The 111,850-nt window shown below is 59.4% G+C and carries 117 protein-coding genes, 2 tRNA genes and 1 pseudogene (1 of these 120 cut by a window edge); 52 read left to right on the top strand and 68 right to left on the bottom strand.

Annotated features, from left to right (window positions below):
• A protein-coding gene (locus AC1ROI_RS14430; RefSeq protein WP_172962155.1) for an NAD(P)-dependent oxidoreductase crosses the window boundary here: on the bottom strand, positions 1-84 show its beginning. The gene continues 822 nt to the left of window position 1, outside the view; only the first 84 of its 906 coding nucleotides appear in the window; the start codon lies at positions 82-84; its stop codon lies off the left edge, out of view.
• Positions 85-282: 198 nt separating this feature from the next.
• On the opposite strand from AC1ROI_RS14430, the gene AC1ROI_RS14425 reads away from it, so the two are divergent.
• Positions 283-2,478 carry a hypothetical protein gene (locus tag AC1ROI_RS14425; protein ID WP_077749561.1) on the top strand — a complete coding sequence of 732 codons (2,196 nt, stop codon included), beginning with the start codon at positions 283-285 and terminating at the stop codon, positions 2,476-2,478.
• Between the two features lie 298 nt (positions 2,479-2,776).
• On the opposite strand, the gene AC1ROI_RS14420 is transcribed toward AC1ROI_RS14425, so the two are convergent.
• On the bottom strand, positions 2,777-3,082 hold the full coding sequence (locus AC1ROI_RS14420; protein ID WP_010462574.1) for a DUF2288 domain-containing protein: 306 nt from the start codon (positions 3,080-3,082) through the stop codon (positions 2,777-2,779).
• Positions 3,083-3,432: 350 nt separating this feature from the next.
• Here AC1ROI_RS14420 and AC1ROI_RS14415 point away from each other — a divergent pair, with 350 nt between their 5' ends.
• From AC1ROI_RS14415 to AC1ROI_RS14375, 9 genes are all read left to right on the top strand, one after another.
• Positions 3,433-4,560, top strand: a complete 1,128-nt coding sequence (locus AC1ROI_RS14415) for a branched-chain amino acid ABC transporter substrate-binding protein (RefSeq protein ID WP_010462576.1) — start codon at positions 3,433-3,435, stop codon at positions 4,558-4,560.
• Positions 4,561-4,792: 232 nt separating this feature from the next.
• Positions 4,793-5,716: a high-affinity branched-chain amino acid ABC transporter permease LivH gene (livH, locus tag AC1ROI_RS14410; RefSeq protein ID WP_010462578.1), complete on the top strand. Its 924-nt coding sequence runs from the start codon at positions 4,793-4,795 to the stop codon at positions 5,714-5,716.
• Entirely contained in the window at positions 5,713-6,969 is a 1,257-nt protein-coding gene (locus AC1ROI_RS14405; protein ID WP_102595589.1) for a high-affinity branched-chain amino acid ABC transporter permease LivM, read from the top strand. Before livH ends, AC1ROI_RS14405 begins: the two co-directional genes overlap by 4 nt.
• Positions 6,966-7,733: a high-affinity branched-chain amino acid ABC transporter ATP-binding protein LivG gene (gene livG / locus AC1ROI_RS14400; RefSeq protein WP_010462581.1), complete on the top strand. Its 768-nt coding sequence runs from the start codon at positions 6,966-6,968 to the stop codon at positions 7,731-7,733. Before AC1ROI_RS14405 ends, livG begins: the two co-directional genes overlap by 4 nt.
• Positions 7,734-8,435: an ABC transporter ATP-binding protein gene (locus AC1ROI_RS14395; protein WP_010462583.1), complete on the top strand. Its 702-nt coding sequence runs from the start codon at positions 7,734-7,736 to the stop codon at positions 8,433-8,435.
• A gap of 300 nt (positions 8,436-8,735) precedes the next feature.
• A complete protein-coding gene (locus tag AC1ROI_RS14390) occupies positions 8,736-9,044 on the top strand; it encodes a BufA1 family periplasmic bufferin-type metallophore (protein ID WP_010462585.1) in 309 nt (102 codons plus the stop codon).
• Positions 9,045-9,070: 26 nt separating this feature from the next.
• Positions 9,071-9,925, top strand: coding sequence for an MNIO family bufferin maturase (gene bufB, locus AC1ROI_RS14385; protein WP_077749562.1), 855 nt, complete (start codon positions 9,071-9,073; stop codon positions 9,923-9,925).
• Complete coding sequence (locus AC1ROI_RS14380) at positions 9,922-10,683, top strand: HvfC/BufC N-terminal domain-containing protein (RefSeq protein WP_077749582.1); 762 nt, start codon at positions 9,922-9,924, stop codon at positions 10,681-10,683. The genes bufB and AC1ROI_RS14380 overlap by 4 nt, the downstream gene beginning before the upstream one ends.
• Complete coding sequence (locus AC1ROI_RS14375) at positions 10,680-11,174, top strand: DoxX family protein (RefSeq protein WP_077749563.1); 495 nt, start codon at positions 10,680-10,682, stop codon at positions 11,172-11,174. The genes AC1ROI_RS14380 and AC1ROI_RS14375 overlap by 4 nt, the downstream gene beginning before the upstream one ends.
• Positions 11,175-11,294: 120 nt before the next feature.
• Here AC1ROI_RS14375 and AC1ROI_RS14370 read toward each other — a convergent pair whose 3' ends face one another.
• Complete coding sequence (locus tag AC1ROI_RS14370) at positions 11,295-12,209, bottom strand: LysR family transcriptional regulator (RefSeq protein WP_010462593.1); 915 nt, start codon at positions 12,207-12,209, stop codon at positions 11,295-11,297.
• Positions 12,210-12,314: 105 nt separating this feature from the next.
• Between AC1ROI_RS14370 and AC1ROI_RS14365 the strand changes: the two genes are divergently transcribed.
• The 3 genes from AC1ROI_RS14365 to AC1ROI_RS14355 all read left to right on the top strand — a co-directional run bounded on the left by AC1ROI_RS14365 (position 12,315) and on the right by AC1ROI_RS14355 (position 15,457).
• On the top strand, positions 12,315-12,914 hold the full coding sequence (locus AC1ROI_RS14365) for a short chain dehydrogenase (RefSeq protein ID WP_083374876.1): 600 nt from the start codon (positions 12,315-12,317) through the stop codon (positions 12,912-12,914).
• Positions 12,915-13,095: 181 nt separating this feature from the next.
• Positions 13,096-13,749 carry a COG3650 family protein gene (locus AC1ROI_RS14360; RefSeq protein ID WP_102594174.1) on the top strand — a complete coding sequence of 218 codons (654 nt, stop codon included), beginning with the start codon at positions 13,096-13,098 and terminating at the stop codon, positions 13,747-13,749.
• A gap of 94 nt (positions 13,750-13,843) precedes the next feature.
• The gene (locus tag AC1ROI_RS14355) at positions 13,844-15,457 is read left to right on the top strand and encodes an NAD(P)/FAD-dependent oxidoreductase (RefSeq protein ID WP_077749565.1); all 1,614 of its coding nucleotides are present in this window, start codon (positions 13,844-13,846) and stop codon (positions 15,455-15,457) included.
• Between the two features lie 116 nt (positions 15,458-15,573).
• Here AC1ROI_RS14355 and AC1ROI_RS14350 read toward each other — a convergent pair whose 3' ends face one another.
• Complete coding sequence (locus AC1ROI_RS14350; protein ID WP_172962156.1) at positions 15,574-16,671, bottom strand: PLP-dependent cysteine synthase family protein; 1,098 nt, start codon at positions 16,669-16,671, stop codon at positions 15,574-15,576.
• Positions 16,672-16,908: 237 nt separating this feature from the next.
• On the opposite strand from AC1ROI_RS14350, the gene nhaA reads away from it, so the two are divergent.
• The 3 genes from nhaA (at position 16,909) to AC1ROI_RS14335 (ending at position 19,670) form a co-directional block, all read left to right on the top strand.
• Positions 16,909-18,096 (top strand): Na+/H+ antiporter NhaA, encoded by a 1,188-nt coding sequence (gene nhaA / locus AC1ROI_RS14345; RefSeq protein ID WP_010462602.1) that lies wholly within the window; start codon positions 16,909-16,911, stop codon positions 18,094-18,096.
• Between the two features lie 120 nt (positions 18,097-18,216).
• Positions 18,217-19,407: an S-type pyocin domain-containing protein gene (locus tag AC1ROI_RS14340; RefSeq protein ID WP_102594172.1), complete on the top strand. Its 1,191-nt coding sequence runs from the start codon at positions 18,217-18,219 to the stop codon at positions 19,405-19,407.
• A gap of 11 nt (positions 19,408-19,418) precedes the next feature.
• On the top strand, positions 19,419-19,670 hold the full coding sequence (locus AC1ROI_RS14335) for a pyocin S6 family toxin immunity protein (RefSeq protein WP_077749568.1): 252 nt from the start codon (positions 19,419-19,421) through the stop codon (positions 19,668-19,670).
• Positions 19,671-19,737: 67 nt separating this feature from the next.
• On the opposite strand, the gene AC1ROI_RS14330 is transcribed toward AC1ROI_RS14335, so the two are convergent.
• The gene (locus tag AC1ROI_RS14330; RefSeq protein ID WP_010462609.1) at positions 19,738-20,202 is read right to left on the bottom strand and encodes an outer membrane lipoprotein; all 465 of its coding nucleotides are present in this window, start codon (positions 20,200-20,202) and stop codon (positions 19,738-19,740) included.
• A gap of 166 nt (positions 20,203-20,368) precedes the next feature.
• Between AC1ROI_RS14330 and AC1ROI_RS14325 the strand changes: the two genes are divergently transcribed.
• Positions 20,369-20,605 (top strand): hypothetical protein, encoded by a 237-nt coding sequence (locus tag AC1ROI_RS14325; protein ID WP_077749569.1) that lies wholly within the window; start codon positions 20,369-20,371, stop codon positions 20,603-20,605.
• Between the two features lie 5 nt (positions 20,606-20,610).
• On the opposite strand, the gene pdxH is transcribed toward AC1ROI_RS14325, so the two are convergent.
• The 5 genes from pdxH to dinG form a co-directional block, all read right to left on the bottom strand.
• Positions 20,611-21,258 carry a pyridoxamine 5'-phosphate oxidase gene (gene pdxH, locus AC1ROI_RS14320; RefSeq protein ID WP_010462613.1) on the bottom strand — a complete coding sequence of 216 codons (648 nt, stop codon included), beginning with the start codon at positions 21,256-21,258 and terminating at the stop codon, positions 20,611-20,613.
• Between the two features lie 24 nt (positions 21,259-21,282).
• On the bottom strand, positions 21,283-22,389 hold the full coding sequence (locus tag AC1ROI_RS14315) for an OmpA family protein (protein WP_102594171.1): 1,107 nt from the start codon (positions 22,387-22,389) through the stop codon (positions 21,283-21,285).
• Between the two features lie 113 nt (positions 22,390-22,502).
• Complete coding sequence (locus tag AC1ROI_RS14310) at positions 22,503-23,648, bottom strand: serine hydrolase domain-containing protein (RefSeq protein ID WP_102594170.1); 1,146 nt, start codon at positions 23,646-23,648, stop codon at positions 22,503-22,505.
• A 197-nt stretch (positions 23,649-23,845) separates the two neighbouring features.
• Positions 23,846-26,365 (bottom strand): beta-galactosidase, encoded by a 2,520-nt coding sequence (locus tag AC1ROI_RS14305; protein WP_102594169.1) that lies wholly within the window; start codon positions 26,363-26,365, stop codon positions 23,846-23,848.
• Between the two features lie 96 nt (positions 26,366-26,461).
• Positions 26,462-28,606, bottom strand: coding sequence for an ATP-dependent DNA helicase DinG (gene dinG, locus AC1ROI_RS14300; RefSeq protein WP_077749573.1), 2,145 nt, complete (start codon positions 28,604-28,606; stop codon positions 26,462-26,464).
• Between the two features lie 99 nt (positions 28,607-28,705).
• On the opposite strand from dinG, the gene AC1ROI_RS14295 reads away from it, so the two are divergent.
• Positions 28,706-29,170, top strand: a complete 465-nt coding sequence (locus AC1ROI_RS14295) for a CopD family protein (protein ID WP_102594168.1) — start codon at positions 28,706-28,708, stop codon at positions 29,168-29,170.
• Between the two features lie 121 nt (positions 29,171-29,291).
• On the opposite strand, the gene AC1ROI_RS14290 is transcribed toward AC1ROI_RS14295, so the two are convergent.
• From AC1ROI_RS14290 to AC1ROI_RS14275, 4 genes are all read right to left on the bottom strand, one after another.
• Positions 29,292-30,050, bottom strand: a complete 759-nt coding sequence (locus AC1ROI_RS14290; protein ID WP_083374887.1) for a collagen-like triple helix repeat-containing protein — start codon at positions 30,048-30,050, stop codon at positions 29,292-29,294.
• The gene (locus tag AC1ROI_RS14285) at positions 30,043-30,321 is read right to left on the bottom strand and encodes a DUF1145 domain-containing protein (protein ID WP_010462628.1); all 279 of its coding nucleotides are present in this window, start codon (positions 30,319-30,321) and stop codon (positions 30,043-30,045) included. Before AC1ROI_RS14285 ends, AC1ROI_RS14290 begins: the two co-directional genes overlap by 8 nt.
• Positions 30,322-30,468: 147 nt before the next feature.
• Positions 30,469-31,182 (bottom strand): PA1041 family peptidoglycan-binding anchor lipoprotein, encoded by a 714-nt coding sequence (locus AC1ROI_RS14280; RefSeq protein WP_010462630.1) that lies wholly within the window; start codon positions 31,180-31,182, stop codon positions 30,469-30,471.
• Between the two features lie 90 nt (positions 31,183-31,272).
• A complete protein-coding gene (locus tag AC1ROI_RS14275) occupies positions 31,273-31,968 on the bottom strand; it encodes a PA1041 family peptidoglycan-binding anchor lipoprotein (RefSeq protein ID WP_083374888.1) in 696 nt (231 codons plus the stop codon).
• 189 nt (positions 31,969-32,157) lie between these two features.
• On the opposite strand from AC1ROI_RS14275, the gene AC1ROI_RS14270 reads away from it, so the two are divergent.
• The 4 genes from AC1ROI_RS14270 to AC1ROI_RS14255 are packed head-to-tail and all read left to right on the top strand — an operon-like array spanning position 32,158 to position 33,883.
• Positions 32,158-32,655, top strand: a complete 498-nt coding sequence (locus AC1ROI_RS14270) for a DUF6231 family protein (RefSeq protein WP_010462634.1) — start codon at positions 32,158-32,160, stop codon at positions 32,653-32,655.
• 4 nt (positions 32,656-32,659) lie between these two features.
• A complete protein-coding gene (locus tag AC1ROI_RS14265; protein ID WP_102594167.1) occupies positions 32,660-33,136 on the top strand; it encodes a YchJ family protein in 477 nt (158 codons plus the stop codon).
• 46 nt (positions 33,137-33,182) lie between these two features.
• Positions 33,183-33,677 (top strand): LEA/WHy family protein, encoded by a 495-nt coding sequence (locus AC1ROI_RS14260; protein ID WP_010462638.1) that lies wholly within the window; start codon positions 33,183-33,185, stop codon positions 33,675-33,677.
• Positions 33,674-33,883 (top strand): SEC-C metal-binding domain-containing protein, encoded by a 210-nt coding sequence (locus AC1ROI_RS14255; RefSeq protein WP_007906737.1) that lies wholly within the window; start codon positions 33,674-33,676, stop codon positions 33,881-33,883. Before AC1ROI_RS14260 ends, AC1ROI_RS14255 begins: the two co-directional genes overlap by 4 nt.
• Positions 33,884-34,003: 120 nt before the next feature.
• Here the strand turns inward: AC1ROI_RS14255 and AC1ROI_RS14250 are convergent, their stop codons facing one another.
• Complete coding sequence (locus AC1ROI_RS14250) at positions 34,004-34,561, bottom strand: cysteine hydrolase family protein (protein ID WP_010462641.1); 558 nt, start codon at positions 34,559-34,561, stop codon at positions 34,004-34,006.
• A gap of 181 nt (positions 34,562-34,742) precedes the next feature.
• Here AC1ROI_RS14250 and AC1ROI_RS14245 point away from each other — a divergent pair, with 181 nt between their 5' ends.
• The 10 genes from AC1ROI_RS14245 to pdeM all read left to right on the top strand — a co-directional run bounded on the left by AC1ROI_RS14245 (position 34,743) and on the right by pdeM (position 47,967).
• Positions 34,743-37,193: a penicillin acylase family protein gene (locus AC1ROI_RS14245; protein WP_102594302.1), complete on the top strand. Its 2,451-nt coding sequence runs from the start codon at positions 34,743-34,745 to the stop codon at positions 37,191-37,193.
• 192 nt (positions 37,194-37,385) lie between these two features.
• Positions 37,386-38,420, top strand: coding sequence for a ligase-associated DNA damage response exonuclease (locus AC1ROI_RS14240; RefSeq protein ID WP_010462644.1), 1,035 nt, complete (start codon positions 37,386-37,388; stop codon positions 38,418-38,420).
• Positions 38,417-40,105, top strand: a complete 1,689-nt coding sequence (locus AC1ROI_RS14235; protein WP_102594301.1) for an ATP-dependent DNA ligase — start codon at positions 38,417-38,419, stop codon at positions 40,103-40,105. The genes AC1ROI_RS14240 and AC1ROI_RS14235 overlap by 4 nt, the downstream gene beginning before the upstream one ends.
• Positions 40,106-40,424: 319 nt before the next feature.
• Positions 40,425-41,207 carry a transporter substrate-binding domain-containing protein gene (locus AC1ROI_RS14230; RefSeq protein ID WP_010462646.1) on the top strand — a complete coding sequence of 261 codons (783 nt, stop codon included), beginning with the start codon at positions 40,425-40,427 and terminating at the stop codon, positions 41,205-41,207.
• Between the two features lie 56 nt (positions 41,208-41,263).
• Complete coding sequence (locus tag AC1ROI_RS14225) at positions 41,264-41,992, top strand: ABC transporter permease (protein WP_077750284.1); 729 nt, start codon at positions 41,264-41,266, stop codon at positions 41,990-41,992.
• On the top strand, positions 41,989-42,699 hold the full coding sequence (locus tag AC1ROI_RS14220; protein ID WP_102594300.1) for an ABC transporter permease: 711 nt from the start codon (positions 41,989-41,991) through the stop codon (positions 42,697-42,699). The genes AC1ROI_RS14225 and AC1ROI_RS14220 overlap by 4 nt, the downstream gene beginning before the upstream one ends.
• 29 nt (positions 42,700-42,728) lie before the next feature.
• Positions 42,729-43,847, top strand: a complete 1,119-nt coding sequence (locus AC1ROI_RS14215; RefSeq protein ID WP_102594299.1) for a succinylglutamate desuccinylase/aspartoacylase family protein — start codon at positions 42,729-42,731, stop codon at positions 43,845-43,847.
• Between the two features lie 13 nt (positions 43,848-43,860).
• Positions 43,861-44,625 (top strand): ABC transporter ATP-binding protein, encoded by a 765-nt coding sequence (locus AC1ROI_RS14210; protein WP_010462652.1) that lies wholly within the window; start codon positions 43,861-43,863, stop codon positions 44,623-44,625.
• 196 nt (positions 44,626-44,821) lie between these two features.
• Entirely contained in the window at positions 44,822-47,308 is a 2,487-nt protein-coding gene (locus AC1ROI_RS14205) for a ligase-associated DNA damage response DEXH box helicase (RefSeq protein ID WP_102594298.1), read from the top strand.
• The gene (gene pdeM / locus AC1ROI_RS14200) at positions 47,308-47,967 is read left to right on the top strand and encodes a ligase-associated DNA damage response endonuclease PdeM (protein WP_102594297.1); all 660 of its coding nucleotides are present in this window, start codon (positions 47,308-47,310) and stop codon (positions 47,965-47,967) included. The genes AC1ROI_RS14205 and pdeM overlap by 1 nt, the downstream gene beginning before the upstream one ends.
• 112 nt (positions 47,968-48,079) lie before the next feature.
• Here pdeM and AC1ROI_RS14195 read toward each other — a convergent pair whose 3' ends face one another.
• Positions 48,080-48,289, bottom strand: a complete 210-nt coding sequence (locus AC1ROI_RS14195) for a hypothetical protein (RefSeq protein WP_010462659.1) — start codon at positions 48,287-48,289, stop codon at positions 48,080-48,082.
• A gap of 106 nt (positions 48,290-48,395) precedes the next feature.
• Complete coding sequence (gene dcd / locus AC1ROI_RS14190) at positions 48,396-48,962, bottom strand: dCTP deaminase (RefSeq protein WP_010462661.1); 567 nt, start codon at positions 48,960-48,962, stop codon at positions 48,396-48,398.
• A gap of 354 nt (positions 48,963-49,316) precedes the next feature.
• Here dcd and AC1ROI_RS14185 point away from each other — a divergent pair, with 354 nt between their 5' ends.
• Entirely contained in the window at positions 49,317-49,526 is a 210-nt protein-coding gene (locus AC1ROI_RS14185; protein WP_002554837.1) for a cold-shock protein, read from the top strand.
• 109 nt (positions 49,527-49,635) lie between these two features.
• Here AC1ROI_RS14185 and AC1ROI_RS14180 read toward each other — a convergent pair whose 3' ends face one another.
• On the bottom strand, positions 49,636-50,643 hold the full coding sequence (locus AC1ROI_RS14180; protein ID WP_042932327.1) for a DUF481 domain-containing protein: 1,008 nt from the start codon (positions 50,641-50,643) through the stop codon (positions 49,636-49,638).
• 163 nt (positions 50,644-50,806) lie between these two features.
• On the opposite strand from AC1ROI_RS14180, the gene AC1ROI_RS14175 reads away from it, so the two are divergent.
• From AC1ROI_RS14175 to AC1ROI_RS14160, 4 genes are all read left to right on the top strand, one after another.
• Entirely contained in the window at positions 50,807-51,160 is a 354-nt protein-coding gene (locus AC1ROI_RS14175; protein ID WP_077750279.1) for an MGMT family protein, read from the top strand.
• 44 nt (positions 51,161-51,204) lie between these two features.
• Complete coding sequence (locus tag AC1ROI_RS14170; RefSeq protein ID WP_010462667.1) at positions 51,205-52,764, top strand: AmpG family muropeptide MFS transporter; 1,560 nt, start codon at positions 51,205-51,207, stop codon at positions 52,762-52,764.
• Positions 52,765-52,894: 130 nt separating this feature from the next.
• Positions 52,895-54,610, top strand: a complete 1,716-nt coding sequence (locus tag AC1ROI_RS14165; RefSeq protein ID WP_010462669.1) for a proline--tRNA ligase — start codon at positions 52,895-52,897, stop codon at positions 54,608-54,610.
• A gap of 17 nt (positions 54,611-54,627) precedes the next feature.
• Positions 54,628-55,581 (top strand): hypothetical protein, encoded by a 954-nt coding sequence (locus AC1ROI_RS14160; protein WP_010462671.1) that lies wholly within the window; start codon positions 54,628-54,630, stop codon positions 55,579-55,581.
• Positions 55,582-55,664: 83 nt separating this feature from the next.
• On the opposite strand, the gene dinB is transcribed toward AC1ROI_RS14160, so the two are convergent.
• Entirely contained in the window at positions 55,665-56,726 is a 1,062-nt protein-coding gene (dinB, locus tag AC1ROI_RS14155; RefSeq protein ID WP_010462672.1) for a DNA polymerase IV, read from the bottom strand.
• Between the two features lie 301 nt (positions 56,727-57,027).
• On the opposite strand from dinB, the gene AC1ROI_RS14150 reads away from it, so the two are divergent.
• The 5 genes from AC1ROI_RS14150 to AC1ROI_RS14130 all read left to right on the top strand — a co-directional run bounded on the left by AC1ROI_RS14150 (position 57,028) and on the right by AC1ROI_RS14130 (position 62,526).
• A tRNA-Met gene (locus AC1ROI_RS14150) sits at positions 57,028-57,104 on the top strand.
• A 205-nt stretch (positions 57,105-57,309) separates the two neighbouring features.
• Positions 57,310-57,386 (top strand) — tRNA-Met (locus tag AC1ROI_RS14145).
• A gap of 281 nt (positions 57,387-57,667) precedes the next feature.
• Positions 57,668-60,310, top strand: coding sequence for a bifunctional lysylphosphatidylglycerol flippase/synthetase MprF (gene mprF, locus AC1ROI_RS14140; RefSeq protein ID WP_077748355.1), 2,643 nt, complete (start codon positions 57,668-57,670; stop codon positions 60,308-60,310).
• Entirely contained in the window at positions 60,310-61,605 is a 1,296-nt protein-coding gene (locus AC1ROI_RS14135) for a virulence factor family protein (RefSeq protein WP_102594296.1), read from the top strand. Before mprF ends, AC1ROI_RS14135 begins: the two co-directional genes overlap by 1 nt.
• Positions 61,606-62,199: 594 nt before the next feature.
• The gene (locus AC1ROI_RS14130) at positions 62,200-62,526 is read left to right on the top strand and encodes a DUF3077 domain-containing protein (RefSeq protein ID WP_010462680.1); all 327 of its coding nucleotides are present in this window, start codon (positions 62,200-62,202) and stop codon (positions 62,524-62,526) included.
• Positions 62,527-62,733: 207 nt separating this feature from the next.
• Here AC1ROI_RS14130 and AC1ROI_RS14125 read toward each other — a convergent pair whose 3' ends face one another.
• Positions 62,734-64,635: a potassium transporter Kup gene (locus tag AC1ROI_RS14125; RefSeq protein WP_077748352.1), complete on the bottom strand. Its 1,902-nt coding sequence runs from the start codon at positions 64,633-64,635 to the stop codon at positions 62,734-62,736.
• A gap of 289 nt (positions 64,636-64,924) precedes the next feature.
• On the opposite strand from AC1ROI_RS14125, the gene rimO reads away from it, so the two are divergent.
• The 6 genes from rimO (at position 64,925) to tsaA (ending at position 70,127) form a co-directional block, all read left to right on the top strand.
• Complete coding sequence (rimO, locus tag AC1ROI_RS14120; RefSeq protein WP_010462684.1) at positions 64,925-66,262, top strand: 30S ribosomal protein S12 methylthiotransferase RimO; 1,338 nt, start codon at positions 64,925-64,927, stop codon at positions 66,260-66,262.
• Positions 66,263-66,375: 113 nt separating this feature from the next.
• Positions 66,376-66,849, top strand: a complete 474-nt coding sequence (locus tag AC1ROI_RS14115; RefSeq protein ID WP_102594295.1) for a GNAT family N-acetyltransferase — start codon at positions 66,376-66,378, stop codon at positions 66,847-66,849.
• A gap of 191 nt (positions 66,850-67,040) precedes the next feature.
• Positions 67,041-67,751, top strand: coding sequence for an rRNA pseudouridine synthase (locus AC1ROI_RS14110; RefSeq protein ID WP_010462687.1), 711 nt, complete (start codon positions 67,041-67,043; stop codon positions 67,749-67,751).
• A 75-nt stretch (positions 67,752-67,826) separates the two neighbouring features.
• Positions 67,827-68,294: a YehS family protein gene (locus AC1ROI_RS14105; RefSeq protein ID WP_010462689.1), complete on the top strand. Its 468-nt coding sequence runs from the start codon at positions 67,827-67,829 to the stop codon at positions 68,292-68,294.
• Between the two features lie 179 nt (positions 68,295-68,473).
• Positions 68,474-69,244, top strand: a complete 771-nt coding sequence (locus AC1ROI_RS14100) for an SDR family oxidoreductase (RefSeq protein ID WP_077748351.1) — start codon at positions 68,474-68,476, stop codon at positions 69,242-69,244.
• Between the two features lie 184 nt (positions 69,245-69,428).
• The gene (gene tsaA, locus AC1ROI_RS14095) at positions 69,429-70,127 is read left to right on the top strand and encodes a tRNA (N6-threonylcarbamoyladenosine(37)-N6)-methyltransferase TrmO (RefSeq protein WP_010462693.1); all 699 of its coding nucleotides are present in this window, start codon (positions 69,429-69,431) and stop codon (positions 70,125-70,127) included.
• Between the two features lie 132 nt (positions 70,128-70,259).
• On the opposite strand, the gene fpr is transcribed toward tsaA, so the two are convergent.
• Positions 70,260-71,039: a ferredoxin-NADP reductase gene (gene fpr, locus AC1ROI_RS14090; protein WP_003443014.1), complete on the bottom strand. Its 780-nt coding sequence runs from the start codon at positions 71,037-71,039 to the stop codon at positions 70,260-70,262.
• Positions 71,040-71,161: 122 nt separating this feature from the next.
• On the opposite strand from fpr, the gene AC1ROI_RS14085 reads away from it, so the two are divergent.
• Entirely contained in the window at positions 71,162-72,088 is a 927-nt protein-coding gene (locus AC1ROI_RS14085) for a LysR family transcriptional regulator (RefSeq protein WP_010462700.1), read from the top strand.
• Here AC1ROI_RS14085 and AC1ROI_RS14080 read toward each other — a convergent pair.
• From AC1ROI_RS14080 to AC1ROI_RS14070, 3 genes are all read right to left on the bottom strand, one after another.
• Positions 72,085-72,447: a diacylglycerol kinase gene (locus AC1ROI_RS14080; RefSeq protein WP_010462702.1), complete on the bottom strand. Its 363-nt coding sequence runs from the start codon at positions 72,445-72,447 to the stop codon at positions 72,085-72,087. The two genes, AC1ROI_RS14085 and AC1ROI_RS14080, sit on opposite strands and share 4 nt — an antisense overlap.
• Before the next feature lie 75 nt (positions 72,448-72,522).
• A complete protein-coding gene (erdR, locus tag AC1ROI_RS14075; RefSeq protein WP_010462704.1) occupies positions 72,523-73,173 on the bottom strand; it encodes a response regulator transcription factor ErdR in 651 nt (216 codons plus the stop codon).
• Positions 73,174-73,381: 208 nt separating this feature from the next.
• Positions 73,382-74,140, bottom strand: a complete 759-nt coding sequence (locus AC1ROI_RS14070) for a tRNA-uridine aminocarboxypropyltransferase (RefSeq protein ID WP_010462706.1) — start codon at positions 74,138-74,140, stop codon at positions 73,382-73,384.
• A gap of 184 nt (positions 74,141-74,324) precedes the next feature.
• On the opposite strand from AC1ROI_RS14070, the gene AC1ROI_RS14065 reads away from it, so the two are divergent.
• Positions 74,325-74,750 carry a PA3611 family quorum-sensing-regulated virulence factor gene (locus tag AC1ROI_RS14065; protein ID WP_008153984.1) on the top strand — a complete coding sequence of 142 codons (426 nt, stop codon included), beginning with the start codon at positions 74,325-74,327 and terminating at the stop codon, positions 74,748-74,750.
• Here the strand turns inward: AC1ROI_RS14065 and AC1ROI_RS14060 are convergent, their stop codons facing one another.
• A complete protein-coding gene (locus AC1ROI_RS14060; RefSeq protein WP_010462709.1) occupies positions 74,751-74,945 on the bottom strand; it encodes a hypothetical protein in 195 nt (64 codons plus the stop codon).
• Between the two features lie 478 nt (positions 74,946-75,423).
• Between AC1ROI_RS14060 and AC1ROI_RS14055 the strand changes: the two genes are divergently transcribed.
• Complete coding sequence (locus tag AC1ROI_RS14055) at positions 75,424-76,542, top strand: LOG family protein (RefSeq protein ID WP_083374902.1); 1,119 nt, start codon at positions 75,424-75,426, stop codon at positions 76,540-76,542.
• Positions 76,543-76,598: 56 nt separating this feature from the next.
• On the opposite strand, the gene recX is transcribed toward AC1ROI_RS14055, so the two are convergent.
• The 24 genes from recX to AC1ROI_RS13935 form a co-directional block, all read right to left on the bottom strand.
• Entirely contained in the window at positions 76,599-77,066 is a 468-nt protein-coding gene (gene recX / locus AC1ROI_RS14050) for a recombination regulator RecX (RefSeq protein WP_010462714.1), read from the bottom strand.
• A gap of 8 nt (positions 77,067-77,074) precedes the next feature.
• Positions 77,075-78,127, bottom strand: coding sequence for a recombinase RecA (recA, locus tag AC1ROI_RS14045; RefSeq protein WP_007907270.1), 1,053 nt, complete (start codon positions 78,125-78,127; stop codon positions 77,075-77,077).
• An 83-nt stretch (positions 78,128-78,210) separates the two neighbouring features.
• Positions 78,211-78,711 carry a CinA family protein gene (locus AC1ROI_RS14040; protein WP_010462721.1) on the bottom strand — a complete coding sequence of 167 codons (501 nt, stop codon included), beginning with the start codon at positions 78,709-78,711 and terminating at the stop codon, positions 78,211-78,213.
• 80 nt (positions 78,712-78,791) lie between these two features.
• Complete coding sequence (locus AC1ROI_RS14035) at positions 78,792-79,328, bottom strand: lysis system spanin subunit (RefSeq protein WP_102594294.1); 537 nt, start codon at positions 79,326-79,328, stop codon at positions 78,792-78,794.
• Entirely contained in the window at positions 79,310-79,873 is a 564-nt protein-coding gene (locus AC1ROI_RS14030; RefSeq protein WP_102594293.1) for a glycoside hydrolase family 19 protein, read from the bottom strand. Before AC1ROI_RS14030 ends, AC1ROI_RS14035 begins: the two co-directional genes overlap by 19 nt.
• A gap of 74 nt (positions 79,874-79,947) precedes the next feature.
• Complete coding sequence (locus tag AC1ROI_RS14025; protein ID WP_102594292.1) at positions 79,948-80,964, bottom strand: phage tail protein; 1,017 nt, start codon at positions 80,962-80,964, stop codon at positions 79,948-79,950.
• A gap of 9 nt (positions 80,965-80,973) precedes the next feature.
• A complete protein-coding gene (locus AC1ROI_RS14020; RefSeq protein WP_102594291.1) occupies positions 80,974-81,186 on the bottom strand; it encodes a tail protein X in 213 nt (70 codons plus the stop codon).
• Entirely contained in the window at positions 81,179-81,562 is a 384-nt protein-coding gene (locus AC1ROI_RS14015; RefSeq protein WP_102594290.1) for a phage tail protein, read from the bottom strand. The genes AC1ROI_RS14020 and AC1ROI_RS14015 overlap by 8 nt, the downstream gene beginning before the upstream one ends.
• Positions 81,562-83,712, bottom strand: coding sequence for a phage tail tape measure protein (locus AC1ROI_RS14010; protein ID WP_102594289.1), 2,151 nt, complete (start codon positions 83,710-83,712; stop codon positions 81,562-81,564). Before AC1ROI_RS14010 ends, AC1ROI_RS14015 begins: the two co-directional genes overlap by 1 nt.
• Before the next feature lie 128 nt (positions 83,713-83,840).
• Positions 83,841-84,419: a phage tail assembly protein gene (locus tag AC1ROI_RS14005; protein ID WP_102594288.1), complete on the bottom strand. Its 579-nt coding sequence runs from the start codon at positions 84,417-84,419 to the stop codon at positions 83,841-83,843.
• A 171-nt stretch (positions 84,420-84,590) separates the two neighbouring features.
• Positions 84,591-85,097 carry a phage major tail tube protein gene (locus AC1ROI_RS14000; RefSeq protein ID WP_102594287.1) on the bottom strand — a complete coding sequence of 169 codons (507 nt, stop codon included), beginning with the start codon at positions 85,095-85,097 and terminating at the stop codon, positions 84,591-84,593.
• On the bottom strand, positions 85,097-86,263 hold the full coding sequence (locus tag AC1ROI_RS13995; protein ID WP_102594286.1) for a phage tail sheath protein: 1,167 nt from the start codon (positions 86,261-86,263) through the stop codon (positions 85,097-85,099). The genes AC1ROI_RS14000 and AC1ROI_RS13995 overlap by 1 nt, the downstream gene beginning before the upstream one ends.
• 2 nt (positions 86,264-86,265) lie before the next feature.
• A complete protein-coding gene (locus AC1ROI_RS13990) occupies positions 86,266-86,451 on the bottom strand; it encodes a hypothetical protein (RefSeq protein ID WP_102594285.1) in 186 nt (61 codons plus the stop codon).
• Between the two features lie 92 nt (positions 86,452-86,543).
• Entirely contained in the window at positions 86,544-86,969 is a 426-nt protein-coding gene (locus tag AC1ROI_RS13985) for a phage tail assembly chaperone (protein ID WP_102594284.1), read from the bottom strand.
• Positions 86,970-86,981: 12 nt separating this feature from the next.
• The gene (locus tag AC1ROI_RS13980) at positions 86,982-88,934 is read right to left on the bottom strand and encodes a phage tail protein (RefSeq protein ID WP_102594283.1); all 1,953 of its coding nucleotides are present in this window, start codon (positions 88,932-88,934) and stop codon (positions 86,982-86,984) included.
• Complete coding sequence (locus tag AC1ROI_RS13975; RefSeq protein ID WP_102594282.1) at positions 88,935-89,570, bottom strand: phage tail protein I; 636 nt, start codon at positions 89,568-89,570, stop codon at positions 88,935-88,937.
• Positions 89,567-90,562: a baseplate J/gp47 family protein gene (locus AC1ROI_RS13970; protein WP_102594281.1), complete on the bottom strand. Its 996-nt coding sequence runs from the start codon at positions 90,560-90,562 to the stop codon at positions 89,567-89,569. The genes AC1ROI_RS13975 and AC1ROI_RS13970 overlap by 4 nt, the downstream gene beginning before the upstream one ends.
• Positions 90,559-90,891, bottom strand: a complete 333-nt coding sequence (locus AC1ROI_RS13965; RefSeq protein WP_102594280.1) for a phage baseplate protein — start codon at positions 90,889-90,891, stop codon at positions 90,559-90,561. The genes AC1ROI_RS13970 and AC1ROI_RS13965 overlap by 4 nt, the downstream gene beginning before the upstream one ends.
• 10 nt (positions 90,892-90,901) lie before the next feature.
• Positions 90,902-91,513: a phage baseplate assembly protein V gene (locus AC1ROI_RS13960; protein ID WP_102594279.1), complete on the bottom strand. Its 612-nt coding sequence runs from the start codon at positions 91,511-91,513 to the stop codon at positions 90,902-90,904.
• 3 nt (positions 91,514-91,516) lie between these two features.
• Positions 91,517-92,029, bottom strand: coding sequence for a hypothetical protein (locus tag AC1ROI_RS13955; protein WP_102594278.1), 513 nt, complete (start codon positions 92,027-92,029; stop codon positions 91,517-91,519).
• A 46-nt stretch (positions 92,030-92,075) separates the two neighbouring features.
• Positions 92,076-92,426, bottom strand: coding sequence for a phage holin family protein (locus AC1ROI_RS13950; RefSeq protein ID WP_102594277.1), 351 nt, complete (start codon positions 92,424-92,426; stop codon positions 92,076-92,078).
• 133 nt (positions 92,427-92,559) lie between these two features.
• Positions 92,560-92,970, bottom strand: coding sequence for a tail fiber assembly protein (locus tag AC1ROI_RS13945; protein ID WP_083374908.1), 411 nt, complete (start codon positions 92,968-92,970; stop codon positions 92,560-92,562).
• 132 nt (positions 92,971-93,102) lie between these two features.
• Entirely contained in the window at positions 93,103-93,411 is a 309-nt protein-coding gene (locus tag AC1ROI_RS13940) for a tail fiber assembly protein (protein ID WP_224795545.1), read from the bottom strand.
• Between the two features lie 597 nt (positions 93,412-94,008).
• Positions 94,009-94,743, bottom strand: coding sequence for an XRE family transcriptional regulator (locus AC1ROI_RS13935; protein ID WP_102594303.1), 735 nt, complete (start codon positions 94,741-94,743; stop codon positions 94,009-94,011).
• A 715-nt stretch (positions 94,744-95,458) separates the two neighbouring features.
• On the opposite strand from AC1ROI_RS13935, the gene AC1ROI_RS13930 reads away from it, so the two are divergent.
• A complete protein-coding gene (locus tag AC1ROI_RS13930; protein WP_102594275.1) occupies positions 95,459-95,848 on the top strand; it encodes a hypothetical protein in 390 nt (129 codons plus the stop codon).
• Positions 95,849-95,863: 15 nt separating this feature from the next.
• Here the strand turns inward: AC1ROI_RS13930 and AC1ROI_RS13925 are convergent, their stop codons facing one another.
• From AC1ROI_RS13925 to AC1ROI_RS13835, 19 genes and pseudogenes are all read right to left on the bottom strand, one after another.
• Complete coding sequence (locus AC1ROI_RS13925) at positions 95,864-96,289, bottom strand: cell wall hydrolase (protein WP_102594274.1); 426 nt, start codon at positions 96,287-96,289, stop codon at positions 95,864-95,866.
• Between the two features lie 58 nt (positions 96,290-96,347).
• A complete protein-coding gene (locus tag AC1ROI_RS13920; RefSeq protein WP_102594273.1) occupies positions 96,348-97,709 on the bottom strand; it encodes an SGNH/GDSL hydrolase family protein in 1,362 nt (453 codons plus the stop codon).
• A gap of 50 nt (positions 97,710-97,759) precedes the next feature.
• Complete coding sequence (locus AC1ROI_RS13915) at positions 97,760-99,919, bottom strand: SGNH/GDSL hydrolase family protein (protein ID WP_102616832.1); 2,160 nt, start codon at positions 99,917-99,919, stop codon at positions 97,760-97,762.
• Positions 99,920-99,977: 58 nt separating this feature from the next.
• Positions 99,978-102,701, bottom strand: coding sequence for a host specificity factor TipJ family phage tail protein (locus tag AC1ROI_RS13910; protein ID WP_102594271.1), 2,724 nt, complete (start codon positions 102,699-102,701; stop codon positions 99,978-99,980).
• Positions 102,673-103,080: a hypothetical protein gene (locus AC1ROI_RS13905; RefSeq protein WP_102594270.1), complete on the bottom strand. Its 408-nt coding sequence runs from the start codon at positions 103,078-103,080 to the stop codon at positions 102,673-102,675. The genes AC1ROI_RS13910 and AC1ROI_RS13905 overlap by 29 nt, the downstream gene beginning before the upstream one ends.
• 2 nt (positions 103,081-103,082) lie before the next feature.
• A complete protein-coding gene (locus AC1ROI_RS13900; protein WP_102594269.1) occupies positions 103,083-103,568 on the bottom strand; it encodes a DUF1833 family protein in 486 nt (161 codons plus the stop codon).
• Entirely contained in the window at positions 103,565-104,017 is a 453-nt protein-coding gene (locus AC1ROI_RS13895; protein ID WP_102594268.1) for a hypothetical protein, read from the bottom strand. Before AC1ROI_RS13895 ends, AC1ROI_RS13900 begins: the two co-directional genes overlap by 4 nt.
• Positions 104,014-106,578: a phage tail tape measure protein gene (locus AC1ROI_RS13890; RefSeq protein WP_102594267.1), complete on the bottom strand. Its 2,565-nt coding sequence runs from the start codon at positions 106,576-106,578 to the stop codon at positions 104,014-104,016. The genes AC1ROI_RS13895 and AC1ROI_RS13890 overlap by 4 nt, the downstream gene beginning before the upstream one ends.
• 60 nt (positions 106,579-106,638) lie before the next feature.
• Positions 106,639-106,851 carry a phage tail assembly protein T gene (locus AC1ROI_RS13885; RefSeq protein WP_102594266.1) on the bottom strand — a complete coding sequence of 71 codons (213 nt, stop codon included), beginning with the start codon at positions 106,849-106,851 and terminating at the stop codon, positions 106,639-106,641.
• Positions 106,848-107,273, bottom strand: a complete 426-nt coding sequence (locus AC1ROI_RS13880) for a phage tail assembly chaperone family protein, TAC (RefSeq protein ID WP_102594265.1) — start codon at positions 107,271-107,273, stop codon at positions 106,848-106,850. Before AC1ROI_RS13880 ends, AC1ROI_RS13885 begins: the two co-directional genes overlap by 4 nt.
• A 9-nt stretch (positions 107,274-107,282) precedes the next feature.
• Positions 107,283-107,549, bottom strand: coding sequence for a phage tail tube protein (locus AC1ROI_RS13875; RefSeq protein ID WP_256580130.1), 267 nt, complete (start codon positions 107,547-107,549; stop codon positions 107,283-107,285).
• Positions 107,550-107,669: 120 nt separating this feature from the next.
• Positions 107,670-108,011: pseudogene (locus AC1ROI_RS13870) on the bottom strand (phage tail tube protein); the annotation flags it as partial.
• Between the two features lie 63 nt (positions 108,012-108,074).
• Positions 108,075-108,443, bottom strand: a complete 369-nt coding sequence (gp17, locus tag AC1ROI_RS13865; RefSeq protein WP_102594263.1) for a tail completion protein gp17 — start codon at positions 108,441-108,443, stop codon at positions 108,075-108,077.
• Positions 108,443-108,928 (bottom strand): HK97-gp10 family putative phage morphogenesis protein, encoded by a 486-nt coding sequence (locus tag AC1ROI_RS13860; RefSeq protein ID WP_102594262.1) that lies wholly within the window; start codon positions 108,926-108,928, stop codon positions 108,443-108,445. The genes gp17 and AC1ROI_RS13860 overlap by 1 nt, the downstream gene beginning before the upstream one ends.
• Complete coding sequence (locus AC1ROI_RS13855) at positions 108,921-109,259, bottom strand: phage head closure protein (protein WP_102594261.1); 339 nt, start codon at positions 109,257-109,259, stop codon at positions 108,921-108,923. The genes AC1ROI_RS13860 and AC1ROI_RS13855 overlap by 8 nt, the downstream gene beginning before the upstream one ends.
• Positions 109,259-109,735: a head-tail connector protein gene (locus tag AC1ROI_RS13850; RefSeq protein WP_102594260.1), complete on the bottom strand. Its 477-nt coding sequence runs from the start codon at positions 109,733-109,735 to the stop codon at positions 109,259-109,261. Before AC1ROI_RS13850 ends, AC1ROI_RS13855 begins: the two co-directional genes overlap by 1 nt.
• Positions 109,736-109,737: 2 nt before the next feature.
• Positions 109,738-109,983 carry a hypothetical protein gene (locus tag AC1ROI_RS13845; RefSeq protein WP_102595916.1) on the bottom strand — a complete coding sequence of 82 codons (246 nt, stop codon included), beginning with the start codon at positions 109,981-109,983 and terminating at the stop codon, positions 109,738-109,740.
• A 49-nt stretch (positions 109,984-110,032) separates the two neighbouring features.
• Positions 110,033-111,292, bottom strand: coding sequence for a phage major capsid protein (locus AC1ROI_RS13840; protein WP_102642689.1), 1,260 nt, complete (start codon positions 111,290-111,292; stop codon positions 110,033-110,035).
• A gap of 9 nt (positions 111,293-111,301) precedes the next feature.
• A partial coding sequence (locus tag AC1ROI_RS13835; protein ID WP_492572397.1) for an HK97 family phage prohead protease occupies positions 111,302-111,850 on the bottom strand: 549 nt, incomplete at its 5' end.

The raw sequence follows: 111,850 nt of genomic DNA, 5'->3' as shown, positions 1-111,850 counted from the left end.
CCCCGCCGCCAACAGGCGGCGGCACATGGGCAAGCCCATCAGGCCGATTCCGGCAAAACTCAACGAAGGTAGCGTTGACATCATTTAGCCTTCTTTTTGATTAAAGATCGCAGAATATTGGCCGATTCATCATGACTAAGGAAAGGATTCCCCCGAGCGACGCTCAGGCTTAGTCCCTGACGCTTGGGTAAAATACGCGCTAAAAAAGTCGCGAGTTCCTATTCCGTGAAGGTTCGACGACACCGTGTCGCCGAGCCAACCAGCCCAGGTACATGGCGCCCAATGACCTCTAAAAATAATCCGGCCACTACGGTTTCCGACCTGACACTGAGCCCCGCGGCGAACAGCCCCTCATCGTCGAAGCCATTGATCCCGTCACGTCCTCTGGCCAGTCAGCAATACCTGTATTTCACCGAAACCAACACCGACCGCATCCTCGATAACCTCGATGGCCTGCGCGACATGGTGTTCCCGCGCCCACCGCACCTGGAAGGCGACAACGAACAGCACAGCGATCAGGAATTCCCGTCGGTGTGCCTGATCGGCCTGGGACGTTGCGGATCGAACATTGCGCTGGACGTCGCGGAGCTGGTGTACAACGCCCGCAAGTTTTACCTCAACGAATTCAACAACGAAGACCGTCTGTCGCCGGACAAACGCTACGCCGAAAAGGGCTACAGCCCGGCGCAGTGGATCCGCAACAACCTGCGCCTGGGGCCGAACAAGGCCACCAAACCGGTGTTCCTGGTCGAGCCGCTGGTGATGCTCGGCGACCTGGACAAAGACATCGCCGGTCGCATCCGTTTCTCGCGCAAGGGCGAAAAGAGTGGCTTCCTGCGCGACTACAGCAAAATGAAGATCATGGACTTGTCGGAAGTCCACGCCGGTGGCGCCGGTAACGCGCCGATCCTCGGTCAGTACCTGGCCAAGATCATCCTGAACAAGGACACCCAGCGTTTCTCCAGCCCGGACTGGAAAATGATTCACTCGTACCTGATCGACAGCTGCGGGATCAAGGCCAACCAGTCGCGCCTGTATTTCTCGATCTTCAGTGCCGGCGGCGGTACCGGTTCGGGCATGGCCTCGGAATTCGGCCTGGCCCAGCAACACTCGTACATGAACAAGACGTTCGACACCAAGCCGATGGATGAGCACGACGGCAAGAGCGGTCACTCCTTCGTCTTCGAGCCGATCTTCACCAGCGGCATCTGCGTGCTGCCGAACATTTCCGATCACCGCAGCGAAATGTCCGAGGCGCTGCACATCAACGCCGGTCGCCTGCTGTGCAAATACCTGTCGGAAGAGTGGGACTTCTCCTATAACTTCGCCAACGAAGACAGCAGCGAGGCCAGCGTCATGGGCCGGATCCGCCCATGGAACGCCATGATGCTGATCTCCAACGACATCATGCGGTATGCCGAAGAAAGCGATGACGGCAACATTCAGAACATCGACGTCAACGCGATGGAAAAGCACGCCAACCAATACATCTCGCAGCAGATTTTCAACATTCTGACGGCGCAGGCGGTCACGACTGACTACGACCAGAACTATTTCCGTCGCGCCGGCATCGACATCGGCGAAACCATTCGCCTCGACGCCAACGACCTGTTCATGAGCCTGGCCGGCCCGGTGGCGATTGCCTACGCCGAGTCCGTGGTGCCGGAAACCCCGCCGCCGAGCAGCGACAAGTTCAAGGTGTTCGAGAAAGAGCCACAGCGTCTGAACATCGACGACCTGTTCTTCCGTTCCATCGACCTGCCGCACTTCAACAAAGTGACCCAGGCGATCGAAGGCATCAGCCTGTTGCCGATCGAGTCCAAGCGCTATCGGGCCTCGCTGGAGCAGTACAAGAATTCCGGTTATGACGCGGCCGCGTTGCACGACCTGCACTTCTTCAAGAACTGCTCGTCGGTGGTGTCGATTGTCTCGCTGCCGAAAGACTACAAGCTGTCCTACATGGACTTGAACCGGTTGAAGACCCACCTCAACAGCCTGTTCCCCAACACTACGCTCAAGCGTTATGCCCTGGTGATCGGCGCTTCGGCCAACTTGTCGCTGACCACCCTGATCGCCAAGAGCCCGTGCCTGTCGGACGATTTCCTGACGCTGATCGTGGCCTTCATCAAGCGCTGCTTCGCGAAGAACCCGTACCGCTTCGACGACACCCTGGATAACTCGATCCTCGACTTCATCATCAATGAAGACTTCGACGAAGACCTGATCGACGATCTGCTGAACGAGTTCGAGAACCCGGCGAAGATCCTCGACACCAACTGGTACGCGATCAAACCGATGTACGAGAAGAAGTACCGCGAGCTGATCAACGACAAGGACAAATTCGTCTCGATCAACGACATTCGCCTGTCGCGCGACTGCGTGAAGAAGGCGATCAAGTACCTGCGTGAGATCTACCGTCACCGGATTGGCAAGACCAAGGTTATTTCGCTGAATAACCATACCGGTAAAACCTTCTAAAACCGCGTCGCGCCCAATCGCGAGCAGGCTCGCTCCCACAGGGATCGCATTTCTTCTGAAGAAACGCGGTTAAATGTGGGAGCGAGCCTGCTCGCGATGGCGGCATCGGATTCACCGAAAAACCCAACATCCAGAAACAATTAAGCAGCCCGAAGGCTGCTCAATAAACTGTTCCCGTTACGTTTACGTCACCCTCGCCAAGACCCTTCTGTGGCCTTTCTCTACGGCAACATGCCATCACGCTACTCACCTACACACTTTTGGTCGCCCGCCAGGCGCACCAATAAAGTGCGGACAGTCAGCTCGTCGCCCTTTCCTGGATCAGAATCCACGGTGAAACCACCACAGCCCACAGCTGCGGGTCGCGTTCAAAAAGATCCAGCGCCCGCGTTTCAGACAGCTTGGCGACCTTGTCGGCAGCCAGCCAGGCAGCCACTTTCTCACCTTCATCCGTCGCAACAGCTTGGGCAGCAGCGATCAAATCCAGGCCGGGATCGACCCACAATAGGGCACCCTTGGCAAAGAAGGGCTCCAACTCTTTCCACGTAATAGATGCGGTTTCACCAAGCAGCTTGGCATAGAGGGTGCTAGGTTCTTCATTCATGGGCACTGTCCGGAAAAGAAATCGACGCGAATGATAACGTCGGTGGTCTGGCAGAAAAACCCGGATGCAATTGAGTCACCGAAAGAAAAGAGCAGGAAAGCCAGGGAATGCTGCTGAATCAAGCAATTAGCCAGCTAACATCCCGCCGCTATTCTGTCTTTTTCTTTCAATTAAGCGACACCCTCAGGTTTTGCCCCCCGGCGCCAGCTTCCCAGGCTAACAATTGGCGCTCTACACTGTACCGGTACAGTTGTCGGGGGCATTTTCCGGAGGATATCGAAGATATCTGACCCGGTTCTGCTGCTACGGCGCCAGGACTATAAAAACTACAACAGTAAGAGTGGAGCACTATGACTAAGGCTACTAAGCAGATTTCCAAACTGTTTGCCGCTATGGTTCTGGCCGGGGTTGCCAGCCATTCGTTCGCAGCTGACACCATCAAGATCGGCATCGCCGGCCCTAAAACCGGCCCTGTAGCCCAATACGGCGACATGCAGTTCAGTGGCGCCAAAATGGCCATCGAACAGATCAACGCCAAAGGCGGCGTAGACGGCAAGAAACTCGAAGCCGTTGAATACGATGACGCCTGTGATCCAAAACAAGCGGTAGCTGTCGCGAACAAAGTCGTCAACGACGGCGTCAAGTTCGTGGTCGGTCACCTGTGCTCCAGCTCCACCCAACCGGCTTCGGACATTTACGAAGACGAAGGCGTGATCATGATCACCCCGGCTGCCACCAGCCCGGACATCACCGCCCGTGGTTACAAAATGGTGTTCCGCACCATCGGTCTGGACAGCGCCCAAGGCCCTGCCGCCGGTAACTACATCGCCGACTTCGTAAAACCGAAGATCGTTGCTGTCCTGCACGACAAACAGCAATACGGTGAAGGCATCGCCACCGCCGTTAAACAAACCCTCGAGAAAAAAGGCACCAAGGTTGCCGTGTTCGAAGGCATCAACGCCGGCGACAAGGACTTCTCGTCGATCATCCAGAAACTCAAGCAAGCCAACGTCGACTTCGTTTACTACGGTGGCTACCACCCTGAGCTGGGTCTGATCCTGCGCCAGGCGGATGAAAAAGGCCTGAAAGCCAAGTTCATGGGTCCGGAAGGCGTGGGTAACGACTCGATCTCGCAGATCGCTCAGAAAGCTTCGGAAGGTCTGCTGGTGACGCTGCCGAAATCCTTCGACCAGGATCCGGCCAACATCGCCCTGGCTGATGCGTTCAAAGCGAAGAAAGAAGATCCGAGCGGTCCGTTCGTGTTCCCGGCCTACTCGGCTGTGGAAGTGATTGCCGAAGGCATCAAGGCCGCCAAGTCCGAAGACACTGCCAAAGTGGCTGCTGCCATCCACGCAGGCACCTTCAAGACGCCTACCGGCGACCTGAGCTTCGACGACAAGGGCGACCTGAAAGACTTCAAATTTGTGGTTTACGAGTGGCACTTCGGCAAACCAAAAACTGAAGCCAAGCCTCAGTAAGGCGTTGCCTGACTGACTGCCAATAAAGCCCACGGCGTGCCGTGGGCTTTGTTTTACGAATGTATTGGGCCGCGCTGGCGTGATCCGCCAGTCTCCCCACCTGAAAATCTCAAAACCGTCATCAGCGGTTCGCTGGCAAACCTCGCGTTCGAAGTGGATGCAGATCCACGGGGCTCGAGCGGGAAAATGACTCCACCAGTGAAATGCGTATCAGGTTTTTAGGAGCGCTGTAATGCCTGACATCTATCACTTCCTCCAACAGCTGGTTAATGGCCTGACCATTGGCAGTACGTATGCCCTGATCGCCATCGGCTATACGATGGTTTACGGCATCATTGGAATGATCAACTTCGCCCACGGCGAGGTGTACATGATCGGCTCCTACGTGGCGTTCATCGCCATCGCCGGGTTGGCCATGCTGGGACTCGACAGCGTTCCGCTGTTGATTACCGCTGCTTTCATCGCGACCATCGTCGTGACCAGTGCCTACGGTTACAGCATCGAACGCGTCGCCTACCGCCCTTTGCGCGGCAGCAACCGTCTGATCCCGCTGATTTCCGCCATCGGCATGTCGATCTTCCTGCAGAACACGGTTCTGTTGGCGCAAGACTCCAAGGACAAATCCATAGCCAACCTGATCCCCGGCAGCTTCACCTTCGGGCCAGGTGGCGCACATGAAGTGCTGATTTCCTACATGCAAATCGTGGTATTCGTGGTGACCTTCGTCGCCATGCTCGGCTTGACAATGTTCATCTCCCGCTCTCGTCTCGGACGTGCCTGCCGCGCCTGTGCCGAAGACATCAAGATGGCCAACTTGCTGGGCATCAATACCAACAACATCATCGCCCTGACCTTCGTCATCGGTGCCGCATTGGCGGCCATCGCGGCCGTCTTGTTGAGCATGCAATACGGTGTGATCAACCCGAACGCCGGGTTCCTCGTTGGACTCAAGGCGTTCACCGCAGCGGTACTGGGCGGTATCGGCAGCATCCCGGGAGCCATGCTCGGCGGGCTGGTATTAGGGGTGGCGGAAGCCTTTGGTGCCGATATCTTCGGCGACCAGTACAAGGACGTCGTGGCTTTCGGCTTGTTGGTTCTGGTTCTGTTGTTCCGGCCGACCGGCATCCTTGGCCGTCCGGAGGTTGAAAAAGTATGACTAGGAATCTTAAACAGGCACTGTTCAGTGCTTTGCTGGTGTGGGCCGTGGCCTACCCGGTACTGGGTCTGAAACTGACCATCGTCGGCATCCACCTCGAAGTGCACGGCACCAGCAGCGCCACACTGATCACTATCGCGGTGTGCTCGGTGCTGATGTTCCTGCGGGTGCTGTTCGATCAACAGATCAGCTCGGCCTGGCGCTCGTCGCCAAACATGCCGCTGATTCCGGCCAAGGCCAGTAACTTCCTGACCCTGCCGACCACCCAACGCTGGATCATCATTGCGCTGATCTCCGGTGCCCTGGTCTGGCCGTTCTTCGGCTCTCGTGGTGCGGTGGATATCGCCACGCTGGTGCTGATCTACGTGATGCTCGGCCTCGGCCTGAACATCGTGGTCGGCCTGGCCGGCCTGCTCGACCTGGGTTACGTCGGCTTCTATGCCGTCGGGGCGTACAGCTATGCATTGCTGTCGCACTATCTGGGTCTGGGCTTCTGGATCTGTCTGCCGATCGCCGGCCTGATGGCGGCCACTTTCGGTTTCCTGCTCGGCTTCCCGGTACTGCGTCTGCGCGGCGACTACCTGGCGATCGTGACCCTGGGCTTTGGTGAAATCATCCGTCTGTTCCTGCGTAACCTCACCGATATCACTGGTGGCCCGAACGGCATCAGCAACATCGAGAAGCCGACGTTCTTCGGGCTCACCTTCGAGCGCAAAGCGGCAGAAGGCATGCAGACGTTCCACGAGTACTTCGGCCTGGCCTATAACTCGATCAACAAGGTGATTTTCCTGTACCTGGTTGCACTGCTGCTGGCCCTGGCTGCGCTGTTCGTGATCAACCGTTTGCTGCGCATGCCGATCGGCCGTGCGTGGGAAGCGTTGCGTGAAGACGAGATCGCCTGCCGTGCGCTGGGTCTGAATCCTACGGTCATCAAGCTTTCCGCCTTCACCCTGGGCGCCGCCTTCGCAGGTTTCGCCGGCAGTTTCTTCGCTGCCCGTCAGGGCCTGGTGACACCGGAGTCGTTCACCTTCATCGAGTCGGCGATCATCCTCGCCATCGTCGTATTGGGTGGCATGGGCTCGCAGTTGGGTGTGATCCTCGCGGCCGTGGTGATGATCCTGCTGCCGGAAATGATGCGTGAGTTCAGTGAGTACCGCATGTTGATGTTCGGCGCCTTGATGGTGCTGATGATGATCTGGCGTCCTCAAGGCCTGCTGCCCATGCAACGTCCTCACATGGAGCTGCGCAAATGAGCCGCGAGATCCTTAAAGTCGAAAATCTGAGCATGCGCTTCGGCGGCTTGCTGGCGGTCAACGGCGTGGCCCTGACCGTGAAAGAAAAACAGGTGGTTGCATTGATCGGCCCTAACGGCGCCGGCAAAACCACGGTGTTCAACTGCCTGACCGGTTTTTACAAGCCGAGTGGTGGCAGCATCCTGCTGGACGGCGAGCCGATCGAAGGCCTGCCGGGCCACAAGATCGCCCTCAAAGGCGTGGTGCGCACCTTCCAGAACGTGCGGTTGTTCAAGGACATGACCGCGGTCGAGAACCTCTTGATCGCGCAACACCGTCACCTGAACACCAACTTCCTGTCTGGTCTGTTCAAGACCCCGGCATTCCGCAAAAGCGAACGCGAGGCCATGGAGTTTGCCGAGTTCTGGCTGGATAAGGTCAACCTCACGCAGTTCGCCAACCGCCCGGCCGGCACCCTGGCCTACGGTCAGCAACGCCGTCTGGAAATCGCTCGCTGCATGATGACCCGTCCGCGGATCCTCATGCTCGACGAACCGGCCGCCGGCCTGAACCCGAAGGAAACCGAGGACCTCAAAGCGCTGATCAGCATGCTGCGTGAAGAGCACAACGTCACCGTGCTGCTGATCGAACACGACATGAAACTGGTCATGAGCATTTCCGACCACATCGTCGTGATCAACCAGGGCACGCCTCTGGCCGACGGCACGCCGGAACAGATCCGCGACAATCCTGAAGTGATCAAAGCCTACCTGGGGGAAGCGTAAATGCTGCAATTTGAAAACGTTTCCACCTTCTACGGCAAGATCCAGGCGCTGCACAGCGTCAACGTCGAAGTCCGCCAGGGCGAGATCGTGACCCTGATCGGCGCCAACGGTGCCGGCAAGTCGACCTTGCTGATGACCCTCTGCGGTTCGCCGCAAGCCCACAGCGGCAGCATCCGCTACATGGGTGAAGAGCTCGTCGGCCAGGACTCGTCGCAGATCATGCGTAAAAGCATTGCGGTCGTGCCGGAAGGTCGTCGAGTGTTCGCCCGCCTGACCGTGGAAGAGAACCTGTCCATGGGCGGATTCTTTACCAGCAAGGGCGATTATCAGGAACAGATGGACAAGGTTCTCGGACTTTTCCCACGCCTGAAAGAACGCTTTGCCCAACGCGGCGGCACCATGTCCGGCGGCGAACAGCAAATGCTCGCCATCGGCCGTGCGCTGATGAGCAAACCCAAACTGCTGCTGCTCGACGAGCCATCGTTGGGCCTGGCACCGATCATCATCCAGCAGATCTTCGACATCATCGAACAGCTGCGCAAGGATGGCGTGACGGTGTTTCTGGTAGAGCAGAACGCCAACCAGGCGCTGAAAATTGCCGACCGTGCCTACGTTCTGGAGAACGGCCGGGTGGTGATGACCGGCACGGGGGAAGCACTGCTGACTGATCCGAAAGTGCGCGAAGCGTATCTCGGCGGCTAAGCAATTGCGGTAAACAAAAAACGGCCTTCGGGCCGTTTTTTTGTGCCCGCCATAAACCTTCACGGCAATAAAGCCCCCCTGTGGGAGCGAACCTGCTCGCGATAGCGGAGTGTCAGTCAACAAAACCGTTGAAGGCGAAACAGCTATCGCGAGCAGGCTCACTCCCACAAGGGGTCGGTGGTGTTTTGAGGTTTTTAAAAAAGTTTTGCACTGGGCTGTAACGCATCGCGATGACCTCTCTCTAGAGGGGTAAGCCAGCACACACGCGGCTTACCAAAACTCAAACAACGGAGAAACATCATGACTGCTACCACCCGCACCCTGTCCGCCACCGCCCTCGTTCTGGCCCTTGGTTCTGCGCTGAGCATGGCCGCTGTCTCCACCGTCCAGGCCGCCGACAACAGCAACATGGAAAAATGCTTCGGCGTGGCCATGAAAGGTCATAACGATTGCGCCGCAGGTGCAGGCACCACCTGCGCCGGTACTGCCAAGATGGACCACCAGGCAAACGCCTGGAAACTCGTTCCGAAAGGCACGTGCGCCACCACCGAAAGCAAAACCTCGCCGACCGGTTTCGGTCAGATGGAAGCCTTCAAAGCCAAAGCCTGATCCGCCTCCCAGCCTGAGTGTCGACCATGAACAATTCACTGTTCGGGCTCCCGCCCCGCGCCGGGCTGGGGCTCAAGACCGGGCACTTGCGTGAAGTGCTCGGTTCAAAGCCGGACATCGGCTTCTTCGAAGTCCACGCCGAAAACTACATGGTGGCCGGCGGCCCTTTTCATCATTACCTGGGGTTGATCCGCGAGCAGTATCCGCTGTCGCTGCATGGCGTTGGCCTGTCCATCGGTGCCGAAGGTCCGCTGGATGTGCAACACCTGCAACGCCTTGCCGAACTGATCGAGCGCTACCAACCCCACTTCTTTTCCGAACACCTGGCCTGGTCCAGCCATGGCCCGGTGTTCCTCAACGACTTGCTGCCACTGGCCTACGACAACGCGACGTTGAACCGCGTCTGCGAACACATCGACCAGGTGCAAACCACCCTCAAACGCCCAATGCTGCTGGAGAACCCGGCGACGTACCTGGCGTTCAAACGCTCGACGATCGATGAGGCCGACTTCATCAGCGAAGTCATTCGCCGCACAGGCTGCGGGCTGTTGCTGGACGTGAACAACGTTTACGTGTCGAGCATCAATCATCAACGCGATCCTGTGGCCTACATCGATGCCCTGCCCCTTCATGCCGTCGGCGAGATTCATCTGGCCGGATTTGCCGAAGACACCGACAGCCTCGGTGACCGTCTGTTGATCGACGATCACGGCGCGCCCATCGACAACGCCGTGTGGGCGCTGTACGTGCAAGTGCTGGAGCGTGTCGGGCCAGTAGCAACGCTGATCGAACGCGACAATCAGGTGCCAGCCTTCGGCGTATTACACGCCGAAGCGCGTCAGGCCGATGAGTTGTTGCGATGCGCCGAGGTCCGGTCATGAGCAATCACGCCGATTTCGCCGCCGCCCTGCTTGATCCGGAGCGGCCCTGCCCTGACGGATTACTCAGCGTCAATGGCGCCGATCCGGCCAGCCGTTTCGCGGTGTATCGCAACAATGTGCAGGCCTCGCTGATCAACGCGTTGGCGGACAGTTACCCCGTGGTTGTGCAATTGGTCGGCGATGAATTCTTCCGGGCCATGGCCGGTGTTCATGTGCACGGCTCCCCGCCCCGCAGCCCGTTGATGAATGACTACGGGCACGATTTCGCAGCCTTCATCGAAGGCTTTGCGCCCGCCGCCAGCGTGCCTTATCTGGCCGATGTCGCCCGATTGGAGCGCCTGCGCGTCATCGCGTATCACGCGGCCGATGCGCAGCCCCTGGAGCATGAGCAGATCGCCGCAGCACTGGCCGACCCGCAAGCCCTGAGCGAGCTCACCGTCGAACTTCATCCCTCCCTCAACCTGTTGAGTTCTGCCTTCGCGGTGGTGGCGATCTGGGCGGCGCATCAACAGGAAACAACGCTGGCGGGGATTGACCTGAGCCAGGGACAACACGCGCTGGTGTTGCGCAATGGCCTGGACGTTGAAGTATTCGCCCTTGATCAAGGTGCCAGCGCGTTCATCCAGTATCTGCAAAACGGCCAGTCACTGATGCAGGCGCTGGAAGCCGCCCCCGCCTTCGACCTCAGCCAAACCCTGGCGCTGCTGATCAGCCGGAACGCCATCACTCACTTGCATAACAACAAGGTATCGCCATGAACATCCGGACCGAATCACAGAACCCCATCGTTCGCGCCATCGCGTTACTGGAGATGATTCCCCGCAGTCTGATCGCCTTTATCGCGCGCTTCTCGATTGCGGCAGTGTTCTGGAAGTCCGGGCAAACCAAGGTCGAAGGCCTGGCCATCGACCTGTTTGACGGCTCCTTCCAGCTTGGCGTGCCGCATCTGGCGGACTCGACCATCCCGCTGTTCCAGAGCGAGTACCACGTGCCATTGCTGTCCCCGGAACTGGCGGCGCACCTGGCCGCCTTCGCCGAGCATGTCTTCCCGATGTTGATCCTGATCGGCTTCGCCACGCGATTTTCGGCGCTGGCCTTGCTGGGCATGACCCTGACCATTCAACTGTTCGTTTACCCCGACGCCTACCCGACCCATGGCACTTGGGCGGCGGTGTTGCTGTACCTGATGGCGACCGGGCCGGGGAAATTGTCGATCGATCATCTGATCGCCCGACATTTCGCCCGGTAAACACCTTCCCCTGTGGGAGTGAGCCTGCTCGCGATAGCGCTGTGTCAGTCAACATCAATGCTGAATGTCACACCGCTATCGCGAGCAGGCTCACCCCTACAAGGGGTTGGATGTGGGCGGCTATTGCTGAAGACGCGCTAATGCCTCGCCGCTGCGTTTAAACCAATCAATCAAGTAGTCCGCCAACACCTGCGTGCGTTTGGGCAGTCCGCCCTGATACGGATGCACCAGGTACATCGGCATGCTCCGCGTCTGATAATCACGCAGGAGCCAGCGCAATCGCCCGTCAGCCAATTCCGTTTGCAGCAGGTAGGAAGGCAACCGCGCAATGCCGGCCCCTGCCAGCGCTGCTTTTTTCAACAGGCTGTAGTGATTGCTGGCAAACGGACCCGACACCCGCACCCGCAGCAACTCGTGCTGCTGGTGATACAGCCATTCTTCGCGACCGCTGTAATGGCTGTTGAGCAGACAGCGATGGTCCGCCAACGCCTGGGGCGTCTGCGGCTCACCGTACTGTTCGAGATAGGCCGGGCTGGCGCAGGTCATTTCGTGCCAGGCCAGCAGAGGACGCGCGACCAAGCGTTGGTCATTGGCCACTTCGGAGCGGATGGCCAGGTCAAAACCGTCTCGGGACAAATCGTGAAAGCTGTTGTTGAGGTCCAACTCGATCTGCACCTCGGGATATTGGCGGGAAAATTCCAGCAACAAGCCATCGAAGAAGGTTTCCCCCAGCGAGACCGGAACCGTCATGCGCACCGGTCCGGCCATGTCGTCCTTCAACCGCGCCAACGCCTGACGCGCCTTTTCGACTTGAACCACCAGCGCCTGGGCTTGAGGCAACAGCGCCGCGCCCGCCGCCGTCAAACTCAAACGGCGGGTGGTGCGTTGCAACAAGACAACGGAGAACCGTGTTTCCAGCAAGCTGATGCGCTTGGACAACTGCCCCTTGCTGCAGCCCAATTGCTGCGCCGCCAGGGTGAAACTGCCCGCTTCGATCAACACCGCAAAGGCTGCCAGATCATCCATCTCGCTCATGGATTGTTTCCATTTGAAAACCAAAGGTTGCCTATTAGCGCGCTTATCAATGGAAAAAACCACTCTAGACTGCAACCTCGTTCAACCACTTCGAGGAACAGCACGATGAAAATTCTTTTGATAGGCGCAGGTGGCACCATCGGTTCAGCGGTCGACAAGGAACTGTCCCAGCGCCATGACATCATTCGCATCGGCCGTAACAGCGGCGACTTCAATGTGGATATCAGCGACAGCGCCTCGATCCGCAAGCTGTTCGAGCAAACCGGTAAATTCGATGCGCTGGTCTGCGCTGCCGGCAACGTGACCTTTGCACCGCTGGATGAAATGAGCGAAGAAAGCTTTGCGCTGGGCTTGAAAGACAAGCTGATGGGCCAGGTCAACCTGCTGCTGATCGGCCGTGAATTCGCCAATGACGGCGCCTCGTTCACCTTGACCACTGGCGTGCTCAGCCACGACCCGATTCGCAGCGGCGCCTCGGCGGCATTGGTCAACGGCGCGCTGGACAGCTTTGTGCGTGCGGCGGCCATCGAACTGCCCCGCGGCTTGCGGGTGAACTCGATCAGCCCGACCGTTCTGCTCGAAGCCATGGGCAGTTACGCGCCGTACTTCCGGGGCTACAAGCCGGTTCCCGCAGCGGATGTGGCATTGGCCTACGCCAAAAGCGTAGAGGGCCTACAGACCGGCCAGACCTTTCACGTCGGCTGACACACCACCCTCACTGTAGGAGCGAAGCTTGCTCGCGAAAGCGTTCTGTCATTCATGACGATGCTGGATGCACTGGCCCCTTCGCGAGCAAGCTTCGCTCCTACAGGAGATCGAACATCGCTGGGGTTGTGATGAACGGTCAGGCTGCGTAACGTGGCGGCACTTGTCTGGAGAGCCAAAGATGCGTGTTGCCCGTTCCTTAGTCCTTGTCGCCCTGCTTCCGCTGTTTGCCGCCTGCCAATTGTTTGATGGCCCGCGTGAAAGCGCCTCCCACGTGGACCAGACCCGCCTTCAGGGCCAGTTGACGGCAGCGGACGGCAAGTTGCTGTTCCAGCCGTGCAATGAACAGCGCAGTTATGTGGTCAATGACAGCGGTGGCACCAGCGTCTTGCAAGAGGCCGCGGCCCTCGCCGATGCCCAGGGCAAGCTGTTCGCCGACGTGCGTGGGCAAATCGTCGACAGTCGCCTTGATCTTGAACAGCTGTACCGCGTCGAACGCTCCGGCGCCGCCTGCGACGATCCCAATTTCAAATTGCTGATCCTGCGCGCCGCCGGCCACTCGCCAGAGTGGAACGTCAAGGTCAGCGGCAAAGGCATGGTTATCGACCGTGCCGGCCAGCCGCCCCTGGCCGTGCCCTATGTTGAAGAACAGCTGGGCGATGGCCGTTTCAATCTCAGCACCGAAGCCAATAACCAGCACATCGAACTGTGGGTCGCGCCGCAACGTTGCGTCGACAGCACCACCGGCAGCGTCCAGCACATGAGCGCCGAGCTGCGCATCGATGGTCAGGTGCAACGCGGTTGCGGGTATTTCGGCGGCTCGCGTAACGACTGATCGTTTTTGCCTCACGGGACCGGCGTTTGGGGCTTATAATCGCCGCCTTCAAACGCCTTGGCGCAGTTGTGCGCCCCGCGAACCGGATCCCGTCATGTTACGAATCACCGAACTCAAGTTGCCGATCGACCATCCCGATGAAGACCTGCGCCCTGCCATCGTGCAGCGCCTGGGCATCGCCAGCGATGACCTGCTCGATTTCACCTTGTTCAAGCGCAGCTACGATGCGCGCAAAAAGTCCTCTGAACTGTGCTTCATCTACACCATCGACCTCACCGCCAGGGATGAGGCCGCGTTGCTGCACAAGTTCGCCGATGACCGTAACGTCAACGTGGCACCGGATGTCAGCTACAAAGTGGTCGGCCAGGCGCCGGCGGATCTTGAGCAACGCCCTGTCGTCGTGGGTTTTGGTCCATGCGGGATTTTCGCCGGGCTGCTGCTGGCGCAAATGGGCTTCAAGCCGATCATCCTCGAACGCGGCACCGAAGTGCGTCAGCGCACCAAAGACACCTGGGGCCTGTGGCGCAAAAGCGTACTCAACCCTGAATCCAACGTGCAGTTTGGCGAGGGCGGCGCGGGGACGTTCTCCGACGGCAAGCTCTATAGCCAGATCAAGGACCCGAAATTCATCGGTCGCAAAGTCCTGCACGAGTTCGTCAAGGCCGGCGCCCCGGAAGAAATCCTCTACGTCAGCAAACCGCACATCGGTACGTTCCGACTGACCGGCGTCGTGGAGAACATGCGCGAGCAGATTCGCGCGCTGGGCGGCGAAGTGCGCTTCCAGCAGCGGGTCACCGACGTGTTGATCGAGGACGGCCAACTGGTCGGCGTCGAGCTCAATGGTGGCGAACAGATTCATTCGAAACACGTGATTCTTGCCTTGGGCCACAGCGCCCGGGACACCTTCCGCATGCTTCACAGCCGTGGCGTGTTCATGGAAGCCAAGCCGTTCTCGGTGGGCTTCCGCATCGAGCACCCGCAATCGCTGATCGACCGCGCACGCCTGGGCAAGTACGCCGGCCACCCGAAACTCGGGGCGGCCGACTACAAACTGGTGCACCACGCCAAGAACGGTCGCTCGGTGTACAGCTTCTGCATGTGTCCGGGCGGCACCGTGGTAGCGGCGACATCCGAGCCGGGCCGCGTGGTCACTAACGGCATGAGCCAATACTCGCGTAACGAGCGTAACGCCAACTCCGGGATCGTCGTCGGGATCACCCCGGAAGTCGATTACCCGGGCGGCCCGCTGGCGGGTATCGAGTTGCAGGAACGCTTGGAATCCCACGCTTACGTGTTGGGCGGCAGCAACTACGAAGCCCCGGCGCAGTTGGTCGGTGACTTCATCGCCGGCAAGCCGTCCACCGAGTTGGGCAGCGTAGAACCGTCCTATAAACCAGGTGTTGCCTTGGGTGATCTGGCGCTGGCTCTGCCTGCGTTTGCCATTGAAGCCATTCGTGAAGCTCTGCCGGCGTTCGAAAAGCAGATTCGCGGTTACTCGCTGCATGACGCGGTGTTGACCGGGATCGAGACGCGCACCTCGTCGCCGCTGCGCATTACCCGCAACGAGTCGATGCAGAGCCTGAACGTGAAAGGTCTGTTCCCGGCGGGTGAAGGCGCGGGTTATGCGGGCGGGATTCTGTCGGCGGGTGTCGACGGGATTCGGATCGCCGAAGCCGTGGCCCGCGACATCCTCGGCCTGGAAGCCTGAAGCAACACCCCACTTGTCGGAGCGAGGCTTGCCCGCGAAGAAATTGACGCGGTCTTTTAGGAAGACCGCGTTAACCTCTTCGCGGGCAAGCCTCGCTCCTACAGGGGGGGGTGGTATCAGATATTCGCGCGTAAAACGTTGGCGGGAAGCGGTTCACCGCGCTCGACACTCCCCGCCACAACCTCCATCAACCCACTCAACTCATACCCTTGGGCCTTGAGCCAATCCTGGTCGTAATAGCTGGTCTCATACCGCTCGCCGCCGTCGCACAGAATCGCCACGATCGACCCCGACTCCCCCGCCGCTGCCATCTGCCCGGCCGCCATCAAGGCACCGATCAGGTTGGTCCCGCTCGACCCGCCGACACGCCGTCCCAAATGTTGCGCCAGGTAATGCATGGCCGCCAGCGACAACGCGTCCGGCACCTTGACCATCGCATCGATCACCTTGGGCAGAAACGACGCCTCGACCCGTGGCCGGCCAATGCCTTCAATCCGAGAACCGTGGTCCAGTCGCAGGCTGGCATCCCCCGTCTTGTAGAAATCGAAGAACACCGAACGCTCGGCATCGGCGCACAACACGCGGGTGCAATGCTGGCGATAACGCACGTATCGACCCAGCGTCGCGGTGGTACCGCCGGTGCCGGGGCTGGAAATCAGCCAGCTCGGCTCCGGGTGCCGTTCAAAACGCATTTGCTGGAAGATCGACTCGGCGATGTTGTTGTTCGCCCGCCAGTCAGTGGCGCGTTCGGCATAGGTGAACTGGTCGATGAAATGCCCGTCATGTTCGCGGGCCAGGCGCTCGGACTCGGCGTAGATCTGCGTCGGATCGTCGACCAGATGACTCTTGCCGCCGTAGAACGCGATCTGCGCGATCTTCTCTTTGGACGTGGTCGCCGGCATCACCGCAATGAACGGCAAGCCCAGCAACCTGGCGAAGTAAGCCTCGGAAATCGCCGTCGAACCGCTGGACGCTTCAATCACCGGCGCGCCGGGTTTGAGCCAGCCGTTGCACAAGGCATAGAGGAACAACGAGCGCGCCAGCCGGTGCTTGAGGCTGCCGGTGGGATGGCTGGACTCGTCCTTGAAGTACAGCTCGATGCCCGAAAACCCCGGGAGCGGCAAAGGGATCAGGTGGGTGTCGGCGCTGCGCTGGAAGTCGGCTTCGATGATCCGGATGGCTTCGCGGGCCCACTGTCGGTTGTCGCTCATGATGGTTTTTCTCGTTGAGTCGGCCTTCGTGCAAGGCTCAGCCCATAAGCTTAGGAAAAATCCCACGCCACGCACAGATACAGCTGAGGCCCAATACGTTTGGCAACTGCTAGGCTCATCTCCGTGCCAGCCCCTCGCGTTGTAACGGTATATAACAAAAAAGAATATAACTTTTGTTTTAACAACCAACGGTACGGGTTAGGGTGTGCCACCTTTTTGATTTTTCGATGGAGAGCGACCTTGCCTCTGCGTAGCACTTTCACGCGTTTCTTTCAGTTGGAAGCTGCCAGCGGTCTGTTATTGATCGCCGCGGCAGCCCTGGCTTTGATCATCAACAACTCCCCGTTGTCGTGGCTGTACAGCAGTTTCCTCGACACGCCGGTGGTGGCGCAGATCGGTGCGCTGCAAATCGCCAAACCGGCGCTGCTGTGGATCAACGACGGCCTGATGGCCCTGTTTTTCCTGCTGATCGGCCTGGAAGTGAAGCGCGAAGTCCTCGACGGCCAGCTGTCGAAACCTTCGCAGATCGTCCTGCCCGGCGCGGCAGCGATTGGCGGCATGGTCGTTCCGGCACTCCTCTACTGGTTTCTCAATCGTGACAACCCGGCAGCCCTGAGTGGCTGGGCCATCCCGATGGCCACTGACATCGCCTTCGCCCTCGGCGTTCTCGCCCTGCTAGGCAAGCGCGTGCCGGTGTCGCTGAAACTGTTCCTGATGACCCTCGCGATCATTGACGACCTCGGCGCCATTATTGTCATTGCGATCTTCTACTCCGGCACGCTGTCGACACTTTCGCTGGCATTGGCTGCGTCGTGCATCGTCGCCTTGATTGCGATGAACCGGCTCGGCGTGGTCAAGCTCGGGCCGTACATGATCATCGGTTTGATCCTCTGGGTCTGCGTGCTCAAGAGCGGCGTCCACGCGACGCTGGCCGGTGTGACCCTGGCGTTCTGCATTCCCTTGCGCACAAAAAATGCCGAACCGTCACCGCTGCTGACCCTCGAACACGCCCTGCATCCCTGGGTGGCCTACGGCATTCTGCCGCTGTTCGCCTTCGCCAACGCCGGCCTGTCGCTCAGCGGCGTGACCATGGAAAGCTTCACTCACCACGTGCCGATGGGCATTGCGGTGGGCCTGCTGCTGGGCAAAACCGTCGGTGTGTTCGGCCTGACCTGGCTGGCCGTGAAAATCGGCATCGCCGCCCTGCCCCAAGGCGCCAACTGGGGCCAGGTGCTGGGTGTCGCGATCCTCTGTGGTATCGGCTTCACCATGAGCCTGTTTGTCGGCTCCCTGGCCTTCGAGCCGGGTGTCAGTGAATACGCCGGAATGGACCGGATGGGTATTTTGACCGGTTCGATTCTGGCGGCATTGATCGGTTACGCGGTGACAGCGGCAGCGAGCCGCAAGCGCACCGCGCTGCCATCCTGAGCGAAAGAGAACCCTCTTAACGACAATCAGGATTCGTCCTACAGCCACGTTTGACCTCGTTCGTTAACGTCGCACAGCCCCTTATCCGGGGCTGTCGATGTGCGAGCGCAAGGAAGATCAATGGCTGGAAACAAGGATATCCCCCGGGTTAAAAACCCACCGTCCGGCGACGGACACCACGTCACTCACCGTTTCATGACGGCCTCCGAACTGGCCGAGCGGAACGCCCGACAAAACGCTTACGACGCCATGCTCGCCAGGCAAGAGGCCTTCGAGCTCAGTCGTGAGATCGCCCCCAAAAGAGACGAATCGGTTCGTGCCGGTTGCGTCTTCGCCAAGTCCTGCAAACTGCCGGACGCCATCATCGACTACTCGAATCCTTCGGGCATGGTACCCACCGACAGCCTCAAGGATTACGGGGAAATCGCCTGGCTGGGTGCCCGCGAAGCGGACGATGCCGGGCAGCTGAATCTCGAAACCATCAGCGGCAGTACCCTCTCGCTCGGCATTGGCCGACTCACCCTGAGTGCTCCGACGCTCGCGGCTCCGGTGGCCGCAATCGGCGCCGCCGGGGCCACCGCGCTGGCTACGGTGGTCGCGCTGTTCTGGACGCCAAGCCTGGGCGATAGCGCGCTTTATACCGAAGATCAGTTGCGCGCTCTGAAACAGGCCAGGACCCGCGTTCGCTTGCAGGTCGAGCAACTGGCGGATGGCCGTCTCAAGGGTTATGGCTTCTACACCGGCAAGAACCGCGATTGGGAAATGGTCAATGTCGTGCAGTTCACCTTGCGCGACAGTCAGCAGGTCGCGGATCTAGGGGATGGGGTTGAGCTGATCTGGACACCGGCAGTGGAGGGTTCGGACATTCTCGGGATTCCGGCGCTGGAGGCTGCTCCGCGAGCGCCGCATATTTGGGTGTATCCGCCGACGAAAGCGGCTGACGGGATTATTGTGAATCCGGTGTATCCGCCTGATTACAAGGATTTCATTCTTGTGTTTCCGGTGGGGTCGGGGGTAAATCCGGTTTATGTAGTGATGAGCATGCCAGGGGATCATAAGTACTACGATGATCCGGAAACCCTCCCAGGCTTCCCTGATGCATTTCCCGTAAAACCGAAGGTTTCAGTTCGAGGTGGAGGGAAAAAACGAGCCCGATGGCTAGACCGCAAAGGCCGTATATATGAGTGGGACTCCAAAAGCGGTGCTGTAGAGCTTTACGATAAATCCGGAGTGCATTTGGGCGAATTCAATCACGTAACCGGCGAGCGAACCAAAAAGGCAAAGCCTGGTAGAAGAACCTCAAGAAACTGAAGAGAAAAATTATGCGCTATTTATCCATCACCGGTTTTTACCCTGATGAAAAACAAGATGATTCATTGCAGTTCCAACTGACCATCAAAGACTATGAAATGAACCAGGCATTGGCTCAATTGACCGAGTCAAAAAAACTGGAAGAAATAGAGCCTGGGGAGCTGGAACTGACAGGCACTCAAGTCCTACAGGTTGCAGAACTATTAGAAATCGACTTACCCGAGGGGTTGGAATATTTCATAGGCCCCCGCGCCGCGCCGTGAGAATCCTTAACAAACAAAACCCCAACCAGTCACCCGGCCGGGGTTTTCTTTTACCGCTCGTTCCCGCTTAGTGCGTAACGCGGCTCGTACCGTCAACAGTCGCAATCCGCACCCGCTCGCCCACGCGGAACACTTCATTCTCCTGAACCTGCTGCACATAGGCGCGCATGCTGCCGTCGTCTTCACGGACGGTGATTTCCACGCCTTGGGTGCGGGTCAGGCCTTCTTCAGTGGCTGAACCGAGCAGGCCGCCCGCCACGGCGCCGATGACCGCAGCGACGATGCTGCCTTTACCGCCGCCGATGGCGCTACCGCCGACACCACCGACCACTGCGCCCGCTGCGCCGCCGATCGGGGTTTTGGTGCCTTCGATTTTCACCGGACGCAAGGATTCGATGGTGCCCATGCGAACGGTCTGCACACGACGCGCTTCGTCACGGGAATAGGAGTCACCGGTCAGGCTCGATTGGCAGCCGGTGAGCAACATCGCCATCGTGGAAAAGGAAGCAACCAGCAGAACAGACTTACGCATAGCATCAACTCCAAAGGACAAGTATTCATTAAACTCCGCAGCTTGACGTCTGTCACGGCATCGCCCGGATAAAATTGGTTTCATTCAGGCTCGGTACAGGCGCCTCGGAACTCACCACACAGTAGCGGCAAACCGAAAAACCTGCCCCACTGACCCAAGGATTTTCATGGATTACTTCATCATTGTTGTCACCACGGTCGCCGGTTTGTACTTCCACTGGTGGCTGTACGTGCGGATCAAGCGCTGGATGGACCGCGATCTGGCGTTGGCGCTGGCGGGTAAAGACGAGCAGAAAAAAGCGTTCATGCTCGAGCAACTGGCAAGCGCTCAGGCGCAGAAGATCAAGCGCCGGGACCTGCCCCAGTGGCTTGAAGCCGCTGCGGCAGGCTATCCCGATCGGTAGACTGCTTAAGGTGCCAGACGTTCAAGAATCCAGTCGGCGCCTTGCAAACGGTAGTTGAGGCGATCGTGCAGGCGGCTCGGACGGCCTTGCCAGAACTCGATGCGCTCGGGTAGCAAGCGGTAACCGCCCCAATGTTCCGGGCAGTGCGGTTGAGTGTCGCTGAAACGTTGCTCGGTATTCTTGAGCAGCGCTTCCAGTTCAGCACGATCGGCGATCACCCGGCTCTGGGGCGAAGCCCAGGCACCGAGACGACTGCCCAGCGGGCGGACCTGGAAATAGGCGTCGGACTCTTCAGCCGTAACCTTCACCACCCGCCCTTCGATGCGCACCTGGCGCTCCAGGGTCGGCCAGAAAAACGTCATGGCGGCGAACGGGTTTGCCGCCAGATGCTGGCCTTTGGCGCTGTCGTAGTTGGTGAAGAAGGTGAAACCCTCTTCGTCCAGGCCCTTGAGCAGCAGAATGCGGCAATGCGGCCGACCATCCTGATCGACGGTGGCCAGGGTCATGGCATTGGCCTCCACCGGCGGTTGCTCGGTTTTCACCGCGTCCGCAAACCACTGATGGAACAGTCCGAACGGCTCGGCCGGGGCTTGCGCCTCGGTCAGACCGTCACGGGTGTAGTCGCGACGCATATCAGCCAGGCCCTGGGTCATGGCGCATTCCTTTTGGTTAACGAATCACTTCTTTGCAGCATCGGCAGCGGCGACTTTCTTGTCAGCCGCTGCGGCTTTTGCTGGGGTAGTCTTTTTCGCCGGGGTCGCGGTTTTAGCCGGTGTCTTCTTGGCTGGAGCCTTGGCGGCTTTCTTGGCCGGGGCTTTTTTCGCAGCAGGCACAGCCGCTTTTTTCGCCGCAGGTGCAGGCGTGACAGGCTTGACCACTGGCTTGACGTCCTGGGCAGCGACCAGGCGAACGGGCGCCGGAGCCGGCATGTTGTACTTGCTCAGCAACGCGACCATGGTGTTTTGCGGAGTCACCAGCAATTCCACACGACGGTTCAAGGCGCGACCTTCGTTGCTGTCGTTGGCTGCACGAGGGGCTTCACCGCCCATGCCGCGCAGCATCAGGCGATCACGCTGCAAACCGCTGAGACGGAAGATCGCAGCGACGGCTTGCGCACGCTCCTGGCTCAGTTTGACGTTGGCCGGTGCGGCGCCCGAGGTATCACTGTGACCCAGTACCAGGACGGCGGTCTTAGGATCGACTTCCAGGATTTTCGCGACGCGAGTGAACGGGCCTAGGGTCACGGGCAGCAACATGGCCGGACGGTCCGGGTTGAACGAGCCTTCTACCGGCGCGGTCACGACCAATACGTTTTCACGACGCTCAAGTTGCAGATTGCTGTCCTTGATCGCTTCACGCAGGCGCGGCTCGTAGTCGTCGAGCCAGGCTTGAGTGACTTTAGGATCCGGCATCGGCACGGCTTTGGCGGTGGGTTGATCTTTACCCCCGAACGGCCACCACCACTTTCCACCGGCTTCAGCTTCAGCCTTGGCCACTTCGACAGGCTTGGCTTCGGGTTTTACTTCGGGCTTTTTGTCGAGCGCTTCATCGGAGCCGAACGGCCAGTACCAAGGGTTGGAACTTTCAGCTTTGGTCACTGGAGCCGCGGCGGCCGTTTTCAAAGGGGCTGGGGTCGGGGCCGGAGCCGGCTCTTTCGCCGCGATTTTGTCGGAGGAGCCGAACGGCCACCAGCTGCTGCCATCCGAATCATTTTGTGGGGTCTGTGCACAACCGGTGATCGCGACACACAGGGCCAAGGCAAGGGTGGTTTTATTGAATGACATTGGATATCCACAAAAATGAAATCATAAAAAATCAGGCCGGCGTGACCGGATAAACAGACGGTTGGAAACCATAATGGCCTTCGGGTTCCGGCCCTGGAGCCCGAGAGTGCGTATTACAGACAAGTGGCCAGTACCCGCGCAAGCTTCTGCGCGCGCGGATCCATCAAGACGTAAGGCCCCAGTGTATTTGTCACAAATCCGAAGGCCACATCATGTTCCGGGTCAGCAAAACCGATGGTGCCGCCAGCGCCAGGATGGCCGAATGCACGCGGGCCGAGGCCGTAGGTCGCATTGGGAACGTCCGGTTGATCGAGCATGCAACCCAGGCCAAAGCGGGTCCGGGTCAATAAAGTCTTGTCTTCGCCAAGGCTGTGTTCGCGGGTCAGCTCCTCGAGCATTTCGCTTTCCAGCAGGCTGCCATCAAGCAGGCCGGCGTAGAAACCAGCAAGGCTACGGGCGTTACCGTGGCCATTGGCGGCGGGTTGTTGCATCCGGCGCCATTCGGGTTTGTTGGTGCTGGTCATGATCGACGGCGGGTTTGTGAAGGCCCGGGTGGTCATGGCGGTCGGCTCGCGCATAGTCACTTGCAGCAAGCGCTGGGCCGCCGCATCGCCAACGTTGCCCTTGCCGCGGGCGATGTGCGCCACGCGATGGAACTCTTCGTCCGCCAGGCCCACATGGAAATCCAGCCCTAACGGCTTGGCGACCCGCGCCACAATCGATGAGCCCGGCCCACGACCGTCGGCACGGCGCAGCAACTCGCCCACCAGCCAGCCATAGGTGATTGCCGCGTAACCGTGGCCTTCGCCCGGTGTCCACCACGGCGTTTCGGCAGCAAGGGCATCGACCATGGTGTACCAGTCGTAGAGCGCTTCGGGTGCCAGCAACTCGCGCAGTGCCGGCAGACCGGCCTGATGGCAGAGCAACTGGCGCAAGGTGACGGAGTCTTTGCCGGCGGCGGCGAATTCGGGCCAGTAGCGCGCCACCGGGGCATCCAGTTGCAGCTTGCCTTCGGCCACCAATTGCAGGGCGGTGACGGCAGTGAAGGTCTTGGTGCAGGAGAACAGGTTGGCGATAGTGTCGCTGTGCCAGGCTTCAAGGCCATCCTTGTCGGCGGTACCGGCCCAGAGGTCGAGGACGGTTTCGCCACCGACCCGGATGCACAACGCCGCACCACGTTCCTGAGGATCGTCGAACAGCGCCGCGAACGCTTCGCGTACTGCTTCGAACTTAAGCTCGTAATGACCCTGAATCTGCACCCGCAACTCCCCGAAATCTACAAAGTGGCCCGCATTGTTCCAGCCATTGAAGGTTTTGGGAACAGGCGTGAGCCGGGCGGTCGGTTGCCCATGGATTGGATCAGAAATTTATCGTCAGGCTCGCTCCCCAGGGATCACGCAGCACCATGGTGGGAGCGAGCCTGCTCGCGAAGAACGATAACGCGGTCGAGCAGGACTCAGTGACCGTTGGCCGAATGGCCGCCGGCATGGCCCGCACCTTGCCCCACGCCTTTGCCCGCATCACCTTTTTTACCGCCCTCGCCTTCATGGCTGGCTTTATCCGCTTCAGCCTTGGCCTTCTCAGCCTCCTTGCCCAACTGGTCAACGGTCGCCAGGTTGCTCTTGCGCACGCTGTCGACAAAGCCCTGGAACGGCAGATCGGTAATGCCCACCAGGCCAAAGTGACCGTTCTCGCCATCCAGCAGACGTCCGGTTACCGGTTGATCGAGGTACTGGAACCAGTGCACGCCGACAATCGACGGTTCGCTCAACGCCTGTTTGAGGAAGTTGGCATAAGCCGGGCCACGGTCTTCTTCCTTGGCCAACTGCGTCACGCCGCCCCAGAAAGGACCGCGATCAGCGGAGCCGAAGTTGAACTCGGTGATCAGCACCGGTTTGTCCAGGCTGCGCAATTTGGCGAAGTCATAGCCGTCTTGCGGTTGCAGGGTGTACATGTTGAAGCTCAGTACGTCGCAATACTGGGCGCAGGACTCAACGGCTTCCGGGGTGCTGGTGGCGAAGCGACCGCCCAGCAGCAACTGGTTCGGAGCGTGCCACTTGAGCGAATCGGAGAGTGTCTTGAAGTAGGTATCGGCGAAGACCTTCTGGAAGTATTTGAAATCAGCTTCGATTTCCGGGTGTTCGGCGCTCGGCAGCGGCGGCACGAAACCCGGGTCTTCCATCAATTCCCAGGCCGGCAAGTCGATGCCCCACGCCTTGGAAAGGCCGGCCTGATTGCGGTACTTGTCGCGCAATTGCTTGAGAAACGCCCGTTTGGCCGGCACGTCGGTGGTCATTTTCAAGGTGCCGTAGGCCAGTGCGTAACGGGCTTTCGGATCGTCGCCGGGGCCGGCCCAGGCCAGTTCGTTGTCGGCGAAGTAACCGATCAGCCAGGGATCGTCGCGATGGTCACGGGCGGCGATGGCCACGGCGCGTTCGGTGGCCATGGCGAAGCGTGGGTCGAACGGGTCGGGCATGCCGCCCCACCAATCGGTGCCGGTGCTGATGCTGGCGTAATCGCCGACGATCGACAGCGGCAAGGTGTACGGCACACGGTCAGCATTGGCCAGCGCCGGAGCGCTCCAGTTGCCGACCGTGTTGAAACCCCAGGCTTGCAGGCGATCCAGGGTATGGCTGGCCCAGCGTTGTTCATCAACCACGGCTTTGCAGGGTTCAGCAGGTTTTTGCTCGACGGCTTTGGCGACGGTCGCTTCCTCCGCGCCGGTCTTGGCGGCTTCGGCGACGCCGGATTCGGCAGTCGTAGGTGCGACAGGTTGCTCGGCGGCCTTGTCGGCCTTGTCGGCCGTGGCCTCGACGGCATCAGCCTTGGCCGCTTCGGCGACACCGGCCTTGGTGTCGCTGCCCAGCGCGCACGGTTCGCCGTACAGGCGCTGCAAGTTAGCGCCATAGAAATCGTACCAGCGACCGGCGTTATAACCACGGCCCTGATCGGCGCCGTTGCCGCCACGGTTGTCGCCTTCGCCATAATGACTGGCCAAGGATTCTTCCGGTTTTGGCAGGGATTCAAACATCCACTCGCGGCCGGCGATGTAGGTCTGGCTGACGTTCGGGGTAACGGTATTGACCCCCAGCGAATAGAACGGATGCCCTTCCGGGGTCACCAGGTACCAGCGACCGTCACGTTTTTCCGTGCGGAAAAAACCGCTGGCCTTGAACGTCGGGCCTTTGTTCCAGCCGCCGAACTTGTCCAGGGACAACTTCTGGCGCTCGGCGAGCCAGGTTCTGGTTTGTTGCCGTTCTTTGGCGGCGGCGCTTTTCAGTTGCTCATCGCTACCGACCTTCTCCGGCCATTTGGCCCGGGTCGATTGACCGTAGGCGTCCACCAGGCCGCCGTATGCCGCCTTGGTCACCGCTTCACCGTCCTGCACGCCGAAGCGCTCAAGCAGGATACTTTGGGCTACTTTCGGCTGATCCATCGACAACGTCACCGACACCACCTGGCTGCGATCCAGCTCACCGGCGCTGCTGGCCAGCAATACCCGTTGGCCGTCAAACGTCATCGGCATCGGCGGCCCGGCCTTCATGCCCTGGCTCAGCGGCGAACTCGGTTGCAGCGGCACCAACAGGGTCTGCGCCGGTCCGGCGGGCAAGTCGACACGACTGATCAGGGTCTTGCCATCGTTGCTCTGGATTTTCACGTACAGGGTCACGGCCCAGTCCATCGCGCTCTGAATGCGCAAGCTCATGACACCTGACTGGGACCAGTCCCAGGCGCCGGTTTGCGGGGTCAGACGCAAGGTCGGTTGCGCCACCGGGTTGAACGTCACCCGACGCAGCACTTCACCTTCGGCCGTTTGCTCCGCATTGGATTGCGGCAGGCTGGCATCCTGAGTTGCCACCTGGACCACATCGGCGGGGCGCACAAAGTTGAACAGCGTCTGTTGGCCGGCAGGGGCTGCCAGCAAAGGGGCTGCGAACATCAGGGCGAAAACAGCAGGCAACGAACAGCGAATCATAGGAACGTGTTTCTCCCGAACGACCCTCAATGGGCCAATGGAAAGGTGGTGGCTGAACGATAGACAACGCGGTGGGCAAAAAAGCCCACCGGTGTTTCAGGAAATTTCGCGACGGAATGGCGGCAATGCGTTGAGGATTGCTTTGCCATAGCGCTGGGTGACCAGGCGCCGATCCAGCAGGGTGATGGTGCCGCGGTCTTCCTCGGTACGCAGCAAGCGACCGCAGGCCTGGACCAGTTTCAGCGAGGCGTCCGGCACGGAGATTTCCATGAACGGATTGCCGCCACGGGCTTCAATCCATTCGGCCAGGGCCGCTTCGACCGGGTCGTCGGGCACCGAGAACGGAATCTTCGCGATCACCACGTGTTCGCAATACGCACCGGGCAAGTCGACCCCTTCGGCAAAACTCGCCAGGCCGAACAGCACGCTGGAGTCTCCGCCATCAACACGCGCCTTGTGCTTGTTCAGGGTTTCCTGTTTCGACAGGTTGCCTTGAATGAACACTTGCTTGCGCCAGTCGCGGTCCAGGCCGTCGAACACGTCCTGCATCTGTTTGCGCGAGGAGAACAGCACCAGGGTGCCGCGCGAACCTTCCACCAAGGCTGGCAAGTCACGGATGATCGCGGCGGTGTGGGCCGGTGCGTCACGCGGGTCGGCTTTCAGGTCCGGCACCCGCAACACACCGGCGTCGGCGTGATGGAACGGGCTCGGGACCACGGCAGTCACGGCTTTTTTTGGCAGGCCGGCACGCATGCGGAAACGGTCGAAGGTGCCGAGAGCGGTCAGGGTCGCCGAAGTCACCAGTGCGCCATAAGCGACATTCCACAGGTTGCGCCGGAGCATTTCCGCGGCGAGGATCGGGCTGGCGTTGACCTCGATGTCGAACAGCGAACCGCTTTCGGCCAGGGTCAGCCAGCGGGCCATGGGCGGGTTGTCTTCCGGGTCTTCAGCGGTGAACGCGACCCACAATTCCCAGTTGCCCGAAGAACGGGACAACAGGCTGCCGAACAGCGGATACCACTCTTCGGCCTGGTTGCTGGCGATGCCGATATTGACCTCGCCGTCCATGCCTTCCTTGAGCAGTTCGGTGAGCCGGGTGAACAGGTCGGTCAGACGGGCATAGCCCTTCTTCAGCTCGACGCCCATTTCACGCATGTGCTCGGGAATCACCCCGCCGACGAAACGGTGACGCGGCCGTTCGCGGCCTTCGACGTCTTCGCCGGGTTTGAAATCGGCCACTTGCTCGCACGCGGTGAACATGAACTGCTGCTGGGTCTTGATCTCGCGAGCCAGCTCCGGCACCTGCTCGATCAACTTGCCCAGGTCACCCGGCAGCGGATGCTGGGCCAGTAGTTTGGTGAGGTTCTTGGCGGTGGTTTCCAGCCAGTCGGCGGTGGAACGCAGGCGCGTGTAGTGGGCGAAATGGCCGATGGCCTTGTCCGGCAGGTGGTGGCCTTCGTCGAATACGTAAATGGTATCGCGCGGGTCCGGCAGCACGGCGCCGCCGCCCAACGCCAGGTCTGCCAGGACCATGTCGTGGTTGGTGACAATCACGTCAACCTTGCCCATGCCTTCGCGGGCCTTGTAGAAGGCGCACTGGCCGAAGTTGGGGCAATGACGGTTAGTACACTGGCTGTGATCGGTGGTCAGGCGCGCCCAGTCGGCGTCTTCCAGGGCGGTGGACCAACTGTCGCGGTCGCCGTCCCATTTATTGCCGGCGAGCTTCTCGATCATGCTGGTGAAGAGCTTCTGGCTGGCCTCATCGACCTCGATCTTGAAACCTTCTTCCTCGAACAGCTGAGCCGTGGCGGTTTGCGCGTGACCTTCCTGGAGCAACATGTCGAGCTTGGACAGGCACATGTAGCGCCCGCGCCCCTTGGCCAGGGCGAAGCTGAAATTCAGCCCGCTGTTGCGCATCAGGTCGGGCAAATCCTTGTAGACGATCTGCTCTTGCAGGGCCACGGTGGCCGTGGCGATGACCAGGCGTTTGCCGGCGGCCTTGGCGGTGGGTATCGCCGCCAGGCTGTAGGCCACGGTTTTACCGGTACCGGTGCCGGCTTCCACCGCGACAATCGCGGGGTCGCCACTGCGCCGGCCTTCGTCGTCGGTGTCGATGTCACCGAGGACTTTGGCAATTTCGGCGATCATCAGGCGTTGGCCGTAGCGCGGTTTGAGGCTCTTGGCTTCAAGAAAACGCGAGTAGGCGCCCTGGATCGTGGTTTTGAGTTCGGTGCTGATCATGGATTGTCGGGCGCAAAAAACGCTGGATAAATTTTCAGTGGTTCGTATGGGCCGCTATCATACCCCGCTAATTAATCCCGCGCAGAACGGAGTACCTCAATGACACCTTTTGGCATCGTTTACACCCTGCACGTCCTGTCCGCCCTGGTGTGGGTCGGCGGTATGTTTTTCGCCTGGATGGTCTTGCGGCCTGCAGCGATGAAGGCGCTGGAGGGGCCTGCCCGCTTGAAGCTGTGGGTGGAAGTGTTTCAAGGTTTTTTCCGCTGGGTCTGGGTCGCGGTGGTGCTATTGCCGATCAGTGGCGTGGGCATGATTCATCTGCAATACGCCGGGTTTGAGGCGGCGCCGCGGTATGTGCAGGTGATGATGGGCTTGTATGTGGTGATGACCGCGCTGTTTATCCGGATTCAAGCGTTGCTGCTGCCAGAGTTGCGCACGGCGGTGGCGGCGCAGGATTGGCCGACCGGGGCTGCGACGCTGGGGAAGATTCGCAAACTGGTGGGGATCAATTTGATTGTCGGGTTGGTGCTGGTGGCGATTGCTGCGGCCAGACCGATGTTCTAAAGCAAACAGTACAACTGTGGCGAGGGAGCTTGCTCCCGCTGGGTTGCGAAGCGGCCCCAAAATAGGACTGCTGCGCAGTCCAGCGGGAGCAAGCCCCCTCTCCACAGGATCTCGGTCGTTCTTACAACCTTTGAACGGTCACCGAACCCGCCGCACCCGCAGGCCCCGGCTGTCCATCAATCCCAGGACGACCGCTTTTGCCGCCATCGGCCTCGTAAACGAGGCAGCCCTTGGCCTTGCCGCCCGCGCCCGGCTTGCCGCCAGGCCCCGCGATGCCACCGGCACCACCCGCCACCTGAACCTTGATCTGTTCAACCGGATAATCCCGTGGCACTTCCAGCCTGACCAGCGCCCCCGGCGCCCCCGGCTGACCATCACTGCCATTGCTGCCATCGGCACCGCGGCCGGCCTGGCCCCATGTGCAACCCGGCGCCTGACCGTTGGCCCCATCGAGGCCGACAAAACCTGGCGCGCCCGCGCCACCGCGAGCGTCTACCGACAACAGCGGTGCATTCAGTGCCTTGATCTGCAAATTCAGGTTGCGTCCGGAGCGAGCGGCCTTGAGGTAAGTCCCCGGCGCCCCACGAGCCGTGATCTGGCTGCCTTCAGACAATTCGGCACGACTGACTTTCAACTCCAGTACCTGCTCACTTGGCACGATGGCGATCCGCGCCTCACGCCCCAGATGCAATTCGCCGACGGTGACTTCGGTCACGTTCGAAGGAATCAACAAAGTGCCGTAATCGGCGACTTCCAGGCGTTCAAGCTGCAAGGTGCTGGCGGTGTTGGGCAGGCGCATCAATGAATTGGTTTCGACACTGACCACCTGGGCGCAGGCCAATGGGCTGATGAGTGCGGCGAGCAGACAGAGTTTACGCATGGGAAGCCTTCGATACGGTCGGAGCCGGGAGGGTTTGCAGGTGGAATACGCCGAAAAACAGGATCTTCAAGCGATCACGCCAAGGGTGGGCGCGACCTCTGAGGCTGCGGAAACAGAACACCGCCTCAAGCAGATGAAGAGACGCCAACACGCCGCCAGCCAGATTGACCAGCAGGTGCAACGGATTGACAAACGGCATCAGCAGATTGACCAGCACCACCAGCCAAAACAGCAGGGTCAACAACTTCCCCAGCCCCCAAAACACCTTCATACGCCCCCCGTTGAGAATTATTCTTTGCGCGCACAGTAACGGCTTCCGCGAGGGATAAGCCAGAGGGCAACAGAAAATTCTTCATGAAGGCCGCCGAATGGCCGTCGAATCAACAGCCACTGTTGTCCGACGGCTCTATTACGGGGCTTAGCGATTAATGTGTAACTCCACCCTACGGTTTTTCGCGCGTCCTTCATCCGTTTCGTTGTCGGCCAACGGCTGGCTTTCGCCTTTGCCTTCGCTGGTGAGTTTGCTCGGCGCAATGCCCTGGCTCAACAGATAAGCTGCCACACTGCTGGCGCGACGCTCCGAAAGTGCCTGGTTGTATTCATCCGAACCGACGCTGTCGGTATGACCGATCACCTTGATGCTCACCACATCGGCGAATTGCAGTTTGGACATCAGCGAATCCAATTGACTCTGCGCGGCGGGACTCAGGTCAGACTTGTTGAAGGCAAACAGCACGTCGCTGGGCAGCGTGATGACTTCGGGCTCAACAACTTCGACAGGTTTCACGCTGGCCGGGTACTGCGGCAGCGGACAACCATGGTGTTCGACAGGCGTATTGGCCGGGGTATCGGGGCAACGATCACGCCGATCGAAAACACCGTCTTCGTCCTCATCGCCATCCTGGGCGTAACAGATCAAGCCACCGGTCAAGATACCGAGTGCTGCGCCACCGCCTGCCCAGCCGGCACTTTCAATCGCGCCCAGACCGCCGCCGACCAGTCCGCCGATGAGGCTGCAGATCGGCCAGGTACGTTGATTGAGAGGGGCGGTGCCATCGCTGTGAGTGGCGCAACCGGTCAACAGGCTGCCTAGCAGCAGAACCGGCAAGACGGTCCTTGTGAGAACGCTCATTGTGAAAGCTCCTGTGTTACCGGCCCATACCGGTTACACAGGAGTAAAGACCCGCATCCGCGACTGCACAAGCCGCGGAGCGGATGGGACTTAGCGGTTGATTTTGATTTCCGTGCGACGGTTCTGCGCACGGCCGTCAGCGGTTTTGTTATCAGCCACCGGCTGGCTTTCACCGGCACCGGTCACAGACACGAAGCTGCTGCGTGGGACGCCTTGCTGGATGAGGTATTCAACCACCGAGTGAGCACGCTTATCCGACAGTTTCTGGTTGTAGGTATCACTGCCCACGCTGTCGGTATGGCCGGTCACGGTCAATTGAGCGGTGGAGGCTTCCTGTTTCAGGCGCGTGGCGATTGTGTTGAGTACATCTTTATCGGCAGGCGTGAGTGTGGCTTTGTCGAACTGGAAGTGGACATCGCGGATGACAATGACTTCTTCCTTGACCACCACGACTTCTTCGACCACTGGCGCAGGTACCGGTGGAGGGCAGCCGTCGGCATCGACCTTCACGCCTCGAGGCGTACCCGGACACTTGTCGCGACTGTCCGGCACACCATCGCCGTCTTCGTCGCCATCGCCATGCACCCAGCAATAAGCCGCGGCGAAACTGCCGACGGCCAGCGCGCCATACCCCGCCCATGCCGTACTCTCGGTCGCACCGAGACCCGCACCGATGACACCACCGACCCCTGCACAGGTCGGCCAGTCGGTTTTCTGCAAACCTGCGCAACCAGTCAACACACTGGTTAGCAGAACCAAGGGTAATGCTGTCCGAACTATGCTCATCTAGTTTTCTCCTGAGGGATCGGCTTGAAACCGATTCAGGGAGTAAAGACCGGAGTTTTAATCTCCGCCAGCAATAGGCCACCGCTGTTTAGTCACGTATTCACGGCCGTTCGCCGATTTTGGTGCAAACCCGCTCTAGGCCCGCACGTTTGGGCAGGCTAGTCTTGGTGCTCTTTTTGAGGAACTCTGATGATTGCAGGTATTTCTTCGCGCACGCCCCAGCAGGCGTTGGCCGCTTTGCTTGATCGATACGCCCCCGCGCGCCTGTTGTTGATCGGCGCCAGCGAATTCCCCGCACTTGAGGCGTTCAAGCTCGCGCACCCGGACAGCTGCGTGGCGCATGCGGCACCGGGTGCACTGCCGGCCGAACTGGCGGCGCGCCGCTTTGATCTGGCGCTGGTGGTCGATTGCCTTGAACACCTGCCAAAGCGTGACGGTCTGAATCTTTTAGGCGGGATCCGTAATCTGAACGCCAGCCGCATTGCGGTGCTGGCGGATTTGCCGGCCAGCGGCTGGCAGGAGACGGATTTCTTTTCCCTGGCCTTGCAAGCCAGTGAACGCTTCCAGCGCGATGAACAAGTGCTGACGCTGTTCACCTACGATCTGCTTGACTATAAACAGGTGCCCGACTGGCTCAACTCGCGGTTCTGGGCCAATCCGGAAAACTTCGGGAAATATTGGTGGTAACGCAATGAGTACATCCATTTGCCCTTGCGGCAGCGGCACCCTGCTCGATGCCTGCTGCGGCCATTACCATGCCGGGCATCCGGCGCCGTGCGCCGAAGCCTTGATGCGCTCGCGCTACAGCGCCTATGTGCTGGGTTTGATCGACTATCTGGTGGCAACCACCCTGCCCGCGCAACAGGCCGGCCTGGATCGTCAGTCCATCAGCGACTGGAGCGCGCAAAGCACCTGGCTGGGTCTGGAGGTGGAAAGCTCCGAGGTATTGGGCGGTCAACCGGAACACGCATTCGTCACGTTCACCGCACGCTGGCATGACGGTGGCGGAGAACACAGCCACCGCGAGCGCTCCTCGTTCGTGCAGAACGCCGGGCACTGGTACTTCATCGACCCCACCGTGCCACTCAAGGCCGGACGCAACGATGCCTGCCCGTGCGTCAGCGGGCAGAAATTCAAGAAGTGTTGCGCGGGGTATTTCGGCGCGTGAGGTGATTCCAAAGGGCTAGACTGGCGTTCTAGGGAGAAACACGACCATGATCACCCGGCGCCTTGCACTTTTTCTCTTCACCTCGCTCCTCTTTCTGGGGCTCGGCGGCTGCGCGTCCTGGTTCGGAGACGATCTGCCGGACCCGCAGGTACACCTGGTGAAGGTTGAAGTGGTCCGCGCCAAACTGCTGGAGCAGAAATTTATCCTGCACTTTCGCGTCGACAATCCCAATGACAGCGACCTGACGGTGCGCGGCCTCGAGTACCGTATTCACTTGGGCGACATGCTGCTGGCCGAAGGCGAGCATGAACACTGGTTCACCGTCGGCCCCAAACGCAGCGCCTATTTCAAGGTGCCGATCCGCACCAACCTGTGGCCCAAGGTGCGGGACCTGGTGAAAATGCTGAAAAAACCCGATCAGCCCATCCCCTATCGTCTGGAAGGTGAAATGGAAACCGGTTTATTCATCGCGCACTACGTGCACCTGGCGCGCAATGGCGTGATAATCCCCGCCGATTTAATTCCGGAGCAAAACCGATGACCCAGCAACCCCATGTCCATGGCCCTGACTGCAACCACGATCATGACCATCACGACCACCATGATCACGACCACGGCCATGTCCACGGCCCGAACTGCGGCCACGCCCACCAGGAACCGGTGCGCAACGCCCTGAAAGATGTCGGCCGCAACGACCCTTGCCCATGCGGCAACGGCAAGAAATTCAAGAAGTGCCACGGCGCTTGATGCTTCGGGCGAAGAACTTCTTCGCCGCTTGAATCGACTTCGCGAGCAAGCCCGCTCCCACATTGGTTCTGTGCACGCATCCCCCTGCGGGAGCGACGGTGCGTCGCTCCCGCAGGGAACTCAGCCAGCCTTCAATATCTGTGCAGTACTCACGACCGTCGCATATTCCCCGTGCAAATTCCCCAGCGACATCGCATGCACTTCCTCGGCTGAGTGCGCATGGCCAAAATAATCGGCCTTGTCGAACGTAAAGCACGCATCCTCCGCCACCCACGCGTCAAATCCCAGATTCCCGGCCGTTCGCGCCGTGGACTCCACCGAGTTATGGGTCGCAACGCCAACGATGATCAACTGCTCGATCCCCGCCTCGCGCAAACTCGCCTCCAGCCCGATCGCACAAAATGCATCCGGTACCTGTTTCTGAATCAGTTGTTCGCGGGCCTGGGGCATGAAGCGTTCCTGAAACTCAACGCCTGCTTGCTGCGGCCAGAACACCGATTCCGGTGAACGGGACAGGTGCTGCACATGAATCACCGGCCGTCCGGTTCGCCGCCAATACGCCAGCAAATCGACAATTCGTTCCTCGGCCTGAGGATTATTTCGGCGACCGAGCCGGGGCTGCAAGATGCCTTTTTGTTGGTCGATGATGATCAGTGCTGCGTTGGTCTTAAGCTCCATGCCGACTTTTCTCACAACAGGTCATTGAATTTCAGGCACTTCAGCATCACTTCCGCTTACAGGCAAGATTGTGTTTATCGGACAAATCCTGAAATAACCTGACACCCTGCTTGCGCGCCCTCCTCCTGCTCACTAACGTAGCGCCTTTAATGACGCTACCCCCCCCCGCAGGAGCTTTGCCATGGCCTCGCCAGCCCTTACACATTTTCTTCCCCGGTTCGGCGTTGCCGCAGCAGTGGCCGGTGTTTTGAGCCTGACCGGTTGTCAGACCTGGAACACCCAGGACACCCTCCCGCCGACCACCGGCGTACAGCCGCTCAAGGGCCTGGCGCAAAACGTTTCGGTGCGCCGCAATGCCATGGGCATGCCGCTGATCGAGAGCAACAGCTTCCACGATGCCCTGTTCGCCCTCGGCTACGTCCACGCCAGCGACCGCATCACGCAAATGGTCACCTTGCGCCTGTTGGCCCAGGGCCGTTTGTCAGAGATGTCCGGTTCGGACCTGCTGGACGCCGACCGCTACATGCGCGCCGTCAATCTGAAGAAAAGCGCGGGCGAGTTGTACAAGGCATCGTCGCCGCGCCTCAAACGCTTCTTCGAAGTCTATGCGCGCGGCGTCAACGCCTACCTGTTCCGTTTCCGCGACAAGCTGCCGGCCGACCTCGCCGCCAGCGGTTACAAGCCTGAATACTGGCAACCGGAAGACTCGGCGCTGATTTTCTGCCTGATGAACTTCAGTCAGTCGGCCAACCTGCCGGAAGAAATCAACGCGCTGATGCTGGCCCAGACCGTCACCACGGACAAACTCGGGTGGCTGACGCCGTCCGCCCCCGACGAAAAACTGCCGCTGGGCGAAGCTGAAAAACTGCAGGGCATCAAACTCAATGGCGCCATCCCGGGCCTGACGCAAATCAGCAAAGCCACCGGGCAACTGTCCGATCTGAATCTGCTGGGCGCCACCTCGTCGAACAACTGGGCCATCGGCCCGCAACGCAGCCGCAGTGGCAAAAGCCTGCTGGCCAGCGACAGCCATGGGCCTTTGGGTGTGCCGTCGTTGTTCAGCTACGTGCAGATTCGCGCACCGAAGTACCAGGCCTCTGGCGTGACGATTGCCGGTTTGCCCATGGTGCTCGGCGGTTTCAACGGCAAAGTGGCGTGGAGCATGACCTCGGTCATGGGCGACAACCAGGACCTGTTCCTGGAAAAAATCAAACGCCAGGGCAATGGACTGACCTATGAAGTCGGTGGCAAATGGCAGCCGGCGATCGTGCGCAACGAAACCTACTTCGTCAAAGGCCAGCGGCCGATTCGCGAAGTGGTGTACGAAACCCGCCACGGTCCTTTGCTCAACAGCGCCCAGGGCATGACGCTGGCCAATGGTTTCGGCCTGGCTTTGCAGACGCCGAATTTCACCGACGATAAAACCCTGGACGCGTTTTTCGACCTGTCCCGGGCACAGACCGTCGAGAAAGCCTCGGACGCCAGCCGTGAAATCCGCGCCATCGCCTTGAACCTGGTGTTCGCCGACGCCAGCAACATCGGCTGGCAAGTCACCGGGCGTTACCCGAACCGTCGCGAAGGCGAAGGCCTGCTGCCGTCGCCGGGCTGGGAAGGTCGCTACGATTGGGACGGCTACGCCGACCCGATGCTCCACCCGTATGACCAGGACCCGGCCCAAGGTTGGCTCGGCACTGCCAACCAGCGGGTCATTCCCCATGGCTACGGCATGCAGCTGTCCAATTCCTGGTCGGCTCCGGAACGTGGCGAACGCCTGGCCGAACTGGCGGGTGTGGGCAAACACGACACGCGCAGCGTGATCGCGATGCAATACGACCAGACCACGACGTTCGCCGCCAAACTGAATAAAATGTTTGAAGCGCCGGGCATGGCCCAGCCGCTCAAACAAGCCATCGAAGCCCTGCCGGTTGCCGATCGCGGCAAGGCTCGCGAGGCGTACACCCGCTTGATGGCCTTCGACGGCAAACTCAGCCCGACCTCTGCGGATGCGGCGATCTACGAGCTGTTCCTGCAGGAAAGCACCAAACAGATCTTCCTCGACGAACTGGGCCCGGAAAGCAGCCCGGCGTGGAAAGCCTTTATCGCCAACGGCAAGTTGTCCTACGCGGCTCAGGCCGATCACTTGCTGGGCCGTGAAGACAGTCCGTTCTGGGATGACGCACGCACGCCGCAGAAAGAAGACAAGCCGGCAATCCTCGCTCGCAGTCTGGCGGCGGCGATCAGCGCCGGTGACAGTCAATTGGGCGGCGATCACAAAGCCTGGCAGTGGGGCAAGTTGCACCGCTATGAGTGGAAGAATGCCAGCGGCCAGACCGTGCGCGGTCCGCTCGCGGCCGGCGGCGATCACACGACGCTGAACACGGCGGCCTTCACCTGGGGTCAGGACTTCAACACGACGCTGGCGCCAGCCATGCGCTTTATCGTGGACTTCAGCCAGGCAGAACCGCTGATGGGGCAGAACAGCACCGGTCAGTCCGGCAACCCGGCGAGCCCGCACTACCTCGACAGCATTGATCCGTGGCTGAAGGGGCAATACATGAGCCTGCCGATGCAACCGCAGAACTTTGACAAGGTGTACGGCAAGACACGGTTGACCCTGACACCCGGCAAGTAACCCCTTTCGCCACTGATCGTTCCCACGCTCTGCGTGGGAATGCCTCTAGGGACGCTCCGCGTCCAGTGACGCGGAGCGTCACGGGCTGCATTCCCACGGGTCGCATGGGAACGATCAGCGCGCGAAACTCGATAGAACTTCTCGCTTCGCGCCAACCTCATAGCTAACAAGCCCCCCCATTTTGGTAACAACATGGATCTTGTTATCGCGCGCCCTGAAGGTTTGTACTGCCCCGCCGGCGATTTCTATATTGACCCGTGGCGGCCGGTCGAGCGTTCGGTCATCACGCACGCCCATGGCGACCATGCCCGCACCGGCAACCAGCATTACCTGGCGGCCGCGCCCGGTGAAGGGATTTTGCGTGCGCGACTGGGCCAGGACATCAGCCTGCAAACCCTGCCCTATGGCGAGCGCTTGCGGCACCACGGCGTCACCCTGAGTTTTCACCCTGCCGGCCACGTCCTCGGCTCAGCCCAGGTGCGCCTGGAATATGGCGGCGAAGTCTGGGTCGCCTCGGGGGATTACAAGATCGAGCCCGACGGCACCTGCGCACCCTTCGAGCCGGTGCGCTGCCACACCTTCATCACCGAGTCGACCTTCGGCCTGCCAATCTATCGCTGGCAACCCCAGGCGCAGATCTTTGGCGAGATCAATCAGTGGTGGCAGGCCAATGCCGCCGCCGACAAAACCAGCGTGCTGTTCTGCTATTCCTTCGGCAAGGCCCAGCGCATTCTCCATGGCATTGACGCCAGCCTCGGCCCCATTCTGGTGCATGGCGCGGTGGACCCGCTGAACCGGGTGTACCGCGAGAGCGGCGTTTATATACCGCCGACGATCTACGCCGGCGACGTGCAAAAGAGCGATCCGATGATGCGCAAGGCGCTGGTCATCGCCCCGCCATCGGCTGGCGCCAGCAACTGGATGCGCCGGTTTGGCGACTACAGCGACGGCTTCGCCAGCGGCTGGATGCGATTACGCGGCACGCGGCGCAGACGCGGCGTGGACCGTGGCTTTGTATTGTCCGACCACGCCGACTGGCCCGGCCTGCTCTGGGCCATCGAACAAACCGGCGCCGAACGGGTCATGGTCACCCACGGTTCGGTGGCGGTGCTGGTGCGGCATCTGCGCGAACAGGGCCTTGATGCCATGGGTTTCAGCACCGAATACGGCGACGATGAGGAAGACAACGCGGCCGTCGAAACCGAGCACGCCGAGGTGGCGACATGAAGGCCTTCGCCGAGCTGTATGCCGAACTCGACGCCACCACGTCAAGCAATGCCAAACTGGCCGCGATGCAGGCTTACTTCGCCAAGGCTGCCCCCGAAGATGCGGCGTGGGCGGTGTACTTTTTGTCCGGAGGGCGACCTCGGCAGCTGGTGCCGGTGCGCGTGCTGCGTGAGCTGGCCGTCGAGTTTTCCGGCCTTGAGCCCTGGCTGTTCGAAGAAAGTTATCAGGCGGTTGGCGATCTGGCGGAAACCATTTCGCTGGTCCTGCCTGAAACCCTGCACAGCTCCACCGACGGGCTGGCGGTGTGGATTGAAGACAAGCTGCTGCCCCTGCGTGGCGAATCCCCGGAAGTCCTCGCCGCACGGTTGCCCGCACTCTGGGCACAACTGGACCGTCACAGCCTGATGCTTTGCATCAAACTCATTACCGGCAGTTTCCGCGTCGGCGTCTCCAAACTGCTGGTGACGCGAGCCCTGGCAGCCATGGCCGGACTCGACAGCAAACGCGTGGCCCAGCGGCTGGTCGGGTACACCGACCTGTCCAATCGCCCGAACGCCGTCAGTTACCTGAAATTGATTGCGGCCGAATCACCCGACGAACATGCCCAGCGAGGTGGTCAGCCTTACCCGTTTTTCCTGGCCCATGCCCTGTCACAACCGGTCGAGCAGTTCGACGCCGTGCTCGGCCCGGCCAGCCAGTGGCAGGTGGAATGGAAGTGGGACGGCATCCGCGCCCAAGTGATCAAGCGTGACGGGCGCCTGTGGGTCTGGTCACGCGGCGAAGAACTGGTAACCGAGCGTTTCCCCGAACTCGACAGCCTGTTGCACGGACTGCCTGACGGTACAGTGATCGACGGTGAAATCGTCGCCTGGAAAGCCCCTCGCCCCAACACTGACGATGCCTTCAATCCACAATCGCCGTCCGCTCCGGCGGTGCTGCCCTTCGCCCTGTTGCAACAGCGGATCGGCCGCAAAACCCTGGACAGGAAAATTCTCGAAGAAGTGCCGGTGGTGGTCCTCGCCTACGATTTGCTGGAATGGCAAGGCGAGGACTGGCGCAGCCAGCCTCAGGCCAGGCGCCGCGATCAGCTGGATCAACTGATCGCCACCTGCAACAACCCGGTATTACTCGCCTCACCAGTGCTGGCCGGCGAAGACTGGTTCGACCTCGCCAGACAACGCGAGGCCTCCCGCAGCCTCGGTGTCGAGGGCATGATGCTCAAGGCCCGGGATGCGCTGTATGGCGTCGGCCGGACCAAGGACATGGGCGTCTGGTGGAAATGGAAAGTCGACCCCTTCAGCGTCGATGCGGTGCTTATTTATGCGCAGCGCGGCCATGGTCGCCGGGCGAATCTCTATAGTGATTACACCTTCGCGGTCTGGGATGGCCCGCCGGACGCCAGCGAACGCACCCTGGTGCCTTTCGCCAAAGCCTATTCAGGGCTGACCGACGAGGAAATGCGCCAGGTCGACAGCATCGTGCGCAAAACCACGGTGGAGAAGTTCGGGCCGGTGAGCAGTTTGAAACCGAGCCTGGTGTTTGAGCTGGGGTTCGAGGGCATTGCCCTGTCGAAACGCCACAAGAGCGGGATTGCCGTGCGGTTTCCGCGGATGTTGAGGTGGCGGCAGGACAAGTCAGTGGAAGAAGCCGACAACCTCGCAACGCTGCAAGATTTGTTGGGCTGAAAGAAACTTTGTGGCGAGGGAACTTGCTCCCGTTCGGCTGCGAAGCCGTCGCAAATTTTCTACAGCGGGACCGCTTCGCGCTCCAGCGGGAGCAAGCTCCCTCGTCACAGGACTTGCGCCTCCATGACCTGATTTGGTGCGGCTATTTTCCGATGCCCGATTCCGTGCACAAATCCCCTGTTGCCATTTCTTGTATCACCTTTTAAAACGCTTGTTCGGGACTCTGGTTCGGAAATTGCTACTTTCAATGGGTCTTACGCTTTCCAGTAACAATAATTCTGCGCCACAAGCGCTCATATTGGTTCTTAGGGATTGAATAATGAAAAAAGCATTGCTGACCCTTTCTGCACTGGCGTTGTGCATGGCTGCTGGCTCCGCCATGGCAAAGGAATACAAAGAACTGCGTTTTGGCGTTGACCCTTCCTATGCTCCGTTCGAATCGAAAGCGGCCGACGGCAGCCTGGTGGGCTTTGACATCGATCTGGGGAACGCGATCTGCGCCGAGCTGAAGGTCAAGTGCAAATGGGTCGAAAGCGATTTCGACGGCATGATTCCGGGCCTCAAGGCCAATAAATTCGACGGTGTGATCTCTTCGATGACCGTCACCCCGGCCCGCGAAAAAGTCATCGACTTCTCCAACGAACTCTTCTCCGGCCCAACCGCCTATGTATTCAAGAAGGGTTCCGGCCTGAGCGAAGACGTCGCTTCTCTGAAAGGCAAGACTGTCGGTTACGAGCAAGGCACCATCCAGGAAGCGTACGCCAAGGCCGTGCTGGACAAGGCCGGCGTGAAGACCCAGGCCTATCAGAACCAGGATCAGGTGTATTCCGACCTGATGTCGGGTCGTCTCGACGCTGCGATCCAGGACATGCTGCAAGCCGAACTGGGCTTCTTGAAGTCGCCAAAGGGCGAAGGCTACGAAGTCAGCAAGCCGGTTGACAGCGAATTGCTGCCGGCCAAAACAGCTATCGGTATCTCTAAAGGTAACAAAGACCTCAAAGAGCTTTTGAATAAAGGTATCAAAGCGTTACACGACGATGGCACCTACGCCACCATTCAGAAGAAACACTTTGGCGATCTGAATCTGTACAGCGGCAAATAATGCCCGGCGCCCATCTCGCGATGGGCGCTTTTTTCACCCGATCAGGTTGCTGATTTATGTTCGAAAACCTATTACAAAACCTGGGGCTCTCAGCCTTCAGCCTCAAGGGCTTCGGTCCGTTGCTGATGGAAGGCACCTGGATGACCATCAAATTATCGGCATTGTCGCTGCTGGTGGCCGTATTGCTCGGCCTGCTCGGCGCCACCGCCAAACTGTCAAAAGTCAAACTGGTGCGGGTTCCAGCCCAGATCTACACCACGCTGATTCGCGGCGTGCCGGACCTGGTGCTGATGCTGCTGATTTTCTACAGCCTGCAAACCTGGCTGACGTCGTTTACCGATTTCATGGAATGGGAATACATCGAGATCAACCCGTTCAGCGCCGGGGTCATCACCCTGGGCTTCATCTATGGCGCGTATTTCACCGAAACCTTCCGCGGGGCGATTCTCGCCGTGCCTCGGGGCCAGGTCGAAGCGGCTACCGCGTATGGCCTCAAACGTGGCCAGCGCTTTCGAATCGTGGTGTTCCCGCAGATGATGCGCTTTGCCCTGCCGGGTATCGGCAACAACTGGATGGTGATGCTCAAGGCCACCGCGCTGGTGTCGATCATCGGCCTCGCCGATTTGGTCAAAGCAGCGCAAGACGCCGGTAAGAGCACCTATCAACTGTTTTACTTCCTGGTGCTTGCCGCGCTGATTTACCTGCTCATCACAAGCGCTTCCAACTTCGTCCTGCGCTGGCTCGAACGCCGCTACGCCGCCGGTTCCCGGGAGGCCGTACGATGATCGAACTCTTGCAGGAATACTGGAAACCCTTCCTTTATACCGACGGCTACAACATCACGGGCCTGGCCATGACCCTGTGGCTGCTGACCGCCTCGATCGTCATCGGTTTCCTGGTGTCGATCCCGCTGTCCATCGCCCGGGTCTCGCCGCACTTCTACATTCGCTGGCCGGTGCAGTTCTACACCTACCTGTTCCGCGGCACACCGCTGTATATCCAGTTGCTGATTTGCTACACCGGCATCTACAGCCTGGCCGCCGTGCGCGCCCAACCGGTACTGGATGCGTTCTTTCGCGATGCGATGAACTGCACGATCCTGGCGTTTGCCATGAACACCTGCGCCTACACCACGGAGATTTTCGCCGGGGCGATCCGCAGCATGGCCCACGGTGAAGTCGAAGCGGCCAAGGCCTACGGCCTGACAGGCTGGAAGCTGTATGCCTACGTGATCATGCCGTCGGCCCTGCGTCGCTCGTTGCCTTATTACAGCAACGAAGTGATTCTGATGCTGCACTCGACCACCGTGGCGTTCACCGCGACCATCCCGGACATCCTGAAAGTCGCGCGGGACGCCAACTCGGCGACCTTCCTCACCTTCCAGTCGTTCGGCATCGCTGCGCTGATCTACCTGACCGTTACCTTCGCGCTGGTCGGCCTGTTCCGCCTCGCCGAACGCCGATGGCTGGCGTTCCTCGGGCCGACCCACTAGGACCCGCTTTCAGGAATAAAGAGACAAACATGCGCCACCAGATACATGACTTGCTGGCCCCGCTGCCGGGGACCGCTCGACAGATTCACAGTTTCCACTTCGGCCCAACGTCGGCCAAAGGCAAGATCTACATCCAGTCGTCCCTGCATGCCGATGAAATGCCCGGCATGCTGGTGGCCTGGCACCTCAAGCAGCGCCTGGCGGAACTTGAAGCCGCCGGCCGCCTGCGCAGCGAAATCGTGCTGGTGCCGGTGGCGAACCCGGTCGGCCTGGAACAGGTGCTGATGGATGTGCCGCTGGGCCGCTACGAGCTGGAAAGCGGGCAGAACTTCAATCGCTGGTTCGTCGACTTGAGCGAAGCGGTGGGCAACGAAATCGAAGGCCAGCTTGGCGATGAGCCGCAGCGCAACCTCGAGTTGATCCGCGAAAGCCTGCGCAACGCCCTCGCTCGGCAAATCGCCAGTACTCAGCTGCAATCCCAACGCCTGACCCTGCAACGGCTGGCCTGCGATGCGGACATGGTGCTGGACCTGCATTGCGATTTCGAAGCAGTCGCCCACCTTTACACCACACCCGAAGCCTGGCCGCAGGTCGAGCCGCTGGCCCGTTACATCGGCGCCGAAGCGAGCCTGCTGGCCACCGATTCCGGCGGTCAGTCGTTCGATGAATGTTTCACCCTGCTCTGGTGGCAGTTGAAAGAACGCTTCGGCGAACAGTTCAACATCCCGCTGGGGAGTTTCTCGGTCACCGTCGAATTGCGCGGCCAGGGCGACGTCAATCATCCTCTGGCCAGTCTCGACTGCCAGGCGCTGATCGACTACCTGATTCACTTCGGCGCCATTGCCGGCGAAGCGGCGCCATTGCCCGAGCTGCCCTACCCCGCCACCCCGTTGGCCGGCGTCGAGCCGGTGTCGACACCGGTAGGCGGTCTGCTGGTGTTCACCGCACTGCCGGGGGAATACCTCGAAGCCGGGCAACTGATCGCCGAAATCATCGACCCGATCAACGATCGCGTCACACCCGTTCATTGCACCGCCGCCGGCCTGATGTACGCCCGCTCGCTGCGGCGCATGGCCACTGCCGGCATGGTGATCGCGCACGTCGCGGGCACCGAGGCCTATCGCAGCGGCTACCTACTTTCGCCTTGAGGATGCATGCCCCATGTACAAACTGACCATCGAAGGCCTGCATAAAAGCTATGGCGATCATCATGTGCTCAAAGGCGTTTCACTCAAGGCCAACACCGGCGACGTCATCAGTCTGATCGGCGCCAGCGGCTCGGGCAAAAGCACCTTTCTGCGCTGCATCAACTTTCTCGAACAGCCCAATGACGGCGCCATGACCCTGGACGGCCAGAACATCCGCATGATCAAGGACCGCCACGGCATGCACGTGGCTGACCCCGATGAACTGCAAAAAATCCGCACCCGCCTGGCCATGGTGTTCCAGCACTTCAACTTGTGGAGCCACATGACGGTGCTGGAAAACATCACCATGGCCCCGCGCCGGGTGCTGGGTTGCAGCAAGGAGGAAGCCGAAGACCGCGCGCGGCGTTACCTCGACAAGGTCGGGCTGGCGGCGCGCGTGGCGGATCAATACCCGGCGTTTCTTTCCGGTGGCCAGCAACAACGCGTGGCGATTGCGCGGGCATTGGCCATGGAACCGGAAGTCATGCTGTTCGACGAACCGACCTCGGCACTCGACCCGGAACTGGTGGGAGAGGTGCTGCGAGTGATTCAAGGCCTGGCCGAAGAAGGCCGGACCATGATCATGGTGACTCACGAAATGAGCTTCGCCCGCAAGGTGTCGAGCCAGGTGCTGTTTCTGCATCAGGGCCTGGTCGAGGAAGAAGGCGCTCCGGAAGACGTGCTGGGCAACCCGAAGAGCGAGCGGTTGCAGCAGTTCCTGAGCGGCAACCTCAAGTAACACTGCAAAGCCTGTAGGAGCGAAGCTGGCTCGCGAAGGCGTCGTATCAGCCGACATCATCGTTGCCTGACACTCGGCCTTCGCGAGCCAGCTTCGCTCCTACAGGGTTCAGATTCCGATCAGCAGTACTGCGATTAAACTTGTTCACCCACGCCGCGGTCACTGAAAGAAGACTTTCAGAGCGCACACCGCCGGCATGGGATCGTCCACCGACTACGCATCACAATGGTTCAGCGCCCGCGACTGGAAGCCATTCGCCTTTCAGAAGCAAGTGTGGACGGCCGTCAAGCGCGGTGAGTCCGGATTACTGCATGCTAGCACGGGTGCCGGTAAAACCTATGCAGTCTGGTTTGCCGCGCTCAATCGCTACGCCACGTCCATTGCCCCTGTGGAAAAACCTCGCAAACGAAAACCGCTGGCCGAACCGCTGACGGTGCTGTGGATAACCCCCATGCGCGCCTTGGCCGCCGACACCGCTCGCGCCCTTGAAGCACCGCTGCACGACCTGCAGATCCCCTGGAGCGTCGGCCTGCGCACCGGCGACACGAGCAGCAGCGAACGTGCGCGTCAGAGCCGACGCCTGCCCACCACGCTGATCACCACCCCTGAAAGCCTGACGCTGATGCTCGCCCGTGCCGATGCGCTAGCAGCGCTATCGACCTTGCGCATGGTGGTGGTCGACGAATGGCACGAACTGCTCGGCAACAAACGCGGCGTGCAGCTGCAACTGGCCCTCGCCCGTTTGCGTCGATGGAATACGGACCTGATCGTGTGGGGCGTTTCCGCGACGCTGGGTAATCAGGCCCACGCCGAACAGGTGTTGATCCCACAAGGTGGCGGCATCAGCGTTCAAGGCCAGACGTCCAAGGAACTGCGGGTCGACACGTTGCTACCGCCGGCCATCGAGCGATTTCCCTGGGCCGGCCACATTGGCTTGAAGATGTTGCCGCAAGTCGTCGCCGAAATAGACTCCAGCCCCAGCAGCCTGGTGTTCACCAACACTCGCGCGCAATCCGAGATCTGGTATCAGGCGTTGCTGGAGGCGCGCCCCGATTGGGCCGGGCTGATCGCCTTGCACCACAGCTCACTGTCGCGAGACACCCGCGACTGGGTCGAGCGAGCGCTGAAGGAAGGCCAGCTCAAAGCAGTGGTCTGTACCTCAAGCCTGGACCTGGGGGTGGATTTCCTGCCGGTGGAACGGGTGCTGCAAATCGGCTCGGCCAAAGGTGTGGCGCGCCTGATGCAGCGGGCCGGGCGTTCCGGTCATGCGCCGGGGCGTGTGTCACGGGTGACGTTGGTGCCGACCCACAGCCTGGAACTGATCGAAGCGGCGGCGGCTCAAGATGCCGTCGCGCAACGCAGCATCGAGCCCCGAGAGTCGCCGCACAAACCGCTGGATGTGCTGGTTCAACACCTGGTCAGCATGGCGCTGGGCGGTGGGTTTGTTCCCGACGAATTGTATGAAGAAGTCCGTAGAACCTGGGCTTATCAAGACCTGACGGCGGCGGATTGGACTTGGGCGCTGGCGTTTGTACGCCATGGCGGGCTTTCCCTGACAGCCTATCCGGATTATCGCCGGGTCGAGCCTGACGAGTTTGGCGTCTGGCGTGTACCGGATGCGCGGCTGGCGCGGCGACATCGCATGAGCATCGGCACCATCGTCAGCGATGCGAGCATTCAGCTGAAGTTCTGGAGCAAGGGCGGCGGCGGCAAGCAGTTGGGCAGTGTCGAGGAAGGTTTTATTGCGCGACTCAAGCCGGGCGACGGTTTCCTGTTCGCGGGGCGCTTGCTGGAGTTGGTGCGGGTGGAAAACATGACCGCTTATGTCAAACGCAGCACCGCGAAAAAAGCCGCGGTGCCGCGCTGGAATGGCGGGCGGATGCCCCTTTCCAACGAACTGGCGCAGGCGGTGGTCGCGCGTTTCAGTGCAGCGGAGCAAGGCGAGTTCATCGGCCCGGAGATGCGGGCTCTGCGGCCGCTGCTGGAGGTGCAGCGACGCTGGTCCGGGTTGCCGACCTCGAACTCGTTGCTGGCCGAAGCACTGAAATCCCGCGAAGGCTGGCACCTGTTCCTGTACCCCTTTGCCGGGCGTCAGGTGCATCTGGGCCTGGCGAGTTTGCTGGCGTGGCGGGTCAGCCAGCAGCAGGCGGTGACGTTTTCCATCGCGGTCAATGATTACGGGCTGGAGTTACTCAGCGCCACCTCTGTGGATTGGTCGCAGGTGTTGAACCCAGGCCTGTTGAGCGCCGAGCACTTGCTGAACGATGTCCTCGCGAGCTTGAATGCCGGCGAACTCGCGCTTCGCCGCTTTCGGGAAATCGCCCGAATTGCCGGACTGGTGTTTGCCGGCTACCCCGGCGCACCGAAAAGCACACGGCAGGTTCAAGCCTCCAGCGGACTGTTCTTCGAGGTGTTCAAGCAGTACGACGCGGGGAATCTATTGCTGGCGCAGGCCGGGGAAGAAGTCCTACGGGAAGAACTGGATATTCATCGTCTGGAACAGACGTTGGCGCGTATCAATCGCCTGAAACTGGACCTGCATCAGATCAAACGTCCTACGCCGCTGGGGTTTCCCCTGTTGGTTGAACGCATGCGGGAAAGCATGAGCTCGGAAAAACTCGCGGACCGTATCCGTCGCATGGTCACCGACCTTGAGAAAACCGCCGAAACCGGGAAAACCTGATGAGTACGCCCTATCCCGTGCGTCTGGCCGGTGAAGAACTGTGGCTGCTGCCGGAAAAAGCCATTTACTGGCCGGCGCAACAAGCCCTGCTGATCGCCGATGTGCATTTTGGCAAAGCGGCGGCGTATCGCAGCCTTGGCCAGCCGGTGCCCCATGGCACCACCGCCAGCAATGTCGCGGTGCTGGACGGGATGTTGGCCGCCCTACCCTGCCGTCAGCTGATTTTCCTCGGGGATTTTCTGCACGGGCCCGGCTCCCATGCTTGCGGCACGTTAAGCGCCCTGGCTGAGTGGCGAGCGCGGCACCCGGATCTGCCAATGACGCTGATCCGCGGCAACCACGACAAACGCGCCGGGGACCCGCCGGCTTCGTTAAACATACGCGTAGTGCCCGAACCGTTGTTGCTCGGACCGTTCGCCTTGCAGCATGAGCCCGATCCGCATCCGCACCGGCATGTACTCGCCGGGCATGTGCATCCGGTTTATCGGCTGAACGGCAAAGGTCGGCAACGTTTGCGCCTGGCGTGTTTCAGATTGGGCGAGGACATCAGCCTGCTCCCGGCCTTCGGCGCGTTTACCGGCGGCTATCAGATCGAACGGGACGACAGCTGCAGGATCTTTGTCATCGGCGACAACGAAATATGGCCAGTCAGCGTGTAGGAGCGAAGCTTGCTCGCGAAGGCGGTGTGTCAGGTAAGGATGATGTTGTCTGACACACCGCCTTCGTCGGAACTCCGTCCAAAGCAAGCTTCGCCCCTGCAGGTAATAGCAATCAGGCTACGGGCGCGGGAGGTGGCTCATCCGGCAGGGTAGGCTCACCGGGCTCGGTAGGCTGCTCGTTCGGGGTATCAGGATCAGGCTGGCCGGGGATGCCCCCTGCCATGCTGATGGCTGGATGTGCCAACAAGGACCAGGCCAGGACGCCAATCTGATTGGGCTCAAGCCTTGCCAGTTCGGCACTTATTCGCGGATCGATCTTCATAAAGCACTCCTGAGCGATGGCCCCGTCCGCTGTACGCGAACCGGGCAGTACACCCAATAGAGTGTCTACCCGCTCAAGAATTCCCGCGACCTGCCAGATGAATGGATCAGGTGCGTGGCAAGGTGACGCCGCGTTGGCCCTGATACTTGCCGCCACGGTCCTTATAGGACACTTCGCACTCTTCGTCGGATTCAAGGAACAGCATCTGCGCCACGCCTTCGTTGGCATAGATTTTCGCAGGCAGGTTGGTTGTGTTCGAGAATTCCAGGGTCACGTGCCCCTCCCACTCAGGCTCAAGCGGGGTGACGTTGACGATGATGCCGCAGCGGGCGTAGGTGCTTTTGCCCAGGCAGATGGTCAATACGTTGCGCGGAATACGGAAGTATTCGACGGTGCTGGCCAAGGCAAAAGAGTTCGGCGGGATGATGCAGACGTCGCTATGGATGTCGACGAAGCTGCCGGCATCGAAATTTTTCGGGTCGACAATGGCCGAATTAATGTTGGTGAACACCTTGAAATGACTAGTGCAACGAACGTCGTAGCCGTAACTCGACACGCCGTAGGAGATCACACGGTTATCGTCGCTGCCGCGCACCTGGCGTTCGACGAACGGCTCGATCATGCCGTGTTCCTGCGCCATGCGGCGAATCCACTTGTCCGATTTGATGCTCATGGCGGGTGTCCTGAATAGCGAGGTGGAAAAATTCTGTCCGGCATCTTACCGGGCGCGCGCTCCGGGTTCAAAGTCCGGGGCATAATTCTCGCCGATCCCCTGTGATATCTGGGCCTTCGCCGTAAATTGGCGGACCGTCAGTCATGAAATCAGAGAAACCTTCACCGGAAGCATTGGCACGTTCCGGAAAAAGGGTTAAGGTGGCGCCACTGTGCTGCTTGTGTCACTGAGAATCTCTACACGATATGTTGAATTTCGATCCAACCATCTACAAGAATTTTTCCTGCTCTTTGCACTCAGTCTCGGCCAGGGTTCTTCCTGCGTCGCAGTTATCTTTGTTCAAGGAGTTACACCATGTCTAATCGCCAAACTGGTACCGTTAAGTGGTTCAACGATGAAAAAGGCTTCGGCTTCATCACTCCACAATCCGGTGACGACCTGTTCGTTCACTTCAAAGCTATCCAATCCGACGGCTTCAAAAGCCTGAAAGAAGGCCAACAGGTTTCTTTCATCGCTACCCGCGGTCAGAAAGGCATGCAAGCTGAAGAAGTTCAAGTTATCTAACTTGTACTTGCTTTAGTAAAAGGCCCCGCCCTCAAAAGCGGGGCTTTTTTGTGCCTGTGTGTTTTGCAGGCAAAAAAAATCGCAGCCCACGGCTGCGATTTTTTGCGTCTTACCAGGCCACACCAAACCCTGCGGTGTAACGCGTCTTGTCCAGATCAGCATCGTCGGTACCGCTGATGATGTCTCGCTCGGCCTTGAGGTTAAGCGAAGCCCACTCGGTGACCTTATAGCGCAAGCCCATTTCGGCATCGAGCGCGTAATCCGCTACCCCCGACAACGGCTTGCCCACTTCGCCATTGGTGAAGAACTCCACCTTCTTGCCGATCAGGTAACGGTTGTAGTCCCACTTCATCGCCAGGGAATAGAAGTTTTCCTTGCTGCCGTCGGAGAACTCATAGTCCGTGCGGTTGACCAGCGAGCCCAGGGAGAATGCCCCGAGTTCGTTATCCCAGAACTGGTAACCCGGACCGGTACCGACAGTGCGCTGACGGGAGAGGTCTTCTACCTTGTCGCGCTTATAGACCGCGCGGCCTTGCCAGAACCACTTCTCGGTCAGGAAACGGTCGAGCGAGTATTCGCCCCGCCAGTTGTCGGTAGTGACCACGTCATCCTGAAATTCGCGGTTGTACTCGCCTTCCGCCGTGTGCCGCCATTTGCCATGGCGCGCCGTGGTCTTGAAGTCGATGTCGTAGTCATCGGTGTCTTTTTCCGCCCGCTGGTAATCCAGCGCCGCGTCGACATTGCCTTTCCACACCAGATCTTCAACCACTGGCTTGGGCTTGAGAATCTGCTGGATACTCGCCAGCTCGACCGTCTTCGGCGCTTCGCCGTTTTCCAGCGTCACCTTGCCGTCGTCTGCTGCATGCAGCGACTTGGCCTTCTCGCCGGTGTAAGCATCTTGCTTGACCAGCAACTCCTGATCACTTTCCAGGGTCTTGACCTGCTTCCAGTCGATCGGAACCGCACCGGCATATTCGGTCTGTATCAGCAATTTACCGCCATCGAACAGCGTGATCTTGCCGCTCAGTTTGTCACCGTTCTTCAACCAGACGGTATCAGCGAGCAACGGCGTGGAGGCACTCATGACAGCAAGGCACAGCAGGGTTCTGGATACCATAAGCAAATACAGGCTCAAGTTTGCGAAAAAAAGTCGGCATTATCCCTGGGAATAAGACCCTAGCAAGGACTGACCCGACTATTTCTATTGAGTTCATTTCTCAATTGCGCATCCAGGACTTACTCTACGGACGGTAAGGCGAATTTTTTCAGGAACCACGGACGTGACCGACCCAACCACTGAAACCGAAAGTGCAGCGCAAATCCGACGCACGGCGCTCTACTTGACCCTCGCGCAGGTGCCCGAAGGCAAAGTGGTCAGCTATGGTCAACTCGCCGAACTGGCCGGACTGGGCCGAGCCGCGCGCTGGGTGGGACGCACATTGAGCCAGCTGCCCGGCGACACCAAGCTGCCATGGCACCGCGTACTGGGTGCCGGCGGTCGGATCAGCCTGCCCGTGGGCAGCCCTTCAGGGGATGAGCAGCGCGCGCGATTGCGCTCCGAAGGCGTCAGTATCCTGAACAATCGTGTTGATATTCAGCGCCATGGCTGGCGCCCGGTAGAGCACAGCGGTTAGAGTGCGCGCTTTGTTTCCGTAACTCTTGAGGCAGACTCCAGCCCATGCCCCGTAAAACCTGGCGCGCCGCGCTCGCCGCCTATGCCAGCCCCTCGACGCTTGTGTTGTTGTTGCTTGGTTTCGCCGCCGGCCTGCCCTACATGCTGGTGTTTTCGACGCTCTCCGTTTGGCTGCGTGAGGCCGGTGTGGCCCGCGAAACCATCGGTTATGCAAGTCTGATCGGCTTGGCCTATGCCTTTAAATGGGTCTGGTCCCCGCTGCTCGACCAATGGCGCCTGCCCTTTCTCGGCAAACTCGGTCGACGACGTTCCTGGCTGGTGCTCTCCCAGGCACTGGTGATCCTCGGTCTGATCGGGATGGGTTTCTGCGACCCGCAAAAGCACTTGTCCTGGCTGATCGCCATCGCCGTGGTCGTCGCCTTCGCCTCGGCGACGCAAGACATTGCGGTTGACGCCTATCGCCTGGAAATCGCCGACGACACTCGCCAGGCAGCGCTCGCTGCCAGCTACATGTCCGGCTATCGGATCGCCGCGCTGCTGGCGACGGCCGGCGCGCTGTTTTTCGCTGAAGGCTTTGGCTCCACGGGTTTCAATTACCAGCATTCGGCCTGGGCCGGCACCTACGTGTTGTTTGGCGCCCTGATGGTCCCGGCACTGCTGACGACGCTGTTCATGCGCGAACCGCCTGTGCCCCTGCGTACCCAACTTCAAGCCGGCCGCTACAGTTTCATGCATCAACTGATGTCGGTGTTCGTGCTGATCGTGCTGCTGGTGTCCGTGCCGGCCATGTTTACCCAGCTCTACAACACCGACTTCGCCAGCGTGCTGTTCGAAGGCGCGAGTCCGCTCGACCTGCTGCTCGAAGACCGCGCCTTCCTGCGGGCCATCCTCTACACCACGCTCACGTTTATGTGCCTGTCGGCCATGGGCCGTCGCGGCCTGGCACCGGTGCTGACGCCGATCAACGACTTCATTCTGCGTTACCGCTGGCAAGCGTTCCTGCTGCTCGGACTGATCGCCACCTACCGCATGTCCGATACGGTCATGGGCGTGATGGCCAACGTGTTCTACATCGACCAGGGCTTCACCAAGGACCAGATCGCCAGTGTCAGCAAAATCTTCGGCCTGATCATGACCCTGGTCGGCGCCGGCATGGGCGGCCTGCTGATCGTGCGTTTCGGCATCCTGCCGATCCTGCTCATCGGCGGCATTACATCGGCCGGCACCAACCTGCTGTTCCTGATGCTCGCCGACATGGGCGCCAACCTGAACATGCTGATCCTGACCATTTCCCTGGACAACTTCAGCTCGGGCTTGGCGACGTCAGCGTTCGTCGCTTACCTGTCGAGCCTGACAAACCTGAAATTCTCGGCCACCCAGTACGCCCTGCTCAGCTCGATCATGCTCCTGCTGCCACGCTTGATCGGCGGTTATTCAGGGGTCATGGTGGAGAAATTCGGTTACCACAACTTCTTCCTGATCACGGCGCTGTTGGGTGTTCCGACCCTGCTGTTGATCGCCCTGCACTGGTACCAGGAGAGCCGTCGCGCAGGTCCGACGCCGACACCCGAACCGGTGCCGACCCAGGTCGCGGAAGAATCGTAGGACATTTCGCAGAGGGCGCGACGATTCCCGCCCTCGTGCCACACCGCCGACCGCACGCCTGTACGCCAGCGGATCTCGCCCGTACAATGCTCCGTCATTTCTCGTCATCAGCAACCGACAACGGCCAACCATGCGCACCAGTCAATTTTTGCTCGCCACACAGAAAGAAACGCCTTCCGACGCGGTCGTCATCAGCCATCAGCTGATGCTGCGCGCCGGCATGATCCGCAAACTCGCCTCGGGCCTCTACACCTGGCTGCCGATGGGCTTGCGAGTGATGCGCAAGGTCGAAGCCATCGTTCGTGAAGAAATGAACGCCGCAGGCTCTCTCGAAGTGTTGATGCCGAGCACCCAACCGGCTGAGCTGTGGCAGGAATCCGGTCGCTGGGAAGAATACGGCCCTGAATTGCTGCGCTTCAAGGATCGCCACGGTCGCGACTTCTGCGCCGGCCCGACCCACGAAGAAGTGATCACCGACCTGATGCGCAACGAATTGAGCAGCTACAAGCAGCTGCCGATCAACCTGTATCAGATCCAGACCAAATTCCGCGACGAAATCCGCCCACGCTTCGGCTTGATGCGCGGCCGCGAGTTCATCATGAAGGACGCCTATTCGTTCCACGCTGATCAGCCTTCGCTGCAGATCACCTACGACCGCATGCACCAGGCGTACTGCAACGTGTTTACCCGTCTGGGCCTGAAGTTCCGCCCTGTAGAAGCCGACAACGGCTCCATCGGCGGTGCCGGCTCCCACGAGTTCCATGTACTGGCCGAGTCCGGCGAAGACGATATCGTCTTCAGCAACGGTTCCGACTACGCCGCGAACATCGAGAAAGCCGAAGCCGTGCCGCGTGAAACCTCCCGCGCCGCACCGACTGAAGAACTGCGCCTGGTCGACACGCCGAACGCCAAGACCATTGCGCAACTGGTCGAAGGCTTCAACCTGCCGATCGAAAAGACCATCAAGACCCTCGTGGTTCACGCTGAAGAGCAAGGCAAGCTGATTGCCCTGATCATCCGTGGCGACCACGAGCTGAACGAAATCAAGGCCGGCAACCAGCCAGGCGTTGCCAGCCCGCTGGTCATGGCTTCCGAAAGCGAATTGCGCGACGCCATTGGCGCCGGCGCCGGTTCCCTCGGCCCATTGAACCTGCCACTGCCGATCATCATCGACCGTTCCGTAGAGCTGATGAGCGACTTCGGCATCGGTGCCAACATCGACGACAAGCACTACTTCGGCGTGAACTGGGAGCGTGATCTGCCGGTTCCGACCGTTGCCGACCTGCGTAACGTTGTCGCCGGCGACCCAAGCCCGGATGGCAAGGGCACCCTGGAAATCAAGCGCGGCATCGAAGTCGGGCACATCTTCCAGCTGGGCAACAAGTACAGCAAGGCGATGAAGTGCGAAGTGCTGGGCGAGAACGGCAAGCCGGTTACCCTGGAAATGGGTTGCTACGGCATCGGCGTTTCCCGCGTGGTGGCTGCGGCCATCGAGCAGAACAACGACGCCAACGGGATCATCTGGAGCGACACACTGGCTCCATTCCAGGTCGCTTTGGTGCCATTGCGCTACGAAACCGAACAGGTTCGTGAAGCCACCGACAAGCTGTATGCAGAACTGACTGCAGCCGGCTTCGAAGTGCTGCTGGACGATCGCGACAAGAAAACCAGCCCGGGCATCAAGTTCGCGGACATGGAGCTGATCGGCATTCCTCACCGGATCGTGGTCAGTGACCGCGGCCTCGCCGAAGGCAATCTGGAATACAAGAGCCGTACCGAACCTGAAGCGCAAGCGCTGCCGGTTGCTGACGTGCTGTCTTTCCTCCAGGCCCGTATCCGCCGCTGACACCAGATAGAGAAGTCATGTTCAAGCGAAACACCTTAGGCCTCGGTGGTGCCGCCCTGTGCGTCACCCTGCTGGTCAGCGGCTGTGCCAATCACATGTCGCAACGCAGCGAGCACGAGGAGCGTGTCGAGCGCAAATTGCTCGATCACAGCCTGCAGATCGATGTCGGCGAGCCCAAGGTGCTTGAGTTGCCGCAACGTCGGGTGAAAATCCACGAGCAGAAAACGTTCGAAGTCACCGAATTCGAAGTTACGCGTCACTATGATCGCTACACGCCTTACCAACCCTGGCGGGAGGTCTACGAGATCCCGCTGGGCGCGGTCGCGGTGGTGGGCGGTGTCGGGGCGAATGTGGTCAACGTATTCACCCTCGGCAGTCTGCCGGACAGCGTGACCAAGGATTGGCTGAGCTACGGTTTTGCCGGGCTCAACCCGCTCATGAACGTGCAGTCCAACGGTCGGGCGCAACAAAACCTGGCCGGGATCGATGAGATCCAGCTCGACAAGCGCACCGAATACTCGAGCCTGCCCTGGAGCGAGCGCCCGGTGGTGGTGAAAGCCGGCAAGGAAACGTTTGATCTGAGCACCGACAAAAACGGTGTTCTGCGCCTGAACCTGCTGGACAGCCCATTCGCCGAACATGACATCAATCATCTGAGCCGACTGCTGATCAGCGTCGAAGACGGCCAGGACGATGTACACAGCGATTCGTCCCTGGCAGTCAGCAGTTCATTGCGCGGCAAACTGCTCGAAGCCCATGGCCTGATTTATGACGACCTCGAAGACGACGAAGTGAGCCAGTGGGTACACCGGGTCAAGCGCTTGTCGGAACTGGGTCTTGAAGAAGAAGCCAGCGAGCTGGAACAAAGCCTGATCGAACTGACCCGCAACGATCCAGAGTTGCAGACCGAATTCCTCAAGTCATTGACCAAGGATGCCGGGCGACTGGTGGCGGATCCTGGACCGAATTAAAAGCAAAAGCTTCGCCCCTACAAGATGCGATACCTGTAGGAGCGAGGCTTGCCCGCGAAGAGGCCCTCACATTCACCGCAAAACTACCGCTCAAACAACTCCATCTGCTCAAACCCACCCCGCAAATCCTCCAGCCGCACGCCAATCCCCAACAACCGCACCGGTTTCCCGCCGCGATTGAACGCCTGGGTCAGCAACAACTGATAACTGCCCAAATCCCGCCCTGCCCCGGCTTGTTCCAGCGTCGTCTGGGTAAAGTCATGGAACTTCACTTTGACGAACGGCTTGCCCGGCCGATAGCTGCTGTCGATCCGCGCCATTCGGCCCGCCAGGGTTTCCAGCAGCTCGGGCAACTTATCCAGGCAGCTGACCAGATCCGGCAGGTCCACGTCATAGGTGTTTTCAACACTGATCGATTGCCGGCGGCTGTCGTTGTGCACCTGACGGTCATCGATCCCCCGGGCCAGGCTCCAGAGTCGCTCGCCGAAGCTGCCAAATTCACGCACCAGCGCCAACTTGCCCCACTCGCGCAAATGCGAGCAATCGACAATACCGAGCCTGCCCAGCTTGTCGGCGGTCACTTTGCCAACGCCGTGCAGCTTGCTGACGGGCAAACCACTGACAAAGTCTTCAACCTGATCAGGCGTGATCACAAACAAACCGTTGGGCTTCTTCCAGTCACTGGCGATCTTGGCCAGAAACTTGTTCGGCGCCACGCCAGCCGAGACCGTGATGTGCAACTGATTGGAGACTCGGCGGCGAATGTCCTGGGCGATGCGCGTGGCGCTGCCACCGAAATGCGCACAGTCCGACACGTCGAGGTAAGCCTCGTCGAGGGAAAGCGGCTCGATCAGGTCGGTGTAATCGCGAAAGATCGTATGAATTTCCTTCGAAGCTTCTCTATAGGCGTCCATGCGCGGCTTGACGATGGTCAGGTCCGGACACAGCTTCAGGGCTTGCCCGGAAGACATGGCCGAGCGCACGCCATAGGCCCGCGCCTCATAGTTGCAAGTGGCGATCACCCCGCGCCGGTCCGCAGAACCACCCACCGCCAGCGGTTTACCCGCCAGGCGCGGGTCGTCACGCATCTCGATGGCAGCGTAGAAGCAGTCGCAATCGACGTGGATGATTTTTCGCTGGCTCATATAAAAGCGGTGTTCATGGTGAAGAAATGGGGTCATGGCGTGCCGGATCGGCAGTATCTCACTGACACCTGTATATAGCACCAGTAGTCTGAATCTTCTTCCCCACCGGTAGGAAAAGTAACCGATGAATTTATTTTCTCAATCGAAAAGCGTCACTCGATAGAGCTGCAAGCCTTGCCATGCCTGCCTCGCAGACGATCGCCCAGCCCTTCCTTGCCGCTAAGCGATTGAACCAGAACAGGTTTTATCTGGATTGAAGGTTGACAGCCCAGCGATCCTCTGTAGAATGCCGACACACAGACGCGGGATGGAGCAGTCTGGTAGCTCGTCGGGCTCATAACCCGAAGGTCGTCGGTTCAAATCCGGCTCCCGCAACCAAATATCAAAAAAGGCTACTCGAAAGAGTGGCCTTTTTTGTGCGCGCCTGTTTTGTGTCCCTCTTCTATCAGAAGTGAGAAATCGTTCTGATTCCGAAACTTAAGTCTGCTCCGCGACCGTTCGCCGCTTATTTACGCTTATTTGACCCGGTTGCAGATTAACGGTTGACACACAGGCGTATCTCTATAGAATGCCGCCACACAGACGCGGGATGGAGCAGTCTGGTAGCTCGTCGGGCTCATAACCCGAAGGTCGTCGGTTCAAATCCGGCTCCCGCAACCAAACATCAAAAAAGGCTACTCGAAAGAGTGGCCTTTTTTGTATCTGTTGAAAAAGTCCTTTCGCAACAATGACCTGTCACTGTGTAGCGAAGCGTTCGGGATCTCCAATGCGATGAGTTCAGACTATGCTGATTCGCAGACAGATCCCCCCCCGACGCCCAATGACAAGCCATCGCCGTCAACCGGTGAGAGGCGTTAATATTTGTGATTATTTTTTTCTACAGGGATTGGTAACTTGGCTGGATACCCCCATCCTGTCGCGCACAATCCAAGAGGTGATTGATGCGCGCCAACTCGTCTGATCCACAAGACACCGTCACAGCGACCCAACCGATCAAGGCAGAGCGCCTGCGCTTGCTGGATCTGGCCAGCAAATATCGCCAGCCCATCGGCCTGGCGGTGACGCTGCTGTTGTTCGCTATCGCGCTGATTGCCTGTCGTCATCTGCTGAGCGAACTCGATCTGTACGCTTTGCACGACTCGATTCTTGAAGTCCCTAAACCGGCACTGCTGGGCGCATTGGCGGCGACCGTGGTCGGCTTCATCATTCTGCTGGGGTATGAATGGTCCGCCAGTCGCTACGCGGGCGTGACGCTGGCGCCGCGAATTCTTGCGCTGGGGGGCTTCACGGCATTTGCCATCGGCAACGCCATCGGTCTTTCGATGCTCTCGGGGGGCTCGGTCCGCTACCGTTTATATGCACGGCACGGTCTGGGGGCGTCAGATGTCGCTCACATGACGTTATTCGCCAGCCTCTCGCTCGGCTGCGCACTGCCACCACTGGCCGCCCTGGCGACCCTCAGCAATCTGCCTGCTGCTTCGGCGGCCCTGGGATTGTCCGAAGGTTTGCTGGGGGGCGTTGCCGCGGCGGTTTTGCTGCTGTTCGGCGTATTGGCCATCGGCATCTACCGCCGTCGCCTGCCGGAACAACCTTCCCCGGATAACCTGCTGGTCAAGGTCGGACGCCGCACCTTGCGCCTCCCCGGTCGCCGCCTGACTTTCCTGCAACTGATCATCACCGCACTGGACGTGGCCGCCGCCGCGACCGTGCTCTATTTGTTGCTGCCGGAAGCGCCGCCCTTCGGTGCGTTCCTGCTGGTGTACCTGCTAGCCCTGGCCGCCGGTGTGCTCAGCCATGTGCCCGGCGGAGTCGGCGTATTTGAAGCCATTCTGTTGGCCGCCTTCGCCGACACGCTCGGCGCCGCACCACTGGCCGCTGCGTTGCTGCTCTATCGCCTGATCTACGTCGTGCTGCCGCTGCTGGTGGCGTGTGTGCTCCTGTTGATCAACGAAGGCCAGCGTCTGTTTCAGTCGCGCCAATCCCTGAGGGCCGCGTCCGGTCTGGCGGCGCCGATCCTGGCGGTGCTGGTGTTCCTGTCCGGCGTGGTGCTGCTGTTCTCCGGCGTCACCCCGGAAATCGACACCCGGCTGGAACACATCGGCTTTCTGATCCCGCACCGCCTGGTCGACGCCTCGCACTTCGGTGCCAGTCTGGTCGGCGTGCTGTGCCTGCTGCTGGCTCAAGGCCTGCGTCGTCGACTGTCCGCCGCCTGGATGTTGACCACCATTCTATTGCTGGTCGGCGCCCTGCTCTCCCTGCTCAAAGGCTTTGACTGGGAAGAAGCTTGCCTGATGACCCTGACGGCGAGCCTGCTGGGCGTATTTCGCCGCTCGTTCTACCGCCCGAGTCGCCTGACTGAATTGCCGTTCTCGCCGCTCTATCTGGTCTCCAGCCTGTGCGTGCTCGGCGCCTCGATCTGGTTGCTGCTGTTTGCGTACCAGGACGTCCCGTACAGCCATCAACTCTGGTGGCAATTCACCCTCGACGCCGACGCCCCGCGTGGCTTGCGCTCATTGTTGGGGGCCGCCGTCCTGCTGGTGGTCGTGTCGCTGACCTGGTTGCTGCGCACCGCGCGCCCGGTGATTCACTTGCCGACGCCTGACGAGCTGGATCGCGCCATAAAGATCCTGATGGCCTCCTCCCAACCGGACGGCGGCCTCGCCCTGACCGGTGACAAGGCGCTGCTGTTTCATCCCAACGACGAGGCGTTCCTGATGTACGCCCGCCGTGGCCGCAGCCTGGTGGCCTTGTACGACCCGATCGGCCCGACCCAGCAACGGGCGGAAATGATCTGGCAGTTCCGCGACCTCTGCGACATCCACCACGCCCGCCCCGTGTTCTATCAAGTGCGCGCCGAAAACCTGCCGTACTACATGGACATCGGCCTGACCGCGATCAAGCTCGGCGAAGAAGCCCGGGTCGACCTGAAGCGTTTTGATCTCGAAGCCAAGGGCAAAGAGATGAAGGACCTGCGTTACACCTGGAATCGCGGGACCCGTGATGGGTTGTCGCTGGAGATCTTTGAACCGGGCCATGCGCCGATGGATGAGCTCAAGGTGATTTCCGATGCCTGGCTGACCGGCAAGAACGTGCGCGAGAAAGGCTTCTCGCTCGGGCGTTTCAGTGACGATTACATCAAGCATTTCCGCGTCGCGGTGATTCGTTTCGAAGGGCGCCCGGTGGCATTTGCCAACCTGCTCGAGACTTACGGCCATGACCTGGCCAGCCTCGACCTGATGCGCGCGCACCCGGACGCGCCCAAGCTGACCATGGAGTTCATGATGGTCGGCCTGATTCAACATTATAAAAATCATGGATACGCGCGTTTCAGCCTGGGCATGGTGCCGCTGTCGGGGTTGCAACCCCGGCGTGGTGCACCGCTGACCCAGCGCCTGGGCTCGATGGTTTTCCGCCGTGGTGAGCAGCTCTACAACTTCCAAGGCTTGCGCCGCTTCAAAGACAAATTCCAGCCTGACTGGGAACCCCGTTATATGGCCGTGCCCGCCGGACTCGATCCGCTCGTTGCCCTGGCCGATACTGCTGCCCTGATTGCGGGCGGCTTGACTGGATTGGTGAAACGCTGATGATTCAACGCTCCTTGCGGTACGTACTGGGCACACTGGTCGTGTTGGCCCTGATTATCGGTGGCGGTTACTGGTACCTGAAGCGCCCGGCCCCCGAACCGACCCTCGAACAGCTGAAGCCGGCTGATGGCACGGCGATGACGCGCGTCATTCCCGGCAACACGCCACGCGCCCAGGTGCTGGTGGCGGTCAATGAAGACCAGAAACTCAGCGACAAACAGTTGATGACCCTGAGCCGCACCGGCGCGGCGCAGATTGTTCAGGTGATCCTGCCCAAGGACTGCCTGCTGCAAAGTCGTGCCCTGCAATCAGGCCTGCGAGAACTCAAAGGCCCGGCGACCCTGGTCAGCGGTATCGGCCCTGGCGCGGTGCTGGCGTGGCGCTGGTTGTCCGAGCAGAAGGACGACAAGGCCCAGGCGGTCTCCGTCGACCTGGCACTGGAAAAACCCGGCTGCACCCACTTGCTGCCAAAAAGTGCCGCTCACGGTCACTGGCTGGTGGCCTGGAACGACAACCCGGACGACACCAGCGCCGGCTTCGTGCGCGATCAAGCCAACGCCGAAACCAGCATCAGCGACTACGACATCAACCTGCCGCAAGTGCTGAACAACGAACTGCGTAAACTCCTGGTCGGCGGCGACAAAGCCGCTGGCGGCCTGCAAATCCCCGTGGTCGAAGTCCCGGCCGGCCAAGCCAAGGACACCGTGACCCTGTTCCTGTCCGGTGACGGCGGCTGGCGTGACCTGGACCGCGACGTCGCGGGCGAGATGGCCAAGATCGGCTACCCGGTGGTCGGCATCGACACCCTGCGCTACTACTGGCAGCACAAGAGCCCGGAGCAAAGCGCCCTGGACCTGGCCGAGCTGATGCAACACTACCGGCAGAAATGGGGCACCAAGCGCTTCATCCTGACCGGCTACTCGTTCGGCGCCGATGTCCTGCCAGCGATCTACAACCGCCTGGAACCCGCAGAACAGCAACGCGTCGACGCCATCATCCTGCTCGCCTTCGCCCGCACCGGCAGCTTCGAAATCGAAGTCGAAGGCTGGCTCGGCAACGCCGGCAAAGAAGCCGCCACCGGCCCGGAAATGGCCAAGCTGCCACCGGAGAAAGTGGTGTGCATCTACGGCGAAGAAGAAGTCGACGAAAGCGGCTGCACCGACAAGACGGCCGTGGGCGAAGCGATGAAGCTACCGGGCGGCCACCACTTCGACGAGAACTACCCGGCGCTGGCAAAGCGTTTGGTGGACATCATCGAGAAGCGTCAGGTCAAGGGTGAGACGGCTCAGGAGTGATCTGAGGCGCGACCACCCAAAGCCCCCGCAACCGAAAGGTTGCAGGGGCTTTTTTTCATTTCCACAGACACCACAAATCCCTTGGGTAGATCAGATACCTTGTGGGAGTGAGCCTGCTCGCGATAGCGATCTGTCGGATACAACGAGGGTGAATGTCAGTCCGCTATCGCGAGCAGGCTCACTCCTACAAGGGATCTCATCGACGTTCCGCCATCGTAAATTCGTCCAGCCTGTTTAGTTTCGTTTACTTCCGGTGTCGCAATATCGGAAGACGCCCGCACAGCTTGTAGGCAAACTCCGAATCTCGTGTTTGGGCACTTTGCCGCCTTGTTGCGTTTTTCTTCGACGGGATACTCTCCGGACGTCGCTGACCATTCAGCGATCGGGCTTGGAAACCCGTCGGATCACAGCGCAACAGCACCTCCACCTCGATTCCAGACGTTTTAACGACTGCGAACTTGGTGTTATGGCGGCTGTGCGTGGGACGCCTTCGGGCGTGCCGGTTCTATGGTCCCCGGTTTCCAACCTGCGTACAGCCGCCACCCATTCGCTTGGAAACGAACGTGGCGACTCCTCTAATGCTGGAGAATGACCATGACAAAAATTGATTCAACCGCGATCTCAGAATTAAAAACCATAGGCTACACCCCACTCATCTACTGCCCGGATCAGGCGCTATTCAACGTCCGCGCCGGCGTCCCCATCGTTGATGCCTTGTCACAAGCCTCTGACCTGCTGTTCCTCGGCAAATCATTCGCCGAGGATGCTGCCTACGCGAGAGACACCGACCGCCACGCCTGGGCCGCTCACTATCTGACGGCGATGGGCAAAGCCGTGATTGATGATGTTGTGAAGGTGCTGACGCCGCGACCGGCCCGGACGAAGACTGAATCAGAAGAAGGGCTGCCTGAGTGCCAGTAAACGCACAGGCATGAAACACCGCCGCCCCTTGTGGGAGCGAGCCTGCTCGCGAAGGCGTCGTGTCAGCCACTATCAAGGTTGGCTGATACACCGCTTTCGCGAGCAGGCTCGCTCCCACAAGGGACCTTCTTGGCCTTCAGGGCGAGATTCCAGGCACAAAAAAGCCCCCGCTGCCGCACTGGCAACGGGGGCTTTTCAATGGGGGGCTTACATCTCGACCTGAGTACCCAGCTCAATCACCCGGTTCAGCGGCAGATTGAAGAAGCGCAAATTGCCATTGGCATTCCTCAACATGAAGGCGAACAGCGCCTCGCGCCAACGGGCCATGCCTTCGAGTTTGGAGGCGATCACCGTCTCGCGGCTGAGGAAGTAGGTGGTGCGCATCGGGCTGAAGTCGAGGTCATCGAGATGGCACAGCTTCAGTGCTTGCGGCACGTCCGGCTCGTCGACGAAGCCGAAGTGCAGGATCACCCGGAAGAACCCTTCGCCGTAGGAATCGACTTCGAAGCGTCGGCTCGACGGTACTCGCGGGATGTCTTCGTAGACCACGGTCAACAGCACCACTTGCTCGTGCAGTACCTGGTTATGCAGCAGGTTGTGCAACAGCGCGTGGGGCACGGCATCCGGGCGTGCGGTGAGAAACACTGCAGTGCCCTGGACGCGATGCGGCGGTTGCACGGCGATACTGCTGATGAAAATCGGCAGGGGCAGACCGCCTTCGTCCATGCGCTCCACCAGCAGTTGTTTGCCGCGTTTCCAGGTGGTCATCAGCACGAACAGCGCGATACCGGCGATTACCGGGAACGCACCGCCCTGAATGATTTTCGGCACGTTGGCGGCAAAGTACAGACCGTCCACCAACAAGAAGCCGAGCAACAGCGGAACAGCGAGCACCGGCGGCCATTTCCACAGCAGCAATATCACCGCCGACACCAGGATGGTGGTCATCAGCATCGTGCCGGTCACCGCCACGCCGTAGGCCGAGGCCAGGGCGCCTGAGGACTCGAAGCCCAGCACCAACAGGATCACGCCGACCATCAATGCCCAGTTCACCGCACCGATGTAGATCTGGCCCTGCTCGGCGCTGGAGGTGTGGCGGATGTGCATGCGCGGAATGTAGCCGAGCTGGATCGCCTGACGGGTCAGGGAGAACGCGCCGGAGATGACCGCTTGCGAGGCAATCACCGTGGCCATCGTCGACAATCCCACCAATGGAAGCAACGCCCAGCTTGGCGCCAACAGGTAGAACGGGTTGCGAGCGGCTTCCGGATCACCCAGCAACAGCGCTCCCTGGCCGAAGTAGTTCAGCACCAGCGCCGGCAGCACGAGGATGAACCACGCACGGGCAATCGGCTTGCGCCCGAAGTGGCCCATGTCGGCGTACAGCGCTTCGGCACCGGTCAACGCCAGCACCACCGCGCCGAGGATCGCCACGCCCATGCCCGGATGCTGGGTGAAGAAACGCACGCCCCAGACCGGGTTCAGCGCTTGCAACACTTCCGGGTGCTGCAAGATGCCGTGGACACCCAGTGCACCGAGCGCCACAAACCAGGTGACCATGATCGGCCCGAACAGAATGCCGATGCGCGCGGTGCCGTGGCTCTGAATCAGGAACAGCGCCACCAGCACGACCAAGGACAGCGGCACCACCCAATGGTCGATGCCTTCGAACGCCAGCCCCAGCCCTTCAATCGCCGAGAGCACGGAAATCGCCGGGGTGATCATGCTGTCGCCATAGAACAGCGCCGCACCGATCAACCCACACACCACCAGCAAGGCACGTAACTTCGGATGCCCCGCTGCTGCTCGCCGGGCCAGCGCGGTCAAGGCCATGATCCCGCCTTCGCCCTGGTTGTCGGCACGCAGCACGAACATCATGTATTTGATCGAGACGACCCAGATCAGCGACCAGAAGATCAGCGCCAGGATGCCCAACACGCCGTCATGGTTGACCGGTACGCCATAGCCACCGGAAAACACTTCTTTGAGGGTGTACAGCGGGCTCGTGCCGATATCGCCATAAACCACCCCGACCGCCGCGACCAGCATGCCGATCGGCTTTGCCGCCGAATGCTCGGCACCCGCTGCCTGACTACTTGCCTGCCCCATCCAAAACTCCTACTACTCAGACCCGGACTTCTTATAAGAAGCACTATGCTTTGCCGTGCAGCATGCGCTGTTTTACATGACGTTACAGACGTTTCATTGACTGTAAAAAATCGGTAAAGCGTAAAGGCGCGAAGCATAGCGCAGCACTCGTCGTATTTCCCTGCATAAAGCTGGTCAAGTGCGCGTCTCATCGCTAGAATTGCGCACTTTTTGACCAGAGGCGCAACATAGCGCCCGTCTGTCGCCTTGCCGTCTTCGGCTGGAGGCGTCCCAAATACCGAGGTTAGACATGTCCACCACTCCTGCGCCGGCCAATCCAAAAGTTGGCTTCGTATCCCTGGGTTGCCCCAAAGCACTGGTCGACTCCGAGCGCATCCTTACCCAGCTGCGCATGGAAGGCTATGACGTCGTGTCCACTTACGAGGACGCCGATGTCGTGGTGGTCAACACTTGCGGTTTCATCGACTCGGCCAAGGCTGAGTCCCTGGAAGTGATCGGCGAAGCCATCAAGGAAAACGGCAAGGTCATCGTGACCGGCTGCATGGGCGTCGAAGAAGGCAACATCCGCAAGGTGCACCCGAGCGTGCTGGCCGTGACCGGTCCGCAGCAGTACGAGCAAGTGGTCAACGCCGTGCACGACGCCGTGCCACCGCGCCAGGATCACAACCCGCTGATCGACCTGGTGCCGCCGCAAGGCATCAAGCTGACCCCGCGCCACTACGCCTATCTGAAGATTTCCGAAGGCTGCAACCACAGTTGCAGCTTCTGCATCATCCCGTCGATGCGCGGCAAGCTGGTCAGCCGTCCGGTCGGTGACGTGCTCGACGAAGCCCAGCGCCTGGTCAAGGCCGGCGTCAAGGAGCTGCTGGTGATCTCGCAAGACACCAGCGCCTACGGCGTCGACGTGAAATACCGCACCGGTTTCTGGAACGGCGCGCCGGTGAAAACCCGCATGACCGAACTCTGCGAAGCCCTGAGCACCCTCGGCGTCTGGGTTCGCTTGCACTACGTTTACCCGTACCCGCACGTCGACGAGCTGATCCCGCTGATGGCCGCCGGGAAAATCCTGCCGTACCTGGACATCCCGTTCCAGCACGCCAGCCCGAAAGTCCTGAAAGCCATGAAACGCCCGGCCTTCGAAGACAAGACCCTGGCGCGCATCAAGAACTGGCGCGAGATCTGCCCGGACCTGATCATCCGTTCGACCTTCATCGTTGGCTTCCCCGGCGAAACCGAAGAAGACTTCCAGTACCTGCTGAACTGGCTGACCGAAGCGCAACTCGACCGCGTCGGCTGCTTCCAGTACTCGCCAGTCGAAGGCGCACCGGCCAACCTGCTGGACGCGGCCATCGTGCCGGACGACGTCAAGCAAGACCGTTGGGACCGCTTCATGGCGCACCAGCAGGCCATCAGCTCGGCGCGCCTGCAAATGCGCGTCGGCCGTGAAATCGAAGTGCTGGTAGACGAAGTCGACGAGCAAGGCGCCGTTGGCCGCTGCTTCTTCGATGCCCCGGAAATCGACGGCAACGTGTTCATCGACAACGGCAGCAACCTCAAGCCAGGCGACAAGGTCTGGTGCAAAGTGACCGACGCCGACGAGTACGACCTGTGGGCTGAACAGATCTAAACGCAAAAAATACGAAAAGCCCTGCTCTCTTGACGAGATGCGGGGCTTTTTTAGGTCTATCGTTTTGTGGAAGAAAGGACTCGCACACTCCACGGTAAAAGGGGCATCCGGCCATGCGCCAACATTCGGTCATCCACACGCCGAAACAGAGCGACTACGAAGAACTCACACAAGTCTGGGAAGCTTCGGTGCGCGCCACCCATGACTTTCTGCCGGACAGCTACATTGAATTGCTGAAGAACCTGGTGCTGACCCGCTACCTCGACGCGGTGATGCTGATCTGCATCAAGGACTCGCGCCAGCGCATCACCGGGTTTGCCGGGGTGGCGGCGGGCAAGATCGAGATGCTCTTCATCGACCCGGCCCACCGGGGTCAGGGTTTGGGCAAGCAGTTGCTGCGTTATGCCATGGAACACCTGAACGCCAACGAGCTGGACGTCAACGAGCAGAATCCGCAGGCCTTGGGGTTTTACTTCAAGCAGGGGTTCGAGGTGATTGGTCGTTCGGAGGTCGATGGCATGGGTCAGCCTTATCCGTTGCTGCACATGCGTTTGCGACAGGCGCAACAAAAGACCCGCAACGGCTGACACAACATGAAACCCTTGTGGAAGCGAGCCTGCTCGCGAAAGCGGTCTATCAATCGACATTGATGTTGAAGCTGAAGACGCTTTCGCGAGCAGGCTCGCTCCCACATTAAAAGCACCTGCGGCAAATGGAGCCGGGATTAACCAGCGCCCAGCAGGTACAATGCCCACCCCTTTTTTGTTACGGCCCTGTCATGACTGACCCGATTCGTCTCTCCAAACGCCTCATCGAACTCGTCGGCTGTTCCCGTCGGGAGGCTGAGCTGTTCATCGAGGGCGGCTGGGTCACCGTGGACGGTGAAGTCATCGACGAGCCGCAATTCAAGGTCGACACCCAGAAAGTCGAGCTCGACCCCGAGGCCAAGGCCACTGCGCCGGAACCGGTGACCATCCTGCTGAACGTGCCCGTGGGCATGGACGCGGAAACCGCAATGGCGACCATCAGCGCCGAGACCCTGAGCGAAGAACACCGCTTCAGCAAACGTCCGCTCAAGGGCCACTTCCTGCGCCTGACCGCCAGCACCGACTTGCAGGCCAACGCCAGCGGTCTGCTGGTGTTCACCCAGGACTGGAAGATCCTGCGCAAGCTCACCGCCGACTCCGCCAAGATCGAACAAGAATATGTCGTCGAGGTAGAAGGCGACATGGTGGCTCACGGCCTCAACCGCCTGAACCACGGCCTGACTTACAAAGGTAAGGAACTGCCGCCGGTCAAAGCCAGCTGGCAGAACGAAAACCGCCTGCGTTTCGCGATGAAGAACCCGCAACCGGGCGTGATCGCCCTGTTTTGCCAGGCCGTTGGCCTGAAGGTCGTCGCCATCCGCCGCATCCGCATTGGCGGCGTGTCCATCGGCAAAGTGCCGTTGGGGCAATGGCGCTACCTGTCCGGCAAAGAGAAGTTCTGAGACTTTTCACGCCGCCACACATTCCGGCGCCGCTGCTTACGCGGCGCCCACTGCTGAATATCAGGATTGCACACCATGATTCATAACGACGTACTGCGCAGCGTGCGCTACATGCTCGACATCAGCGACAAGAAAGTCATCGAGATCATCAAGATCGGCGGCATGGACGTGTCCCTGGAAGACCTGCTGACCTACCTCGACAAGAAAGAGGAAGACGAGGAAGGCTTCGTGCGCTGCCCGGACGAAGTCATGGCGCACTTCCTCGACGGCCTGGTGATCTTCAAGCGCGGCAAGGACGAAAGCCGTCCGCCGCAGCCGATCGAAGTGCCGGTGACCAACAACATCATCCTGAAGAAACTGCGCGTGGCCTTCGAACTGAAAGAAGACGACATGCACGCGATCCTCAAGGCGTCCGAGTTCCCGGTATCCAAGCCTGAGCTGAGCGCACTGTTCCGCAAGTTCGGCCACACCAACTATCGCCCGTGCGGCGACCAGTTGCTGCGCAACTTCCTCAAGGGCCTCACTCTTCGAGTGAGAGCGTAAAGCAGCTGCAAGCTACAAGGCGCAAGCGGATGGTGTCTAGCTTGTAGCTTGTAGCTTGTAGCTTGTAGCTTGAAACTTGCAGCTGGGCCGTATGGCCCCTCATTCCTCGCAAAAATAGTGGCTCCGCTTCTGGCGGCTGACGACTAGGGTGTATTGACCCTCAGCTCTCAGGATTCGCCATGCACCCGTACTTTTCCCTGCAAGGCCGCACCGCTCTGGTGACCGGTGGCACCCGTGGTATCGGCAAAATGATCGCCAAGGCGTATGTCGAGGCCGGCGCCACCGTGTACGTCTGTGCCCGGGATGCCGAAGCGTGTCAGCAAACGGCTGACGAGTTGAGCGCCTTGGGAACCTGCCATGCCGTGGCCGCCAATCTGGCGACTGAAGAAGGCGTGCAGCACTTGGCCATGCGGCTGGGCGAGCAAATCAGTCATCTGGACATTCTGGTGAACAACGCCGGCACCACATGGGGCGCTCCGCTGGAAAGCTATCCGGTCAAGGGCTGGGAGAAGGTCATGCAGCTTAACGTGACCTCGGTGTTCAACTGCATCCAGCAGTTTTTGCCTTTGCTGCGCAAGGCGGGTTCAGAGGCGAATCCGGCGCGGATCATCAACATCGGTTCGGTGGCGGGGATTTCGTCCTTTGGCGAACAGGCGTATGCCTACGGGCCGAGCAAGGCTGCCCTCCATCAACTGTCGCGGATTCTGGCGCGGGAGCTGGTGAGCCAGCACATCAACGTCAACGTGATTGCGCCGGGGCGCTTCCCGAGCAAGATGACGCAGCACATTGGTAACGATGAGCAAGCGCTGGCGGAGGATACGGCGCTGATTCCGATGAAGCGCTGGGGCCGGGAGGAAGAGATGGCGGCGCTGGCAATCAGTCTGGCAAGTACGGCGGGGGCTTATATGACCGGGAATGTTATTCCGCTGGATGGTGGGTTCAGTCTCTGAGATTGGCGGTGCGGCCTTCGCGGGCAAGCCTCGCTCCTACAGGTTCTTTGGCGTACACAAACGCCGTGTTCGCTCGATAACCCAGTAGGCGCGAGGCTTGCCCGCGAAGAGGCCCGCTCAGTCACCCCCCGCCTTGAGGCCCGCCGGGTTATCATGCCCGCCCTATCCCGCCTCGACCCAAACCATGACCTACAGCGTTTCCCCCATCGGCTTCGTGCGCTCCTGCTTCAAGGAGAAGTTCGCCATCCCGCGCCAGCCTCAGCTGGCCCCGGCCGCTCGTGGCGTGCTGGAACTGGTGGCGCCGTTCGATCAGGGCGATGCGGTGCAAGGTCTCGAGCAGGTCAGCCACGTCTGGCTGCTGTTCCTGTTTCATCAGGCCCTGGAAGAGAAGCCACGCCTGAAAGTCCGCCCTCCTCGCCTGGGCGGCAACAAATCCATGGGCGTGTTCGCCACCCGTGCGACACATCGGCCCAATGGCATCGGCCAATCCGTGGTGAAACTGGACAAGGTCGAAGCCAACCGGTTGTTTATCTCCGGTATCGACCTCTTGGACGGCACGCCGGTTCTCGACATCAAACCCTACGTGCCTTACGCCGACATCATCGACAGCGCCTCCAACAGCATCGCCAGCGCCGCGCCGCAGTTGATTCCTGTGCGGTGGACGGAGACAGCGCTGCAACAAGCTCACGAGCACGCTCAGCGCCTCGGCGAGCCGTTGGTTGCCCTGATTGATCAATGCCTGGCACAAGACCCACGTCCGGCGTACCAGACGCCGACACCTGAGCGGGAATATGGAGCGCAGTTCTGGGATCTGGATGTGCGCTGGCATTATCCCGAGGCGGGCGTCATCCGCGTCCTGGAAGTCATTCCCGCAAAAACCTGAACGCCAGAAACCACTGTGGGAGCGAGCCTGCTCGCGATAGCGGTGTGGCAGTCGGCAATAATGCTGACTGATACACCGCTATCGCGAGCAGGCTCGCTCCCACAGGGAAAGCAAAGCCGTCAGGCGTTGTGCTTACTTCTCGACGAACGCACGCTCGATCAGGTAATCACCCGGCTCGCGCATCCGCGGCGAAACTTTCAGGCCGAAGCTGTTCAACACTTCGCTGGTCTCGTCGAGCATGCTCGGGCTGCCGCACAGCATGGCGCGGTCGTCCTGCGGGTTGATCGGTGGCAGGCCGATGTCGCTGAACAGCTTGCCACTGCGCATCAGATCGGTCAGGCGACCTTCGTTCTCGAACGGCTCGCGTGTCACGGTCGGGTAGTAGATCAACTTGTCACGCAACGCCTCGCCGAAGAACTCGTTCTGCGGCAGATGTTCGGTGATGAACTCGCGGTAAGCGACTTCGTTGACGTAACGTACGCCGTGGCACAGGATCACTTTTTCGAAACGCTCGTAGGTTTCCGGGTCCTGGATGACGCTCATGAACGGCGCCAGGCCAGTACCGGTGCTGAGCAGGTACAAATGTTTGCCAGGCTTCAAGTCATCCAGCACCAGGGTGCCGGTAGGCTTCTTGCTGATGATGATCTCGTCGCCTTCCTTCAGATGCTGCAACTGGGAAGTCAGCGGGCCATCAGGCACCTTGATGCTGAAGAACTCGAGATGCTCTTCCCAGTTCGGGCTGGCAATCGAGTAAGCGCGCATGAGCGGCCGGCCGTTGGGCTGTTGCAGGCCGATCATCACGAACTGACCGTTCTCGAAGCGCAGGCCCGGATCGCGGGTGCACTTGAAGCTGAACAGAGTGTCGTTCCAGTGATGAACACTGAGGACACGCTCGTGGTTCATGTTGCTCATGTACGTGGGACTCCTGGAGATTTTGCCTGCGCCGCTGATGTGCGCAATTGCATCGCATTCTAATGGCAGCGACAATATCTGTTAAATGGATTATTAAGATAAGGGTTATCGGTTATATAGATATGCGATTTACTCTCCGTCAACTTCAAGTATTCGTCGCCGTCGCCCAGCAGGAAAGCGTATCCCGTGCTGCCCTGACGCTCAACCTTTCGCAATCGGCGGCGAGCACCTCGATCACCGAGCTAGAGCGTCAGTGCAGCTGCCAGCTGTTCGACCGCGCCGGCAAACGGCTGAGCCTTAACGCCCTCGGCAAACAGCTATTGCCACAAGCTGTGGCGCTGCTCGACCAGGCCAAGGAAATCGAAGACCTGCTCAACGGCAAGTCCGGTTTCGGCTCCCTGGCCGTCGGCGCGACCCTGACCATCGGCAATTACCTGGCCACCTTGCTGATCGGTAGCTTCATGCAGCGCCATCCGGAAAGTCAGGTGAAGCTGCACGTGCAGAACACTGCCAACATCGTGCAGCAAGTCGCGCACTATGAAATTGATCTGGGTCTAATCGAAGGCGATTGCAGTCATCCGGACATCGAGGTGCAGAGCTGGGTCGAGGATGAGCTGGTGGTGTTCTGCGCGCCGCAGCATCCGCTGGCCCAGCGTGGCAGCGCGAGCATGGAAGAACTGACCCACGAGGCCTGGATTCTGCGGGAACAAGGCTCTGGCACGCGGCTGACCTTTGACCAGGCCATGCGTCATCATCGCAGCGCGCTGAATATCCGACTGGAGCTGGAACACACCGAAGCGATCAAGCGCGCGGTGGAATCAGGCCTGGGGATTGGCTGTATTTCGCGTCTGGCGCTGCGCGATGCATTCCGCCGCGGCAGTCTGGTGCCGGTGGAGACACCGGATCTGGACTTGGCGCGGCAGTTCTATTTCATCTGGCACAAACAGAAATATCAGACCTCGGCGATGCGCGAATTCCTCGACCTGTGCCGCGCGTTCACCGCCGGGGTTCAGCGCAGCGACGAGATCGTGCTGCCCAGCATCGCTTAAAGCAGAATCACCGCCCACACCAGCCCGATCATGCTCAACGCCACGAATTGAGCGGCGCTCCCCATGTCCTTGGCGTTCTTGGACAGCGGGTGCAACTCAAGGGAAATTCGGTCGATGGCCGCTTCCACTGCCGAGTTCAGCAGCTCGACGATCAACGCCAACAGGCAGACCGCGATCAGCAATGCCTGCTCGACACGACTGACGTTCAGAAAGAACGAAAGCGGGATCAGGATGACATTGAGCAACACCAGCTGCCGAAAAGCCGCTTCACCGGTGAAGGCTGCGCGCAGGCCATCCAGCGAGTAACCGGAAGCGTTGAGAATGCGTTTGAGGCCGGTTTGGCCTTTGAAAGGTGACATAGAGTGGGCAACTGACCAAAAAGGAGTGGGAAAGCTAGATCAACCAAAGTCAAAAAAGCGTGAAGATGCCAACGCTTAGTGGCTTGAAATTGACTCAAGTTGTTGCAGAAGCAACGCCGCCTGGGTGCGAGTGCGCACATTCAGCTTGCGGAATATAGCCGTAACATGCGCCTTGATCGTCGCTTCGGAAACGCTCAACTCATAAGCAATCTGCTTGTTCAGCAGCCCTTCACAGACCATGGTCAGCACCCGGAACTGCTGAGGTGTCAGGCTGGCAAGGCCTTCACTGGCGGCCTTGGCTTCAGCGGAAACACTCACGGCTTCGAACGCCTGAGGCGGCCAGAACACATCGCCATCGAGCACCGCTCGCACGGCTTTCTGGATGACGCTCAGGTCACTGGATTTGGGAATGAAGCCGCTGGCGCCGAATTCACGGGACTTCACCATGATCGAGGCCTCTTCCTGAGCCGACACCATCACCACCGGAATCTGCGGGTATTGACCGCGCAGCAGCACCAGCCCGGAAAAACCGTAGGCCCCCGGCATGTTGAGGTCGAGCAGTACCAGGTCCCAGTCAGACTTTTCGTCCAGCCGGGTTTCCAGTTCGGCAATGCTTGCCACTTCCACCAGACGGACATCCGGACCCAGGCCCAGGGTCAATGCTTGATGCAGGGCGCTACGAAAAAGAGGGTGGTCATCGGCAATCAGGATTTCGTATGTGGCCATTTTTCTAATGATCCTGTTTTCAAACAACTCAAGGCACAGCCACGGAGCTGCACCAGCAGGGCACGTTCAACGCCAATTACGTGGCTATCACGCAAAGAATACGGCGTATCAAACTTTGGCCGCGCCCTAATCGGCGCCAAGCATGCCCAGCGAAACCGGGGTGGTCAAGGTGCATGGCCGGTACAGTTCTTTGCAGTATGGGCGACAATCAGCAGGCCACCGGCACCGCGTTCTGCACGAAAGGCATCAGTTCGGTGTGGGCCGGCGTTGCCACGTTCATGTCCAGCTGATGTTTCGCATCAAGGTAATGCTGGCTGAACACGTCGAAATAAGCGTCCAGCGCCGAGGCCGCCTCAGTATCGCCCGCCAGATCAAGGCACAGTGCCGCCACTTCGGCGGTGCACAAGTGCTCGCTGCGGGTCGAGCGGCGCAACCGGTACCGTGACAGCTTCTCGGGCAACAGGCTCAGGATCGGCAACCGATCAAAGTAAGGGCTTTTGCGGAAAATCTTCCGGGCTTCGGTCCAGGTCGCATCGAGCAGAATAAACAATGGCCGCTTGGTGCTATCGGCTTCGACGGTGTTCGTCACTCGCTCAGGCTCGACGTACTCACCCGGAAAGACCAGATACGGTTGCCATTGCGGGTCGGCCAGCAACGCCAGCAACTGCGGATCCGTTTCCGTGCGTGACCAGATAAAGGCATGGTTGTCGCGCACCACATCGGCGATCAGCCAACCGGTGTTGCTCGGCTTGAACACTTCTTTGTTAGTCATGATCAGGCACACGCCGGAGCGGGCCTCAACCTGCGGACGCCAGGCGCACAGGCAGTGACTCTCGATCACGCGGCAGGCACGGCAACGCGGCGCCCTCCAGCCACGGGCCTGGATCGGCTTGATGCCCTCCTCCTCTCGCTCGTCGCGCAAGCGGGCGACGGCGTTTGCAGCAAAGGTTGGGGTTACAGGGCTCATCGCAGGCAGCACCGGAGGGGAAATCGACACGAATAACGCTCGGCAAGTCAGAAAGTGGCGGCAGTTTATCAGAGCGGCCGGCGCAAGCCTGTACCGTCCAGGCCTCGTCCCCTATAATTCGCCGCCACTGAACGCACAGTCATGTGACGGGTCGAACCATCAGTCACTGAACCAGGAGAGTTTCATGCTGCGCCTTATCGTTCCCACCGCTGCCATTTTGCTGGCGTCGTCCTTCAGCGCTCAGGCTGCGTCCTTGAGTGAGCAGAATCTCAACAGAGAACTGCGAAACGTCGCCACACAAAGCAGTGTCGGTACTCCACGGGCGATCAACGAAGACATTCTTGATCAGGGCTACACCGTTGAAGGCAACACGCTGATCAACCACCTGAGTGTACAAAGCAGCCACGCCAACAAGATGCGCGCCGACCCCAAAGCCGTGTATTTCCAGCTGGGCGCCTCTGTGTGCAACAACCCATCGTTCCGTAAACTGATGGCCAAGGGCGCAGTCATGCGCTACGACTTCACTGAAGTGAAGACCAATCGCTCGGTCGGTTCCGCCAGCTATCAGGAATCGGATTGCCCGAAAGCAGCACCGGCCAAGAAGAAGTAATCATCGGGAATTGGCGCGCCGCTGTTCATCCTCGGCGCGCAGTTCTGCCACCAACGCCTGCAAGTATCGCGAACGCCGCTCGGCGCCTTCCAGACGCCGGCAACACTCCTCCTCAAGACTCAAATGATTGGTCTCGGCGGATGACTTCAGTAATCGATACAGATGCGTATCGATTTCCAGAATGACTCTGGCCATAGCTTCCAGCCTCCCTGCACCTCGCCCCTTTTTGAGCGAAAAATCCTTAAACCGCTTGAACCGTGCGCCCTGCCTTTGACGCAAAGTTGTCGTGTCATGCCTGTAACTTAGTAAATCAGAGCGCGAGGCCTGCGGCTTGCGTTCGGACGAACGGTGAATTCACCTTGCAAATCGTCAATAAGCGGTTGCCAGGAAAGACTTTGCGGCGCAATGATCAAGGCAGCGAGAATCTCTGCAAGGGTCTAGATTCAGAGTGTTCACGATCACTTTTCAGGGCAGGAAAGGGGCTGCCCATCGCGTGTCTTGTTGTGCGAACGTTTCTTTCATCCAAGGGAAAAACAGAGCCTGTATGGACGACTCGAACCGAGTCGAGTGGAGCGCCCAGGCATGGGCTTGGGCAGACAGCGACACATGAAGTGTCGCGGCGCTGACGACTGTTTTGTCGGTGCCAAGGGTTCTGTGCAGAAGGAGAAGTTGAATGCCTTACCAACCGAATGACCTCCTGAGCCGTCATTTCGAAGAAAGCGGCCACGACCTCATCAGCAAGGTCGAAGAGCAACTCAACCTGGTTTCACCCAACAGCCCCAACACTCCGATTTACCGCGACATGATCCTGACCGTGCTGCGCATGGCCCAGGAAGACCACAACCGCTGGAACGCCAAGATCACCCTGCAAACCCTGCGCGAACTGGAGCATGCCTTTCGCGTGCTCGAACAGTTCAGGGGGCGACGCAAGGTCACGGTTTTCGGCTCGGCGCGCACACCGATCGAACACCCGCTGTATGGCCTGGCCCGGGAACTCGGCGCGGCGCTGGCACGCTCGGACCTGATGGTCATCACCGGTGCCGGTGGCGGCATCATGGCGGCGGCCCATGAAGGTGCCGGTCTGGAACACAGCCTGGGGTTCAATATCACCCTGCCCTTCGAGCAGCATGCCAACCCCACGGTTCAGGGCACCGCCAACCTGCTGCCCTTCCACTTCTTTTTTACCCGCAAACTGTTCTTCGTCAAGGAAGCTGATGCGCTGGTCCTGTGTCCAGGTGGTTTCGGCACCCTGGATGAAGCACTCGAGGTGTTGACGTTGATTCAGACCGGCAAAAGTCCATTGGTGCCGGTAGTGCTGCTGGATGCGCCGGGCGGCAAGTTCTGGCAAGGCGCGCTGGACTTCATTCATCATCAACTGGAGGAAAATCGCTATATCCTGCCCACCGACATGAAGCTCGTGAGCCTGGTCTACAGCGCCGAAGAAGCGGTAGAGCAGATCAATCAGTTCTACGGCAACTTCCACTCCAGTCGCTGGCTCAAGCATCAGTTCGTGATCCGCATGAACCACAAGCTCAGCGACCAGGCGCTCGAACACATGCAGGAAGCGTTCGCCGACCTGTGCCTGAGCGATCACTTTCATCAGCACGCCTATAGCGGCGAGGAGCACGATGAAGCGCAGTTCAGTCATCTGGCGCGACTGGCCTTCAACTTCAACGCCAGGGATCATGGCCGCCTGCGGGAATTGGTGGACTATATCAACCTGCCGGAAAACTGGGCCGACTCCAAACCCCAGGCGCAACAGCGCACGCGAGAGCCGTCCAAGGTGACGTGAGGCAAAATCGAGGCAAAAAAAAACGGCCCGCTATCGAAATAGCGGGCCGTTTTTATTCAATCATCCATTCCCCGACCGCTGAACAAGCGGCCGATCATTTCCATGGAATATCCCCGATAACTCAGGAAACGCCCTTGCTTGGCACGTTCCCGAACGTCTATCGGCAGATGCCCGGCAAATTTGCGCCGCCAGGTATCTTCCAGTTGCTCCTGCCAATTGATACCGCTCTCGCGCAAGGCGAGTTCGATGTCGTTACGTTGCAGGCCGCGCTGACTCAGTTCTTCACGAATACGCAAAGGGCCGTAGCCGGAGCGAGCACGGTAGGAAACGAAGCTTTCGAGGTAACGGGCTTCGGACAGCAGGCCCTCTTCCGTCAAACGGTCGAGTGCTGTGTCAATCATTTCAGGGAGAGCACCGCGCTGACGCAGTTTACGCGTCAGCTCGACTCGACCGTGCTCGCGTCGTGCGAGCAGGTCCATGGCGGTTCGCCGCACTGCGACGAGTGTATCGAGTACGGCGGTCATCGGATCAATCAGATATCAGCGTCAGCCAGGTCATCAGCCGTCTCTTTGACTGGCGATGCTTTGACGTCCGGCGCCGGGGTCAGCAACTTGTCACGCAGTTGCTTCTCGAGCTTGGCGGCGATTTCCGGGTTGTCTGCCAGGAACTTGGCCGAGTTGGCCTTGCCCTGACCGATCTTGGTGCCTTCATAGGCATACCAGGCGCCGGACTTCTCAACGAAACCGTGCAGCACGCCCAGGTCGATCATCTCGCCGTTGAGGTAGATGCCCTTGCCGTAAAGAATCTGGAACTCGGCCTGACGGAACGGCGAAGCCACCTTGTTCTTCACGACTTTGACGCGGGTTTCGCTACCGACGACTTCATCACCTTCTTTCACCGCGCCGGTACGACGGATGTCCAGACGAACCGAGGCGTAGAACTTCAACGCGTTACCACCGGTGGTGGTTTCCGGGCTGCCGAACATCACGCCGATTTTCATACGGATCTGGTTGATGAAAATTACCAGGCAGTTGGCGTTCTTGATGTTACCGGTGATTTTACGCAGCGCCTGGGACATCAGACGGGCTTGCAGGCCCACGTGCATGTCACCCATTTCGCCTTCGATTTCAGCCTTCGGAACCAGCGCGGCCACGGAGTCGACGATGATCACGTCAACTGCGTTGGAACGCACCAGCATGTCGGTGATTTCCAGGGCTTGCTCGCCGGTGTCCGGCTGGGAAACCAGCAGGTCGTCGACGTTGACGCCCAGTTTGCCGGCGTACTCAGGGTCGAGGGCGTGTTCGGCGTCGACGAATGCGCAGGTCGCGCCAGCTTTTTGAGCCTGGGCGATCACCGACAGCGTCAGCGTGGTTTTACCGGAGGATTCAGGACCGTAGATTTCAACGATACGACCTTTTGGCAGACCGCCAATGCCGAGCGCGATGTCCAGACCCAGAGAGCCAGTGGAGATAGCCGGGATCGCCTGACGGTCCTGATCGCCCATACGCATTACGGCACCCTTGCCGAATTGACGTTCGATCTGACCCAGGGCCGCAGCCAAGGCTTTCTTCTTGTTGTCGTCCATTAAAGTCCTCACGTAATCAATAAGGCCTGACGGCCAACACCTGTATAAGTAGCCAGTATTATTCCACAGCGTTTCAGGATCGCCTACCCCTGATTTGAGATTTCTCCAGCGGCATGACGCAGCAGCCCCTCTAGCGCGGCCTTAACCGTTTGTCGGCGGACCTCATCGCGGTTACCGGCGAAGTGCTGCACCTCGCTGAACACCTGCTCACCGACGCCCCAGGCCAGCCAGACCGTGCCGACCGGTTTGTTCGGCGAACCGCCATCGGGGCCGGCCACACCGCTGACCGCCACGGCAAAATGCGCCTGACTTTTTTCCTGAGCGCCGCGAACCATCGCCTCGACCACCTCGCGACTGACGGCGCCGACCGTTTCGAATAATTCGGGAGGCACGTTCAACTGCTCGGTTTTCTGTCGGTTGGAATACGTCACATAACCGGCCTCGAACCACGCCGAACTCCCCGGAATGCGAGTGATCGCCTCTGAGATCCCGCCGCCGGTACACGACTCGGCTGCGGCGACGTGGGCATTCAGAACCTGCAAGCGCCTGCCAAGTTCAGCGGCCAGTTGAGTGATTTCTTTCACGGTCATCTCCTGAGCGAGCGGAATGAGCACTACCGTACACGAGCGAATTGCGCTTGCAAGGCACAGGATCGGTCAAAATGTTATCGAGCGATGGCTCTGACATAGGCCTGGCAAGCCTGCAAGGCAATCAGTCCGCTGTCGCCGGCATCGGTGATGGCGATAATTCGTTGAGCATGCGCCGGGTCAAGTCGGGCTCGCGCCGCTCCATGATCCAGGCTGCGGGTGCTGGCGGAGGCTGGCACTGAATTGCCTGAGGCAACGTCGCCGGCATCGAGGAGGACTGACAAGCGCACATCAGCAGTGGCAAGACGATCGCGCAGGCGACCTTGATCACGTTGGGCATCGGTAAGCGCTCGGTAATGGGTTTGTTCGCTGGCCGACAGACGCTGCTCCAGCGCCAGACGCTTGTCCTGCTCGGCCTGTTGCTGCGTGGCGGCGGCCAGCGTCAGCTGATTCAGTGCCTCGGCATGCAGCCTGGCCAGCTCCGCGAGTTGCCGGCCATAGCGCCAATCCTGAAAGTGCCAGGCCAGCGCCGCCGATCCGCCGGCCAGCACTGCCAGTAACACAACAAGGCCGATCACCCGGTAAGAAATCGGCATCAGGCTGAAGGCTGGCATAACACCGCCCTCGCCCGCGCCCACAGCTGCAGACGATCTTGCAGACCGTTAAGCCCACCGTTTATGCGCCGGGTGATGCTGTTGAACTGATCGCGGTCGGCCAGTTCATTGAGGCCGTTTTGCTCCCAGAACCACGCGGCTGATTCGGCGGCCCATTGGGGTTGTTCCAATAGCTGCGGAACAAACACCAAGCGATCATCGCCGAACAGTCCGAGGCTGCATTGGAGGTAGTTGTCACGACCGGTGATCTGGATCAGGCCTCGGCCGCGGTATTTTTGGCCGTCGCCGTCGAGCGCAGGCGTATTTCCCAAACGTGCGGCCAACGTGCCGGTGTCGTACTTGCTGAGGTATTGATTACTGCCCAACTCTCGTACGTATTGCAATTGTCCCGACTCGTGCCCGACTTGTGCCAGAAACGCGGCGATACGTTTGGGTGTATTGATGTTGAATCGCCCCATGGCGATGTTGAGACTGGAAATAAAAACGCCCGCTTGCTGGCGGGCGTTGGGCAGGATGCTTTGCAACATGTGTTGAGTAACCGACATGATCCCCCCAGAGAGAGAATGGAAAACAGCGTTGATGTGATTGGGTTGGCGCATTCACGAATCGAGCAAGGTCGTCAGGCCTTGGCGTCCAGGCAGGTTGCCTCGATCGAGCAGCGATAACTTTTCTCCCGACTGCCGCTGGCGGTCACCTTGTCGATCGACCAGCGACCGCGCATGAAATCCGGCCAGGTGGGATCCAGCAGTACGACGCCTTCGGCGGACAATCCGGGATTGCCCGGGCACTCGATCGTCACCTTGAGGGCTTCACGCAGCATCCGGCGGACCTCGCCCTCTCCGGCAGCCCGGGCATCGCCTGCACTCTGGTAGCGCTGGCGCATCGTCTTGAGCGGCGCGATGCCGCTCTCTACCTCCTGCACTTTGCCGGCGGCCGCGTCCCACCAACCGGTTTTGCAACCCTGATATTTCGCCCGGGCAGTTTCCACCAACACTGCAGAGATAAAGGCGTTATCGCCCGGGTGATTGTTGGTCGTCACCGACAGCTTTATGTTCGGTAGAACTTTGCCCGACAAAGATTTCACCTGACCGCGCCGCGCCAACACATACAGTTCGTTGATCGGCTTGGCGACGGCGTCATGAAGGTGAGCCAGCCGGGTCAGAAAACCCATGTCCGTTTCGTTGGACTGATCAATGTGTTCGATTCGGATCAGCGCCAGCTCGGGTGCGACGCGAGGCGAAAACCCGTGCCTGGACGTCAATTGGCGAAACAGCGCACCCAACGTCGTCGGACCATGGCTGACCGATCGACGCTGCTTGAAACCGGTCAGGTCCGCCGCACTGAACGGCGCCGCCGTGGCCACCAGCGTCAGACGCAACGGGAACAGCGTCGGTGTACGTCGTGTAACGACGAACTCGCCTTTGTCCACCAGTCCCGACTCCCGATAACCGACCCGCAGGCCGATCTTCCCGCCCAGGTCCGGCAAGCCTTCAATCCCGTCCAGACTGAGGATCAGCGTCAAACTATCGGACTCGATTCCCGCCGCATCGACGTGCTGCCAGGAGAGCAATCGTTCGTTAAGCAGCGCAGCGTTGGCGCCATAAATTTCCACCGCGGGGGTGAATCCCAGTGACATGTTGCCTCCTTAATCCCAGGCCGAAACCGGCGTGGGTGCAACGGGTTTTACATCCAGTTCCGGCAGGACCACCCACACCCCCGCCGGCAACACTGCAGCGTATTCGGCCAGCCCCGGATTGAGCCGCCAGAGCGCTTCCTCGACGGCGTCGTCACAACGCCCGAGCTCGCGGTAGAGCAACAGATTTGCCGAATCACCGGCAATACTTCGAACCCTATGCATTGGCGACCTCCATCAGCTCGATCGTCCAGTCGACCACCATCGCGGTACCGTCATCGATGATGTTGTTTTGGGTTTCGGACACATCGTTGATCCGCCACAAGCCCCAGTTACGACCAATGCCGTCAACCAATGGCAAAGGGATGCGCAGCGCCTGCAAGGCACGCAGTTCATCGAGCCGATTCATGGCGGTCGCGTACATTGATTTGCCCGAAATCGTCAGGGTTTGCAGGCCTTGGCCGATCTGGCTGGACTTGGGTTTGCTGGTGAGAATGTCGATGTTCGTCCAGCCACCGCTCGACTTGTGCACCAGGGCGCTGTAGGCGAAGTTTCTGGACAGGCCAAAAATGAAACTGCCCAGGACCATTTGCTGGCGCATTACGTACCTCCGTCGGTCAGGGCCGCGTCACTTCGCACAGAGAGCGGATTGATCATCATCGGCATAAACTCGCCGTTGAACTGCATACGCAGATTCGCCATGATTTTCTGAGTCAGTCGATCAGAGTCCGTCGGATCGGCACCGGTGATCTGGATGACGGGCGAGTAGTTGAACTGCCGGTTGTCCATGGGGTTGCTGGTCAGGTCCTTGCTGACCTGGTCCGGTGACCGAAGCCGGTCAACCTCGGTGTAGAGGGACTCACCAAGCATTTCCCCGCCCTCACTGCCCACGTAGGACCCGATCAGGCCGCCCACCAACGCTCCAATTGCAGTGCCCACAACCGGGACCGGGATGAAACTGCCGATCACCGCGCCGGCAGCAGCGCCCGCATAACCGCCGGCCAAACCGCCGACACCCGATCCGAGAGCACCGGACGCGGCTTTGTAATCACCCGCCAGCAGCGCTTTAATGCCGTCGTAACTCGTACTGGCGACCGCCATGGGAGCGCCCAGCCGACCGGTGAAGGTCTTGGCTCTGGCCATGGAAGTGACCAGTCGACTGCGCATCGCAGGACGTGGGGCTTTGATGTCAGCAGCACCCTGTGGTTTCTGTTTACCGTTGTTGTCTGGCGTACCGTCGCCTGTCTTTCTCTGGTCTTGACCAACGACCTCATCACTTCTCGGCGGCTTGATCGCAGCGTCCGGTTTAAGCAGTTCTGTTTTTGCGGAAGAAACAATTGACGTGAGCTTGTTCATGATCGCCCCGCGAAACGGGGTCGCAAGCGCTGCACCCAGCAAGGACAATCCGGCGATGACTTTCGGGAATGTCTCAACCACCGAACTGAGGCCGCTGACCACTAGATCGGCGCTGACCATCGCGAGATCCGTAATAGGCGCCACTGCGTTACCGAGCCCCGTATTGAGACGGGTCCAGCTTGCGTCCAGCGCACTCCAGCGTGCTTGCGAGGTATTGCCACGGGCGTCGGCAGTCTCTGCCATTGAGCCTTTGCTCTTATCGGACGCCACCGTAAACGCGGTGTTCAGGTCCTGGGGGCTCTTCAGCAACTCGCGGATGCCGACATCGCCCTCAAACAGCGTCTTGATCAATGCACTCTGTTGCTCGGCTGGCTTGCTACTCAGCACCGCCAGCACTTCCTTGATCGCTCCCGATGCGTCCGTGCGCATCCTGCTGGTCAGTGCCCCCGGCTCGATATCGAGCTCGGCCCAGGCAGCCCGTTGCTCAGGTGTAGCCGTGTCGCCCTTGCCGAACGCCGTGCCCAGCGTCTTCAGCGATGCCCCGGCGCCGTCCTTGCTCACCGAAGCGCTCAGCAGGGCCGCTGCGATTGCAGCCACATGCTCGGGCTTCATGCCCGCCGCCAGACTCGTCTCGCCGCCGTTTTTCACCACCGAACCGATGTCTGCTGCCGTGGCCTTCAAATCGACCCTGGCACCAAGGCGGTTGGCCGCGTCGCCCAGGTCGAGGCTTTTTGCCCGATCAAGTTTCAACGAGCTATGCCAACCGGCCATCAACTCGCCGGCCTCCTTGGCGTCAATCTTGTACGCAGATGCCATGATGCCGATGTCGCGAGCGAAATCCGTCAGCACTTGCGGAACGTCATCCGAGTTGACGTTTTTGACCAGCCCCTCATTGACCGCTGCCAGTTGCACCTGCACCAGCTGCACACCCGTCGTACCACTGGTGGAGGTACGTTTTTCAGTGGCTATTCTCGAGGCTTCATTCGCCAGCACCTGAAGAGCTTCCGGGTCCAGCTGCAACTTTTGATTGAGATCGACCAAGGCCGTCTGCATTGCCATCGCCGGCTTCAACTCCTCCGGTGGTGCACGCTGGTCAACCTCGGCCTTGAGCTTTGACTTTGCCTCACCGGCTGGCGCAGGTGCCGACGCATTTGTCTTGAGCAGCGACTGCTGCGAAGCCAGGGTGCCGTTCAACGACACCAGGGTTTCGCGCAGCTTTTCCTGCGCCTCCACCAACAGACGGATGTCGTTGCTGGCTGTTGTGAGTGCCAGATTCAGCCCCGACAAAGGATTCGTGATACCGGCAAGTCCCGGTGTTTCTGATGCACTGCCGAGTGGCGGCAGCTCAATGCTCTTGATCTCCGCACCGGGCGGCGAATATTTACTCTCTGCCATCCCGCTCTACTCCTGTTTCACGCCAAGGCGAGTGATCGCGATGTCGTATCGGCGCAATGCCTTGCCGGCGTCCCATTCCAGAATGTCCGCCTCACTTACCGAGTAAATGAGCGGTACCACATCGAGGATTACTTCGATGTCGCGCTCCGAAAGAAGTCCGCCGGTTTGTTTAAAAAATCGTCGATGCGTACCTGAAGCTGTGTCCAGTCGGGCACGGTCAACAGATCCAGATCGGGAAGCATCAGCCCGGTGCAATGGGAGGTGATGAACTCGGCGCGTTCCTTGGCAGTTTTCAGTTTTTTCATCGCCTTGGTGGCGCGCAGCACCGGCATTTCCAGGGTGAGCGAGGTCAGGCTGCGGCCCGCAGCGCTGAGTGGTTGCAGCAGTTGCACTTGATCGGGATCGTCCGATGCAGCATCAGTGTCCTGCTGTAGAAAAAACGACGCCGGACGGGTCGACATCTCATGCACGTACTGCGCGATGCTCACGTAGTCCGGGCGTTTGAGCTGGTCGAGCTCCTTGACCGACAGGCCCGTGGCCAGTTTCGCCAGTTCGAAGAACTGATCGTCTTCGTCATCGCCGGCACGGGCCAGGGCTTCTTTCTGTGCGGCGTAAAACAACGGTTTGAGCTGTATCTGCTCGAGTGTCGATTGGTCGTCGGCGGTGATCGGCGACAACAGGACGTGAACGGGAGGCGTCCAGGACATGAAATGAATTCCTTGGTTGTGCAACCTGTGGGAGTGAGCCTGCTCCGGCCGGCGTTCCGACGATGGCGGCGGTACACCCGACATCAATGTGTCAGGCACACCGCTATCGCGAGCAGGCTCGCTCCCACAGGGATTGCGTTTAACGGAGTTGCATTGGGGTAGTGCGAGGGGCTACGGAATCAATACCGCGCGGCGGGCATCACCGAGAATGTCCACGCCATTGAGCACGAACTTTTGCGTGCGCACGTCGATGTCGATCACCGGAATGCCATTTTCGAGGCGGTTGTAGGTGCGGCAGGAAAGTTCGAGCGTGGTGGTGGGTTTATCGTTCATCTTGAGTGTGGCTTCAGTCAAAGACTTAAGCTGACCGCCAACGGTGTGGTACGTGAACCAGGTATTGCCGTCCTGATCCTGACCCGCCTCGCGCACGTTGAGCAGAATGTCTTCTCCCAGCCTCACGCCCAAGGAGAGCATGATTTCCGACCCCATACCCTGCAGAACCAGTTTGGCTGATAGCGCGGTGGCACTTTTTGCCATTGACTCGGTGATGAAGCGCCCGCCCGTCATCGTTTCCATTACGAAATCGATCTTCGGCGGTTCGAAACTCTCCACGGTCGCCGACAATGGCAAGCCTTGCAGAGTGGCCGCGATGGCCTGTCTTACGCGGTTGGTAAACATTAGAGAACATCCTCCAGGAACTGCTCGATGATTTCATCGCGGGCGTTGAGTTGATAAACCATGTGTTCGTTCGGCGCGTAGCGGCCGTAGTCGATGACGATGAACCAGGTGCCGTTCTTGTACTTCTCGACGCTGTTCAATTCCGGGTGCAGGTACACGCTGCCGCCGGGGATGGTTTCGTCGGCGACCAGGGTTTGCAGCCAGTCGTTGATGCGCTTGACCTCCTGATCCATGAACGACTTGGTCAGGTTCTTGGCCATCGCTTTCTGACCGGCCTTGACCAGCTTGCGGCTGATCGCATCTTCGAGGCCGACGTAGCTGATGAACTTGCCGGTGATGGAGCGGTTACCCAGCAGCGAGAAGCCGCCGAGGATGGTCCGGGCGTAGTAGCTGATGCCGTAGCGGTTCAGCAGATCGCCTTCGGTGGAGGTGTCGAGGATGTTGTATTCCACAACCCGCGAAACGTCTTCGGCGTAGGTCACCTGGTTGCCCGGGCTCTCCCATTGCTTGACCTTGGCCAAGGCGGCGATGGCAAGACTCGATGGCGACAGGAACACGTTCTTCTTCGCCGCTTTGGAGTAAACGGCCGGCATGTTGTGCACGACCAGGCAACGGTCGAAACCGAGGTCCGCGCCGCCCAGTTCCTGGCTGTAGGTCACTTGATCGGCCACCGCGGCGTCCTTGCCGTCGAGTACCACCCGCGCCTTGATACGCTTGCCAAACGAGGCGAACTCGCTGGCCACGGCTTTGGTGCCGGTGAAGCCTGGCGCACCGATGATGGTCAGGTCTTCGGGCACACCGCTCAACGCGGCCAGGCCCAGTTTGCGACCGGTCAGGGGCTCAACGCCGCCGATCACGTTATTCACCGTGTCCGCCGGGGTTGCGCCCTCTTCGACGATGACCACGTAGACCGGCACCTTGACCACTTTCAGGATCTGGAACACCGCGTGGAACAACGTGCCCGATTCAGTGCCGGTCGGATCGAGCAGCGCCTGGGTGGTGAAGCTGTTGATGCGAAACGGCGCATTGCGCGGAATCAGCGGATCGGCCTTCGGCGCCGTGCCGATCAAACCGATGACGTTGTCACCGAGGCCTCCCATGGCCTCGGGGGATTCGGTGGCATTGACGGTAATGCCGTTGTGCTCGAAGTTAAGAACCTCAGCCATGGTTATTCAGCCTTCTTGGCAGCGGCCTTCACGGCCTTGGTGGATGTGGATTTCAGCTCCAGGCGACCGGCGCTGAGCAGTGCGTTGGCTTCGACTTCGAGCAGGTCGAGTTCCTGGCCGGCGGTCGACCAGTGGCCGCGTCCGGTGGGGAACGGGACGAGGACGGTGTAGGTTTGGCGTTCAGCCATTTGGGTTTCTCCAGATGTGAAAAAGCCCCTGAATGAAGGGGCTGTCGGGTGTTGATTAGCGGATAAGAAAACGCCCCGACGGTGCGGGGCGTTTATTTGAGCTGGCCAGACAGCCAGGTGGGTGCAACCGGGCGGTGATCTGCCTGGGGAAACTCGGCCCCTTGCGGCCAGTCGCGCAACTCGCGACGGTAGGCTTGCAGCTCGGCGTATTGCTCGGTTGTCAGGGTCGTTGCGCCGCCACCATCCAGTTCGTCGCGCTGACGTGCCACGATGCCATCGGTTTTCGCCAACTGCCCATCACGCCAGGTGCGCTCGAGGTCAGCCAATTGCTCAGGAGCCATCGGCGGACGTTCAATCAAAGAGGGTGGATACGTATCAAAGTTGATCTTGATTAACTGCGACTGGCCGTTCAAAAGCTCGGCGTGCAGTTCGAGCGATATTTCGACAGCGTCCGCGGGAAGCTCTCCGCCCAAATCTGAATCGTGAAAAAGACCGGTTGTCTTACTGCTGTAAATCATCTGATTTCCCCTTTACATGCCGAAGGCAAGTACGCGGACTGCCGATTGGCTGGCGGTGTAGTTGGACTGCACAACGACCTGGCCCAAGCCGTTGGCCATACCCGCCACAAACGGAGAACCGGTGGAGCCATAAATAGTGCTGTCTGTCATTGAAACGTTGCAGCCGAAGTTCTTGCTCGGAAAAGCAATGGGCAAATTAAAAGGAGTGCTCAGCGCCGCGCTTGAAAACAGCGCCGTCATCCACTGAATGATCAAACCGGAAGGGAGTTTCTGATAGCCGTTCGCCGACATAAGTGCACCAAACGGTGCAGTCTTGCCAACGACACCGGTACCCAGCAAAACCCAGGCCCCGTCGCCAACGCAGATCATATCCAGATAGGTATCTGGTGGAACCGACCTGCTCGCAGCGGAAGGCGGAATAGAGAGACTTTCCTGCATTTTGTCCGCCCCCTGAGTGGACAAAATCAGGGTTGCAATTGACCAGTTCTGCAATCGAATGGTTGCGCCTGCCTGAATGCCATTAGCCACCGAGTCAGGAATACTGTAGGAAACGGGCCCGCTACCGTAACAGTGAACCATACTGCCCACGTGCGCCGCGATACCGGTCAACGGGGCAACAAACGAGTAAAAACCACCCAGTTCGAACCCTCTGGCCTTGATCCATTCAGTCGTTGCAAGCTTTTTGGTGTTATCAAATCGGGGAGGTGTGTTGCCGAGCACCGCAGCATATTGCAACTGAGCGGAACCCGAAGCCCACCAGCCGGAGCCACCAGCACTGGCCAACTCCAAAGTAGCCCCTGGCACCATTACCAGACTGGTAGCCGACGCTTGACCGGCGCCGGCGTTGATCGTGTCAGCCCCGGCACAAACAACTGTAATGTTGCCACTGCCAATATTGCGGAAATTGATCGCCCCTCCAGACGGCAGACTGCCGGCAGTCGGTAAGGTGACCGAGAACGTTCCAATCATGCTCACGAGGGTGCCGGCTGCTGTCGTCGTTAACGTGGTCGCACCGGTCACGCTGGTCACACCGCGATAGTTGCCTTGGCTGCGCCGGGTAAACTCCGTCGTGGCGATTGCTTTAGAGTCGTCGAACAGCACAGGCGTAGTTGCTGTTGGGCTGATCAGCGCCGGCGAGTTGAGCGGCGCAAAGCCTTGCGTCACGTTCTGGAACGTCAGTGCCGTGGTGCCCAGGACAATCGCCCCGTCAGTGACCAACTGCCAACGAGTATCGGCCAGCGTCGCTCCTTGCTCTACGGAGACGATCAGACCCGACGTCACCTCTGTACTGACGTCCGCGTCTTTCGCCCGAACCCAGTCAGCAACCGCGGCAATATAGAGGCCGTTATCTTTCGCGGCCGTCTGGTTTTTAACGAGAACTCGATCGCCAGCGACAACGGCCACGCCATCGATTGCTTGAGGACCGGCTAACGCGATGTTGGCGATAGTCGCTACGCGCACCGATTGCTTGCTGTCGAGTTTGGCAAGTTCGTCAGTGATATAGGAAGCCACCCACGCACGGGTCGCTTTAACCACGGTGTCGTCGATCAGCAGCGTCACGAGTGAGGCATTGCTCGTTTCGAAAATCGAGCGAATGTAAAACTCTTTGCCCGATCCCGACGTCGCCAATACCGGTTTGAACGACTCCGGATACTTCACGATGGCGTACAGAATCCCAGTATCGGTCCAGATCCCCGCCTCACGCACATACCAGCCGCCCACATCCGGCGGGATGGTCACTTCAGCCAGCAACCAGCTCGGATTTTTCTCATCCTGGAACAGTGCATTGAGCGGCCCGCGCCAGACTTCGCGCTTGAGCGCGGTGTCGTTTGCCGCAGGGTTGTAAACCGCGCCACCGCCGTCACCGACGGAAAGCTGAGACAACTTGATCGGCAAGCCCGCCGCCTTGCAGGCAGTTTCGTAGGCGATCCCCGCATTGGTAAGCAGGGTGTAATAGTCGGCCATTTAGGACCCCTGAGGATAAATAGTGGAGGTTTCGACGGTGTAGAGCCCTGCAGCCATAAAGGCCTGGCCCGAGGTTTCAAGCCCCGCGATGACAATCGGGTACACCGTGGTCAGTTCGCCGCACACGGTGGCCGCGCCGATGACGTGATTGCCGAAGGCGCTCAAGCCGACGGAGATCGTCAAGGTGTCGCGTTCGCTTTTGGCGTCCGCAAGACGTCGATCAAGACGGGCATCGATGTCTTCGCTGTAGGGCTGTTCGGTAAAGGCCCGAACAGAAAAGCTGTAAGGCGGGCCTGGCGGTGTTTGCTCGTACCAGGCGCGCACGTCGGGTCGCAATTGCAAACCCTTGGCAGCGTTTTCCAAGGCCATGCGTGTCCCGGCTTGGCGAGCGGTGGGCCAGGCGAGTTCTACCGTCAAACGCTTTTCGGTTTCGCCCGCCGTGGAACTCCACTCGCTAACACCGCGATCCGCGCCGAGATAAGGCAAGAACGCCAACGGCGTTTCAGCCGGATTCATCAACGCCGGAAACGGCGGCGCAATCCGATCAAGCAATAGGCCGAAACCGAGATCAAGCGCCCTTTCCAGTGGCGAACTGTTGGCCGGCAACAGGCTCGGACGAGGCTTGTCGTCACTCATAACGTATCCACCTCGACCTCGACACCCGTGCAATACGGGGCCTGGAAAGCCGTTGCCACGATTGGCACCAGCGGCTCAAGAATCTGCAACTGAACCGCGCCGGCACTGTGCAACGTGTAGTCGATCCAGCTCGGATCAACGCGTCCCTCCAGTCGATGGCAGCTGTCGGCATACGCCTGCAACTGCTGCTGCGCAGCCACCTTGGTCAACCCGGAGTCAGGCCCGGCGTTGATCTTTGCCACGACCCGGATTTTGTAGGTTTTGATGTGTGCCCCCTGCACCGTGACCAGGTCCGTTTCGGGGCGTACATCAGGCCGGGCGAAATGCTGGCGAACGCCTTCAAGAAGTGTTTCGGATGGCGCTCCATCGCCTTCCCGGGCAAGCACCGTGACCATCACCTCGCCGGGAGCGGTGCGGCGTCCGTTGCCATCTTTGACCTGAGCCGCGTAGCCGTCAGGGTCGAATGTGTAGGTGACCGTCACCACGCCCGCAGCAGCGGTTTCCACCTTCACAGCGGGTCGCTCACCTAGGGTGAACACCTCACGACGGTATTGCATGCGCGACCCGGCCGCCGGTGCATGGGGCGCCAGGTAGTAACGCAACCGGGCGTCATCATCACTTTCATAAACCGGGGCCACTGGCGGGAATGCCGCCGGATCGCCCGGATCGAGTAATTGACGCTCAAGGCCCATGTCCGCCAGTCGCGCATCGAGGTTGCTCCCCGTCGCCCACCACGCCAGCATCTGCTTGATCCGGGCGTTGTATTTACGCTCATGGATTTGCAAGCGCACACAAAAGGCTTCGAGGGCGAGGGTCAGCAACTCGCTTTCGTTGTCGAGGCTGACTTTGAGTTTTTCCGCACGCTCGGGAGAACGGGCGCCGACGTACTCGACGACAAACGTCTTGAACTCCGCGAGCAGGTCCTCGAACGCTTCGACAGTGACGATCGAAGGTTCGGCCAACTGGTTCTGGCCGGGTATCAACATGCTCATGTCACGACCTCGAATGTCTGATTACGGTTTTTCCAGAGACCGGCGAAACGCAACAACAGCCCTGCCCCGAGGCGGCTGGCAACAATGACCTGCGGCTGGAAATCACCAATGCCGTTCTGCTCGTTGTAAAACGCCTGCGCCGCATGGCTCTGGGCAAGCATCAGCAGGTCGTCGCCGAGGTTTTGTCCCAAGAGATTCGGGATCAGAGAACCATACAAAGGACGCTTCTGACGGGTGCCCAAAGGCGTGGTCAGCGCCCGGGTCGCACGCTGTACAAACTGCGGCCAGTCGTCGACCGTTACGCCGGTGTTTCTATCGATTCCGATCATGGAAATCTCTTTATGCAGTGCTAATGACTCGCCCCTGGTGATCCACCAAGGGGCCGCTCAGGTGCACACCGGATGCGTCGAGCAGTAAGCCGGTCGCGCCCAGTTGCAGTTGGATCGCCTCAGGCGTCATGACCCACCGGGCCGGGCCGATGCTCAGCTCGAGCGATTCGCGAGTGCCGGTGAATGTGGCCGGGCCGTTTTGCCAGTGGAGGGTGTGACTGGCGTCGTCATAGCCACTTTCGGTGCCGTCCTGATAACAGCGACGCGTCAGCGAAGCCTGCGTTGAGACCGGAGGAAACTGGCCACCATTGAGGCCGAACAACGCAACGGACTGACCGCCGCTGTCGCCGCCGCCATGGTTCAGCAACACGCACTGTTCACCGATGGAGGGAATACGCGACTCGCTTTGCGCCCCGGCGCTCGGGTTAAAAAAGCGGATGGCCGGCGTCAGCAACTCACCGTGGCGGACCTTGCACGTATTACTGGCCGCATCGACTTCCTCGCACACGCCGATGCGGCAGAGGCTGTCGGTACGTCGATGCAGGTCTTCGATCTCGGTTTCCATTTCGGCCAGGCGCTCGATGATCGGGCCCAGTTGCTGGTTGAACAGTGCGTCGAACATGGATTACTCCTCGAGTGGCTGGTACTGGTCTGGATCGTCGATGTCCGACACCTCCCAGGTACGGGCGAATTTCGGAGTGCCCAACGGGTCGTCCAGCAGCAATGGCCCGAGGTATAAGGTCTGGGTGAAGGAAACGGTCCAGGTGTCGTATTCCCGGGCGCCGCTGATGAATGTGGATGCAACGCCATCGATGCTCACCGGCAGATCGCATTGATCGGCGGGCAGTTTCCAGCGACTGTCAGTGATCAGGCTTTTCAGCTGGCAGCCCAGATCGCAGGCGGCCAGGCCGGAACTGGGCGACACGGCTTGCAACGAAACCGTCATGACATGAGCGATACGCCCGTCATGGGCACGGCTTCCCGACGCATCGTGTTCGAGTGCAATCAGAACCCAGGTCAGATTGCCTGTACTGTCGAAATCTTGATGACTCCCGACATTCAATTCGGGAAAGGCGCCGCGCAATGCCTCGGCAATCGCGGTAAACAGCTGTGAAGGTTTTTCGATGACAACTGGCATTAAGGGCCTCCTGTCAGATTTCAATGTGAAGGTCGGCGATGTCGCCTCACTGTTGATCAGGGCGAGAATCGCGCGGCGGCACTTCGCAAACACCAATCCGCTTGGCCGCCCAGCGCTCATAGAGACCAATGGCCACGTCCGCCCCGGCCATCGCCGTCAGGCAGCCAAATGCGCAAGCGGCCCAGATCGACACGCCGGCGGCATACAGCAGCATGATGGCCGAGACCCCGCAGATCACGCAGGCCCCGGAGCGCAAGGCCAGACGCCGCAGCAGTGACCAGCCGCGGGCGCCGTCCTTGTCGGCGCGCCACATTTCGCCGGACACCCCGCCCACCAGCGCGAGCACGATGACGAGCCAGATCGGCATGTCCAGCAACGCTTGTTGCTCGTTTGTCATGTCACGCCTCCCGGGGTGATTGATGCGTGCTTGAATGGCACGACGTGAAAAGGCATTGAAAAAAAACCGGCGAGCGCCGGGTTCTTCGGTGATGCATTGCTATCCGTTGCGATGGCTTGAACGAACTGTTGGATTACCAGGGAACGACGGGCCAATTGATGTTTCGCGGATAGCTCGGTTGATTTTTCACTTCACTCACGGCGACGACGTATTGCTTGTAGGCCAACAGCAAAGCTTCGTCCGACGGTGAGGCGATGCCGAGATCAATCTTGTATGGCAAAGGATTGAACATCAGCCAACGGCCTGCCTCTTCCAGAAATTGCTGTGTGCGACCAAGCGCCTGATTGAGCAGCTCTTCGTAGGGAGGCTCCGTAAACGTCCAGACATCGTCGATTTGCTCTGCCTTCCATCCCACCCGAATTTCCGTGTTACCCGTTACATCAACCCAGAAAATCCACGGTGCGATGGGAGTCGGCGCTTGCTCGGCATCCACCAGTGCGGTGACCTTGCCATTCATCCCGTCTGCGCATGCATATCGGTTCATCTTCCAACTCCTTGTAAAGTTTGCAGCGGACGCTGCTTTTCATTTCTGCATGCCGGGTCGCGCAGCGACAGCCATTGCACGCGCTGCGGACGGGTCATGCGGTCTTTGTTTTGCTGCGATTTCAGATCGTGTTCAAGGCAACTCGGGCCAGACAATGGTCAGCGGAAAGCCAGGCTGTTTATTGACCTGATTGAAAGCGATGCAGTACTCCTTGAAAGCCAGCAGGTAAGTCTGCTCCGCGGTAGTGGCCACGCCCACGTCGACTTTGAATTGCAAGGCCAGGGACTCAACGCTGGCCGTGACATTGTCGAGTCGCCGGACCTTTTCATTGCGCAGTTGCTCACCGTGCGGCGAGCTTGGATAAGGGAAGCCCGAGTTGAAGCGCCATACACCGTCGGTGTTCACGGCGTTGTAGGAGTAGTCGACCTGGTTGCTGGACAACCCGGAGACCTCGACCCAGAGCTGGTCGGACGGAAACTCGTCAGCGATGGGGTTTACGGTCTGGTAGATGTTGTCGACTTTGCAGCCGACAATGCGTGCGCACTTTTTTCATGTTTATGTCCTTATTGATCACCGGCATCCCGGTGTTTCGACTCCTACCCCGAGGTAGGCATTCCAAAAAGCCCGACGCTTGCCGGGCTTTTCAGTAATGCGGTCCTTCGCGTTGATCTTTCGGCGCTACTGGCGCGGTACGGATCCATTCAGATTGTTTTTCCGACCGCGGTCCCTGCCCGCCGGATAACTGCTTCTGGTGCTTTACGCTGCACACCCGGGTCAGTTGCCAACCCTCTGAACCGTTGAGGCCGGTTCATCGCTGCCTTTTGTGGTGGAACTAAAGAGCTTCGTTTCGAGCTGCTTTGTTGAGCGGCTTGAGACAAAGAATATGCATGGATGCATATACAGTCAATGCGCAAATGCATTTATTTATACGCTATAAATGCACTGGCGCATGAAAGCCCTGCAAACAAAGGCGCTGACGGTTTGTGGCAGGCGAAAAAAAACCCGCTCGGTGGCGGGTTTTATTGCAGGGCGGTGAGGTTAACGGGCGTACATGCCCCACCAGAAGACGTGACCGAGGATGACGATTTGCTCTTCCTGGACTTCCTGAAAAGTGTAGTCCTCGTCCGGGTGTTCATCCCGATTGAAGCTGCGCAGGCGAATACCGGTCGGCAAGCGATAAAGCTGTTTCACCCGCAATTGGCCATTGTGATTGATGGCATACAAGTCGCCATCAATGATGTCGCCAATCCCGCACTTGCCCGCATTCACGCCAACGGTGGCGCCATCGCGCAGCACCGGCAGCATACTGTTGCCGCGCACCGTCACGCATTTGGCCTGATCGAATTGCACACCGTTATGGCGCAAGCTGCGCTTGCCGAAGCGCAGGCTAGAGCGCTCGCTTTCTTCGATGACGAATCTTCCTGATCCAGCAGCCAATTCAACCTCGCGAAGAAAGGGGACCGACACCTCGTCATCATCGACGGGCGTGTCATCGTCCCACAGACTTATATCCTTGAGTTCGGAATGCAATTGATCGCGCCCGGCATTGGCGGTGGCAGCGACATCCGCGCGCCCGCGCAACTGATCGGTGCTCACAGCGAAGTACTCGGCGATCTTCGAAATGTGTTTATCCGAAGGGTCGACGATCTTCCCGCTGAGGATTCGCGAGAGAGTGGATTGAGGCACGCCGGTGCGACGGTGAAGCTCCGTGGGGGAGATCCCGTGCTGATCGAGCAGCGCTCTTAAGACGGTAGAAACATTGCGTTTTTGCATAACGGGCATAGTGCTTGAACTTTTTTCGGAAGACAAATGCTGATTCGCATAAATCATGCATAAACATTGGAAATGTGCGGCAGGGCTTTCATGCCTGCGTCCGGCAGACCGCTCATGTTAACCTTGCGCCCATCGCGGAAAAGCCGGGCTGATGTCCCTCCTTTGCCCTACACCTTTCAACGAATTTGCCTGATATCCGATGAATAAAGCACTGTCCGATCTGTCCTCCCACACGCCAATGATGCAGCAGTACTATCTGGAATGGGCTACAGGGCTTGTGGCTCAAGGGTATGCATTGGCCATTGTCTAAAACACTACCCCGACATAAGCGCCTTTCGGGCCAATGAAACCGAGCAAGGGGGAGGTAGTTTTAGACAGCGTTTCGGCCCTTCCCGTCCTCATTTGCCCCGCGCCGGCAAGTCGTTTGCGGTGTCAAAGCCTGGGATGCCGTATATAAATCAATCAAGGCCTTTATAATCAAGGCCTTGAGCTACAAATCGCCCACAAAAAGCAGCACCTTTTGCGACTCTTTAGAATCCAATAAACATTGGCCCAAACGGTTGCGTTTTGGGGAAGAATATCCACAGTAGAAATCCCACCACCGGCGTCCTGCCGACCGTACACAATCCAAAATCCTACAGCTCGTCGCCTCACCCTCGCCCGAATCCTGCGCCTCGATTACTGTATATCCGAACAGTATCAATAAGGCGTGACCGTGGACCCCCTCGAAATCGAAGACACCAGCGACTGGCTTGGCTGCCCAACTGAGCTTGAGACCTGCCGCTATTTCCTGCGCATCACCGAGAACGAGGTGCAGGAACTGACCCTGCAATTGCGCAAAGCCCGCGAAGACATCTTCGGCCTGGTCCAGATGCACGCTGGTGTCACCAAAGAATGCGGGGGACTGCGTGCCGAACTGATGCAGGCCAAGGCCGACCTCGCAGATTCAAACCGCAGAGCCACCGAAATTGAGACGAGAAGCAACTGGGAGCTGATGGCCAAAGGCAGGCACATCAGCGAACTCACCCTCAAGATCCGCGAGTTATCCGGCGAGAAGCCATTCGAGAGCCCTTTCCCCATTCAGCGGGACACCTCCGGCAATTGAGCCCGGGGCCGGGAGCTACGGCACATCCTTGAAAAAGACGTGACCACCGAGCCTCAGCGTCTGCTTCGCCTTCGCCGCCCAGACCGGAGCCTTCTTCATGGCGATCGCGTAATAGTGCGTGGCGCCGCCGGTGGGATCTGGCACCTTGCCGTCGATCACCTGGTCAGCAGCGATCCGCGCTTGGGCAAGCTCCCGGAACTGGATAGGCTTGCCCCCACTGAGGGAGGCGTAGTTCGGATCGTTCTTGTTCCAGCAGCTGAACTGATACGGCGCCTGGCACACGCCGGCATAGCCCTCCCCCCACCATGACTTGGTCTTGCCGTCGTTCACGCGGTTACGAATAGTCCAGGCCACGGCAATCTGCCCGGCAAGGCTTTCACCCCGCGCCTCGCCCCACAGCGTGCGCGCGAGGATGTCTCTGTCTTTTTCTGTAACGGTCATTCTTTTCTCCGGACAAAAAAAAGCCCGCTCGATGGCGGGCCTTATGAAAGAAGGTGTGTCAGTTGGAAGAAATAACCGGCAGCGCCAAGGGGCTTCGGTAATACATCACAGCTGGAACGTACAGGGTGTTGATGGCGTAGCTACGCGACTTCTGCAACTGATTGACGTTTGTGTTTGGAACGATGGCCCCAACTGTTGGGCTGAAGAAAATCGGTTTGGCACCAATCGAGCGGATATAGTCCAGCAGATAAGTCATCTGCCTTTGCAGGTCTTCGTTGGACGTGCTGAAGTAGTAGTTGTTGGTGCTGACATTGATCCACACATAGTCAGGCTTTTCAGGGGCGACGTCCTTGAAGAACCTGGCGACCATCTGATCGATCCGATTCCCCACAATACCCTTGCTAACCACAACCGCTTTATCCAGGCGCTTGATCAGGCGATAGTGGAAATCGCCACCGGAAACGAACCAGCTGTCACCGAACAGGACGTGCTTGCCATGGTTCAAGTCTTCAGGTTGGGACAACGCATGGTAATGGGTGATCGACCCCGGGTAGAAAACAGAATCGCCGGAGTTTGGCACCGTCACCTTTATCCGCACTTTACTGCCGGCGATGATGGTGTATGGGATGTCTTGAGAAATGATTGTGTCGTCCCGGTTCACCCGCACCTTCGCCGCTTCGATGACTTCCCCGGTCTTGCGCAGTTCCACCACTGATATATCCAGCGCGGCAGATTGCTTGCCGGCCTGGGTGCCAGGATTGATGACCACGTTCGTAACAATATTCTCGTAAAACATGACCTCGGCTTTGGAAGCCACGCCGCCGCCAGCAGCTTGCGTTCGAACCTCCATGGCCAAACCGTCTGCAACCTGTCCGCCTACGCCTCCATAATCCACAGTCGCCACGCTGGTGACTTGGGCCCCATTGATGGGCTCCCAACCTGAGGACACCTTGAACTGCGCAGCCCTGCGCAACATCGGCCGGGTGCTCAGCTGGCGTAGCGCATCGTCAGCAACGCAGGCAAACCCGTATTTGTTGGCGTGGGAATCGTTGTTGTAGAAGTTGTAGACCTTGCCGCCAGCGGCTATCGGGCTGGGCAGCGGCCGATCTATCTGCAAGGCGCCGTCAGTGACGGCCTTGACCACTACCGGATAGAAGGTTTTGTCCTCAGCCTCGTAACAGGCCAATTGACCGCGGCTGAAACCAGAAGTGTTAGATACAGGGATTGTGAAGCTGCCCGCCGGGATCGGGGCATTGGCGGTGGCCTCGACAATGGCGCCTGGCTCTGTTGGAAACCAACCTACCCCGGACAGTGTGCCGAAATGAAGATCGACAAATGCCGGATTCAAGTTGTGAGTTGGCTCGGCTGCGACTGAAAGGGAAGTAACCAGGCAAAGCAATAAAGCGAGGGGGTAACGCATGCGGGACAAATCCGTCCATGAATGTACCCGCATTATTACATAGAGGCTGGTTAGACCAGCGATTGCTGCCAGCAAATATCGGCAAGGATCGTGGCCGTAATTGGTGATCCGGTACCGTTGGTTACTCGCACGGCAACATAACGAAGATTTGTATCCACGCGCGTCGTTGCAACATCCTTGAATGGCCCAACACCTGTGAAGGTGTTGGCGTCAACAATCCCTGTGCCGTCTGCGTTGGATGTGAAATCGACACTCAGCGTCAGGCCGGTGATTGACTGGTTCAGGAAGCGAATCAGTGCAGGCAACCTTGTCTGGCCGGGACAGACGCCAATCAAGTCGGCGCCGGACGCGGCAATGGTCACAGTCTTGAAGAAGCTGGCGCTGCGCATCGTTGTGCCGGCGCCATTCGGCTGAAGTTCTTGGCCGTGGTAGCGCACGCCGAGTGCGTAGCGCCGAGAAGTCAGCAGCTGGTTGCCGCCGCCGAGGGTTGGGGCGAACGCGCCGACTGTTGGGTTGAAGACGATCAGTTGCGCACCGATGCCCTGGCACAGCGTCTTCAGCTGATTAATCTGCTGCTCGAACAGTGCCGGCGCCACACTTGCGTAGTAATCATTGGTGCCGATGATGAGCCAGACGAAATCTGGCGCGCTCGGGATCACGTCCGCAGTGAAACGAGCGATCAGGTCAGATGCCTTGTTGCCGCCCGTGCCCTTGTTGATGATCGTGGCCTTTGGAAGCCGTGCAACCAGTCGGTTGAAGATGTCGCCGCCGCCAAACCAACTGTCACCGAACAGGACGTGTTTGCCACGGTTCAAAGTGTTGAGGTAGCCCGCCTGGCGGTGGTAGCTGATCGGGCCAGGGTAGAAGGTGAAGCCGCCACCATTAGGCGACGTGATTCGAACTCGCACACAGCTGCCTTCACGCACGGAAAACGGGATGTCTTTCGACATGATCCCGCTGTAGCTCAAGATCCCAGCTAGCTGCGCGACCTGAAAGACAGTACCGTCGGCGATAAGCTCGTCGATGAAGATGTCGATCGATCCAGATAGGCTGCCGGCGCGTAAGCCTGGGTTGACTACCACGTTCGCCCGGTAATCACCACCCTGAAGACCAACCCAAGAAGACGAACAGCCTGCGCCTGCCGCAGCGCTGGTGACAGAGATCGAGCGCTCACCAATGGCGTTACCGCCCGGGTTTCCGTAAGTCGTGCCGTTTGGGTTGCTGGCCAGCGTGGCGCCGAGGATGGGTGACCAGATCGCGCCGTCCTTGGACAGATATTCCATCCGTGAAATGCGCTTGGCGTTGAGTTGGCGCAGTGCGTCGTCCGCAACGGCGTTATAGCCGAAGGTGTTGGCGTGGGCATCGTTGGCGTAAAAGTTGTAAACAGGCGCTCCGGAGGCAATCGAAACGGTCAGCTGGCGATCCAGGCGAATGATCGGGCCAGCGAGCAAGGCGCCGACGGTCGCGGTGTAATACTGGCCGTCAGACGCAAGCCAGCAAATCAGCTGGCCAACATAGTACGTTGCCGTGCTGACTACTGGAATATCAGTCGTGTTGACGGCCGCCCCTGCCGTGGTCAGTGTTGAAACCACGCCGCCTGGATCTGACGAGGTCCAACCAGTGCCCGCCAGCGTGCCGTAATGCAGATCGATAACCGCCGGTTCGATTGTGTTACTGAACCACCGGTTTGCGTTACCTGCGGCTGCGACGAAGTTGGTGTTTGCCAGAATCAGCGCATCCTGAGACGTGTTCTTCACCTCGATAGCGGTCAGTGCTGTTTCAACCGTGCCGGCGCCGCGGCCAACTTTTGTGGCACCGACGCTAGACGCGAGGACTTGACGAAGCACCGCGTCGCCTACTGCCTGCAATTTCAATGCGTCAGTTGCCCAAACACCAGTCAGGGTTAATGGAATGTCTACCGCATTCTTCACCCTATAGAGCTCGCCATCCTTCTGGACAAGTTGCGTCTGGCGTGCAACCACCACGCCGGCCGCATAAGCCAGATAAATTGACTCATAGCTTTGCGCGATTAAGTAATCAGTTACCTGCTGCATGATCCCGCGCCAGGATGTGAGCGGCACACCAAGGCGGCTAAGGTACTCACCTAACGGTCCATTCACGAGCAGATCGGCAATTGCCGAGGTGTCGTAAAGGTCTCGCGGATCACTGGACCCGTTTGGCTCGACTGGGTTGCCCGTATTGAATCGCATGTTTTCTCCAGACACAAAAAAGCCCGCGCAGTGGCGGGCTATTTGTGGATTTGATTATTTAGACGGGCGCTGAAGAGTCGTCGTACAGATAGACCCTTTCGTCGTAGTTGAACCCTTGCACGGAGACGCTTTCGCTTCCCTTCGGTGAAACCTTGCTGACCAGTACGCGATGGCATTCACGACTCACCGGCCCAAAGAGCAGATGTGGCGGCTCCCTGTTCCAGCTCGTGTCCGGAACGAAATCGATGGAAGGGATACTCAACTGGTATTCGTTTACTCGGGTTGCTACCCATGGCCCGCTGAGCGTGCCATCAAGCCGGCGGATGCCGACTGTGTGGCTGATTCCCTCGATCCAGATGAAAGGCTCGGAGCTTTCGAGAATGACCCCGCCTGCTACCGGCGTGAACCCCAGCATGAGTGCGCTCTGCCCGCGGCCTGGAGTGTCATCCGATACACCGGCAAGCCCGAGATAGTCGCTGTTATTACCATCAAGCTCTGTCTCAAACGAGTAACTCCATCGACGATATCGGGCTTCGCTGGCTCTGCGCATTCCCAAACGGTACGCGCGATTCCTGTCTCCAATACCAATCGCTTTTACCTTCTCGGCCTTGATTCCCTGCTGCCCAGGGAGACGACACTTCACCGTCTCCGTTTGGCGCGTAAAGCGGTCCTTGTACTCGACATCGACACCGTCATGATCCATTGCCGGGTCTGGCGATTTGAAGCTGATCTTCAGTGGGCCGATCAGGTTTTGTGCGGAGTAACCCTGTGTGCCAGCCGGGAAGTACTCGCTATCGAAACCATCACGCTTCTGGTCACGCACTGGCCGCAAACGCCCACGACTGATCGTGAACTCTGCGAACCCGGCCGCCAATGCCGTATTTAGCCCCTCCTTAACCGTCATGAATGATTCGACGGAAAGATCGAACTTGTCTCCGCGCAGCTTGCAGATGCTGTCGAAGGTGGCCAACTCTTCAAAATCGATATCCGCTGCGTCGTAACCCGGAGCTCTGGCGATGTAGTTGTAAACCGGGGCGATATCGCGGGTCACTCGGTTGTCCGGAGTCCATGCACCATCAACCAAAACCGGAAGTTTCCGTGTGGCCACCACCGAAACTTTATTCTCGCTCTGGCTGGAGAGCTTTCCGCCACCGGCGGCCGAGACTGCGATCGTTGTCCAGCCCGGGTAACTGGTTGGACTTGGCAGCAATGTCCTTGCGTCGTACCACTGGATGTTGTCCTGAATGTTGGTCTCGGTCGATTTCGCCCCGATTCGACGCATCCGGCCCTCGGGTCGAATGGCCGCACCGATCGTCAGTTCCCTGGTGAACCCGATCTGATCAAGCGTGGATTGAGTAATCGTCTCGACGTAAGACGACCATGCGCCAGCAGCAGCCATATCCCTGTACTGAAACTCATAGGTCACGGACCACGGGACGATGACGCCTTTTTGCGTTACACCCGCCAGGCCGCTCGGGAACATAACAGTGAAGGATATTTTGGTTGTCTTCTCCGCTGGCGGACACAGTGCATACGGGCCAGACCAATCCCCCTCAAGGTTCGAATTATCCAGTACCAGTACTGCTGAGTTGCTTTCTATAAAAGAGAATCCAGGCCAAGCTCCGTCCGTTAAGCCAGCGCTTGTGAGTCGTTCGACGCTGATCTGTGAGGTGCTGGCTGCGGTGATACGGTAGCGAAGCCCCGTGTAGCCGATGCTGGCCCAGCCGACACCCGATTGAAGTCCGGAAACTGGGGCTCCACTCGTGGTGTTCAGAGTCATCTGGGCGGGATTTCCACCGGCGGGCGCGGTATAGCTGTTAACCAGATAACGTCCGGCATTCGCCCCCACCACTTCGATCTGCATGCCGGGGAATGCGCCAAGCTGCTCAAGTGGCCCGGTGACGAGATCACGACCACCGACACCGCCGCCGGCTGTCACCGTGTACTGGTACATCACCTCTATTCTGATAATCATCCCAATAGCCCAGCCAGCAGGAAAGGAACCAGCTCCGGTTGGGATGGTTATCAGGCGATTATTAAACTGAAAGGCTTGAGCGCTCGGCGCTTGTGGGACAGTTGTGGTTGTTTTCAGATCGAGACCTGATGTACCTGTAGCTGTTACGCCTACCTCTGTCGCCTGATACCACCATTGCGCCGCCGGTTCGGCGCTCACGTCTTCGCCAGGCCCGTAGACCCGGTAGGTGGCGTTACTGCCGAGCGCGATGATCGGGGTATTACCGATTTTGATGTCACTTGGCAGGATTTCACATTCTCCGCGGGTGACGCACAGCATCATGTATTGCCATTCGTCTTTCGGGCCCTTGAATTTGCGACGAGGCTCGACGATGTAATCGGGAAATATTTCGTCCTCTCCAAATAACTCGCGCACTGGGTCGCCGTACCTGACCTGGTTGGCCTTCGCATTGGCGCCGGATAACGAACTCCCTTGAGTTGGATTGCCTGTTTTCGGCAACTTCACTCGTGGAGTTATGAGTTTCATCACCGCTTGAATGCCTTTGATCGCGGCGATGGTGATCGACACCGGGTCTGTTCCCTTTGGCTCGATCCAAATCTGCACATGATCATCGGGGCCGAAGTTCGTCTCCGCCCAATCCGATGGGTTCGACAGACATCCGTTTACGGCGATGCTCATCGGCGGCACCTCGCGGCGCTCGTAGCCCTTCACGTTGCCGGTCAGCCACTGCTCCAGAGTGGTTGGGGTATTCACTCGGTACTCACGCAGCACATCCTGATCAAGCTTGTTCGCATAGATATCGATCACGATAAAACACCACCGTCATGTAGTTGTCTTTGAATTCCTGGAGGCGAACGATCCGCGCCCCGCTGCCGGGGTTGATCTCCAGCACCTGAAGCCGGTCGTCCTTGAGAACCACCAACGCCACATGGGCGCAGATGTCGCCTTTCATTGCGGCAGCAATTGCTCCGGGGAACGGATCGCACCGCTCGAGCGCCCTGACTACCTCCGCTCGGTACGATTTCTGAAAGGCATGAATGCCATGACGCGTTACCTCGCCAAACTGTGAAAGCGCAGGCAGTCCATAAAGCTCTGACCTGGCAATGGTTGTCAGGCCCCAGCAATCCACGGACGGCAGTTCGCGACCGCCGTCCTTGTAGATGGCAGTGAGGTATCGTGATGGCATGGTTAGAGGTACTTAATGCAGGGGGCGTTGAGGGCGTTGAAGGTTTCGCGGTTGAAGTTCGTGTCGATCAGATTGAAGTAACCGCCGTCTACTCGAACAGTCGCACCCTCAAAGCTTCCGCCGGTGGTGACCAGATAGTAAGGCCGCTGAGCAGGCTGGCTCAGGTCAGTACTGAGATAAAGCCTAAGGGTTGCCCTGATGATCGCATCGGCGTCCATTGCCGCACGGATCAGGTTCTGTGCCTGCCCCGTCACGCCGTCGATGGCAAACGTTACCGACTGGCTGCCCGTGTTGTCTTTTGTCGGGTATGAAACATCAATCCCGCCCGCAAGAAATGTGAGTGTCCGGCCATCCTCGGTACCGCAAGTCTGATTTTCGAACCCAGCGCAAATCACGATTGATTCGCTCCAGGCAGTGCTGAAAATCTCGAACGTGGGTATGAGGACCTCACTGCCGGGCGACGCATAACAGATGTCGAGTGGGTTCATGCCTTCGGCCACTCCCTGTTGATCGCCATGTCGATGATGTTTTTGCCGAACCAGAAGTCTGGGAAATTCTCCCAGCCTGGCTCCATCAACGGCCGCTCGCGAAGTTCCAGAGTCGCCGAGTATCGCCAGTGATCAATCCCGACCAGCTCGGGCCCGTCATAAATGTCAGTGAACCGGCATTCATAGTCTCTCAGCCCCAAAGGGGTTTTCAGTGGAGCCAGAAACCACAAGGTGCCGTCCATCAGGATCCGGGCGAACCAGGCTTCAAAAAAAGCCGCCTCTTGATCGCTGAAGATCCACTTGAGAGACGGCTCGGTCGGGACACTGGTGAACTTGCGGCGCTGCCTGGAGCGTCCATTTTCCAGCCTCGTCCGCATCAACGGGCTGACGGTGCTCAGCTTGTAGCCTTCCAGCAGTGGGAGCGGCAGCTGCTTTGGATAAACGATCATGAACCCACCGTGCTAAGCCCATACTTCTGCGCCATGACTTCGTGCACTTCGCCGTCATTCATGATGTTCGAAACCCAGGCATCCACAGATGTCTGGCCATTGTTGGTGCTCGTTTGAACCTGGCCGGCTTTCGACGCATCTTCATGCAGATTCACAACGACCCCCCCGCCGGACGCTTGCCGGTTCTGTACATCGTTAAGGGTTTTGTCCAGCTTCGAGCTGGTCTCGGCGGTGGTCACACGCTCGCCTTTCTGAAGCAGCCAGGTGCCTGTTTCTGGAACGGCATCGATACCATCGTGAGCCATACCGGCAAGTGCAGCGGCACCCACAGCGCCGGCGAGCGGACCAGTGATAGCCAAAGCGGCGGCCATCGCGCCGGGAGCTGCGAACGGCCCCACAATCGGAATTGCGGCAGTCGAAGCGAATGCGGCGAGACCGGCCTGAAGTGACATAGCTGTTGCGTTGGCAGCCAGCGTCGTAGCGGCGCTAGCTTGTGTGGTCTTCCCAACGATTAACTGCACCGCCTGATAGACCAACCACTGCGCGGCCATGTCAGCCAAAGCTGCGATGATTGACTTCGCCATAGAGGCGGCGACGTTCGCGACGGAATCACCGAAGCTCTGATTCTCAAGGACCATCGCTTGCAGGTTGTCCGATATCGCGCTGCTGGTCCCCTCGAGGAAACTGGATGTAGCGTCAGCAGCTTGCTGCTGGTAATCAATGGCCGTGTCGCGGTAGCTCTCCCAGGCAGAACTGACACCGTCGAGCCAGTTGTTTTGGGCTTCGTCCTGTTGGTTGTAATAGTCCTGCTGAAGAATCATTCGCTCTGCAAGTGCTTCGCCGAGCATCTCGGTTTCTTTTTCGTACAACTCTTGGGTGATGTCTCCCCCGTTGAGCTGCTTCTGCAAGTCAGCGGCCTGCTCGTTGTAATCCTGCTGAATCGCGAGATCAGCCTGCAGCCGCTCCTTCAACTTGTCGCCCGACCCGGCGCCGGCAAGCTCTAGTTCGAAACTCTGCTTTACCGTCTGATTGCTGTCTTTGAGCGTGTCGCCGAATGTCGTCAGCTTCGCGGCATCTTCGTTGGCGAGCTTTATTTTTTGCAGGGCGTCCAGCTCAGCTGCCAGCCCTTCAAGACGCTGTTGCTGGATTGCGTTGATCCCGACCAGTTTTCCCGATGCAACTTCAAAACGGATCTTGTCAATCTCAGTCGCTTTTTTCTGGGCGTCTGTACTGGTATTGATCAGCGCGATCTGGCGTTCGAGGTCAGTCTCAGTACTTTTGAACGTGTCGCTTATTTTCTTTGCGGCGGTAGCGGCGTCCTGTGCGGCTTTCTTAGCGCGTTCAATGGCCTTGGGATCTACACCACTGCCTTTGCCCGGCGTCACGCTGAGAGTGGTGGAGGAAATTTCCGACGCGGCTTTTTTTGCGTTAGCCACGTATTCCTTGAATTTGTCACCAGCAAGCGGCTGGGTCAGGCTTTCGTTGATGCTGTCCGCGGCTTGTGCAGCAATGCTGAATTGGATTCTCGCGTCATTCGCATACTCCGCAGCGGTAGCCTTGAATTCCTTTGATGTCTCACCAAACGAAAGCGTACCCAATGCACTGTTTGCCTGGGCGACCAGGTTGTTCGTGTGCCCGACCGCAGTGGCGAACATGCCCACCAACGTATTTGCGACAATGTCGAAAACGCGGACGACGCCATCTCCGGCGTTTACAAAGAAAGCCGTTGTTGTTACCAGCTTCTCGCCCAGATCGCCGACGACACCGCTCAGCCCGCCAGCGTCTTTCGCTGACTGATTGATGTCCTTCGAAAACTGGGCCAGCACGGGAAGGAATTCAGCAGCGAGCATCGTTTGCGCTGAAGTGATGTACTGCCCCAACCCCTGCAGCTCAATACCGAACTGTTTAGCCGCCGCGATCGTCGTCTCGTCCATGACGATACCGGCGTCCAATGCGGCCTTGCCAAGTTCATCAAAAGCTTTACCACCGTTGCGCAGCAGCGGAACGAGTGCGGTCGAGTCGTTGGCGATGGCCTCCATATAGAAGGTCATTTCCTGCTGGCTTACGTTCGCCTTTTCAAGGCTGGTGACATAGAGCGCCAGAGCGTCCTTGCTGTTCAGCTTTTTGAAGCTTTCGGCAGTGAGTCCAACCTTTGGTGCGATGTTTTCAAAAAAGTCTTTTAGCTCGCCCCCGCCAGTGCTCGCAAAGTCACCCATCTTGTCGTTGGTGTCTTTGAAGATGTCCGACAGTTTGTCCTGCTCAACCCCTACGGTTTTCGCAGCGGCGGCATATTTTTGGAATTCTGTGGTCCCGAGACCGGCAAGCGCTGCCTGGTTAGATATCTCTTTCGCGACGCTTGCCGAGTGAACAACCAGCGCCGTCAGGACGGCCGGGATGCTGCCTATCGCGACACCGACGCCCTTCGCCAAGTTGTCAAATGACTTGGCGATCTCTGCGTTGCGCTTCTTCGCCTCCTGGCTGGCTTTATCGAGCGGGCCGGTGAAAGCGCCAATCTTCGCCACCAGGTCCAGTGTCAGTGTTCCCAGTGATTTGCCGGCCATTCCCATTCTCCCAGTCGTAAAAAAGCCCGCAGTTGCGGGCCGGCCCTCAATCGGTGGTGTTTACGCCCAAGCTTTCATCGCCTCTTCCAAGCTCAGCGCTCGGTTGCCTTCGTGAGGAATGAAGTCAGTAAACTTGAATCCACCGTCCTTGCTGATCTTGTTGGCATACATCGCCGATAAGACCGCCACGCTCCGCTCAATGCGCAGCCCTACATTCAGTGAGCCGCGCTCCTTGCGGTACTTGGCCCACCGATGAAACTCGAGCGTGCTCACCCTTTCGCGGGCTTCCGCGATCGTGCAGCCGAGGGAGAGCGCGAGTTCGTGCTCGAGCTCGTCGAGGGCGGTGAGCTCTTCATCTTTCCCGCGTTGTTCACCTCAAACATTGCGGCGAGCAACGCGACGGTCAAACGGCCGTCCAGCGCACCACGCTCTGGGTCGGCGGCGCCAGTGATGTCGTCAACGGTAAACACCGGGACGCCGCTCTCATCACACACGCTCGCAGCCAGGCGCCCGGCAAGGCTGTCCTGCTTGCCATTCAACGAGTTCACATCGCTGATCGCAGCTTGATAGCCAAGGGGACGTATAAACACGGTCGCCGTGATTTCCTTATCACCCTGCATCCAGGTGATTTCCTTCTCAACCGGGCGCCCCGTAAAGGCGCCGGCCGTTTTCAGATTTTCAAGAGTCAGTTTCATTTCAAACCCTTAGGCAGTTTTACGGATCCAGGCCGAACCGCCGGACCGTTGGATGGCGGCGGCAGTGGTGACCACAGCGTTTGCGGCGAAGTCGAACGGGAAGTCGGAGACGTAGCCGTCGAAGATGAACCAGGTGCGGGTGCTCGGCAGAACGAAATCGTCGCTGTCGCCGAGGACGGCGGTCGCGGTCGCGCCGGTACCTGCACCACCAGTCAGAGCGATGGTCGGGGTCGACGTGTAGCCGGCGCCCGGGTTGGTGATGTTGAAGCCGGTCACTGCACCGCCGCTGATGATCGCGGTCGCGGTCGCGCCGGTACCGCCGCCACCAGTGATAGCGACAGTTGGAGCGGTCGTGTAGCCGGTACCGCCAGTGGTGAGGCTGATTGCAGCCAAGGCGCCGGCGGTGCCAACGGTAGGCTCGATGTCGGTGCCGTCAGACCAGCCAACCGCCCAGCGAATACTTTCGATGCTGTCGTCTTCGGACAGTTGATGCAGGCGCACGTGGGATGCGTTGCGCGGATCCGCATTGAGCGTCAGCGACGCCTGACCAGGAGTGCGCAGACCACGCATGTAAGTCCGCACCTTTTGACTGAGGCACGTGGTTTCAATCTGATCGGCGGGGTTACCGCCCGGGCTGAAAGCCGTTGCGCATTCGATCTCGAGAATCTCAAAGATCAAAGGGTTCGCAACCGTGGGCACGAGCGCGTAAATCTGGGTTCCTTGGGAAAGGATCGACATGGCGTTCTCCAAATGTCGGGCAGAAAAAAACCCGCACATGGCGGGCCTGGGATTGGGGTTTGGCTATCTGGGTACAAGCCAGTCGATGTCGAAGCTCGACCGGTAAAGGTTTGTCGCTGCATCCTTGTTCTCGCCGCCCCAGCGGACAACGTTTGCCTTCAGCTCGATGGCATGGGCTATGGCGTCGGTGACGGCTCGGGCCGATGACGCAGTTGCGGCGTATACATCAACCTGCAGAGTGAATCCGTCCAAGTCAGGGCGACCCGCCAAGTAGTTCTCAGGGCTGCCTGTGACCAGCTGCCAAACGGCATACGGCTTCGCTACACCCTCTGGCGCCTCGCCGAACGGATACAGCCTGTGAGGCGTCACGCCGAGCAGAGCGCGAACGCCAGCATCTGCTGCACTCACGGTGAATATTGGTGCTGCTGGCATCAGCTACTCCCGGACGCCTTGGCCGCTCGCCTGATGGCACGATCAATGGCTTTTTCGTATTCGGTTATGAAGGTGTTGGTCGCTTCGCTGATGTTGTCAGCGAGAGCTTTCCGGGCAAACGGTTGAGCGCGCATTTTCGCAGTACCGAACTCAATCAGACGCCAATGCGGTGTTGGTGAGTTGGCCGACGTGTCGCCGCCATTTTTCAGAACCGCGCCGTGCAGGATCCCGACCCTGAAACCGAGATCACCGCTCGCTTTGAACAACTTCCCATTCCAGCGGAGCGCGACGTTGTCCGCTATCGAGCGGCCTGTTTCTGGGTCGTCGATTCTCTTGGCACCTTCTTTCATCTTGTCGGCGACCAGTTGTGCGGCCTTGCGCAGCGCCGAACGACCGCCCTTGCGCTTCATGTCATAACTGATGGCTTCGAGTTTCCCAATCAGCGAGTCGATGCCCACCAGGCTGAACTCGATGCTGTCAGCCATCATTCAACCCCTTCGCCACAAGAATGGTGAGGTACTCAAGGCCTGAGTCAGGATCGGGCATCGGCGGACCTTGGATGTTGTAAACGTCGCCGCGGTGCAGGATGCGCATCGTCGGCAGCACACCAGGGCGATACCGAATGACCATACGGCCCGATGCTTCGGATTGGCCGGCCTGCGCCGCGATCAGATCGCGAGCGCTGAGTGGTTCGACCGAAGCAGGAACCTTCTCCCACACCGTCGTCCATCCTTCGACCTGCTCGCCGGTAACCGGGTCCTGCGTGAGGCCAAGTGCTTGGAAGGTGATCCGTTGTCGCAATTTACCGGCTCTCATCAGACACCCATCCGGATGCGATATGGCATCAGCAGGGCCTTGGAGGCCAGGGGCAATTCGGTAGCAATGGTGCCTGTCACCACCTCCTCGCGGTTGGCGAATAGATGGCCGAGCTTCAAGAGGCAGGCGGACTGAATACTGGGGGTGATGACGATCCCGCGGGCGGCTCGCGTTGCGGCGTCCAGCGCTTCCGTAAAAGAAAAAGTCGCATCGGCCAACGCTTCGCACCGCAAGAGATGATCATCGGTCAGAGCAGAAGCGGCCAAGGCGGCGTCGTATGCAATGCGAGCAGCGTTCCGCGCGGCGGGCACTTGCGAGCGAGCAACATCAAGGGAAGCCTGATCAACAAAGAACGAGCGCTGGAGATAGGCCATCGCCGCATCTTCGGCCCCATCCAGTTGCGACTGGACGAGATCCTGATCCTCCGGCTCAGCCAAAAGGTGCTTCATCGCCAATTCGATGTTGATCACGCTCATGATTATTTAGCCTTGTTTTTCAGCTCGGGTTTCGGCTTTTGGCTGGCCTCTGGAGCAGCTTTGTTATCCGCTTCCTTGGCCTGTTTGTTTTCGGGTTCGGCCGCCTGCTTCACGTCGTAATCCTCAATCAACCCGTTCCGGTGAAGCTCCTTGGCCCGGAACTCATCGACGGTAATGGCGCGGCCTTTCTTCACGTACTCATGACCGTTAAGAAAGCCCTTTTTGGTTGTCACTTCGATATCTGGCATTAGCACACACGCCCGGTCACCCGGGCGCGCTCCTTGGATGATTGAGGGATTAAGGCGTTGGGTCTTCAAACTCACCGTGCACGAAGGATTCCGGGCGGTACACCGCCAGCGCCAGGCGCTCTTCGGCACGGATAGTGACCATGTTGGTGCGGAAGTTATCGCCGTCTTCGGTCGAAACCTCGACAGCAGCGTCTTCGCGATCGAACACCTGGGCGGCGATGTTCATTGCACCCACCAGGAACTCGCCTTCAGGTACCGCGTTGCTGTCCACCACCGGCAACTTCCAGAGACGCTGGACGCCGCCTTCTTGGACGTTGACCCAGATGTAGGAGCCGGTGCTGTCCTTGGTGAGCTCGATATCGGCCCAGTCGACCGGGTTCAGCGCGATGGCCGAAGCGCGGTATTCAGCGACCCGTACTTGTAGGATTGCGCGGCGCAGGGTGTCGATCTTGGTGTCGCCGGCCTTGCGCAGCGCCTCGTTGAAAGTGGTGGCTTGCGGGATCAGGCCCAACAGGTTCTGGCCGGTGCCGTCACCAGCGAGGATCTGCTCTTCTTCTTTGTACTTAAGACCGTAGATCGCACGGCCGTTGATGTAGCTCTGCAACAACGGGATATCCGACAGAACCTGCTTCGAGGCTTTGAACCAGTGAGCGATGGTTTTGACAGTGGTGGTGACCATGCCAAAAGACAGATCGGACTGAGCCTTCAGCGCACCCTCGCCAGCTTGAGGTGCGGCCATGTTCTGGAAGCCGGTCTCTTGGACGAACTCGACGGCGTTGGAGCCAGTACGACCAGGCATGATGAGGTCGCGAATCGTGAACTGGCGCTCAGGATCGGTAATGATCCCCGCGACGCGGGTCGGCTGAATGCCCACGCCGACGCCGCCAGTGCCAGTGGTGGCGCTGGTGATGTTGGTGACGGCCTTCAGATTCAGGCGCGCAATGCCGCGACCTTTCGTGGTCAGTGCTTGGTAGTCATCCGAATCCGACAGCTGTTCGCCGACGGACTTCTGCTCGCTCGGATCGTTCGCGGCGAAGCGGCGCGCCAGCTTCTGCTCGATGTCCTGAAAGCGGTCTTGCAGGGCCAGACCATCCTTCACCAGACCATCCAAAATGGTCTTGGTCTCCGTCAGGATGGTGCCGTGTTCCTTAATTTCCTTGTTCGCTTTTTCGGCGAACGCTTTGATTTCTTGGTCGCGTTGATCCAGAAGGTCATTGACTGCTTTCAGCTGGACTTTGTCGTCGGCATGCTCCTTACGGTGCATCTGACGGTCTTCGGCGCGAGCCTGGTTGCTCATGGCGTCATGCATGGTGAATCCTCAAAACGAAGGGAGGGACAGTGCTGGGCGCGACTTAAGCGCCTCGACCACTTCAATTGCTGCCAGGTCGCCCGCGGACTCGCTCCGGAGCAGATGCTGCAGTCCGCGATTGGCAATCACCGCGGACTGAGTTTTCGAGAAGCCTGCCTCGCGCAGGAGCAGCTCAAATTCAGGAAGTGAAGGCAGACCGCCGTGAGCCAGCTTCGACTTGATGGTGTCGGTTCTGGCCTCGTCGTTGGCCGGCACAGTCACGATGGAAATCTCGACCAGGTCGAGTTTGGTCAGGGTCCTGATCCGGGTCTTCTCGTCGAAGCTGGATTCACGGACGTAGTAGCCGATGGAGAGCCCGGTGATAGATCGAGACTTCATGCCTCGCATGGCGATGCGCGCATACGGCGCGTCAGCCAGCCAGAGTTCGCCATCCCCGAACAGGCCTTTGTTGTCCTCTTTCAAGGTGTCCATCGACCACGATCCGATTGGCTCGGCGGTGCGGTGCTGCCACAGAACCGGAAGCGACCGAGACTTCGCCTTCAAATCGGCGATGGACTC

It is taken from the genome of Pseudomonas sp. GW823-FHT02C02 (assembly GCF_058797635.1).
The sequence above is the reverse complement of the archived record's forward strand: the minus strand, read 5'-3'. Positions and strand labels throughout refer to the sequence as shown.

Bases quoted from the DNA above. Each gene is read 5' to 3' on its own strand.
- AC1ROI_RS14425 (WP_077749561.1), top strand. From the start codon at position 283: ATGACCTCTAAAAATAATCCGGCCACTACGGTTTCCGACCTGACACTG.
- AC1ROI_RS14420 (WP_010462574.1), bottom strand. From the start codon at position 3,082: ATGAATGAAGAACCTAGCACCCTCTATGCCAAGCTGCTTGGTGAAACC.
- AC1ROI_RS14415 (WP_010462576.1), top strand. From the start codon at position 3,433: ATGACTAAGGCTACTAAGCAGATTTCCAAACTGTTTGCCGCTATGGTT.
- livH (WP_010462578.1), top strand. From the start codon at position 4,793: ATGCCTGACATCTATCACTTCCTCCAACAGCTGGTTAATGGCCTGACC.
- AC1ROI_RS14405 (WP_102595589.1), top strand. From the start codon at position 5,713: ATGACTAGGAATCTTAAACAGGCACTGTTCAGTGCTTTGCTGGTGTGG.
- livG (WP_010462581.1), top strand. From the start codon at position 6,966: ATGAGCCGCGAGATCCTTAAAGTCGAAAATCTGAGCATGCGCTTCGGC.
- AC1ROI_RS14395 (WP_010462583.1), top strand. From the start codon at position 7,734: ATGCTGCAATTTGAAAACGTTTCCACCTTCTACGGCAAGATCCAGGCG.
- AC1ROI_RS14390 (WP_010462585.1), top strand. From the start codon at position 8,736: ATGACTGCTACCACCCGCACCCTGTCCGCCACCGCCCTCGTTCTGGCC.
- bufB (WP_077749562.1), top strand. From the start codon at position 9,071: ATGAACAATTCACTGTTCGGGCTCCCGCCCCGCGCCGGGCTGGGGCTC.
- AC1ROI_RS14380 (WP_077749582.1), top strand. From the start codon at position 9,922: ATGAGCAATCACGCCGATTTCGCCGCCGCCCTGCTTGATCCGGAGCGG.
- AC1ROI_RS14375 (WP_077749563.1), top strand. From the start codon at position 10,680: ATGAACATCCGGACCGAATCACAGAACCCCATCGTTCGCGCCATCGCG.
- AC1ROI_RS14370 (WP_010462593.1), bottom strand. From the start codon at position 12,209: ATGAGCGAGATGGATGATCTGGCAGCCTTTGCGGTGTTGATCGAAGCG.
- AC1ROI_RS14365 (WP_083374876.1), top strand. From the start codon at position 12,315: ATGAAAATTCTTTTGATAGGCGCAGGTGGCACCATCGGTTCAGCGGTC.
- AC1ROI_RS14360 (WP_102594174.1), top strand. From the start codon at position 13,096: ATGCGTGTTGCCCGTTCCTTAGTCCTTGTCGCCCTGCTTCCGCTGTTT.
- AC1ROI_RS14355 (WP_077749565.1), top strand. From the start codon at position 13,844: ATGTTACGAATCACCGAACTCAAGTTGCCGATCGACCATCCCGATGAA.
- AC1ROI_RS14340 (WP_102594172.1), top strand. From the start codon at position 18,217: ATGGCTGGAAACAAGGATATCCCCCGGGTTAAAAACCCACCGTCCGGC.
- AC1ROI_RS14335 (WP_077749568.1), top strand. From the start codon at position 19,419: ATGCGCTATTTATCCATCACCGGTTTTTACCCTGATGAAAAACAAGAT.
- AC1ROI_RS14330 (WP_010462609.1), bottom strand. From the start codon at position 20,202: ATGCGTAAGTCTGTTCTGCTGGTTGCTTCCTTTTCCACGATGGCGATG.
- AC1ROI_RS14325 (WP_077749569.1), top strand. From the start codon at position 20,369: ATGGATTACTTCATCATTGTTGTCACCACGGTCGCCGGTTTGTACTTC.
- pdxH (WP_010462613.1), bottom strand. From the start codon at position 21,258: ATGACCCAGGGCCTGGCTGATATGCGTCGCGACTACACCCGTGACGGT.
- AC1ROI_RS14315 (WP_102594171.1), bottom strand. From the start codon at position 22,389: ATGTCATTCAATAAAACCACCCTTGCCTTGGCCCTGTGTGTCGCGATC.
- AC1ROI_RS14305 (WP_102594169.1), bottom strand. From the start codon at position 26,365: ATGATTCGCTGTTCGTTGCCTGCTGTTTTCGCCCTGATGTTCGCAGCC.
- dinG (WP_077749573.1), bottom strand. From the start codon at position 28,606: ATGATCAGCACCGAACTCAAAACCACGATCCAGGGCGCCTACTCGCGT.
- AC1ROI_RS14295 (WP_102594168.1), top strand. From the start codon at position 28,706: ATGACACCTTTTGGCATCGTTTACACCCTGCACGTCCTGTCCGCCCTG.
- AC1ROI_RS14290 (WP_083374887.1), bottom strand. From the start codon at position 30,050: ATGCGTAAACTCTGTCTGCTCGCCGCACTCATCAGCCCATTGGCCTGC.
- AC1ROI_RS14285 (WP_010462628.1), bottom strand. From the start codon at position 30,321: ATGAAGGTGTTTTGGGGGCTGGGGAAGTTGTTGACCCTGCTGTTTTGG.
- AC1ROI_RS14280 (WP_010462630.1), bottom strand. From the start codon at position 31,182: ATGAGCGTTCTCACAAGGACCGTCTTGCCGGTTCTGCTGCTAGGCAGC.
- AC1ROI_RS14275 (WP_083374888.1), bottom strand. From the start codon at position 31,968: ATGAGCATAGTTCGGACAGCATTACCCTTGGTTCTGCTAACCAGTGTG.
- AC1ROI_RS14270 (WP_010462634.1), top strand. From the start codon at position 32,158: ATGATTGCAGGTATTTCTTCGCGCACGCCCCAGCAGGCGTTGGCCGCT.
- AC1ROI_RS14265 (WP_102594167.1), top strand. From the start codon at position 32,660: ATGAGTACATCCATTTGCCCTTGCGGCAGCGGCACCCTGCTCGATGCC.
- AC1ROI_RS14260 (WP_010462638.1), top strand. From the start codon at position 33,183: ATGATCACCCGGCGCCTTGCACTTTTTCTCTTCACCTCGCTCCTCTTT.
- AC1ROI_RS14255 (WP_007906737.1), top strand. From the start codon at position 33,674: ATGACCCAGCAACCCCATGTCCATGGCCCTGACTGCAACCACGATCAT.
- AC1ROI_RS14250 (WP_010462641.1), bottom strand. From the start codon at position 34,561: ATGGAGCTTAAGACCAACGCAGCACTGATCATCATCGACCAACAAAAA.
- AC1ROI_RS14245 (WP_102594302.1), top strand. From the start codon at position 34,743: ATGGCCTCGCCAGCCCTTACACATTTTCTTCCCCGGTTCGGCGTTGCC.
- AC1ROI_RS14240 (WP_010462644.1), top strand. From the start codon at position 37,386: ATGGATCTTGTTATCGCGCGCCCTGAAGGTTTGTACTGCCCCGCCGGC.
- AC1ROI_RS14235 (WP_102594301.1), top strand. From the start codon at position 38,417: ATGAAGGCCTTCGCCGAGCTGTATGCCGAACTCGACGCCACCACGTCA.
- AC1ROI_RS14230 (WP_010462646.1), top strand. From the start codon at position 40,425: ATGAAAAAAGCATTGCTGACCCTTTCTGCACTGGCGTTGTGCATGGCT.
- AC1ROI_RS14225 (WP_077750284.1), top strand. From the start codon at position 41,264: ATGTTCGAAAACCTATTACAAAACCTGGGGCTCTCAGCCTTCAGCCTC.
- AC1ROI_RS14220 (WP_102594300.1), top strand. From the start codon at position 41,989: ATGATCGAACTCTTGCAGGAATACTGGAAACCCTTCCTTTATACCGAC.
- AC1ROI_RS14215 (WP_102594299.1), top strand. From the start codon at position 42,729: ATGCGCCACCAGATACATGACTTGCTGGCCCCGCTGCCGGGGACCGCT.
- AC1ROI_RS14210 (WP_010462652.1), top strand. From the start codon at position 43,861: ATGTACAAACTGACCATCGAAGGCCTGCATAAAAGCTATGGCGATCAT.
- AC1ROI_RS14205 (WP_102594298.1), top strand. From the start codon at position 44,822: ATGGGATCGTCCACCGACTACGCATCACAATGGTTCAGCGCCCGCGAC.
- pdeM (WP_102594297.1), top strand. From the start codon at position 47,308: ATGAGTACGCCCTATCCCGTGCGTCTGGCCGGTGAAGAACTGTGGCTG.
- AC1ROI_RS14195 (WP_010462659.1), bottom strand. From the start codon at position 48,289: ATGAAGATCGATCCGCGAATAAGTGCCGAACTGGCAAGGCTTGAGCCC.
- dcd (WP_010462661.1), bottom strand. From the start codon at position 48,962: ATGAGCATCAAATCGGACAAGTGGATTCGCCGCATGGCGCAGGAACAC.
- AC1ROI_RS14185 (WP_002554837.1), top strand. From the start codon at position 49,317: ATGTCTAATCGCCAAACTGGTACCGTTAAGTGGTTCAACGATGAAAAA.
- AC1ROI_RS14180 (WP_042932327.1), bottom strand. From the start codon at position 50,643: ATGGTATCCAGAACCCTGCTGTGCCTTGCTGTCATGAGTGCCTCCACG.
- AC1ROI_RS14170 (WP_010462667.1), top strand. From the start codon at position 51,205: ATGCCCCGTAAAACCTGGCGCGCCGCGCTCGCCGCCTATGCCAGCCCC.
- AC1ROI_RS14165 (WP_010462669.1), top strand. From the start codon at position 52,895: ATGCGCACCAGTCAATTTTTGCTCGCCACACAGAAAGAAACGCCTTCC.
- AC1ROI_RS14160 (WP_010462671.1), top strand. From the start codon at position 54,628: ATGTTCAAGCGAAACACCTTAGGCCTCGGTGGTGCCGCCCTGTGCGTC.
- dinB (WP_010462672.1), bottom strand. From the start codon at position 56,726: ATGAGCCAGCGAAAAATCATCCACGTCGATTGCGACTGCTTCTACGCT.
- mprF (WP_077748355.1), top strand. From the start codon at position 57,668: ATGCGCGCCAACTCGTCTGATCCACAAGACACCGTCACAGCGACCCAA.
- AC1ROI_RS14135 (WP_102594296.1), top strand. From the start codon at position 60,310: ATGATTCAACGCTCCTTGCGGTACGTACTGGGCACACTGGTCGTGTTG.
- AC1ROI_RS14130 (WP_010462680.1), top strand. From the start codon at position 62,200: ATGACAAAAATTGATTCAACCGCGATCTCAGAATTAAAAACCATAGGC.
- AC1ROI_RS14125 (WP_077748352.1), bottom strand. From the start codon at position 64,635: ATGGGGCAGGCAAGTAGTCAGGCAGCGGGTGCCGAGCATTCGGCGGCA.
- rimO (WP_010462684.1), top strand. From the start codon at position 64,925: ATGTCCACCACTCCTGCGCCGGCCAATCCAAAAGTTGGCTTCGTATCC.
- AC1ROI_RS14115 (WP_102594295.1), top strand. From the start codon at position 66,376: ATGCGCCAACATTCGGTCATCCACACGCCGAAACAGAGCGACTACGAA.
- AC1ROI_RS14110 (WP_010462687.1), top strand. From the start codon at position 67,041: ATGACTGACCCGATTCGTCTCTCCAAACGCCTCATCGAACTCGTCGGC.
- AC1ROI_RS14105 (WP_010462689.1), top strand. From the start codon at position 67,827: ATGATTCATAACGACGTACTGCGCAGCGTGCGCTACATGCTCGACATC.
- AC1ROI_RS14100 (WP_077748351.1), top strand. From the start codon at position 68,474: ATGCACCCGTACTTTTCCCTGCAAGGCCGCACCGCTCTGGTGACCGGT.
- tsaA (WP_010462693.1), top strand. From the start codon at position 69,429: ATGACCTACAGCGTTTCCCCCATCGGCTTCGTGCGCTCCTGCTTCAAG.
- fpr (WP_003443014.1), bottom strand. From the start codon at position 71,039: ATGAGCAACATGAACCACGAGCGTGTCCTCAGTGTTCATCACTGGAAC.
- AC1ROI_RS14085 (WP_010462700.1), top strand. From the start codon at position 71,162: ATGCGATTTACTCTCCGTCAACTTCAAGTATTCGTCGCCGTCGCCCAG.
- AC1ROI_RS14080 (WP_010462702.1), bottom strand. From the start codon at position 72,447: ATGTCACCTTTCAAAGGCCAAACCGGCCTCAAACGCATTCTCAACGCT.
- erdR (WP_010462704.1), bottom strand. From the start codon at position 73,173: ATGGCCACATACGAAATCCTGATTGCCGATGACCACCCTCTTTTTCGT.
- AC1ROI_RS14070 (WP_010462706.1), bottom strand. From the start codon at position 74,140: ATGAGCCCTGTAACCCCAACCTTTGCTGCAAACGCCGTCGCCCGCTTG.
- AC1ROI_RS14065 (WP_008153984.1), top strand. From the start codon at position 74,325: ATGCTGCGCCTTATCGTTCCCACCGCTGCCATTTTGCTGGCGTCGTCC.
- AC1ROI_RS14060 (WP_010462709.1), bottom strand. From the start codon at position 74,945: ATGGCCAGAGTCATTCTGGAAATCGATACGCATCTGTATCGATTACTG.
- AC1ROI_RS14055 (WP_083374902.1), top strand. From the start codon at position 75,424: ATGCCTTACCAACCGAATGACCTCCTGAGCCGTCATTTCGAAGAAAGC.
- recX (WP_010462714.1), bottom strand. From the start codon at position 77,066: ATGACCGCCGTACTCGATACACTCGTCGCAGTGCGGCGAACCGCCATG.
- recA (WP_007907270.1), bottom strand. From the start codon at position 78,127: ATGGACGACAACAAGAAGAAAGCCTTGGCTGCGGCCCTGGGTCAGATC.
- AC1ROI_RS14035 (WP_102594294.1), bottom strand. From the start codon at position 79,328: ATGCCAGCCTTCAGCCTGATGCCGATTTCTTACCGGGTGATCGGCCTT.
- AC1ROI_RS14030 (WP_102594293.1), bottom strand. From the start codon at position 79,873: ATGTCGGTTACTCAACACATGTTGCAAAGCATCCTGCCCAACGCCCGC.
- AC1ROI_RS14025 (WP_102594292.1), bottom strand. From the start codon at position 80,964: ATGTCACTGGGATTCACCCCCGCGGTGGAAATTTATGGCGCCAACGCT.
- AC1ROI_RS14020 (WP_102594291.1), bottom strand. From the start codon at position 81,186: ATGCATAGGGTTCGAAGTATTGCCGGTGATTCGGCAAATCTGTTGCTC.
- AC1ROI_RS14015 (WP_102594290.1), bottom strand. From the start codon at position 81,562: ATGCGCCAGCAAATGGTCCTGGGCAGTTTCATTTTTGGCCTGTCCAGA.
- AC1ROI_RS14010 (WP_102594289.1), bottom strand. From the start codon at position 83,712: ATGGCAGAGAGTAAATATTCGCCGCCCGGTGCGGAGATCAAGAGCATT.
- AC1ROI_RS14005 (WP_102594288.1), bottom strand. From the start codon at position 84,419: ATGTCCTGGACGCCTCCCGTTCACGTCCTGTTGTCGCCGATCACCGCC.
- AC1ROI_RS14000 (WP_102594287.1), bottom strand. From the start codon at position 85,097: ATGTTTACCAACCGCGTAAGACAGGCCATCGCGGCCACTCTGCAAGGC.
- AC1ROI_RS13995 (WP_102594286.1), bottom strand. From the start codon at position 86,263: ATGGCTGAGGTTCTTAACTTCGAGCACAACGGCATTACCGTCAATGCC.
- AC1ROI_RS13990 (WP_102594285.1), bottom strand. From the start codon at position 86,451: ATGGCTGAACGCCAAACCTACACCGTCCTCGTCCCGTTCCCCACCGGA.
- AC1ROI_RS13985 (WP_102594284.1), bottom strand. From the start codon at position 86,969: ATGATTTACAGCAGTAAGACAACCGGTCTTTTTCACGATTCAGATTTG.
- AC1ROI_RS13980 (WP_102594283.1), bottom strand. From the start codon at position 88,934: ATGGCCGACTATTACACCCTGCTTACCAATGCGGGGATCGCCTACGAA.
- AC1ROI_RS13975 (WP_102594282.1), bottom strand. From the start codon at position 89,570: ATGAGTGACGACAAGCCTCGTCCGAGCCTGTTGCCGGCCAACAGTTCG.
- AC1ROI_RS13970 (WP_102594281.1), bottom strand. From the start codon at position 90,562: ATGAGCATGTTGATACCCGGCCAGAACCAGTTGGCCGAACCTTCGATC.
- AC1ROI_RS13965 (WP_102594280.1), bottom strand. From the start codon at position 90,891: ATGATCGGAATCGATAGAAACACCGGCGTAACGGTCGACGACTGGCCG.
- AC1ROI_RS13960 (WP_102594279.1), bottom strand. From the start codon at position 91,513: ATGTTCGACGCACTGTTCAACCAGCAACTGGGCCCGATCATCGAGCGC.
- AC1ROI_RS13955 (WP_102594278.1), bottom strand. From the start codon at position 92,029: ATGCCAGTTGTCATCGAAAAACCTTCACAGCTGTTTACCGCGATTGCC.
- AC1ROI_RS13950 (WP_102594277.1), bottom strand. From the start codon at position 92,426: ATGACAAACGAGCAACAAGCGTTGCTGGACATGCCGATCTGGCTCGTC.
- AC1ROI_RS13945 (WP_083374908.1), bottom strand. From the start codon at position 92,970: ATGAACCGATATGCATGCGCAGACGGGATGAATGGCAAGGTCACCGCA.
- AC1ROI_RS13935 (WP_102594303.1), bottom strand. From the start codon at position 94,743: ATGCAAAAACGCAATGTTTCTACCGTCTTAAGAGCGCTGCTCGATCAG.
- AC1ROI_RS13925 (WP_102594274.1), bottom strand. From the start codon at position 96,289: ATGACCGTTACAGAAAAAGACAGAGACATCCTCGCGCGCACGCTGTGG.
- AC1ROI_RS13920 (WP_102594273.1), bottom strand. From the start codon at position 97,709: ATGCGTTACCCCCTCGCTTTATTGCTTTGCCTGGTTACTTCCCTTTCA.
- AC1ROI_RS13915 (WP_102616832.1), bottom strand. From the start codon at position 99,919: ATGCGATTCAATACGGGCAACCCAGTCGAGCCAAACGGGTCCAGTGAT.
- AC1ROI_RS13905 (WP_102594270.1), bottom strand. From the start codon at position 103,080: ATGCCATCACGATACCTCACTGCCATCTACAAGGACGGCGGTCGCGAA.
- AC1ROI_RS13900 (WP_102594269.1), bottom strand. From the start codon at position 103,568: ATGAACCCACTCGACATCTGTTATGCGTCGCCCGGCAGTGAGGTCCTC.
- AC1ROI_RS13895 (WP_102594268.1), bottom strand. From the start codon at position 104,017: ATGATCGTTTATCCAAAGCAGCTGCCGCTCCCACTGCTGGAAGGCTAC.
- AC1ROI_RS13890 (WP_102594267.1), bottom strand. From the start codon at position 106,578: ATGGCCGGCAAATCACTGGGAACACTGACACTGGACCTGGTGGCGAAG.
- AC1ROI_RS13880 (WP_102594265.1), bottom strand. From the start codon at position 107,273: ATGAAACTGACTCTTGAAAATCTGAAAACGGCCGGCGCCTTTACGGGG.
- gp17 (WP_102594263.1), bottom strand. From the start codon at position 108,443: ATGCCAGCAGCACCAATATTCACCGTGAGTGCAGCAGATGCTGGCGTT.
- AC1ROI_RS13860 (WP_102594262.1), bottom strand. From the start codon at position 108,928: ATGGCTGACAGCATCGAGTTCAGCCTGGTGGGCATCGACTCGCTGATT.
- AC1ROI_RS13855 (WP_102594261.1), bottom strand. From the start codon at position 109,259: ATGAGAGCCGGTAAATTGCGACAACGGATCACCTTCCAAGCACTTGGC.
- AC1ROI_RS13850 (WP_102594260.1), bottom strand. From the start codon at position 109,735: ATGAGCGTGATCAACATCGAATTGGCGATGAAGCACCTTTTGGCTGAG.
- AC1ROI_RS13845 (WP_102595916.1), bottom strand. From the start codon at position 109,983: ATGCCAGATATCGAAGTGACAACCAAAAAGGGCTTTCTTAACGGTCAT.
- AC1ROI_RS13840 (WP_102642689.1), bottom strand. From the start codon at position 111,292: ATGCATGACGCCATGAGCAACCAGGCTCGCGCCGAAGACCGTCAGATG.